At 37.9% G+C, this 115,343-nt stretch carries 96 protein-coding genes, 1 tRNA gene, 2 pseudogenes and 1 riboswitch (1 of these 100 only partly in view); of the genes and pseudogenes, 68 read left to right on the top strand and 31 right to left on the bottom strand.

The window, feature by feature from the left end:
- The first annotated feature begins 124 nt into the window (after window positions 1–124).
- Window positions 125–751, top strand: coding sequence for a metal-dependent hydrolase (locus ACSVDH_RS22510; RefSeq protein ID WP_439251789.1), 627 nt, complete (start codon window positions 125–127; stop codon window positions 749–751).
- Between the two features lie 78 nt (window positions 752–829).
- Here ACSVDH_RS22510 and ACSVDH_RS22505 read toward each other — a convergent pair whose 3' ends face one another.
- Window positions 830–1,573 carry a 3D domain-containing protein gene (locus ACSVDH_RS22505; protein ID WP_439251790.1) on the bottom strand — a complete coding sequence of 248 codons (744 nt, stop codon included), beginning with the start codon at window positions 1,571–1,573 and terminating at the stop codon, window positions 830–832.
- 569 nt (window positions 1,574–2,142) lie between these two features.
- Here ACSVDH_RS22505 and ACSVDH_RS22500 point away from each other — a divergent pair.
- Window positions 2,143–2,970: a glycerophosphodiester phosphodiesterase gene (locus ACSVDH_RS22500; RefSeq protein WP_439251791.1), complete on the top strand. Its 828-nt coding sequence runs from the start codon at window positions 2,143–2,145 to the stop codon at window positions 2,968–2,970.
- A 342-nt stretch (window positions 2,971–3,312) separates the two neighbouring features.
- Window positions 3,313–4,500 (top strand): aminotransferase-like domain-containing protein, encoded by a 1,188-nt coding sequence (locus tag ACSVDH_RS22495; protein WP_439251792.1) that lies wholly within the window; start codon window positions 3,313–3,315, stop codon window positions 4,498–4,500.
- A 57-nt stretch (window positions 4,501–4,557) separates the two neighbouring features.
- Here ACSVDH_RS22495 and ACSVDH_RS22490 read toward each other — a convergent pair whose 3' ends face one another.
- Both ACSVDH_RS22490 and ACSVDH_RS22485 read right to left on the bottom strand, forming a co-directional pair.
- The gene (locus ACSVDH_RS22490) at window positions 4,558–5,649 is read right to left on the bottom strand and encodes a PQQ-dependent sugar dehydrogenase (RefSeq protein WP_439251793.1); all 1,092 of its coding nucleotides are present in this window, start codon (window positions 5,647–5,649) and stop codon (window positions 4,558–4,560) included.
- A 91-nt stretch (window positions 5,650–5,740) separates the two neighbouring features.
- On the bottom strand, window positions 5,741–6,064 hold the full coding sequence (locus ACSVDH_RS22485; RefSeq protein WP_299093618.1) for a hypothetical protein: 324 nt from the start codon (window positions 6,062–6,064) through the stop codon (window positions 5,741–5,743).
- Between the two features lie 408 nt (window positions 6,065–6,472).
- On the opposite strand from ACSVDH_RS22485, the gene ACSVDH_RS22480 reads away from it, so the two are divergent.
- The 8 genes from ACSVDH_RS22480 to ACSVDH_RS22445 all read left to right on the top strand — a co-directional run bounded on the left by ACSVDH_RS22480 (window position 6,473) and on the right by ACSVDH_RS22445 (window position 18,145).
- The gene (locus tag ACSVDH_RS22480) at window positions 6,473–6,604 is read left to right on the top strand and encodes a hypothetical protein (protein WP_439251794.1); all 132 of its coding nucleotides are present in this window, start codon (window positions 6,473–6,475) and stop codon (window positions 6,602–6,604) included.
- A 154-nt stretch (window positions 6,605–6,758) separates the two neighbouring features.
- Window positions 6,759–7,727: a S8 family peptidase gene (locus ACSVDH_RS22475; RefSeq protein WP_299093620.1), complete on the top strand. Its 969-nt coding sequence runs from the start codon at window positions 6,759–6,761 to the stop codon at window positions 7,725–7,727.
- Between the two features lie 392 nt (window positions 7,728–8,119).
- Window positions 8,120–9,427: a CitMHS family transporter gene (locus ACSVDH_RS22470; RefSeq protein ID WP_439251795.1), complete on the top strand. Its 1,308-nt coding sequence runs from the start codon at window positions 8,120–8,122 to the stop codon at window positions 9,425–9,427.
- A 339-nt stretch (window positions 9,428–9,766) separates the two neighbouring features.
- Window positions 9,767–10,762, top strand: coding sequence for a S8 family peptidase (locus tag ACSVDH_RS22465; protein WP_439251796.1), 996 nt, complete (start codon window positions 9,767–9,769; stop codon window positions 10,760–10,762).
- A gap of 58 nt (window positions 10,763–10,820) precedes the next feature.
- Window positions 10,821–11,732, top strand: a complete 912-nt coding sequence (locus tag ACSVDH_RS22460) for an endonuclease I family protein (protein ID WP_439251797.1) — start codon at window positions 10,821–10,823, stop codon at window positions 11,730–11,732.
- A gap of 336 nt (window positions 11,733–12,068) precedes the next feature.
- Window positions 12,069–13,016, top strand: coding sequence for an oxygen-dependent tRNA uridine(34) hydroxylase TrhO (gene trhO / locus ACSVDH_RS22455; RefSeq protein WP_439251798.1), 948 nt, complete (start codon window positions 12,069–12,071; stop codon window positions 13,014–13,016).
- A gap of 355 nt (window positions 13,017–13,371) precedes the next feature.
- Window positions 13,372–15,666: an Ig-like domain-containing protein gene (locus tag ACSVDH_RS22450; RefSeq protein ID WP_439251799.1), complete on the top strand. Its 2,295-nt coding sequence runs from the start codon at window positions 13,372–13,374 to the stop codon at window positions 15,664–15,666.
- Window positions 15,667–15,877: 211 nt separating this feature from the next.
- The gene (locus ACSVDH_RS22445; protein WP_439251800.1) at window positions 15,878–18,145 is read left to right on the top strand and encodes a helix-turn-helix domain-containing protein; all 2,268 of its coding nucleotides are present in this window, start codon (window positions 15,878–15,880) and stop codon (window positions 18,143–18,145) included.
- 353 nt (window positions 18,146–18,498) lie between these two features.
- Here ACSVDH_RS22445 and ACSVDH_RS22440 read toward each other — a convergent pair whose 3' ends face one another.
- Window positions 18,499–19,371: a carbohydrate ABC transporter permease gene (locus ACSVDH_RS22440; RefSeq protein WP_439251801.1), complete on the bottom strand. Its 873-nt coding sequence runs from the start codon at window positions 19,369–19,371 to the stop codon at window positions 18,499–18,501.
- Window positions 19,372–19,829: 458 nt separating this feature from the next.
- Between ACSVDH_RS22440 and ACSVDH_RS22435 the strand changes: the two genes are divergently transcribed.
- From ACSVDH_RS22435 to ACSVDH_RS22390, 10 genes are all read left to right on the top strand, one after another.
- Window positions 19,830–20,687, top strand: coding sequence for an ABC transporter permease (locus ACSVDH_RS22435; RefSeq protein ID WP_299093645.1), 858 nt, complete (start codon window positions 19,830–19,832; stop codon window positions 20,685–20,687).
- 58 nt (window positions 20,688–20,745) lie between these two features.
- Window positions 20,746–21,393 carry a YesL family protein gene (locus tag ACSVDH_RS22430; protein ID WP_439251802.1) on the top strand — a complete coding sequence of 216 codons (648 nt, stop codon included), beginning with the start codon at window positions 20,746–20,748 and terminating at the stop codon, window positions 21,391–21,393.
- 94 nt (window positions 21,394–21,487) lie between these two features.
- Window positions 21,488–23,011, top strand: coding sequence for an extracellular solute-binding protein (locus tag ACSVDH_RS22425; RefSeq protein WP_439251803.1), 1,524 nt, complete (start codon window positions 21,488–21,490; stop codon window positions 23,009–23,011).
- Window positions 23,012–23,286: 275 nt separating this feature from the next.
- Window positions 23,287–24,900 (top strand): glycoside hydrolase family 43 protein, encoded by a 1,614-nt coding sequence (locus tag ACSVDH_RS22420; RefSeq protein ID WP_439251804.1) that lies wholly within the window; start codon window positions 23,287–23,289, stop codon window positions 24,898–24,900.
- Window positions 24,881–25,996: a glycoside hydrolase family 88/105 protein gene (locus ACSVDH_RS22415; protein WP_439251805.1), complete on the top strand. Its 1,116-nt coding sequence runs from the start codon at window positions 24,881–24,883 to the stop codon at window positions 25,994–25,996. Before ACSVDH_RS22420 ends, ACSVDH_RS22415 begins: the two co-directional genes overlap by 20 nt.
- 15 nt (window positions 25,997–26,011) lie before the next feature.
- Complete coding sequence (locus tag ACSVDH_RS22410) at window positions 26,012–27,370, top strand: glycoside hydrolase family 28 protein (RefSeq protein WP_439251806.1); 1,359 nt, start codon at window positions 26,012–26,014, stop codon at window positions 27,368–27,370.
- Between the two features lie 317 nt (window positions 27,371–27,687).
- Window positions 27,688–29,193 carry a spore germination protein gene (locus ACSVDH_RS22405; protein ID WP_439251807.1) on the top strand — a complete coding sequence of 502 codons (1,506 nt, stop codon included), beginning with the start codon at window positions 27,688–27,690 and terminating at the stop codon, window positions 29,191–29,193.
- Between the two features lie 3 nt (window positions 29,194–29,196).
- On the top strand, window positions 29,197–30,366 hold the full coding sequence (locus tag ACSVDH_RS22400) for a Ger(x)C family spore germination protein (RefSeq protein ID WP_439251808.1): 1,170 nt from the start codon (window positions 29,197–29,199) through the stop codon (window positions 30,364–30,366).
- 3 nt (window positions 30,367–30,369) lie between these two features.
- Complete coding sequence (locus ACSVDH_RS22395; RefSeq protein ID WP_439251809.1) at window positions 30,370–30,612, top strand: hypothetical protein; 243 nt, start codon at window positions 30,370–30,372, stop codon at window positions 30,610–30,612.
- Window positions 30,613–30,641: 29 nt separating this feature from the next.
- Window positions 30,642–31,745, top strand: coding sequence for a GerAB/ArcD/ProY family transporter (locus tag ACSVDH_RS22390; protein ID WP_439251810.1), 1,104 nt, complete (start codon window positions 30,642–30,644; stop codon window positions 31,743–31,745).
- 44 nt (window positions 31,746–31,789) lie between these two features.
- Here the strand turns inward: ACSVDH_RS22390 and ACSVDH_RS22385 are convergent, their stop codons facing one another.
- Window positions 31,790–31,903 (bottom strand): hypothetical protein, encoded by a 114-nt coding sequence (locus tag ACSVDH_RS22385; RefSeq protein WP_518618350.1) that lies wholly within the window; start codon window positions 31,901–31,903, stop codon window positions 31,790–31,792.
- Window positions 31,894–32,211, bottom strand: coding sequence for a hypothetical protein (locus ACSVDH_RS22380; RefSeq protein ID WP_439251811.1), 318 nt, complete (start codon window positions 32,209–32,211; stop codon window positions 31,894–31,896). Before ACSVDH_RS22380 ends, ACSVDH_RS22385 begins: the two co-directional genes overlap by 10 nt.
- A gap of 309 nt (window positions 32,212–32,520) precedes the next feature.
- Between ACSVDH_RS22380 and ACSVDH_RS22375 the strand changes: the two genes are divergently transcribed.
- The 16 genes from ACSVDH_RS22375 to ACSVDH_RS22300 all read left to right on the top strand — a co-directional run bounded on the left by ACSVDH_RS22375 (window position 32,521) and on the right by ACSVDH_RS22300 (window position 49,965).
- Entirely contained in the window at window positions 32,521–33,192 is a 672-nt protein-coding gene (locus ACSVDH_RS22375) for a TIM barrel protein (RefSeq protein WP_439251812.1), read from the top strand.
- A gap of 572 nt (window positions 33,193–33,764) precedes the next feature.
- Complete coding sequence (locus ACSVDH_RS22370) at window positions 33,765–34,673, top strand: dienelactone hydrolase family protein (RefSeq protein WP_439251813.1); 909 nt, start codon at window positions 33,765–33,767, stop codon at window positions 34,671–34,673.
- A 12-nt stretch (window positions 34,674–34,685) separates the two neighbouring features.
- Window positions 34,686–35,699 carry a pectinesterase family protein gene (locus tag ACSVDH_RS22365; protein ID WP_439251814.1) on the top strand — a complete coding sequence of 338 codons (1,014 nt, stop codon included), beginning with the start codon at window positions 34,686–34,688 and terminating at the stop codon, window positions 35,697–35,699.
- A gap of 568 nt (window positions 35,700–36,267) precedes the next feature.
- Entirely contained in the window at window positions 36,268–37,479 is a 1,212-nt protein-coding gene (locus ACSVDH_RS22360; protein ID WP_439251815.1) for an ROK family transcriptional regulator, read from the top strand.
- A gap of 49 nt (window positions 37,480–37,528) precedes the next feature.
- Window positions 37,529–38,368: a sugar phosphate isomerase/epimerase family protein gene (locus ACSVDH_RS22355; RefSeq protein ID WP_439251816.1), complete on the top strand. Its 840-nt coding sequence runs from the start codon at window positions 37,529–37,531 to the stop codon at window positions 38,366–38,368.
- A gap of 14 nt (window positions 38,369–38,382) precedes the next feature.
- The gene (locus ACSVDH_RS22350) at window positions 38,383–39,375 is read left to right on the top strand and encodes a Gfo/Idh/MocA family protein (protein WP_439251817.1); all 993 of its coding nucleotides are present in this window, start codon (window positions 38,383–38,385) and stop codon (window positions 39,373–39,375) included.
- Window positions 39,376–39,390: 15 nt separating this feature from the next.
- Window positions 39,391–40,398, top strand: a complete 1,008-nt coding sequence (locus tag ACSVDH_RS22345) for a Gfo/Idh/MocA family protein (protein ID WP_439251818.1) — start codon at window positions 39,391–39,393, stop codon at window positions 40,396–40,398.
- Window positions 40,399–41,379, top strand: coding sequence for a Gfo/Idh/MocA family protein (locus ACSVDH_RS22340; RefSeq protein WP_439251819.1), 981 nt, complete (start codon window positions 40,399–40,401; stop codon window positions 41,377–41,379). It begins immediately after the preceding gene.
- Window positions 41,380–41,402: 23 nt separating this feature from the next.
- The gene (locus ACSVDH_RS22335; RefSeq protein ID WP_439251820.1) at window positions 41,403–42,671 is read left to right on the top strand and encodes an ABC transporter substrate-binding protein; all 1,269 of its coding nucleotides are present in this window, start codon (window positions 41,403–41,405) and stop codon (window positions 42,669–42,671) included.
- Between the two features lie 62 nt (window positions 42,672–42,733).
- Complete coding sequence (locus tag ACSVDH_RS22330) at window positions 42,734–43,675, top strand: carbohydrate ABC transporter permease (protein ID WP_439251821.1); 942 nt, start codon at window positions 42,734–42,736, stop codon at window positions 43,673–43,675.
- 12 nt (window positions 43,676–43,687) lie between these two features.
- Complete coding sequence (locus ACSVDH_RS22325; protein WP_299092846.1) at window positions 43,688–44,515, top strand: carbohydrate ABC transporter permease; 828 nt, start codon at window positions 43,688–43,690, stop codon at window positions 44,513–44,515.
- An 86-nt stretch (window positions 44,516–44,601) separates the two neighbouring features.
- On the top strand, window positions 44,602–45,549 hold the full coding sequence (locus ACSVDH_RS22320; RefSeq protein ID WP_439251822.1) for a carbohydrate ABC transporter permease: 948 nt from the start codon (window positions 44,602–44,604) through the stop codon (window positions 45,547–45,549).
- A 77-nt stretch (window positions 45,550–45,626) separates the two neighbouring features.
- The gene (locus ACSVDH_RS22315; protein ID WP_439251880.1) at window positions 45,627–46,445 is read left to right on the top strand and encodes a carbohydrate ABC transporter permease; all 819 of its coding nucleotides are present in this window, start codon (window positions 45,627–45,629) and stop codon (window positions 46,443–46,445) included.
- A gap of 95 nt (window positions 46,446–46,540) precedes the next feature.
- Window positions 46,541–47,914 (top strand): extracellular solute-binding protein, encoded by a 1,374-nt coding sequence (locus ACSVDH_RS22310; protein WP_439251881.1) that lies wholly within the window; start codon window positions 46,541–46,543, stop codon window positions 47,912–47,914.
- A 104-nt stretch (window positions 47,915–48,018) separates the two neighbouring features.
- Window positions 48,019–48,882: a sugar phosphate isomerase/epimerase family protein gene (locus ACSVDH_RS22305; RefSeq protein WP_439251823.1), complete on the top strand. Its 864-nt coding sequence runs from the start codon at window positions 48,019–48,021 to the stop codon at window positions 48,880–48,882.
- Between the two features lie 21 nt (window positions 48,883–48,903).
- Window positions 48,904–49,965, top strand: a complete 1,062-nt coding sequence (locus ACSVDH_RS22300; protein ID WP_439251824.1) for a Gfo/Idh/MocA family protein — start codon at window positions 48,904–48,906, stop codon at window positions 49,963–49,965.
- Between the two features lie 68 nt (window positions 49,966–50,033).
- On the opposite strand, the gene ACSVDH_RS22295 is transcribed toward ACSVDH_RS22300, so the two are convergent.
- From ACSVDH_RS22295 to ACSVDH_RS22280, 4 genes are all read right to left on the bottom strand, one after another.
- On the bottom strand, window positions 50,034–51,041 hold the full coding sequence (locus ACSVDH_RS22295; protein WP_439251826.1) for a FecCD family ABC transporter permease: 1,008 nt from the start codon (window positions 51,039–51,041) through the stop codon (window positions 50,034–50,036).
- Window positions 51,038–52,042, bottom strand: a complete 1,005-nt coding sequence (locus ACSVDH_RS22290; RefSeq protein ID WP_439251827.1) for a FecCD family ABC transporter permease — start codon at window positions 52,040–52,042, stop codon at window positions 51,038–51,040. The genes ACSVDH_RS22295 and ACSVDH_RS22290 overlap by 4 nt, the downstream gene beginning before the upstream one ends.
- A 166-nt stretch (window positions 52,043–52,208) precedes the next feature.
- Window positions 52,209–53,135 (bottom strand): iron-hydroxamate ABC transporter substrate-binding protein, encoded by a 927-nt coding sequence (locus ACSVDH_RS22285; protein ID WP_439251828.1) that lies wholly within the window; start codon window positions 53,133–53,135, stop codon window positions 52,209–52,211.
- A complete protein-coding gene (locus tag ACSVDH_RS22280; protein WP_439251829.1) occupies window positions 53,083–53,931 on the bottom strand; it encodes an ABC transporter ATP-binding protein in 849 nt (282 codons plus the stop codon). The genes ACSVDH_RS22285 and ACSVDH_RS22280 overlap by 53 nt, the downstream gene beginning before the upstream one ends.
- A gap of 217 nt (window positions 53,932–54,148) precedes the next feature.
- Between ACSVDH_RS22280 and ACSVDH_RS22275 the strand changes: the two genes are divergently transcribed.
- Window positions 54,149–55,201 (top strand): NAD(P)/FAD-dependent oxidoreductase, encoded by a 1,053-nt coding sequence (locus tag ACSVDH_RS22275; RefSeq protein WP_439251830.1) that lies wholly within the window; start codon window positions 54,149–54,151, stop codon window positions 55,199–55,201.
- 238 nt (window positions 55,202–55,439) lie between these two features.
- Window positions 55,440–57,317: a molecular chaperone HtpG gene (gene htpG, locus ACSVDH_RS22270; protein WP_439251831.1), complete on the top strand. Its 1,878-nt coding sequence runs from the start codon at window positions 55,440–55,442 to the stop codon at window positions 57,315–57,317.
- Window positions 57,318–57,383: 66 nt separating this feature from the next.
- On the opposite strand, the gene ACSVDH_RS22265 is transcribed toward htpG, so the two are convergent.
- The 3 genes and pseudogenes from ACSVDH_RS22265 to ACSVDH_RS22255 form a co-directional block, all read right to left on the bottom strand.
- Window positions 57,384–57,812: a YvaD family protein gene (locus ACSVDH_RS22265; RefSeq protein WP_439251832.1), complete on the bottom strand. Its 429-nt coding sequence runs from the start codon at window positions 57,810–57,812 to the stop codon at window positions 57,384–57,386.
- Complete coding sequence (locus tag ACSVDH_RS22260; RefSeq protein ID WP_439251833.1) at window positions 57,809–58,165, bottom strand: DMT family transporter; 357 nt, start codon at window positions 58,163–58,165, stop codon at window positions 57,809–57,811. Before ACSVDH_RS22260 ends, ACSVDH_RS22265 begins: the two co-directional genes overlap by 4 nt.
- 13 nt (window positions 58,166–58,178) lie before the next feature.
- Window positions 58,179–58,725 (bottom strand): annotated as a pseudogene (locus ACSVDH_RS22255) (TetR/AcrR family transcriptional regulator).
- 465 nt (window positions 58,726–59,190) lie between these two features.
- On the opposite strand from ACSVDH_RS22255, the gene ACSVDH_RS22250 reads away from it, so the two are divergent.
- The 7 genes from ACSVDH_RS22250 (at window position 59,191) to ACSVDH_RS22220 (ending at window position 70,350) form a co-directional block, all read left to right on the top strand.
- Entirely contained in the window at window positions 59,191–60,423 is a 1,233-nt protein-coding gene (locus ACSVDH_RS22250; protein WP_439251834.1) for an ABC transporter substrate-binding protein, read from the top strand.
- A 67-nt stretch (window positions 60,424–60,490) separates the two neighbouring features.
- Complete coding sequence (locus ACSVDH_RS22245; RefSeq protein WP_299092824.1) at window positions 60,491–61,357, top strand: carbohydrate ABC transporter permease; 867 nt, start codon at window positions 60,491–60,493, stop codon at window positions 61,355–61,357.
- Window positions 61,357–62,178 carry a carbohydrate ABC transporter permease gene (locus ACSVDH_RS22240; RefSeq protein WP_299092823.1) on the top strand — a complete coding sequence of 274 codons (822 nt, stop codon included), beginning with the start codon at window positions 61,357–61,359 and terminating at the stop codon, window positions 62,176–62,178. The genes ACSVDH_RS22245 and ACSVDH_RS22240 overlap by 1 nt, the downstream gene beginning before the upstream one ends.
- Before the next feature lie 58 nt (window positions 62,179–62,236).
- Window positions 62,237–64,438, top strand: coding sequence for an alpha-galactosidase (locus tag ACSVDH_RS22235; protein WP_439251835.1), 2,202 nt, complete (start codon window positions 62,237–62,239; stop codon window positions 64,436–64,438).
- Between the two features lie 516 nt (window positions 64,439–64,954).
- Entirely contained in the window at window positions 64,955–66,235 is a 1,281-nt protein-coding gene (locus ACSVDH_RS22230; RefSeq protein WP_439251836.1) for a Gfo/Idh/MocA family protein, read from the top strand.
- Window positions 66,236–66,280: 45 nt separating this feature from the next.
- A complete protein-coding gene (locus ACSVDH_RS22225) occupies window positions 66,281–68,737 on the top strand; it encodes a glycosyl hydrolase (protein WP_439251837.1) in 2,457 nt (818 codons plus the stop codon).
- A gap of 203 nt (window positions 68,738–68,940) precedes the next feature.
- On the top strand, window positions 68,941–70,350 hold the full coding sequence (locus ACSVDH_RS22220; RefSeq protein WP_439251838.1) for a family 4 glycosyl hydrolase: 1,410 nt from the start codon (window positions 68,941–68,943) through the stop codon (window positions 70,348–70,350).
- A gap of 98 nt (window positions 70,351–70,448) precedes the next feature.
- Here the strand turns inward: ACSVDH_RS22220 and ACSVDH_RS22215 are convergent, their stop codons facing one another.
- Complete coding sequence (locus ACSVDH_RS22215; protein WP_439251839.1) at window positions 70,449–71,849, bottom strand: aminotransferase-like domain-containing protein; 1,401 nt, start codon at window positions 71,847–71,849, stop codon at window positions 70,449–70,451.
- Window positions 71,850–71,967: 118 nt separating this feature from the next.
- Here ACSVDH_RS22215 and ACSVDH_RS22210 point away from each other — a divergent pair, with 118 nt between their 5' ends.
- The 4 genes from ACSVDH_RS22210 (at window position 71,968) to ACSVDH_RS22195 (ending at window position 77,020) form a co-directional block, all read left to right on the top strand.
- On the top strand, window positions 71,968–72,951 hold the full coding sequence (locus ACSVDH_RS22210; protein ID WP_439251840.1) for a DMT family transporter: 984 nt from the start codon (window positions 71,968–71,970) through the stop codon (window positions 72,949–72,951).
- 170 nt (window positions 72,952–73,121) lie between these two features.
- On the top strand, window positions 73,122–74,618 hold the full coding sequence (locus tag ACSVDH_RS22205; protein ID WP_439251841.1) for an esterase/lipase family protein: 1,497 nt from the start codon (window positions 73,122–73,124) through the stop codon (window positions 74,616–74,618).
- Between the two features lie 143 nt (window positions 74,619–74,761).
- Window positions 74,762–75,523, top strand: a complete 762-nt coding sequence (locus ACSVDH_RS22200; protein ID WP_299092811.1) for a GTP cyclohydrolase II — start codon at window positions 74,762–74,764, stop codon at window positions 75,521–75,523.
- 114 nt (window positions 75,524–75,637) lie between these two features.
- A complete protein-coding gene (locus ACSVDH_RS22195) occupies window positions 75,638–77,020 on the top strand; it encodes an L-cystine transporter (protein WP_299092809.1) in 1,383 nt (460 codons plus the stop codon).
- A 134-nt stretch (window positions 77,021–77,154) separates the two neighbouring features.
- On the opposite strand, the gene ACSVDH_RS22190 is transcribed toward ACSVDH_RS22195, so the two are convergent.
- Window positions 77,155–77,280: a hypothetical protein gene (locus ACSVDH_RS22190; RefSeq protein WP_299092808.1), complete on the bottom strand. Its 126-nt coding sequence runs from the start codon at window positions 77,278–77,280 to the stop codon at window positions 77,155–77,157.
- Between the two features lie 280 nt (window positions 77,281–77,560).
- Between ACSVDH_RS22190 and ACSVDH_RS22185 the strand changes: the two genes are divergently transcribed.
- From ACSVDH_RS22185 to ACSVDH_RS22165, 5 genes are all read left to right on the top strand, one after another.
- Window positions 77,561–78,439 (top strand): endonuclease/exonuclease/phosphatase family protein, encoded by an 879-nt coding sequence (locus ACSVDH_RS22185; protein ID WP_439251842.1) that lies wholly within the window; start codon window positions 77,561–77,563, stop codon window positions 78,437–78,439.
- Window positions 78,440–78,621: 182 nt separating this feature from the next.
- Window positions 78,622–79,479, top strand: coding sequence for a glycerophosphodiester phosphodiesterase (locus ACSVDH_RS22180; protein ID WP_439251843.1), 858 nt, complete (start codon window positions 78,622–78,624; stop codon window positions 79,477–79,479).
- Between the two features lie 165 nt (window positions 79,480–79,644).
- Window positions 79,645–80,577 (top strand): aldo/keto reductase, encoded by a 933-nt coding sequence (locus ACSVDH_RS22175; RefSeq protein WP_439251844.1) that lies wholly within the window; start codon window positions 79,645–79,647, stop codon window positions 80,575–80,577.
- 314 nt (window positions 80,578–80,891) lie between these two features.
- Window positions 80,892–85,247, top strand: coding sequence for an alpha-amylase family glycosyl hydrolase (locus ACSVDH_RS22170; protein WP_439251845.1), 4,356 nt, complete (start codon window positions 80,892–80,894; stop codon window positions 85,245–85,247).
- 205 nt (window positions 85,248–85,452) lie between these two features.
- Complete coding sequence (locus ACSVDH_RS22165; RefSeq protein ID WP_299092800.1) at window positions 85,453–85,674, top strand: YdbC family protein; 222 nt, start codon at window positions 85,453–85,455, stop codon at window positions 85,672–85,674.
- 71 nt (window positions 85,675–85,745) lie between these two features.
- Here the strand turns inward: ACSVDH_RS22165 and ftsZ are convergent, their stop codons facing one another.
- From ftsZ to ACSVDH_RS22150, 3 genes are all read right to left on the bottom strand, one after another.
- On the bottom strand, window positions 85,746–86,891 hold the full coding sequence (gene ftsZ, locus ACSVDH_RS22160) for a cell division protein FtsZ (RefSeq protein ID WP_439251846.1): 1,146 nt from the start codon (window positions 86,889–86,891) through the stop codon (window positions 85,746–85,748).
- A gap of 561 nt (window positions 86,892–87,452) precedes the next feature.
- Window positions 87,453–87,842 carry a hypothetical protein gene (locus ACSVDH_RS22155; RefSeq protein WP_439251847.1) on the bottom strand — a complete coding sequence of 130 codons (390 nt, stop codon included), beginning with the start codon at window positions 87,840–87,842 and terminating at the stop codon, window positions 87,453–87,455.
- Between the two features lie 363 nt (window positions 87,843–88,205).
- A complete protein-coding gene (locus ACSVDH_RS22150; protein ID WP_439251848.1) occupies window positions 88,206–88,715 on the bottom strand; it encodes a hypothetical protein in 510 nt (169 codons plus the stop codon).
- 142 nt (window positions 88,716–88,857) lie between these two features.
- Here ACSVDH_RS22150 and ACSVDH_RS22145 point away from each other — a divergent pair, with 142 nt between their 5' ends.
- From ACSVDH_RS22145 to ACSVDH_RS22130, 4 genes are all read left to right on the top strand, one after another.
- Window positions 88,858–90,810, top strand: coding sequence for a putative thiazole-containing bacteriocin maturation protein (locus tag ACSVDH_RS22145; RefSeq protein WP_439251849.1), 1,953 nt, complete (start codon window positions 88,858–88,860; stop codon window positions 90,808–90,810).
- Window positions 90,807–92,747: a TOMM precursor leader peptide-binding protein gene (locus ACSVDH_RS22140; protein ID WP_439251850.1), complete on the top strand. Its 1,941-nt coding sequence runs from the start codon at window positions 90,807–90,809 to the stop codon at window positions 92,745–92,747. The genes ACSVDH_RS22145 and ACSVDH_RS22140 overlap by 4 nt, the downstream gene beginning before the upstream one ends.
- Before the next feature lie 23 nt (window positions 92,748–92,770).
- Window positions 92,771–94,342, top strand: a complete 1,572-nt coding sequence (locus ACSVDH_RS22135) for a SagB/ThcOx family dehydrogenase (RefSeq protein ID WP_439251851.1) — start codon at window positions 92,771–92,773, stop codon at window positions 94,340–94,342.
- A gap of 382 nt (window positions 94,343–94,724) precedes the next feature.
- The gene (locus ACSVDH_RS22130; RefSeq protein WP_439251852.1) at window positions 94,725–95,273 is read left to right on the top strand and encodes a DUF3231 family protein; all 549 of its coding nucleotides are present in this window, start codon (window positions 94,725–94,727) and stop codon (window positions 95,271–95,273) included.
- Between the two features lie 128 nt (window positions 95,274–95,401).
- Here ACSVDH_RS22130 and ACSVDH_RS22125 read toward each other — a convergent pair whose 3' ends face one another.
- Window positions 95,402–95,836: an endonuclease domain-containing protein gene (locus ACSVDH_RS22125; protein ID WP_439251853.1), complete on the bottom strand. Its 435-nt coding sequence runs from the start codon at window positions 95,834–95,836 to the stop codon at window positions 95,402–95,404.
- A gap of 379 nt (window positions 95,837–96,215) precedes the next feature.
- Here ACSVDH_RS22125 and ACSVDH_RS22120 point away from each other — a divergent pair, with 379 nt between their 5' ends.
- Entirely contained in the window at window positions 96,216–96,449 is a 234-nt protein-coding gene (locus tag ACSVDH_RS22120) for a hypothetical protein (protein ID WP_439251854.1), read from the top strand.
- A 643-nt stretch (window positions 96,450–97,092) separates the two neighbouring features.
- Here ACSVDH_RS22120 and ACSVDH_RS22115 read toward each other — a convergent pair.
- Window positions 97,093–97,554 carry a CarD family transcriptional regulator gene (locus ACSVDH_RS22115; RefSeq protein WP_439251855.1) on the bottom strand — a complete coding sequence of 154 codons (462 nt, stop codon included), beginning with the start codon at window positions 97,552–97,554 and terminating at the stop codon, window positions 97,093–97,095.
- Between the two features lie 1,177 nt (window positions 97,555–98,731).
- Between ACSVDH_RS22115 and ACSVDH_RS22110 the strand changes: the two are divergent.
- Together ACSVDH_RS22110 and ACSVDH_RS22105 are read left to right on the top strand one after the other, a co-directional pair.
- Window positions 98,732–98,848 (top strand): annotated as a pseudogene (locus ACSVDH_RS22110) (site-specific DNA-methyltransferase); the annotation flags it as partial.
- A gap of 111 nt (window positions 98,849–98,959) precedes the next feature.
- On the top strand, window positions 98,960–99,091 hold the full coding sequence (locus ACSVDH_RS22105; protein WP_439251856.1) for a DUF2116 family Zn-ribbon domain-containing protein: 132 nt from the start codon (window positions 98,960–98,962) through the stop codon (window positions 99,089–99,091).
- A 60-nt stretch (window positions 99,092–99,151) separates the two neighbouring features.
- Here ACSVDH_RS22105 and ACSVDH_RS22100 read toward each other — a convergent pair whose 3' ends face one another.
- Complete coding sequence (locus ACSVDH_RS22100) at window positions 99,152–99,283, bottom strand: hypothetical protein (RefSeq protein WP_439251857.1); 132 nt, start codon at window positions 99,281–99,283, stop codon at window positions 99,152–99,154.
- Window positions 99,284–99,311: 28 nt separating this feature from the next.
- A riboswitch (cyclic di-GMP riboswitch) is annotated at window positions 99,312–99,395 on the bottom strand.
- 418 nt (window positions 99,396–99,813) lie between these two features.
- The gene (locus ACSVDH_RS22095) at window positions 99,814–99,936 is read right to left on the bottom strand and encodes a stage II sporulation protein P (RefSeq protein ID WP_439251882.1); all 123 of its coding nucleotides are present in this window, start codon (window positions 99,934–99,936) and stop codon (window positions 99,814–99,816) included.
- 1,892 nt (window positions 99,937–101,828) lie between these two features.
- Here ACSVDH_RS22095 and ACSVDH_RS22090 point away from each other — a divergent pair.
- Both ACSVDH_RS22090 and ACSVDH_RS22085 read left to right on the top strand, forming a co-directional pair.
- Window positions 101,829–102,992 (top strand): AbfB domain-containing protein, encoded by a 1,164-nt coding sequence (locus ACSVDH_RS22090; protein WP_439251858.1) that lies wholly within the window; start codon window positions 101,829–101,831, stop codon window positions 102,990–102,992.
- A gap of 274 nt (window positions 102,993–103,266) precedes the next feature.
- Window positions 103,267–103,449, top strand: coding sequence for an IS3 family transposase (locus tag ACSVDH_RS22085; protein WP_439251859.1), 183 nt, complete (start codon window positions 103,267–103,269; stop codon window positions 103,447–103,449).
- 242 nt (window positions 103,450–103,691) lie between these two features.
- Here the strand turns inward: ACSVDH_RS22085 and ACSVDH_RS22080 are convergent, their stop codons facing one another.
- The 6 genes from ACSVDH_RS22080 to ACSVDH_RS22055 form a co-directional block, all read right to left on the bottom strand.
- Window positions 103,692–104,642: a DUF3231 family protein gene (locus ACSVDH_RS22080; RefSeq protein ID WP_439251860.1), complete on the bottom strand. Its 951-nt coding sequence runs from the start codon at window positions 104,640–104,642 to the stop codon at window positions 103,692–103,694.
- Between the two features lie 692 nt (window positions 104,643–105,334).
- The gene (locus tag ACSVDH_RS22075; protein ID WP_439251861.1) at window positions 105,335–105,502 is read right to left on the bottom strand and encodes a hypothetical protein; all 168 of its coding nucleotides are present in this window, start codon (window positions 105,500–105,502) and stop codon (window positions 105,335–105,337) included.
- Window positions 105,503–105,767: 265 nt separating this feature from the next.
- Window positions 105,768–106,214 carry an NUDIX hydrolase gene (locus tag ACSVDH_RS22070; RefSeq protein ID WP_439251862.1) on the bottom strand — a complete coding sequence of 149 codons (447 nt, stop codon included), beginning with the start codon at window positions 106,212–106,214 and terminating at the stop codon, window positions 105,768–105,770.
- 224 nt (window positions 106,215–106,438) lie between these two features.
- A complete protein-coding gene (locus ACSVDH_RS22065; RefSeq protein WP_439251863.1) occupies window positions 106,439–107,323 on the bottom strand; it encodes a protein kinase domain-containing protein in 885 nt (294 codons plus the stop codon).
- A 258-nt stretch (window positions 107,324–107,581) separates the two neighbouring features.
- Window positions 107,582–107,743 (bottom strand): hypothetical protein, encoded by a 162-nt coding sequence (locus tag ACSVDH_RS22060; RefSeq protein WP_439251864.1) that lies wholly within the window; start codon window positions 107,741–107,743, stop codon window positions 107,582–107,584.
- A 344-nt stretch (window positions 107,744–108,087) separates the two neighbouring features.
- Window positions 108,088–108,160, bottom strand: a tRNA-Ala gene (locus ACSVDH_RS22055).
- Window positions 108,161–108,419: 259 nt separating this feature from the next.
- On the opposite strand from ACSVDH_RS22055, the gene ACSVDH_RS22050 reads away from it, so the two are divergent.
- On the top strand, window positions 108,420–110,147 hold the full coding sequence (locus ACSVDH_RS22050) for an ABC transporter ATP-binding protein (protein ID WP_439251865.1): 1,728 nt from the start codon (window positions 108,420–108,422) through the stop codon (window positions 110,145–110,147).
- Between the two features lie 5 nt (window positions 110,148–110,152).
- Window positions 110,153–111,994, top strand: a complete 1,842-nt coding sequence (locus ACSVDH_RS22045; protein WP_439251883.1) for an ABC transporter ATP-binding protein — start codon at window positions 110,153–110,155, stop codon at window positions 111,992–111,994.
- 91 nt (window positions 111,995–112,085) lie between these two features.
- Here ACSVDH_RS22045 and ACSVDH_RS22040 read toward each other — a convergent pair whose 3' ends face one another.
- From ACSVDH_RS22040 to ACSVDH_RS22030, 3 genes are all read right to left on the bottom strand, one after another.
- Entirely contained in the window at window positions 112,086–112,460 is a 375-nt protein-coding gene (locus ACSVDH_RS22040) for a hypothetical protein (protein WP_439251866.1), read from the bottom strand.
- A gap of 96 nt (window positions 112,461–112,556) precedes the next feature.
- On the bottom strand, window positions 112,557–113,030 hold the full coding sequence (locus tag ACSVDH_RS22035; RefSeq protein WP_439251867.1) for a DinB family protein: 474 nt from the start codon (window positions 113,028–113,030) through the stop codon (window positions 112,557–112,559).
- Window positions 113,031–113,103: 73 nt separating this feature from the next.
- Complete coding sequence (locus ACSVDH_RS22030) at window positions 113,104–113,988, bottom strand: nucleoside hydrolase (RefSeq protein ID WP_439251868.1); 885 nt, start codon at window positions 113,986–113,988, stop codon at window positions 113,104–113,106.
- Between the two features lie 265 nt (window positions 113,989–114,253).
- On the opposite strand from ACSVDH_RS22030, the gene ACSVDH_RS22025 reads away from it, so the two are divergent.
- Window positions 114,254–115,054 (top strand): hypothetical protein, encoded by an 801-nt coding sequence (locus tag ACSVDH_RS22025; protein ID WP_439251869.1) that lies wholly within the window; start codon window positions 114,254–114,256, stop codon window positions 115,052–115,054.
- Between the two features lie 179 nt (window positions 115,055–115,233).
- A protein-coding gene (locus tag ACSVDH_RS22020) for a DMT family transporter (RefSeq protein ID WP_439251870.1) crosses the window boundary here: on the top strand, window positions 115,234–115,343 show its 5' portion. Its footprint extends 790 nt past the window's final position; 110 of the gene's 900 nt are visible here — the first part of the coding sequence; it begins with the start codon at window positions 115,234–115,236; its stop codon lies beyond the right edge, outside the window.

The following is a 115,343-nucleotide window of genomic DNA, read 5'->3' as shown; positions in this document are numbered from 1 at the left end:
CATGTCTTTAACCACTAGGGTAACATAGAATGGTTATTTGTAAAAAATTCTTTACTTTTTTCTTTTAACTTTCATGTATACTATTATTCTGCATGAAAAAATACATAGAAAAAAGGTGGTTGTCATGAACGGAACTGCACATGCAACAATTGGAGCTGGTGTTGGGGTTATCACTGCTCAATCGGTACAGGCTGATCCAGGTGGAATGCTGCTATTAATTGGCATCGGCAGTGTGGCAGGGTTAATGCCCGATTTAGATATAGATGGAAAATTAAGCAATAAAATTACATTTTCTCATACGTTAATTCGCTCTATTGCACAATTTATCGGCTTTTTAATGATCGGTTATATTCTTCTTGAAGAAACAGGGACAAATAAGTGGCTGGGGATATGTATTGGAGCTGCTATTATGATTATTTCTTCTTTTATTAAGCAGCGGCATATGCTGACAGTTACAGGATTAGGTGTTCTGGGAGGGGGATTGCTATTACAAGAAATGTGGTTAAGCCTTTTAGGAATCTATGTGATCTTCGCTTCTTTTGTTCCACATCGCAGCTATACTCACTCGCTTTTAGGAATTGGTTATGTTGGCATTATTGCTTATTACTTAGAGGTTTCACTTGAGAGCCAAGGTGTTTTTCTAGCATGTCTTTTAGGCTATATCAGTCATTTACTTGCTGATTTGAAAATACTACCATTTAACAAGCGCGGTGTGAAATTTTTCTTGCCTTTTTCTTCGAAGGAATTTTAAAGAATATTGATTAAACTAAAAGGGTCTGACCCTCATGCAATCTAATCACAAATGTTTGAGGTGTCTGACCCTTATATTTTAATTTAGAATTTTCACTTCTACTTGTTTTCGGCCCCATTCTTTTGCTTCTGCTTTTGAAGGGATAAAGACATCAATTCTGTTGCCCTTTATTGCACCGCCAATATCTCCTGCAATCGCTGTGCCATATCCTTCTACATGAACTTTTGTACCTAGTGGAATGACGTCTGGATCAACAGCAATAACCTTTTGATCTGGATTTGCATTTAAGTCGATACCGGTACTTGTAATTCCAGAACATCCTTCACAGTTTGCCGTATAAGCAGTTGCTGTGACCGTTAACTCTTTTTCAACTGATGGTTTAGCTTGTTTTACTGGAGCTTTTTCGAGCTTAGAAGCAACTTTTTTTTCTGTTGTTTTTGCCTTAGTTGTTGCTGCTTTTACATTAGCAGCATCCACACCATCAAGAATTAATTCGTCACCCGGGTGGATGATATGTGAATCTATATCATTAAGGTCTTTTAACTTATCAACAGTTAAGTTATTCTTCTGGGCAATCTTCCAAAGAGAATCTCCTTTCACAATTTCATAATACTCTGGAAGCTCTAATGTATCATTAGGGTGAATAATATCCCCAGTTAAATCGTTCCATTCCTTTAGATCATCAACAGACACCTCTTTTTGCTTCGCGATTTCGGAAAGAGTGTCTCCCTCTTTTACTTTTATTTCTTCAGCAGATGCGTTTACGGCAAATCCTGCTGAAAATAGAGCCGTTGTGATTAAGGATACAATGCCTTTTTTCATGTTATATGTCCTCCTTGTTAGCTGACTTTATGCTAATCAATGAGTCCTATCTTAACATGAAAAGCTGCTTTAAAAAGGACAAGCACCTAACAGTTACATTACGTTATTACAATTATGTAATAGAAACGTTACAAACTCAACCATTAATAACCAACCGATCCAATAGAAGCTAAATTATAGGATTTATATCCACAATAAGTCAATTTTACCATCAGCTGTTTTAATGAAAAATTGATCTGCAAATAGGAAATTTTTTAAAGCTGATTAGTTCATTAGAAATTTGTATATTAAAAATCCCATTTCAATATGTGATGATTTACCTTATTTATCCAAGAGTGATCTAACTAAATGACTATATATCATTAATAAAAATATGGCCTTTTTATCCCGGAAGGTATGCAGTTATGCGTTAAAGTAGTATGGTGGTAAGTTGTAAATGAAAATAAGAGCTTCATCCTACTTTTTTTCACAATAACAATAATTTGCTGTAACTAAAACTACATATTGGATCAATATTTCTTAACTAAAATGAATTTGTACTTATTCAATTTAGATAGGAGATGTAAAACATGAACAGAAAATTATTAGCAGGTGCTTCGATTGCATTTACGTTATTATTTAGTCCGTTGCACCAATCATTTGCAAACGATTCAACAGGGGATGCAAAAAAGGTTGATAATGTAGCACACCGCGGTGCCTCAGCATATGCGCCGGAAAACACAATTGCTGCGTTTGATAAAGCAGTAGAAATGAAAGCCGACTACATCGAAATTGACGTTCAACGGAGCAAGGATGGCGAATTGGTGCTTATCCATGACACGACTGTTGATCGCACAACTGATGGTACAGGAAAAGTAGGTGATTTAACATTTGAGCAGCTGAGAAGCCTTGATGCGGGAAGCTGGAAGGGTGAGGAATTTACTGGAGAAAAAATCCCGACATTTGCTGAAATTCTTGATCGCTATCATGGTAAGATCGGCATTTTAATTGAGTTAAAGGCTCCAGAGCTTTACCCGGGAATTGAAGCGAGTGTCGCTCAGGAATTAAAAGAACGAAATCTAGATGAACCGCAAAATGAAAAAATTATTATTCAATCGTTTAACTTTGAATCAATGAAACTTACGAATGAACTACTGCCTAAAGTTCCGATCGGTGTTTTAACATCTTCAAAATTGCATACAACTAAGGAAGCATTACAGGAGTTTTCTACCTATGCTGATTACTTTAATCCACACTATGGAATTGTGACAAAAGATTTAGTTAATCAAGTACACTCACTTGAAATGAAAATTTCATCTTGGACTGTTCGAAGCCAAGAGGCAGCTGATTTCCTTTTTGAAATGGGAGTAGACGCTATTATTACCGATTATCCTGATTATGTTGATCCTAGAAAATAACACTTAAAGTGAGGTAGAGAGACTGGCTTCAATTGTGAGCTGGTCTCTCTTTTCATGTATGTAAGCTTTATTATGTTATTCCAGGGTTAAAGGGGGGATAAACAATGATTCTTTTCTTACCTTCAACCATTTGAACTTAAATGACTATACACTTTGAAAAAGGTGTTAAAGTTTTCTGAATATTTCGTTTAAACACTTGATAGATACATAGTGTGTGGTATATGATATGTAAATGATGATATGGCAGGATTACGTGTTTCTGTAATATAAATAGTTAGAATTTTTTGAACTCATATGTTTCGAATCATGTTATTACTTAGATAAAGAGGAAGGGATTTTCTTATGGAATACTCATTTTCTGAACAAACGAAGAATTATAAATCATCAGCAGTTAGGGATATTCTGGCTGTTATTCAGCAAGGGAACGTTATTTCCTTTGCAGGCGGATTGCCGTCTGAAGATTTATTTCCATTAGCTGATGTTCAAATCGCTTATGATAAGGTATTTGCCTCAGGAACATCAAGTTTGCAGTATGGTTTAACAGAAGGATTTAAACCGCTTAGAGAGGCGATTCAAGCAAGGATGGCTGGAAAAGGAATGAATACGGATCTTGAAAACATGCTGATCACGACTGGATCACAACAAGCAATTGATTTATTTTCAAGGGTTATCCTATCCACAGGGGATGTTGTCTTAACGGAAGATCCTACTTATTTATCAGCCTTGCAGGTTTTTCGCTCCTATGGGGCTAAGGTAGTGGCAGTAACTAGTGATGAACATGGAATGGAGTATGATGATTTAGAAGCGAAGATTAAAGCCTACCATCCAAAATTTATTTATATTATTCCGACCTTCTCTAATCCTGACGGAAAGGTTTGGAGTACAGAACGGAGGAAGCAGCTTTTGAATCTCTGTTATGAATACGGGGTACTTGTTCTTGAGGACGATCCTTATGGTGATATCCAATTTCATGAAGGTGAAGAATATCCTTCTGTCGCATCATTTGATCATGAGCAAAGCCATGTGGTTTACACAAGCACATTTTCCAAATCGGTTGTTCCTGCTTTACGTACAGGTTGGGTTACAGGTCCTTCTCCGATTATTAAAATGATGACACAAGCAAAACAAATGGCAGACCTGCACTCAAGTTCACTTGATCAGCAAGCGTTATACTACTTATTACGTGATTTTAACTTGGAAGGTCATATTCAAACATTGAGAACGGAATATTACAATCGAATGATCATTATGAAGGATTATTTGAATAAATTGGAGCCAGGTATTTTTACATGGAAAGAGCCTAAGGGTGGAATGTTTTTATGGGTAGAGGGGCAGGAGCATTTAAATACACCGACCTTGCTCAAAATTGCAGTGGAAAAAGGTGTTGCTTTTGTACCTGGGGCTCCATTCTATGTAGACCAGCCTAAGTACAATACGTTCCGATTAAACTTTAGTCATTCTACCCCTGAAAAGATAAAATTGGGCATGGATCGGTTAGTTGATGTATTGTTAAGTCCAATAACAGTTTAAAACTAGATGAAAAAATGAGGAATCATTTATGCGATTCCTCATTTTTTTCATCTTTCATTACTCTTGAGATGAAAGTTCAATTTTTATTAATTTATCATCATCTTCCTGAGGGGTGCCCCGGCCATCACGATTACTCGTTATCGAATATAAATGAGTGTCCTCAACATATACATCGCGCATTCTTCCGCTCTTATCATGTAAAATGCTGACTGATTTATTCGTAAGATCAAGCTTGCGAATTTTCGAATCTCTTAAGGTTGCGATATAAAGTTTCCCATCATGATAGTCAATTCCAGATGGTGCCCATGTAATGTTTCCAGTATGATAAATCGGTTTCACCATGCCAGGTGCCTCTTCGTCGCCTTGAATTACAGGCCAGCCATAGTTGCTGCCAGGTTTAATAAGGTTAATTTCATCATGGGCGCTTTGACCATGTTCAGAGCTATATAAATTCCCCTCGTTATCCCAAGCGAGACCTTGTGGATTTCGGTGCCCATATGAGTATATATAAGAGTTTTGAATCGGATTATCTTCGGGTACTGTCCCATTTAGATTCATGCGAAGGATCTTTCCTGCTAAACTGTTTTTATTTTGTGAGAGCTCTGGTTCACCGGAATCTCCAGTTGTCACATAAAGCATACCATCTGGGCCAATCCTCATTCTCCCGCCATTATGAATACGTCCGCCAGGGATCTCTTCCAATAGTGTCTTTATTTCCGTCCACGTATCTTCATTCTTTTGAAGAACCACAACACGATTTTTTATCTGTCCAGCTTGTGTATATGTATGGTAAGCAAAAGCTTGCTGGGTTGTTTCAAAATCAGGGGCCAGTACAAAGCCGAGAAGTCCGCCTTCACCTTCATGAAGGACTGCTTTTGTGAGCGTTAGCTTCTGTGGGGTAACATTTCCTGTCTCTTGATTGATTGCGATTAATTTGCCTTCACGTTGAGTTATGTAGAACATGTCATCCTGTTTTGTGATTGTCCAAGGGATCGTTAAATTTGTTGCAATGATTTCTGTGGAAGCTGCAACGGCTTCTTCAACCTCTTGATTTACTTTTTGCTCTTGTTCTGTCTTTTTTTGAGCGTTGTCTAATGAACAGCCAGTAATGAATAGCAATGGTATAAGCAAAATGCACATTTTATACATTGTTTCTCTCCCCATCAATGGAAATGATTTGTATTCATAGTAACAAGTATGGGAGAGAGAATCAAAAAATAAACCAATAAATCAATAAGAATTAAGCTTCATTCTCCTCAGTTTCGCTCACTTTTTCAATCTTTTCAACAAACATTTGATAGACCTTCCGTTTTTCTTCTAATTCCTTTATATATTGTTTCAGTTCTTCATATTTTTCTACAAAAGGAATTTGATAGGCCGTTTTAATATTATTAATAATTTCATCATTAATAGTGGATTGAATGACTTGTTTGGTGATCCCGGACTTATAGGAGTAGAGCTGAAGGTCACATTTAATCTTTTCGTATTCCTCATCAATTTCACGTTTTTGCTGCAGCATTTCTTCCTTCCATTCTAACAAAGCATCTTTAACATATGAATTCAATTGTACCTCTCCTTAGCAGCTTATTCGTTTTGTACTATAGTCGATGACTATCTATATCTAATACACTATTTATAAAAAACATCTTATTTTATGGGGGTTAAAAGGTAACATAAAGTATTACAATTTAAGACTGTGAAAAAACAAATATGAATAAATACCTAATCTACTTTTTTAATATAGGAATTAAGTAAGTGGTAGCTAATCGTGAAGCAGCCAATATGCGGTATAATTGTATGAAAATTCATAATATTAATGCTGAAATCTTTTGGACATGGTACAATGAAATTGACATATATTCCATAATTATCCTTATAGTACCCAAAGGATATTGTTTGTTTCATATTTACTAGCCTTACCAGTCAACCCATTACTGTGTAGGGCTATTTTTGTAATGAGGAGGTGATAATTGTGTTGGAGTGGTTAGAGCTTCTTATCAAATTGTTAGTTGCTGCTGCCACACTTTTCTCTTCCATCACACTAGGATTAAAAAATATCGATGATTTAAGAAGAAAACCAAAAAAGAAAAGACGATGCCCCTAAGGGAATCGTCAAAAGAATGTGCTACGAGTAAATTATAATACAAAACTAAACAAAATATGAGGGAAAATTTAAAAAAATTGCAATTTTTTATCATGGTACTTAGGGATATATGGAATTATGTCACTTTTTAAATAAACTTTTTAGGAGGGATCACATGAGTAAAGTAGGTTTAATTCCTTTTACCATTCAAACAATCGTAAAAGACACAAATGTTATTCCACCGGGTATTGAGTTAATCGGTGCTCCTGCTGCTTGGGAGCACGGATTTAAAGGAGATGGCATTGTCATAGCAGTTCTTGATACAGGTTGTGATTCTAACCATGCAGAGCTAAAAAATCAAATCATTGATGGCTATAATTTTACGACAGACGATCATGGGGATCCAAAAAAGTTTATTGATTATAACGGACATGGTACACATGTTTGTGGAACCATTTGTGCTGAAGAAAATGACGAGGGGGTTATCGGAGTAGCACCAAACGCAAAGGTTCTTGTTTTGAAAGTGTTGGCGGGCCAAGGTTACGGTGATACGAAATGGGTGATAGAAGGGATCCGCTATGCGACAAATTGGAGAGGACCTAATGGTGAACGTGTCCGCGTCATTTCAATGTCTTTAGGAGGCAAAGACAATAACCCTGATCTCCATCAAGCAATCAAAGAAGCGGTCGATCAGCATATTCTCGTTGTTTGTGCAGCAGGAAATGATGGTGATGGGAAAAATGAGACAGATGAACACGCCTACCCAGGTGCATATCCTGAAGTCGTCCAAGTCGGGGCGGTAAATTTGCAAAAGGAGATTTCCGAATTTAGTAATACCAACAAAGAAATCGATCTTGTTGCACCTGGGGAAGATATACTCTCAACCTATTTGAATAATAAGTTTGCTGTCTTATCCGGAACCTCTATGGCAACTCCTCATGTTTCAGCAGCTGCAGCGCTTATTATTCAACAATGCGAAAAAGAGTTTGAGAGACTGCTGACAGAGCCTGAAATTTATGCACAGCTTATTAAAAGAACCGTTTCATTGGAATATAGCCGGCGTTTTCAAGGTAATGGGATTTTGAATTTAGCATCTGGTATCATCTCCCCAACACAGAATCATCACACAGCTGCCGCTAACTAACACTCACAGTATGGGAGATTAACATAATGACAATAACACTCTCCCTTTCATAAAAGATATACCTAACTAATTGTTAAAAATAACATGTTGCTTTTTCCAAATAAAGTAGAGAGGCTGTCGCAAACGGGTTTGTTCCTGTTTTGAGACAGCCTTTTTCTTTTTAATTAAATAAAGAACGACAATCCATTTAGAGCCGTTCTGCTTACTCTAACAAATATATGAAGATCAGGCTTCTCATGTATAAAATGAACAAAACCTACAAAAAAAATTTAACGAACAATAATTTGGAAACGGTTACAGATCTCTCTCGCTCAATTAAAATGAAACTACTAAATTGAAAACGATTGAATATTTGCCATTTAGTATGGAGTGAAAGCGAGGGGGAAATTAAAATGTTAGCCATTTTAGGATTTTTAATGATCGGTGTATTTATGTTTTTAATTATTACGAAGCGCATGTCTGCAATAGTTGCGTTAATTATTATCCCAATCTTGTTCGCCTTAGCGGGAGGTTTTGGGAATGGAATAGGTGAAATGATGCTTGAAGGGGTCAAACAAGTTGCGCCGACGGGTGTCATGTTAATGTTTGCTATTCTATATTTTGGAATTATGATTGATGCCGGTTTGTTTGATCCGCTTGTTTCAAATATTTTAAGGATTGTTAAGGGAGATCCGTTAAAAATTGTAGTAGGGACAGCTGTTCTTTCCATGTTGGTTGCGCTGGATGGTGATGGGACAACAACCTATATGATTACTGTATCAGCCATGCTTCCGCTTTATAAACGTATTGGAATGAACCCGCTTATCTTAACATGTATTGCGATGCTTTCCTTTGGTTTTATGAATATGACACCTTGGGGCGGTCCTACAGCAAGAGCTGTTAGTGCGCTGCAGCTTGATATAGCTGATGTATTTACTCCGCTTATCCCTGTAATGCTTGGCGGAGCTTTATGGACTCTATTTACCGCGTTCATCCTGGGACGGAAGGAACGTAAAAGATTAGGCATTGCAAAGATCCATTATTCAAATGATGAAACTCTTGCTTTAAGCGAACACAGTGCTGCATTAGAATATGAGGACTACAAGCGGCCCAAATTGTTATGGATTAATTTACTCCTAACGGTTACATTGCTTGTTTGTTTAATATTATCTGTATTACCACTGCCTATTTTATTTATGATAGCGTTTGTTGTTGCCCTTATGATTAATTACCCAAAATTAGATGACCAGAAAGAGAGAATAACTAATCATGCCGGAAATGTTTTGGCTGTTGTCGGGTTAGTGTTCGCTTCAGGGATCTTTACAGGCATCTTATCTGGAACGGAAATGGTTGATGCTATGGCGAACAGTTTAGTTGCCGTTATTCCAGAATCATGGGGTTCGAATTTTGCGCTCATTACAGCAGTTACAAGTATTCCATTTACGTATTTTATGGCAAATGACCCTTATTATTTCGGCGTTTTGCCGATTTTGGCAAAAACAGCTGCGGCTTATGGGGTAGACCCGGTCGAAATTGCTCGTGCATCGATATTAGGGCAGCCGGTTCATGCTATGAGTCCTTTAATGGCCTCTGCCTATTTACTTGTTGGGATGGCAGGTGTTGAATTTGGCGATCATCAAAAATTTATCTTTAAATGGGCGTTAGGATCATGTTTTGTCATGATTGCACTAGCACTACTTATCGGGGTTATTACTTTATAAGAAACTAGAAGAGACTATCAAAAGGGTCAGTGCCTTTTAAGATAGTCTTCTTTTGTTTCAAAGATATGATTAATCTTTTTAGAAAAGAGCTTTATATTTTCAATGTTTTCTAAGACTTCAGTCATTAGAAAACGTGCCTTATTGCCAAGTCCTAATGGCGAAAGCCTTAGTTTTTCTTATACTATCATCCATAAAATCTTATACATTCTAGCGTATGAAAAAAGATATGATGCTTTGTAATGAGAGATGAATGATTCTTTCTTTCTATTTGAATTACAGCCATAATTTGGTATACATAGAGTAGGTCAGAAAAAAATTCCATCTGCTAGGAGGAGAAAAATGAAAAAAACACCGTTACAAATGAAATTGGTTCCTTATACGATCAATTCGATCATTGATCAGGCGAACGAAACTCCAAAGGGTGTTAGTTTAATACAGGCACCTGTGATTTGGGAAGAAAGCAACCAAGGTGAAGACATTGTCATAGCTGTTATTGATACTGGTGTTAACATTGATCATCCAGATCTTAAAGATCAGATTATTGGTGGACGAAATTTTACAACTGACTATAATGGTGACCCTGACGCATTTGAGGATAATAATGGGCATGGTACTCACGTATCTGGTACCATTGCCGCTAGTTTGAATAAAAATGGCGTTGTTGGCGTTGCTCCAAAAGCGAAACTGTTATGTTTAAAGGTATTAACAGGAGAAGGCTCTGGTAATTATGATTGGATTATAGATGCGATAAACTATGCGGTTGATTGGCGTGGTCCGCAAAATCAACGAGTTCGGGTCATTTCAATGTCACTTGGCGGTCCAGAGGATGTGCCTGAATTGCATAAAGCGATACAAAATGCGGTTAATAAGGATGTATCGGTTGTTGTTGCCGCTGGAAATGAAGGGGACGACAGAGAGGATACCTTTGAATATTCTTATCCTGGAAGCTATAACGAGGTTATACAAGTAGGAGCAGTGAGCAATGATTTAACCCTTGCGCCATTTACAAATACGAATACGGAAGTAGACCTTGTTGCTCCCGGTGTCGAAGTCGTATCGACTTATCTGGATCATAAATATGCAGCACTTTCCGGAACTTCGATGGCAACTCCTCATGTAGCCGGTGCAATAGCTTTGCTTATTAATTTATGTGAAAAACAGTTTGATCGCTCTCTCATTGAAGCGGAAATCTATGCACAGCTCATAAGACGCACATTACCATTGGGCAATCGGAAAAGCTCTGAAGGAAATGGGTTCCTCTTGCTTAATTTAGTAGAAAAAATCTATGAGATTATTAATGTGGCCCGATTTCATGTAACGGATAATCAGAATTAATTTTGTAAGATTAAGTGAATCATCGCCTTAGCAATAATGAACTAGAGAGGTGAGTGAGTTGGAGAAGAGTAGAATCGGAGCTATAAATGAAACTTCAGATGTAAAAGCGGCATTAATTACATTGGAGCAAAATAGAGAGCGAATTAAGAATGAGCGGGAATATTATGATCAAGAGAAGGATTTGAATACAATCAATACGTATTACCAAGACATTAATTTCCAGGCAGAGGATCTGTATTCTCAATTAAATCGTTTAGTAACCAATACACATGAAAATAAGCTTCCGTATAATTCCGAGACAAGAAACCATCTTTATTCATGGGTTGATCTTCAAGAAGACGGAAAGTTGAAGAGCATTTATTCAGGTGAGAAGAAAGATCCTGAACAAGTGATCAAAGAGGATTATGAAGCAGAACTGAAAAGAAATAAAGCTTTTCAAAATTTAATGATGGTTAAAACGGAGAACGACAAAACGATTCTGGAAAAAATCGCCTTGATTGAAAGTGAAAATATGTACAATTGTGAGCATGTCGTTCCACAATCATGGTTTGAGAAGGATAACCCAATGAGAGGCGACTTGCATCATTTATTCACCTGTGAAATTAAATGCAATTCAACAAGATCGAATTTACCTTACTTTGACTTCACTGATTATAACCCGGAAATGCAAATAAGAGCGATTAAAACAAATTGCGGAAAATATGAGGGAAATAAATTTGAGCCGGAAAGCGGCAAAGGCGAGGTTGCCCGTGCCACCTTATATTTTCTATTAAGATACCCAGGAGAAATTAGCCAATATCGCAATAAAGACATCGAAATGCTGGTGAAATGGCATCAAGATGACCCGGTCACAATCTATGAAAAACACCGAAATATGGCAATTTATGAAATTCAAAAAAATAGAAATCCATTAATCGATTTCCCGCAATACGCAGAAAAAATCGAGTTTACCTTAGGTTTAACAAGATAATTCGTTTTATTGTGATGAACCCCTTTAGGGGAAGAAATAAAGAAGTTGTTTCAAGAGGGGGCTAACCCTTCCTGAGACAGCTTCTTTTTATATTACTTATTAATGGTAATTAGGCTGCTGAATACATATGCAACTGTATTTTATATCCGAGTATGAGTAATGTTTGCCTAATTGGTTACATAAACCAGTGCCAAAAGGTTGCATTTATTTAATATTTTTGTTTTAATTAGATGTTACTTTTTATACAAAAGATCTCCTATCGTAAAAAAGTAACAAGCAAGTAAACATCTCTGTACGTTATATCTTGCAAATATAAATATAGAAGGTGGAATTTTTATGGAGAATAAAGAATATCGTGTTTTATTATATTATCACTATGTAACAATAGAAAACCCTGAAGAATATACACAACAGCATTTAGAATTTTGTAAAAGCATTGGCTTGAAAGGCAGAATTTTAATTGCCCATGAAGGGATTAATGGTACTGTATCTGGTACAGTTGAGCAAACGGACCAATATATGGCATATATGAAAGAGGATCCGCGCTTTAAAGATATGGTTTATAAAATAGATGCGGCAGATGGCCATGCCTTTAAAAAAATGCATGTGCGCCATCGACCAGAACTTGTTACGCTTCGATTAGAAGAAGATGTGAACCCGCTTGAGTTAACGGGCAAATATTATAGTCCAAAGGAATTTTATGAAGCAATGCAGCAGGAAGATACTGTGGTTATTGATGCCAGAAATGATTATGAATATGATTTAGGGCATTTCCGCAATGCGATTAAGCCGGATATTAAAACGTTCAAAGATCTGCCTGACTGGATTCGTGAGAACCGTGAACAATTTGAGGGGAAAAAGATTTTAACATACTGTACAGGCGGCGTACGTTGTGAAAAATTCTCCGGTTGGTTACGTAAAGAAGGCTTTGAAGATGTTGCCCAGCTTCATGGCGGGATCGTCACCTATGGGAAAGACCCGGAAGTGCAGGGTGAGCTTTGGGATGGACAGTGCTATGTATTTGACGAAAGAATAAGTGTACCTGTCAATCAGGTAAACCCTGTCGTTGTTGGAAAGGACTACTTTACAAACGAGCCTTGTGAACGTTATGTAAATTGTGCGAATCCTGAATGCAATAAACAAATCCTCTGCTCAGAAGAAAATGAGCATAAATATATGCGTGCTTGCAGCCATGAATGCCGGGTTCACCCAAGAAACAGATATGTAGCAGAACATGGTTTAACAGAAGAACAAGTGAAGGAAAGACTTTCAGTACTAGCTTAATTGATCAGCCATAAGATTGATTCACATGATCATCCTTGCTTCACATTTGGTTAAAAAGAGTCCACAAATAGGGCTCTTTTTTCTTTTGCTTTTCCTTCTGTAGATAATCATTTCGTTTTGAAGTTGCTCATTCCTTCAGATATCAGTTGAAAAGGCCCGCGTTTATCCTCTCCTAACGTTATGATTATAGCCGTTACATGTCATTGTAAGCTAAGATTCTATTATATTCCTCGTCTTTTTTCTTTCTATAATGGCCGATCTTTAATGAAAAATAAATATCGCTTTATTTTTGTAAAAAGGTCCACAAAAATGTAAGCGCTATTAAAAATAATAAATCTTTTAAGGAGTTGAGGCGTTGGATTGGAAAAAGGTTTTTCTAGTTCTTACCGCAGTCATTTTATGTTTTGGATTAGGTGAGTTTTCTTTCATTACTCAAAAAGGTGATGCTGCAGAAGGGGACAACAAAGTCTTAGCCTTTCCTGGTGCTGAAGGAGGTGGAATGTATACAAGCGGAGGACGCGGCTATGACGTCTATGAGGTGACAACCTTGGAGGATTATGGTGCTTCCGAAACGCCAATAAAAGGATCCTTAAGAGATGCAGTGAGTCAAGGAAATCGAACGATTGTGTTCAGAGTATCAGGGACGATCCATCTTAAGCAGCAATTAAAAATTGAACAAAAGAATCTTACAATAGCCGGGCAAACGGCACCTGGTGATGGCATTACTGTTGCCGGTTTTGGCACTGATATCTCTGGATCTGAAAACATTATCATTCGTTACATGAGATTTAGACCAGGAAGTGCCAATCTGGAAACAGAGCCTGATGCTTTTGGCGGCCGTGATGTCAAAAATGCCATGATTGATCATATCTCTACAAGCTGGTCTGTAGATGAGACGCTCTCTTTTTATCGAAATGAAAATACGACCTTACAGTGGAGTATTATTAGTGAGAGCCTGTATATTTCTGGACATGCAAAGGGAAGACATGGTTATGGCGGAATTTGGGGCGGTGAGAATGCGACATTTGCTAATAATTTAATTGCCAGCCATACTAGCCGTCTTCCTGCACTAGGCAACACAGGGAATAAACTATACCCTGTATCGAGTACCGATATGGTGAACAATGTGGTCTATAATTGGGGCTTTAATTCAACATATGGTGGAAATGACCAAGAAAATAATATCATTAATAATTACTACAAGCCTGGTCCATCGACACATGAAAAGGTCATGAAGCGTATCGTCAGCCCTGGTCAAACTGGCAAATTAAGCTGGTTTTATATAAAGGGCAATTATATGTATGGCAATAAAGCTGTGACAGAAGATAATACGTTAGGAATTGAAGACATAAAGACGGGGACGTTTTTTGGCGATACACCATATGATGTGCTTGGCCACAACTTGCTAAACATAAAACCTGCAGAACAGGCCTATGAAGAAGTGTTGAAAAAATCAGGTGCCACCTATCCGCGCAGAGATGCTGTTGATGCTCGGATTGTAAGTGATGTTAGAAATGGAACTGGCAGATTCATTAATAATGAATGGGAAGCTGGGGGATATCCTGAATTAACATCTGCTAAGGCGCCAGTTGATACAGATCATGATGGAATCCCAGATAAGTGGGAGGAAGCAAACGGATTAAACCCATATGATAAAGAGGATGGAAAAGAGATTACTGCATCAGGGTACTCAAATTTGGAAGTATATCTGCATTCTCTTGTAAATGTGGATTATGAACCTGTTAATCCAGGGGTAGAGCTGCTCTCACCTAAATTAAACGCAGTGTATAAAGCGGGTTCAACGATTAAACTGAACGTGAAACTAGAGGAGAAACAAAGTATTGTGAAGGTAGAATATTACCGGAATGATGTAAAAATTGGCGAGTCTACTGCGGGGAATTTTGCTTTTAAATGGGAGAATGTGCCTGATGGTACTTGGTTTATTTCCGCCAAAGCGATTGATAAACATGGAAATGCTGCTCAAACGACTTCCATGCCGATCCATGTTAACACATTCAAACAAACTGGTGATTGGAAAGCCAAAGATATTGGAAATGTCCCAATTAAAGGGAACACGACAAAAACAACAGATGGGCTTACGATCAAAGGCTCAGGACGTATTGATCAAAAGGCTGATGCTTTCCACTTTGCTTTCAAAGAGGTGAAGGGAGATGCAGAACTAATTGCAAGAATTGATTCCTTAACAAGAGTTGATAATAATGCCATTTCAGGATTAATGATTCGCGAAAGTCTTGAAAAGGATGCCGCAACAGTGATTATTAGTTCTTCTGTTGTAAAAGCCGATAAACAAGATACACCATATTCTGTCCATTTTTCAACACGTACGAAAGAGGGAGAGGCTATTTTAGCCCCAGGTGAACATGATCGTCCAGAGGAAATAGGTATCCCTTCCTTAAAGGGAACAACACTTCCTTACTGGTTGAAAATCACGAGAAAAGGAGATGTTCTAACTGGATATGCCTCTGAAGACGGTGAAAATTGGATTGAGGTTGGAAGCAAAGAAATTAAGATGGGAGAAAAGGTATACATTGGTTTTGCTGTAGATGCTGCTAAAAATACAAGCGCCATTAATCATTATAATACAGCAGTTTTCTCTGCCATTTCTTTAATAGGAGATATACGCAAGTAAGAGTGAAGTGAGCTTACCATTATAATAAAGAGGAGCATTCGCAGGAGCGTTCGCTTCTCTTTTTAGTAGAGTTTCTTCATCATTTTAAAAGACAATATTGTCTGGGAAATATAATGGGTACGTTTGTCGTATATTGACAGGTAAAATAAGAGAGTCATATAATATTTTAGATGTAAGCGTTTTAATAGGGGATGGGAAGGGTTGATTAGCAATGAAACATAAACCAAAGTATTTTTATCGTATTTTTTTACCTTTTGTTTTAGTAGGAACTCTTGCCATGATCTTATTTAATGGTTTTGCTTATCTTTTTACAAAATCTTCATTTGAAGAAAAAATCACCTTAGAAAAGCAGGAAAATGTTGTTCAAACAATGAATGCATTTGAGCAGAAATTACAAACATTAGATTATGCTCTTAATTCCTATGTCCATGATTCTGGATTCAGAAGGTATATTAACGAGACGTTAACGGTCAAAAATTTTGACACGTATCAATCCATTGATAAACAACTAAACTATATCTCTTCCTTTGGACCTAGTCAAACAACAATCGATTTAGTGAGCTTAAAAGGGAATTGGGTCATCAACCAAAACGGATTAAAGGTACTTACTAAGTCGGAGAAGGAATACATCACATCACACTACTTGTCTCTCCAGCACCCTTCCACATGGTTAAAGGAAGAGAAGGTGAAAAATGAGATTAAGCTTGTGAAACAAACCCCCTATTATTCGTCAACTAAGAATGGGGTTCTCATTGTTCATATCCCATTAAAGGCATTAACAAGTCTCCTTTATAAACAAGCAGAATCTAGTCCAATTTATATTTATAGTCAAGATGGAACACTTATCTATCAAAGTGATTCAGAAGCAAAGGCGATCAATCAAAAAATCATTACTGACCTAACAAACGATCATCAAGGACAGACAAGTGTTATACCAGTCGACATACAAGGACAGGAGCAATATAAAGTAGCCTTTGCAAAATCTGGATATAATGGATGGATTTACTTAACGAAAATAAATGATTCAGAGTTTTCCGAAGCGATGAAACCAACGATTATTGGCTCAGTACTAATGAGTATTTTTATGTTAATCGTGACCATAATTATTGCCTATGTCAGTTCAGATTATTTTTCGAAACCAATTCGTGAGCTGCAGAAATTCATTCCGAAAATGCAACGGAATGAGTATAAGGATGAATTTGAACTGATTGGCAAATCGATTCGTGAAGTTATGAATAAAAACCAATCACTCGAACATATTGTCACAAGTCAATATGAACAATTGAAGACGTTGTTTATGTTAAATCTGTTTCATGGGCGTATGAATGAGCAAGAAATTAACGAGCAATTGCAGGACTTTAAGTATCCTCAAAAATGGCAGTACCTATATGTACTAGCCATTCAATTTGATCAATTAGAAAACAATAACTTTACGCGTAAAGATAAAGACGTGCTTTTGTTTTCTATTAACCAGATCGTGTCTGAAATTATTCATAAAGAAGAGCAATTAACTCCTTCGGTAATTGATTCGCAGACCCAGGCAACGATTTTTATTTGCCAAGATTCAGATACAGACCAACACATTTTGATCATTAACCAGTATGCTGAAAAGATACAGAAAGCAGTAAAGGAAATTTTTAATTTGACAATTAGTATTGGAATAAGCAGTCCATTTAAAAATCTGGCAGATAGTAAATTAGCGCTTGGACAAGGGATTGAAGCGTTGAAATATCGCTTAAAAGTAGGAAAGGAATCGATTATTTTTTATGAAAGTGTTTCAGCGATTTTTAAAAATAATCAGATCAAAACTTATTTTCCTAAAATCCTGGAAAATCAATTATTTGATGCGATTAAATTAGGGGAAAGCGGGAAAGCAAAGGAAACCTTGCATCTATTGCTGGCAGATTTGTTTAAAAACAATACAAATCCTCATGAATTGGAAGTTAATATTATGCGGTTTTTAAATGATTTAATTAGCTTCATGCATATTGTGGGGATGGATACATTCATGATAGAAGATCATAAAACACTATATAATGCGATTTCTGAAATGAAAACATCTGAAGAAATTGAAATGTTTGTCAAACATAAAATTGTTTATCCGATGATCAATGCAATTACGGAGCGTACTGATTCTCAATATAAAACCATTTCTGATAAAATTGTTCATATTATTCAAAATGAATTTGATACAGAGCTATCATTAGAAAGTATCGCAGCACGCCTTCATTATAATAAAAATTATTTAAGCAGCATCTTTAAAAAGGAATTCAAACAATCTTTTAGCGAATACCTTGCTCTCTATCGATACGATATGGCAAAGAAATGGTTGAAGGAAACAAATATGTCAGTGAAAGAGATATCGGAAAAACTGCAATATAAAAATTCGCAAAATTTTATCCGATCCTTCCGTAAATTTGAAGGAACTACACCAGGGAAATACCGGGATTTGCATCGGGGTGAGACATTATCCTTTTAAAAGGTTGAACAGGAAAATCTCCTGCTCAACTTTTTTGAGTTTTGGAAATGATAAAATTCCTATAATTTAGCTAAGCACTTCGGCATCCAGCGCCTAGCCCCATAAGGCGATTTAGAATTGAAGGCAAAGAACGCCTTCTATTCTAAATCGCCTTATTTGACCTAGGCTGATCAAGGCGCTTCCGCTTTTGTTAAAAGTAAAGAAAGTATAAATTTAAACTTAGTTTTAGTGTCTAGCTCCAGGCGCCATCGGCTCTAGGGTCTAGTCAAATAGGAATTGAAGGTGAAGAACACCTTCTATTCCTATTTGACTTATGCTTGTCGCCGATAGGCGGGCGCCTTGCGCTTTTCTTATTAAGCTTTCACAGACCCTACAAAGGCTCCCTTTACAAAATACTTCTGCAGGAATGGATAGACGATCAGCATTGGAATCGTCGCAACTGCTATTACAGCCATTTTGATTGTTTGGGCAGGCGGAACAATATCTACAGCAGAATTATCGGCTTGCATGCCGCTAGATACGATAACAATCTGGCGAAGTAAGACTTGAATTGGCCATTTTCCGGAATCATTTAAGTATAGAATCGCATTCGTATATTCATTCCAATAGGCAACTGCGTAAAATAATGAAATCGTTGCGATCGATGGAAGGGATAATGGCAGGATTATCTTAAAGAAAATCATAATATCGTTATATCCATCAACCTTTGCAGATTCCTCCAGACTATCAGGAATGGCTTGAAAAAAGTTTCTCATGATAATTAAGTTAAACGCACTAATTGCCACAGGAAGAATTAACGCCCAGTAGGAATCAATCAACCCCAGATTTCTAACGACAAGGTAAGTAGGAATCATTCCCCCGCTAAACAGCATAGTAAAGACGACAACAAAATTGATGGCCTTTCTTCCATATAAATATTTTCTGGATAAGCCATAAGCCATGAAAGCGGTTAAAATCATGCTGACGAATGTCCCAACACCGGTAACTCCTATTGAAACGGCAAAGCTCTTAAAAATCGTCGGTGTAGAAAAAATATAGTGATAAGCATCTAATGTAAAGGTTGTTGGGAAAAGGATGAACGTTTTCTCAACAACCTCCTGCGTTGTTGCAAAAGAACTGGCAATGACGTTAACAAATGGGAGAAAGCAAGCTAACCCGATTAATAGCAGGATCGTATAGTTAAAAAAGTTAAAGATACGATTGCCTAATGAATTTTCATACTTCAAATTGATCCCTCCATATCTATTTTTCTAATATTTCTAGCTTTACTATAGCAATGGAAAAATAAGTACGTCTATAATCATTTCTTCATTAGTTCTAGAAAGGCAATGATTATGAAATCGAAAAATAATCAAGGAAAACATAACGAAATTTCTTCAAGTAATCATTAAAGATAAAAAGTGATCATAATAACAGATCGCACCAAGAAAACGCTTACCACAGCGATGAAATGCCTGTTTCTGACAGAATGATTGTAGACGGAATGCCAGACAATCCTTTACTTTTGAACTATACGAAACATTCATAGCTGACAAAATTGAAGGAGGGTTTGCGTATGAGAGAGACAATAATTCCTATAAAAGATCAACATGGCCAACAGCCTGTACTTGATAGGAAAGCAATCAAACTGGAAACAAGAAAAAAGAATATCGCAAGCATTGGCCGAAATAAATACTTATATTTTATGATCTTGCCAGGCCTCTTGTACTTTATTATTTTTAAATATGTACCAATGGGGGGACTGATCATTGCCTTCCAGGATTATCAGCCATTTTTAGGAGTTCTTGGTAGTCCATGGGCAGGAATGAAACATTTTATTCGTTTATTCACAGAGCCAACATTTTTTATGCTATTAACTAATACCTTGTTTTTGTTTGCGTTAAATTTATTCATTTTTTTCCCAATTCCAATCGTATTAGCGTTAATGTTAAATGAAGTAAGAGGGAAAATATTTAAAAGCACGATCCAAACCGTTATTTATATTCCCCATTTTATGTCATGGGTTATTATTGTATCAATTTCTTACGTCTTCCTAACAGTTGATGGCGGAGTTGTAAATGAATTAATTGCAAAAGCCGGTGGCGAAAAGATGGATTTCTTAACCGATGGTGCTTGGACTCGAGCGATTTACATCCTGCAGATTATCTGGAAAGAAATGGGCTGGTCTACCATCATTTACTTGGCAGCAGTAACAGCTGTTGATCCACAATTATATGAAGCAGCAAAAATGGATGGGGCAAATCGTCTTCGACAAATCTGGCATGTTACCTTGCCGGCTATCCGTCCGGTTATTATTATTCTATTAATCTTAAAAATTGGCCAAACATTGGATTTAGGGTTTGAACATGTATACCTTCTACTAAATTCACTTAACCGGGAAGCAATGGAAATTTTCGATACCTATGTCTATACAGCGGGATTGAAAAATGGTCAATTAAGCTATAGTACAGCGGTTGGTTTATTTAAAGGCATTGTTGGATTAATTCTGGTGATTGGAGCAAATAAATTAGCGAAGAAATTTGGCGAAGACGGGCTTTACTAAAACAAGTAATTGGCAGATTGGCAGCGTTATCAAATGATCATCGAAAGGAGATGGCGTAATGGATAAAATGGCTGAGCGGCTAAATGAACTATGTATCCGTCTTTTACAGCTGGTCTATCTTAATTTTCTATGGATTGCTTTCACGTTGATAGGGTTGGTTTTTGCCGGAATCGGCCCTTCGACATTAGCACTCTTTACAGTGATCAGGCAGTGGATTAGAGGAAATAGCGATATCCCTATTTTTTCGACATTCTGGCAAGCGTATCGCTCTAGCTTTAAGGAAGCATCTGCTACAGGCATGATTTATCTTGTCATCGGCTGGATTTTATATGTTGACCTTTTATACGTACAGTCCTTTTACTTGCGAGCATTAGTAATCTTTGTGAGTTTTGTCTATATCGTTTCACTTTGTTACGTTTTTCCGATTATGGCCCACTATGACTGGAAAAGCACTGTTCTTAAGATGAAGTGCTCTGTCATATTTGGGATATCATATTTACAGTATACATTGATTCTGTTTGTTGTATTAGCGCTGATCTATTTGATTCTCTTTATGCATCCTGCAGCTTTTATCTTCATTGGATTTAGTATTGGGAGTTACGCCATTATGTGGATGACAAATCAAGTTTTTATGAAGATTGAAACCCAGGCAGGGCATCTGGAAAGTGAGAATCGATCTAGCACAAGTTTAAGGGGGTGGAAATGAGAAACCGACGATGTTTCGAGGGGATATCATACCAAAGGAGTATGAGGAAGCATATATAAAAACTAAGGCGTAATGAAAGGGGAAAATGATTGATATGAAAAAGATAAAGAAAAAGAAATTTGCAAAATTAGCAGCGGTAAATGTGTTAGTCGCATCACAGCTTCTCCTTGCAGCTTGTTCTAATCAAAATGAACAAGCAAGTGGAAATTCCGAAGTATATAATCCAGAATCAAAAGTTGAAGTAAATTGGACAGCCATCCTGCACACTGCTTCGCCGCCAACTGATGTTGTGTTAAAAGAAATTGAAGAAGCAACGAATGCCACCATTCAATTTAATTGGGTTCCAGATGCTTCAAAGGAAGAGAGAATAACAGCCGCCCTTGCGTCTGGTGAATTATCAGATATGGTTTCCTTAACGATGTTGACAAACTCCTCTGTTAGACAATCCTTAAAATCCGGGATGTTTTGGGATGTAGAAAAGTATTTGGATGATTATGATAATTTAAAATTAATTTCCGAAGATATTCGCACATCTGCATCCATTGATGGAAAATTATATGGTGTTCCGTTTCAAAAAGATATAGCACGTTCCGGACTATTGATTCGCAAGGATTGGTTAGATAATTTAGGACTAAAAGTACCAACCACGTTAGATGAATTATACGAAGTAGCGAGAGCGTTTACAGAAGATGATCCAGATGGAAATGGAAAAGATGACACAGTTGGATTTGGTGATCGAAGTGATTTAAGATACAGCAGCTTCAAAACGTTAAGCTCTTACTTTGGAACGCCGAATGGCTGGGCAGTTGATGAAAATGGTAAGTTTACTCCAGAGTTTACGACTCAAGCGTATAAAGATACGATGAACTTTTCAAGAAAATTATACGAAAATGGTTACTTAGATCAGGATTTTGCCGTAACAGCTAAAACAGATCAACAACAAAAATTTGCTCAAGGAAAAACAGGGATCTATACAGGGCTGGTTGATATTAAAAACTTAAAAACGATGGCACAGGGAGTTCAAGACGAAATGGAAATCGTGCCGGTTAACAAAATCAAAAGCCCTGATGGCAAATACCATATTTGGTCTGAAAATAGCGGTGTTGGCGGCTTGATGGCCTTCCCTAAATCAGAGGTTAAAACCGAGGCTGAATTGAAACGCTTGCTGCAATTTGTCAATGATTTAATCGATGAGGAAGTCTTTATGCTCATGACAGGCGGTATTGAAGGTACACATTATGAACTCGATGAAAACGGTGCTTTTAAAATCTTGGATGATGATTTATGGCAAAAAGACGTCCAGCCATTTTCCAGCTCAAGACCAAGTGAAATTACCCATTCCTTAAAAGATTCTGACCCTTCTAAACAACTAGTCAATGAATTAATCAAAGAAAATGCTGAATTTGCGGATCTAGATCCTACTATTCCACTTGATTCACAAACAGCAAATGAAAGAGGAACCGAGTTACAAAAAATTATCATTGATGCCACAATCAAATACATCATGGGAGAAATTGATGAAAAAGGCTTTGATGCAGAAGTAGAGAAGTGGAAAAATTCCGGCGGCGATGCGATGACGAAGGAATATGAAGAGGCGTATAAGAAAGCGCAAAATTAACGGAACGAACCGAAGGTCCTTTCTTCTTTATCCCAATCTTAACGGGCAGTAAAACCCTCTTCAAGATTCGAGTGTATTTAAGAAGATAAGAGCAGGATAACTGCCCGTAAAGATCCGATAAGTATCGCTAACCATCAGTGGGAGATAGCCGACTTACTACGTCAATTCCTTTGGCAAAAGTCGGCTCTTTTACATTATTACTTCGGAAAATCCTCACTGATGGAAGTCTCACTTTATAGAAGGTAGGACCTTTCCATTAAGAAAGGAGATTAAACATGGAAAATCAATCCTTTATTAAAAATCCAATTTTAACCGGATTCAATCCAGATCCTTGTATTGTTCGTGCAGGAGATAACTACTATATCGTCACTTCGACCTTTGAATGGTATCCGGGGGTACCTGTCTATCATTCGAAGGATCTGCAAAACTGGAGACATCTGACAAATATCATAAATGACAAGGTAAACTTTACAGGGAATCCGGATTCATGCAGCGTTTGGGCACCTGCGTTAAGCTATCATGACGGTTTGTTTTATTTAGTGTACACAGATGTAAAGAGAAGCAAGTATCCATTTAAAGATGCCCATAACTACTTGGTTACGGCAACTGATGTGACCGGGCCTTGGTCAAAACCAATCTTCTTAAACAGCGGAAGTTTTGATCCCTCGCTATTTCATGATGAGGATGGACGAAAATGGCTTTTAAATGTTCATTGGGATTATCGCATTGACGGCAGGAATAAATCCGCTGGGATTGTCATGCAGGAGTACTCACCAGATGCGGGAAAATTAGTTGGGCCAATTTATAAAATCTTTGATGGCACAGAATTAAGAAAAACAGAAGCTCCTCATCTTTACAAACAAAACGGTTATTACTATTTGATCACAGCTGAAGGAGGAACAGGCAAAACTCATGCCGCTACGGTAGCAAGGTCAAAAGAAATCACAGGTCCATATGAAGTAGACCCGTTAAATCCGATGTTAACATCTGCACATGATCAACATTTACCATTGCAGAAGGCTGGTCACGGCAGTTTAGTTTGCACGCAAACGGGTGAATGGTTTATGGCACATTTATGCAGCCGTCCGGTCAATGGCAACTATTCCATATTAGGCCGTGAAACAGCACTCCAGCGTGTGAAATGGACTGATGACGGATGGCTTCGTCTTGAATGCGGCGGCAATGAAGCCCAAGTTGAAGTGAAAGCTCCCAACCTGCCGCAGCACCCATTTTCGCCCGATCAAAATGAACATGATGAATTCCAGAGCGAAGCCTTACATCCAACATGGAATACGCTTCGCAAAGCCCCGGATGAAACCTGGTGTTCATTATCAGAACGGAAAGGCTATTTGCGAATCAAAGGCGGAGAATCGCTTCATTCACTTCATAATCAACATTTAATCGCAAGAAGGCAGCAGCATTTCTCTTGTGAGGCAGAAACTGAAATAGAATTTGAACCGGAAACATTTTTACAAATGGCCGGCCTTGTTCTTTATTACAACACCGATAATTATGTCTACTTCTATCTTTCACATGATGAGGAAAAAGGAAAATGTCTCAATATTATGAGATGTGTTTGGGGAGAGTTTGAGCAGCTAAATCTGTGGATTTCCGTTGAAGGGACAAAGAGCTGCAGACTGAAAGCGGTATTAAAGGATGCAGATGCAACCTTCTTTTATACAACTGACTCAAATGATTGGCAAGAAGTCGAAGGACCAATCAGTATTGCTCATCTTTCGGATGAGGGGAACGGGTTTACTGGAAACTTTATTGGATTATGTGTCCAGGATCTGCAAGGCATAAACAAACATGCTGATTTTCATTATTTCATTTACAAACCAAAGGAAATAGATGAAAGGGATGAAAAACATGGAAACAAAAACGCTTAATTGGTCAAAGAGAATGATTGACTCTGTTATTGCGCGACGACCGCTTTTGTGTGCAGGTGTGCAAAATGATAAATGGTCGTATGATTATGGCGTTGTGTTAAAGGGAACAGAACTGGTTTGGAAAAAAACAGGTGAGCAAAAGTATTTTGATTATATGAAAAAAAACATGGATGCCTTTGTAAATGAAGAGGGCGAAATAAGGGAATATGACATCAATCACTTTAATATTGATCATATAAACAATGGCAAGGTTTTGCTTACCCTATATAAGGAAACAGGTGAAGAGAAGTATAAAAAAGCGGTAGATCTTTTAAGAAGGCAATTGGAGTCACATCCGCGTACGTCAGAAGGCGTTTTCTGGCATAAAAAAGTCTATCCCTATCAGATTTGGCTAGACGGCCTGTATATGGGTTCCCCATTCTATGCAGAGTATATAAAGGAGTTTGGCAAGGAAGAGGAATTTGATGATATCGCAAAACAATTTTTACTATGTGCCAAAAACACGAAAGATCATGAAACAGGGCTCCTTTATCATGCATTTGATGAAAAGAAGGTACAGCCATGGTGCAATCCGGAAACAGGCCATTCAAAGAATTTCTGGGGAAGGTCCATGGGCTGGTTTGTGATGGGGTTGGTGGATACCCTTGATTTCCTTCCAGAAACTCATAAAGACCGTGATGCATTACTTGTATTGCTGACAGAGGTATTAATCGCCTTAAAAAATGTTCAAGACAAAGAATCGGGAGTTTGGTATCAGGTCCTTGATAAGGGAGACCGCAAAGGGAATTATCTTGAAGCATCAGCTTCCTGCATGATTTTATATGCCATTGCAAAGGGTGTAAGGCTTGGTTACATAAACAATGACTGGGCAAATGTTGCAGACCGTGTCTATAAGGGCATTATTGAGGAGTTTGTAACGGTTACAAGTGAAGGCTTGGTTAACTTAAATAAAAATTGCCAGGTTGCAGGGCTGGGCGGTCCTGATAAGCGGGATGGAACGTTTGAATATTATATAAGCGAACCGATTATTACGAATGATCTTAAGGGAGTAGGGGCTTTTATTTTAGCGGCAGCTGAAGTGGAAAACGACCAATAGAAAGGGGAGATTGTGATGGTATCGACCATGACATCCAGCTTGTATGACATTACGCAATATGGAGCAATTGGAGATGGGAAAACAGTCAATACGAAAGCGATTGCCCAGGCCATTAATGCTTGCGTGGAAAATGGCGGAGGAACGGTTTATGTTCCAGCAGGCCGTTTTCTCACCGGGGCGGTTATCTTAAAAAGCAATGTAAATCTATTTTTAGAGGCTGGTTCGACTCTATTTTTTAGTACAGATGTGAACGAATATCCGATCGTCCATTCTCGCTGGGAAGGTGTAAAAAGGGATGTTTATGCATCATGCGTTTATGCAGAAAACAGTGAAAACATTTCTGTAACAGGGCATGGAACGTTAGATGGAAATGGCCAATTTTGGTGGGACCTGTTCCGCAAAAAAGAAAATAAGTATCCTCGTCCAAAGCTGGTAAGCTTTGACTCTTGTAAACATATTCTACTATCTGGAGTTAAAATGATTCAGTCACCAAGCTGGACGGTCAATCCTATCTGCTGTGAGGATGTAACGATTCATAATCTATCGATCGTAAACCCAAGTCATTCTCCAAATACAGATGGAATTGATCCAGAGTCATGCCGAAATGTACGAATTTCAGATTGTCATATTGATGTTGGTGATGATTGTATTGCGATTAAAGCAGGCACAGAGGACAAAAAAGAGCGGATTCCTTGCGAAAATATTACGATCACAAACTGTACGATGATCCATGGACATGGCGGCGTTGTGCTTGGAAGCGAAATGAGCGGAGACATTCGCAACGTAACGGTAAGTAACTGTGTGTTCGAAGGAACAGACCGCGGCATTCGCCTAAAATCAAGACGTGGACGAGGTGGAGTTGTCGAAGATATTCGCGTAAGTAATATCATCATGAAAGGCGTGATCTGTCCATTTATCGCAAATCTTTACTACTTCTGCGGCCCACGCGGTAAGGACAAATATGTTTGGGATAAAAATCCTTATCCTGTTACAGAGGAAACACCTGCTTTTAGAAGAATACATTTCTCTCAGATTACAGCACGTGAGGTAAGTGCTGCTGCAGGATTTTTATACGGCTTAGCAGAAATGTATGTAGAGGATGTAACGTTTGATGATGTGCAGGTTGCTATGGCTGATGATGCAGAACCAGGATTGCCTGCAATGATGTCTGAGCTTGAGCCAATGAAACAACGCGGCTTTTTTTGCGGAAACGTCAGAGGTGTCAGCTTTCATCGGGTAACGGTCTCAAACCATGAAGGTCCTGCCTTTTACATGGAAAATGGAGAGGATATTGAATTTAGTAAATGCCAATCCAAACATCCAAGATCAGATGATTCAATGATCGTATTGAAGAATGCAACGTATAAGATCTAAAAACAAGGCATTGATAAGCAATTTCCATTTCAGTGCGGAAATATCAAAATGAAATCAAAAAGAATAATAAATTATGCGTTAAAATTCATTCACAAAGAGTCCATTAAGGGCTCTTTTTTACGTTATGGTCCAGGCATGGGTGTAATCTCTAGGGTGAAAGACTTAAAGTATGAAGGCAGAAGTAACAGTTAGCTTAACACACTAAAGGAAGTTTAAGGTTGCTCTTTTTTAAGAAGTTTCACATTAAGAGGTATGATGAATAAATTCCAAACCTTTAAATCAGAATATAACAATAAAGGGAAAAAGAGGTTATGGTTATGTCTTTTGACCAATCTACGCTGATCTCCACAAATTTATCGGAAAATAAAGAGCGAATGAAAAACGTTTTTTCTTCCTGTGAAGATCTCAACATATTTTTCTGGCAATACGGTCCTGATCTTACTTATACAGCTTTTTCAGTGTATTTCGAGACATTGGTGCAAGAGAAATCAGTCAATTACATGAAAGAATCCATGCAGGATTTGGTGCCGCACGAAATTGGTCCAGCGACAATGATTTCCCCGAAAGATGTCATAAACTTTTTTAATCGACATGGTATTTCTGCTCAAAACGCTGTTCTTGTTGATAGCTTCGAGCAGGCTGTGGACGACATATTGCAAGGTCATATTGTCATCTTTTTTGATGGCTGGGAGAAAGTGTTGTCCTATTCCCAGGCCCAACAAATTAACATGCGGGACGTTACTGAACCTGTAACGGAGTCTGTAGTGAAAGGCCCCCGTGAAGGGACAGTCGAACAGCTGCAAAGAAACATCGGGTTATTGCGAAATCGATTAAAGAATCCCCGTTTTAAAATTGAGAAATTTCATGCAGGAGGAGCTGCCAGGACGGAGGTCGCCTTTGGTTATCTTGAAGGAACCGTTGACAAGGAAACGCTGGTAGAGTTTAAAAAAAGGATTGATTCTGCTAAAAAAGGGGAGATTTTAGAAACAGCAAATATTGAAGAGTTAATTGAGGACTCAACTTATTCTCCTTTTCCCCAATATCGATCTACTGAACGTCCAGATGTAGCCGTTTCTAGCTTATTAGAAGGGAAAATTATCGTAATGGTGCAAGGGACGGGAACCATATTGATCTGTCCCGGTCTATTCACTGAATTCTTTCAAGCAAGCGAAGATTATTATCATCGAGTCATGTTTTCATCATTTATTCGCGTAATAAGAATTGCAGCATTCTTTATGGCCTTAACATTGCCTAGTGCTTTTATTGCTTTAACTACTTTTCATCCCGAACTCATCCCGACAAACTTATTAATGGCGATTCTAGATACTCGGGAAGGCCTCCCTTTCCCAGCATTTCTTGAAGTATTAATCATGATTTTTTTCTTTGAACTATTAAGGGAAGCCGGAATTCGTCTGCCAAGGCCGGTGGGGTCTGCGGTAAGTATCGTTGGAGCACTGATTGTTGGTGAAGCCGCCATTAATGCCAATATCGCATCTCCAGCCATTGTTATTTTAGTTGCATTAACCGGAATTGCTTCTTTTGCGATGCCCCACTACAGCATTGCTATTGGGATTCGGCTTCTTCAATTTCCATTGATGGTTTTGGCTGCGGTATTGGGCGGATTTGGGATCATGATCGGTTACCTGCTTATCATGCTGCATTTAACATATTTAAGGTCATTGGGGCAACCGTATTTTAGCCCATTAACTCCATTTAGACCGAAGCAGCTACTTGATGTTTTAATAAGGGCGCCAATTAAATCATTGTGGAATTCTCCACGAAATCATGATGTACAATCTAAATCTCCTAAGAAAGTATGGTAGACTATGAATTCCTTCTTTAAGAAAGCTTTGCCTATTATTTGCTTATTGATTTGTTTAACAGGGTGTTGGAATAGTCAGGAATTAACCGAGCTTGGATTTTTAATGGGTGTAAGCTTAGATCAAACAGAGGATGGGAGCATTGAATTAAACGCACAAGTATATTCACCGCTCGAAACGATTGGAGGAGCAGGGGCTGGTGGGGACAAACCTTCATATATTACGATTAAAACAGAAAATGAAAGCCTTTTTGATGCGGCACGTGACTTGCCCCGATATTATGGGCGCAGAGCACAATGGAGCCATATGCGGGTCATTTTAATCGGAGAAAAGTTTGCAAAAGAACACGATATTGGGGAAGTTCTTGACTATTTTTATCGTGATCATGAAACGCGGCTGACAATGCTTGTCATTATTACAAAGGGAAAAGCTGCTGACTATTGGAAACTAAAGCCGTTTATCGAGAGAACATTGGGTCAGGAATTAAAGACGATTACAGAATCCTCTGCTAACGTTTCTGGAAAGACAAAAAGATCTCTTATGTTAGATATAGCGCTGGAGCTAAATAGCAAGGTGAAAACTGCGATGATTCCTTACATCGAAACGACTGACGAACCGCAAAAGTCTCCATATAGCAATGGTGCAGCAATTATTAGCAAAGGGAAGATGGTTGATCACCTAACAGCAGACGAAGTACAAAAGATTCTTATGTTAAAAAATGAGTACGAAAATGGGGTTATTGAGTTTCCGTGTATAAATCCAGGAAGTGATAAGAATAGCAAAAAGGAAACGTTAGAGGTTCGATCGGTTAGAACAAAAATATCTCCCCAGCTTACCGGATATCAACCTTCTATTAAAATGGAGACCAAAATAGAAGGAATAGTTGGTGAGATTCGATGCACGTCTATTACAACTCAAGAAGATGTAAAAAAATTAGAAGCTCATATTGAAAAAATGATCAAAGATGAGCTGGAAGAAATAATCGAGCGTTTCCAAGAAAAGAAAGTGGATGTGCTCGGGATTGGGAATAAACTCTATAAGCAAGATCCCGCCTTGTGGAAAAAGCGGGAAAAGGAATGGGACGATATCTTTGCCGACATCGATTTTGCTGTTGATGTTGAAGTCAGAGTTACAGGGACAGGCATGCCCCTTGGCCAAAAAGTAACGGAGGATTAAACATTGGTTGAAAAAACGCTTTTACTAATTATCTTATCAGCAGGAATGCTGTTATATGATTTTCCAAAATTTAAAAAAACAAATCGTCGCGAGCGTATTGTTTATGTAATGCTAATGATTCCAGTTGTTTACTTAAGTCTCGTTTATGTGCTTAGATTACCGTGGCCAACTCTGGATGAACTCATTCACTTTATTTTTGCCAAGCCTGCACAACAAATTGTTGATTCCATTAAGGCTCCAAAGTAATCGCATTATTTTAAAAGGGGGGAATAGTGTTGAAGAAAGAGGAAACAGTCAGTAGTGCGCAAATGGCTTGCTTATTTCTCTCTTTTATGCTCGGGTCTGCCAATATCAACATGCCGCAGCCTTTGGCAGAGGCAGCGAACAACGGTGCCTGGTTGTCTGTAATCATTGCAAATGGATATGGAATGTTCTTATTAGCATGCGTCTTTTTTTTATATCGTAAAAATCCTGATCTGACCTTTATCGATGTTAGCCGCAAAATTTTAGGGAAATGGATTACAGTTTGTATTTCCATCCCGATACTACTCCTGCTTCTATTAATGTTATCCAATATTGTTGTTGATATAGGAGGATTTCTTACAACGGCAATGATGAGGGAAACACCTCCTTATGTATTTCACTCGCTGATTTTGCTTGTTGCTGCAATGTCAGTAAGAGCAGGCTTCGAAGTTATGGCAAGAATGTTTGTTATGCTTTTAATCTACATGACGTTATTTTCAGTATCTGTGTTATTATTGACGATTCCGTTCTATCAAGCAGGAAATCTTTTGCCTGTCATGCCGGATGGAATAAAGCCAGTTATTCACGGAACTTATATGGTTTTAGGATTCCCATATTCAGAACTAATTCTTTTTTCTTTATTACTACCTTTCGTTCGCAAGGAAAAGAACAACAAGTTGAAAAAATACATGTTTTCAGTCTTGCTGATACAAGGCTTCCTGTTAGTCATTTCTGTTCTTTGCTCGATTATGGCTTTAGGACCGCTCGCAGGAACCTTTAAATATTCACTGTTTCAACTTGCGCGTTTGATAAATATAAGAGAGATTATTACGAGGATTGAATCTTTTATTGGAATAGCATTAATTGTTGGTTCTTATATGAAAGCATCCATCACGCTGTTTATTCTAAAAGAGACTCTTGCAAGGGTGCTTAAAATGAGTGATGAGCGGATCATTATTTTCCCCGTGGCGTTCATTGCGCTGCTTCTTTCACTTACGATGTATAAATCGGAAATTGAGCATGCAGATATTGTTCTTGTCGTTTGGCCGTTATTTATTACAATAGTTGTCGTTCTTCCTCTGCTTATTATAACTTTTCTTACGCTTTTTATGGGGAAGAAGATAGAATCAAAGTAACTTTAATAAACAATTGATAAAAATATTTCCGTTTTACTTCATATTCATTTTAATTGATTAATAATATAATCTGCTGTTCTGATCGAAAGAGCAACCGTTGTAAGGGGAGGATTAGCAGCTCCAACAGAAGGTAACATGCTGTTATCAGCTACATACAGTCCCGAAATACCGTGAATTTGACCGTAGCGGTTTGTATAGCTGAAGTAGTTGGATCATCACACATCCGGCAAGTTCCTGACTCATTATAGTCGCTTCCCGGCGGCATAAGACAGATTGGCGGTTGGCCGTTTCTTGAAATCAAGGGAATCCCCATTGCTGTAGCAGCTTGATTTAAAGCATCTTTCATTTGGCGAATAATCTCATGATCTTTTTCACTATAAGAGAATTTAACCTGTAATAAATCAACTTTAAATTTTTCTGAAATGTTTATTAAAGTATCTCCATTTTGTGCGATATAAATTTTCATGAGATACCTCCTTTTTGCTTGCAAATTTACAATCATATCAGGATCTTTACTAACATTTGTAGAGTTGGGTCTCACTTATGCTTAGGATTGCACCATCAACTATTAACAAGGCAGGAAGCATGTAATCTTCCCGATGCATTCCAATTGATTTAAGGGGTATTGTTCCGTTAATGATAATAATTATTTTAGAAAGCATTGCATAAACTTAATAATGTATCTAGCAAACTTTGTTTCAAATACGTTATATATAAATAAAAGGAAGACTGGTATTCCTGCTTTTTTCGGGAGTATTTAGTAAAAGAGATAACAATGAAATTTTCGGTTGTGATTGAATCTGTATATTTGGGCAAGGATTTTATCCAGAGTATGAGGGAGGTTAAACATTTAGGCTTTAGTGCCTTTGAATTTTGGAGTTGGTGGGATAAAGACCTGCAAGCAATTATGGTAGCAAAAGAGGCTTTTCATCTTCAGCTTTCCAGCATTGTCACCAAATTCATCAGTTTGACTGACCCTGCCAAAAGGCAGGAATATGTGCGGGGTGTAAGGCAAACAATTGGTGTTGCTAAGATGCTCGGTTGCAGTACCATTGTTTCTCAGGTTGGTCAAGAGCTTCCGGCAATCTCTCGCAGGGAACAGCACCGCAGTATTGTAGATGGCCTGAGGGCATGTGTGCCTTTCCTAAAGCAGTCAGGTATTACGTTGGTCATTGAACCGCTCAATACCATTGTCGACCATAAAGGATACTATCTGGATAGTGCCAAGGAAGGGTTTCATATTGTTGAAGAAGTAGGGAGCCCATATGTCAAGGTGCTTTACGATATTTATCATATGCAAATTATGGAAGGCAATATTATTTCTACAATTACTGAAAATATTGAAAAAATCGGACATTTTCATGTAGCTGGAGTTCCAGGTAGACACGAGCCATATATCGGCGAGCTCTATTATATAAACATCTTAAAAGCAATTGAGGAAACTTGATTTAAAGGATATGTTGCATTGGAATATTTTCCGATTGAGAATCCTGGTGCGGGGTTAACGAAGTTTCTCAATTGGGTAAAATGGGGCGGCATTTCCATAGATTGAATCTCCTTATGAATTTTAAAGAAGGGCCTTCGAAAAAGACATTTTTGTCACGATAAGACGGTTTGATCTTTTCCTTTCAACCAGGACATGAGAAATTTCCTATTTATTATAATAAAGAGATTATAAGAGTCATAGCATGCCGTAAATTTGGCTGCCGGTCCACATGGTGCGGAGCCGTTTTTTGGACATGTAAAGCCCCACATGTAAGCCCCGAAAATTAATTTTCAGATACAAAAAATGGCTCCATTAGCAAAAACAACCTCATATTAGAGTGTACAGGGACCATTTAGTAAAGGATCTCAAGGGTTCTTTTCTTTGTGTAAGTAATCATTAGATCAGATTATGTTTGGAAGCGTTTATATTTTATTGGTAAAGCAGGGGTTCTTACAAAATGATTATGGACGTTATAAAAGAAAATCATTTATCTTACTTAAAAAGAAAGTGATTATTGAATTGGGGAAGATAAGATGATCTCAAAAGAAACCAAACGCCAAACATTATTTTCGTTACTCGGTGATTTGCCAGAAAGAACGGATGACTTAGCTGTAAAAAAAATAAAAGAAGTTGATAAAGGTGCCTTTATACTGGAAGTATTATTAATGGACTTAAACGGAATCGACCTTGTCCCAGCTTATTTTGCTAGACCTAAAGAAGGCAGCGGCAAGCTGCCAACTATCCTTTTTAATCATTCCCACGGAGGAAATTATCATATTGGCAAGACCGAGCTGATCCAAAGCAGTGAATATCTGCAGAAGCCATCTTATGCAGAAGAGCTGACAGCCTTAAGATATGGTGTCCTATGCATTGATATGTGGGGATTTGGCGAGAGAAGAGGCAAGGCTGAAAGTGAATTATTTAAAGAAATGCTTTGGAAGGGCCAAGTCATGTGGGGAATGATGATTTATGATAATATGCGTGCGGTTGACTATTTAACAGCGAGAGAGGATGTTGATCCCGCCAGAATCGCTACCGTTGGCATGTCAATGGGCGGATTAATGGCATGGTGGCTTTCCGCCCTCGATGTCCGGATAAAGGTATGTATCGATATTGCAGCTCAAGTTGATGCCCAAACATTGATCCAAAAACGCGGACTAGATCATCATGGCTTTTATTCATATGTTCCGAGTCTATTAAAATATTTTCAAACAGCGGAAATTCAAGCGCTGATCGCCCCAAGACCCCATTTGAGTGTGGTTGGAAATGATGATAGGCTTACACCTTTTGAGGGGTTAACGATCATTGATGAAGCATTAAAAGAAAAATATGCAGCGGAGAATCATCCGGAGAATTGGAAGATGCTTCGCTATCAGTGCGGACATATTGAGACCGCCGCGATGCGATCAGATGTCTCTGCGTTTCTCCAAAGCAAATTATAAGATGGTGATAAGATGATTGTTGCACAAGATGGAAGCGGCCAATTTACAACGATTCAAGAAGCGATTAACAGTATACCCGAAAATAACCATGAAAGAGTAATCATCTATATAAAAGATGGTGTGTATCATGAGAAGCTTGAGATCAACAAGCCTTTTATTTCCTTGATTGGGACGGATAAGGATAAAGTGAAAATTACGTTTGGCGATTATGCCAAAAAGCAGCTGCCAAATGGGGAAAAGATGGGGACCTTTTCTTCATACTCCACTCTTATAACCGGCGACCATTTTATTGCACAAAATATCACCTTTGAAAATCATGCCGGCTGCGGGACTGAAGTTGGCCAAGCAGTTGCAGTTTATGTTGATGCAGATAAGCTTGAATTCCATCATTGTTCTTTTTTAGGAAGTCAAGATACCTTATTTACTGCTCCGCTTCCTCCTAAACCAATCGAAGGCAATCGTTTTGGCGGCCCTAGGGATGGATTGGAAAGACGGGCAGGAAGAAGTTATTTTTCAAACTGTTATATGGAAGGTGATGTTGATTTTATCTTTGGCTCAGCTACGGCAGTCTTTCATAAATGTGAGATTTTTAGTAAAGATCGGTCCAGCGAGGTCAACGGATATATTACTGCAGCCTCGACTCCAATTGAGCAAAGGTTTGGCTACGTCTTTATTGACTGCCGCTTAACAAGTAATGCAGCCCCAAATACAGTGTACTTAGGAAGACCTTGGCGGGATTATGCCAAAACGGTTTTCATTAATTGTTGGATGGATGAGCACATCAAGGAGGAGGGCTGGGATAATTGGAATAAGCCCCATGCAGAAAAATCTGCCTTCTATGCAGAGTACAACAGCAGCGGTCCAGGCGGCTGCATGGAAAAACGTGTGAAATGGGCGAAGGTGTTAACAAAGGAAGAAGCAAAGGAGTATTCGATTGAACATGTTTTACGTGCAGAAGATGATTGGCCATCTTTTCTTGAAGGCTGTGAATCTTCAAAACACATCACCGGATTATCACCATTTTAGTCGATATGGAGCTAAGAAAATCGTGGAACTGGTTGTAGATGGGAATAAGGTGCTGGGGTTTAATTAAGTGAATGCCTTATGGAGGAATAGTTCAACTTCATAGAGTGCTTTTTTATGGGGGCAGTTTCCTAATATTTTCGGAGACTGTCCCTATTCGTTAAAAAATTCATTTTAACATACATTGCTGTTTGTCAGTTTTTGACGAACAAAAAGTGGAGGCTAAATATTGAAATCATTTATGGATTTGTTAATATGGACATATAACTTAATAAAGTCATTGGAAAAAGTTAATTAGTAACTACATCGTCTTTATCACATTCATATTACTTCATCCTTGCAGGACAATACACTCAATATCTTCTCATCCTTCATCATTGATATACTATCAGCAGTGAACAGTTTATTATCATTTATTTTTTTAAAAATGTAATCGCTTTCCAATATCGAACCACTGGACCATAGTGAAATATACATTAGAAAAGGAGTCCCCTTACAAAAAGTATTCACACTTAATAAACCCACTGGAAAAACAAACTAATCACAAAATAAGGGGTGTCATAGACAATTTATGAAGAGAACAGGAGATTTAAAATTAATCCAAGAACTTAATCGTTCCATCGTCTTAGAAACGATTAGACTACAGGGACCAATTTCAAGATCTGATATTGCGAAAAAAAATAAATTAAGTCCTACAACTGTTACCTCTGCGGTTTCGGAATTAATTCAGGAAGGCCTTGTTTATGAAGATGGAATTGGTCATTCAAGCGGGGGGAGAAAACCAATTCTTGTGAGGTTTTCACCTGATTCAAAATATTTAATCGGGATTTCGATTCGCAGTTCTGTTATTACGATGGCAGAGATGAACTTAGAGGCAAAGGTAAAAAGGAAGGAAATGTTTTCAACAAACTCGTATCAAGGCGAAGCATTCACCAAGTATTTACTTGATTTAATAGAGGATTTCATGAGCATGTCCCAAAATAAGGAGCATTGTATCGGCATCTCCATGATTACGCAAGGGATTGTTAATTCCTCTAAAGGTGTCGTAAGGTACAATGCGGAGCTAAAACTTAAAAATGTCCCATTAAAGAGTTTACTAGAGCAAAGGTTTCTAAAAAAGGTTTATCTGGATAATGATACAAATGCCTATATCCTAGCTGAAAAAAACTTTGGTTTATACAGTTCACATCAAAATATGATCTATATCACACAGGGGGATGGGGTTGGCGCAGGAATTGTTGTGAATGGTGAAATTTACAGGGGGCATAACGGCGGAGCTGGTGAATTTGGCCATACTAGCATCGACCGCGGGGGCTTCCAGTGTGAATGCGGCAATATTGGCTGTCTTGAAACCTATGTAAGCTGGCCGGCTATTTTTTCAAGGATCCTTTCTTCACTTTCTAGCGGCAAATCCTCAATAATGCTGGAAAAGGTGAATGGGAATATGACGGCTATTACTCCCGCCATCTTCAGTGAAGCCCTTCAAGAAAATGATGAGTTGGCCGTCAAATTATGTGATGAAACTGTATCCTATTTATCAAAAAGTATCATTAATCTTGTTCATTTATTTAATCCTGAGGTGATCATTATAGGAGGTGAGGTCGTAGCAAATAATCCAATTTATTTAGCAAAGCTTAGAACCTCGGTATTAGAGAACGTCATGGAAGCGATGGCTGAAGACTTGAAGATATTACCGCCTTCCTTAGGTGGTGATCTTGAAATGATAGGAGCTGCATCTGTTTTATTGCAGGATCAGTTTCGGTTTTCACTCATGCAAGGCTGAAAGATTTATAAAGTAGTTGATTTAATCAAAAATAAAGGGATGGGTGTATATGTTAAAAGGAATTAATCAATGGTGCTACCCAGAAGGGACATCATTAGAGGATGTATTTACTTACAGTAAGGAGGCTGGCTTTGATGCAGTGGAATTAAATCTCTATCATGCCGGGGGAATTGGACTAACAATGGATACAACCCCAGGAGAGGCTGAAGCCATTGTCAAGCTTGCTCTATCATATGGGATGCAATTAAGAAGCTTATCTACAGGATTATTATGGCAAAGTCCGTTATCTTCACCTGATGCAGATGTAAGAGAACAAGCCAGAAGGATCATTCTTAAACAAATTGAACTGGCTGCAATCATGGGAATCGACACCGTGCTCGTTGTTCCAGGGTCAGTCTCCCAAGAAGTTTCCTATGATGACTGTTATAAGCGGAGCCAGGAAGAATTAAACAAAGTGCTGGAGGAGGCTGAGAAGCAAAAAGTTACAATTGGAATCGAAAACGTCTGGAACAAATTTTTGCTATCACCGCTTGAAATGGCACGCTATATTGATGAACTGCAATCCGAATATGCAAAAGCATATTTTGATGTCGGAAATGTCCTGCAATTTGGCTACCCAGAGCAGTGGATCCGCATCCTTGGGAAACGAATTAAGAAGGTGCATGTAAAAGATTTTAGTACAAAGGTTGGCAATATTACCGGCTTTGTTCCGCTATTAGCTGGTGATGTGAATTGGTCTGCTGTAATGGAAGCGCTTGAAGAAATCGGTTATGACGATGTCCTTACAGCTGAACTTAGCCCATATGCCATTGGACCGAAACAACTGCCGATTGATACAGCCCGTCATATGGACGTTATTTTATCAGCTCATACGAAAGTGAAAAATTAAAGGAGATGGAAAAGATGAGTAAAGTAAAGGTAGGTTTTGTAGGTGTTGGCGGAATCGCTGGTGTCCATTTAGAAAATGTTTCGAAAAACTCAAATGCTGAAATTGTCGCTGTATGTGATATTGCTGAGGAAAACGCAAAGAAAAAAGGATTGCAATACAATGCAACACCTTATACAGATCTTGATGAAATGCTTGAGAAGGAAGTGATGGATGCTGTATTTGTCTGTGTTCCTCCATTTGCACACGGCGATATAGAAGAAAAAATTGTAGCCAAAGGCATTCATTTACTCGTAGAAAAGCCATTGGGCCTTGATATCGAAACCGTACAAAAGAAAGCGAAAGTCATAAAGGATTCAGGTGTTATTTGCGGAGTTGGTTATTGTTTACGCTATTTAGATACTGTCGCCAAAGCGAAGGAGTACTTAAAGGATAAAACGATCGCTATGGTAAGAGGGCATTACATAACATCCTTTGTTTCAACACCTTGGTACCGTGAAATGAATAAATCAGGGGGGCAGCTGGTTGAACAATCCACCCATACGCTTGATTTGATGCGTTACTTAGCAGGGGAATTTGATTCCGTTTATGCAAACATGAGCCTTCAAGTATTATCTGATATACCAAATATAGACATTCCAGATGTCACCTCTGTAAACGTTACATTTGAATCAGGGGCAGTGGGGCATCTAGATTCCTCTATGACCCAGCTCGACCATCGGACAGGAATCGAAATTCTTGGCAAAGATTTTCGTGTTGAGATAGATGGAGTGAATGTATCAATTGTTGAAAAGGATTCTACAATCACTTATAAATCAAAGGTTGATTTTTACCAGGAACAGGATAATCGCTTTATTGAGGCTGTCATGAAGGGTGATCCGGCAATTCTCTTATCTGATTATGAGGATGGAGTAAAAACCCTTGCTGCAACATTGGCATCCAATAAGTCAAATGAATTAGGATTACCTATAAAACTGTCTTCTTTAATCGAGGATAAAATATCGCTATAACGAGAGGTGAATGAAGTGAAAATTGGTGTGGTCGGAACAGGTACAATGGGAAAGCTTCATTTAGAGGCATGGTCAAAAATGAAAACGGTTAAAATTGGCGGAATCGCTGGCCGCAACCATAGAGTGGTCGAGCAATTATCAGAAACATACAAGACAAATGGTTATACCGATTATGAGGGTCTGCTGAAATCAGATGTTGATGTAATTGATATATGCCTGCCAACTTATTTGCATAGTGAGTTTATACGAAAGGCTGCTAAAAGCGGTAAGCATATTATTTGTGAAAAGCCCCTTGCACTAGACGGTAAAGAGTGTAAGGAACTTTATGATGTTTGTAAAACATACAATGTCCAGCTTCTTGTCGGGCATACCCTTCGCTTTTATCCAGAATATCAACACGCACGGGAGCAAGTGAAAAATGGTGCAATTGGCAACCCTGGTGTCGTCAGATTGTCAAGAGGAGGTCCTTATCCTAAAGGAAGAGATGCATGGTATATGGATGAAGCAAAGAGCGGCGGCGTCTTGCTGGATTTGGGAATTCATGATTTTGATTGGCTGCGATGGACGTTTGGCGAGGTTGAAAGAGTGATGGCAATACAAATGAAAAGAGAAAGTGAGGATGGGACGCCAATTGAGCATGCGTTTGTCACATTACGCATGCAAAGCGGAACAATTGCACATCTCGAATTGTCCTGGGCCAAAAAGGCATTTGAATCAAGCTTTGAGATTACAGGGGATAAAGGGATGCTTACCTATAATAATCTAGATAGCAACCCGATTAAACTTAGTTTATCAGAGGATCATAACCAAAACAGTTTTGGTGTAGCTGTACCAGAATCGATAGGAAAGCGTTCACCGCTTCAACAACAGCTTCAACATTTCAGGGAATGTTTGATATCTGGAGAAAAGACCATTATTTCTGATGAAGATGTGATAAAAGCAGTTGAAGTTGCGAGGGCAGCTATTGAATCAGCAAGAATTGGGCAGCCTGTTTCTCTACTGTCAAAAAAAGAGGTGGTTTAAATGAAGATCGGAATGATTAGTTTTGCACATATGCATGCTTTTAGCTATGCAAAGCATTTGCTTGCCGACCCTGAGGTTGAGATTACCGCGATATGGGATGAAGACCATGAGAGAGGGTCGAAAATGGCTAATCTCTTTAACTGTCAATATATTGACGATTTAGAGCAATTACTAGAATTAGAGCTTCAAGCTGTTGTAGTGTGTTCTGAAAATAAAAAGCATAAGGAGCATGTGGTTGCTGCAGCACGTGCTGGAAAGCATATTTTATGTGAAAAGCCAATTGCCACCGAGGTAGAAGATGCAAAAGAGATGATCCAAGCTTGCGAAGAGGCTGGTGTCATTTTACAAGTTGCCTATCCGGTAAGATTTGCTCCTGCCATTCAAAGAGTAAGGGAATTAATTCGTTCAGGAGCAATAGGTGAAGTGGTTGCCATAAATGGAACGAACCACGGACAAATGCCAGGCGGCTGGTTTATCGAAAAGGAATTATCAGGTGGGGGAGCAGCAACTGATCATATTGTTCATGTGATGGACCTCATTCGCTGGATCTTACATGATGAAGTGAAAAATGTCTATGCAGAGCTTGATACAAAATTTTATTCGATTGATGTAGAGGACTGCGGCATTGTCACTTTGGAACTTGAATCAGGCATCATTGTGACAATTGACCCAAGCTGGTCACGACCAAAAACATTCCCTACCTGGGGGGATGTATTATTGGAATTTGTCGGTACAAAAGGAACCCTTTCTGTCGATGCCTTTAAACAGCATTCAGTCTACTACAATGATACGGAGAAAAAAATTCAACATCTTTCATGGGCTGATGACATGGATCAGGGGCTGATTGCTGATTTTCTTCAATGTGTAAGACAAAAGGGAAAACCATCTATTACCGGTGAGGATGGCTTAAGAACATTGGAAGTTGTAAAGGCGGCTTATGAATCTGACAGATTGAAAAAAGTGGTTTCAATAAATAAATAGCTTTCAATAAAGGGGGATTTGGGATGAGGAAATTTTTCTCGCTTTTATTAGGGGTCATATTGATCGGAAGTATCTTTCTGGCAGGTTGCAGCAGCAAGGAAGGTGCTTCAGGGGGATCTTCAGATAAAGTGACACTAAATGTTGCTTTATGGGATGAGAATGTTAGTGAAGTAGTAGATAAGTCCATTGAATTATTCAAAGAAAAGCATCCAGAGGTTGAAGTAAAAGTAACCTATACCCCATATGCTGACTATTGGACCAAGTTAAAAACAAGTCTAGCCGGCGGCAGCGGTCCAGATATTTTCTGGATGAATGGTCCTAACTTTTATCAATATGCATCTTCAGGGCTTATTAAGGATATTCAGCCTTTAATAGATGGAGATAAATTAGATACAAGTGTCTATACACCTGCATTAGTTAATCTCTACACATACGAGGATAAATTATTTGGCTTACCTTATTTCTTAGATTCAATTGGTCTTTTCTATAATAAGAAGATCTTTGATGAAGCTGGGATTCCTTATCCAGATGAGACTTGGGACTGGGCTAAGGTGGAGGAAGTTGGCAAAAAGCTAACGGATAAAGAGAATGGAATTTATGGGTATATTGCTTCAGCATCCAACCAAGCGGGTTACTATAACTTAATTCATCAAGCAGGGGGCTTTATCATTAGTGATGATAAAACAAAATCAGGCTTTGATTCTCCTGAAGCCCAAAGCGCATTGCAATGGACAAAGGATTTAATGGATGAGGGGATTTCACCTTCTGCCCAGGCACAGATTGAAACAAAGGTGAACCAAATTTTTGGTTCAGGTAAGGCAGCCATGCTTCCGAATATTTCAGTGAATGCCCCTGTTTTGCATGAAATGCTAGGTGAAGATTTAGGTGTAGCGGTTCTTCCTAAAGGAAAAGAACAAGCCAGTATTGTTCACGGCTTGAGCTGGGTTATGAATGCAAAGACAAAGCATGAAGAATTGGCATGGGAGCTGCAAAAAGTGTTAGCTGGTGAAGAAGCTGGTAAATGGATGGCAGAATCAGGCTTTAGTATTCCTGCATACAAAGGTACGGAAGACGCATGGTTAGAGTCGATCCCTTCTCTAGATTTAAAAGTTTTCGTTGATAGCCTAGAGTTTGGAGTACCATACCCAGTATCGAAAAATACGGCGGAATGGCAGGAAATTGAGGATAAGGAAATTCAAGCTGCCTTGTTAGGGAAAAAATCGATTGAAGATGCTACGAAGAAAATTGCTTCAGAGATGAACAAAATCCTAGAGAAGGAATCTAAAAATTAATATGGGTGGGGAGGTACTGGGATTCCGGGCTTCCCCTGATCCAAACAAAGGGGTGTTCATTAATGGAAGTGCAAACTGCCCGATCTAAGCAAATGGTTCAAACAATAAACCGCAAAAAAAGATCGAAAATGGCCTCAGTTGAAGCGCTATGGGGATACATCTTTATAGCACCTGTTGTGTTAGGGCTAACCATCTTTTACCTAGCACCTGCTGTTTCATCATTCTATCTAGCCTTTACAAAGTGGGATGGACTTACGGCACCTATTTTCATCGGACTGGAGAATTTCATCACATTATTTCAAGAAGAAACATTTGTGCAATCGATGATCAATACGATTTTATTTACGGTTGTATCTGTCCCGATTTCAATTATTTTTGCAACAGTTATAGCAGTTTTACTTAATCAAAAAATTAAAGGGATTGTCATTTATCGAACGCTATTTTTTATTCCCGTAGTAACGATGCCGATTGCGGTCGGTATGGTTTGGCGATGGTTGTACAATTCAGAATTTGGATTAATTAATTATATTCTTGGGTTGCTTCATTTACCACAGCCTAGCTGGTTGTTTGATGAAAAATTTGCCTTATTTTCTATTATTCTTGTAAGTGTTTGGATGAGTGTTGGATATAACGCTGTAATCTTATTAGCCGGCCTGCAAGGAATTTCAGCATCCTATTATGAAGCTGCAAATTTAGATGGGGCGAATGAATTTCAAAAATTTATAAACATCACAGTACCTTTATTAACACCAAGTTTATTCTTTGTCCTAGTCATGTCGATGATCAATTCACTGCAGGTATTTGATTTGATTTTTGTCATGATTGGCGATAATGCCTCTTTATTAGATCCTACGAGAACAGTTGTATATAGCGTTTGGGAGAATGGGTTTAAATTTTTCAATATGGGCTATGCCTCAGCACAAGCATTAGTTTTATTCGTTGTCATTCTCATTATTACCATCATTCAGATTGTACTTCAGAAGAGATGGGTGCATTATCAGTAGGAGGGATGGGAAATGGTGCATGCAGATAAAAGAAAGAAAATCGTTGTCCATGGTTTGCTAATAATTGGATCCATTATTATGATCATGCCTTTTTTATGGATGGTTTCAACATCGTTAAAATCATTTGCTGAATCGATGCAGGTGCCGCCAACGATCTTTCCTAAAGAGTTTAAATTTGAAAATTATCTAGAAGTTTTTGAAAAGATAAACTTTGCTCAATATTACTTGAACACGATTATTATTACTGTAGCAAGAACGGTATTTCAGCTTATTCTTTGCTCTTTGGCAGCTTATGCCTTTGCAAGACTAAGATTTCCCGGCAAAAATATCATCTTTATTGCCATTTTATCTGTATTGATGGTCCCTTCTCAGGTTGTTATGATTCCAAGCTTTGTCATTATGAGGGAGCTGGGCTGGATTGATACGTTTTATGCAATTATTGTTCCTGGGATTTTTAGTGCATTTGGAACATTTCTTTTGCGACAATTTTTTATGGCTATTCCGAAAGAACTGGACGAGGCTGCCAAAATCGATGGCTGTTCTTTCTTCGGAATTTATTGGCGCATTATCTTGCCATTATCAAAGCCTGCACTTGTCTCGCTTGCCATTTTCACGATCTTAGCTGCCTGGAATGATTTCCTATGGCCATTAATCGCAACAAACTCTGATGAGATGAGGGTTTTATCGATAGGTATTGCAACTTTCCAAGGACAATACGCAACGGAATATCCTTTATTAATGGCGGGAGCACTAATGTCAACCGCGCCAATGATTATTATCTTTTTATTCTTACAGAAGTATTTTATTGAAGGAATTGCGCTAAGTGGAGTTAAAGGGTAATCATCGTATTTTTTATAGCATCTGTACCAACTTTGTAATTGGCAATATGGTATGAATGATTCGATATCTTCAAAAGGAGTGAGGTTATGTCAACTGAATTAAAAACCTCAGTAGGGGCTCCATTGAGTACAACAGGTGTGAGGCGGAGAAAATTTTTTACTCGCCGAGATTGGGCAGGTTATTTATTTTCTGCACCCTTATTGATCGGAATAGTAGTGTTTTCAATTTATCCCATGATTGGCGCATTAATTCTTAGCTTTAAAAAATCATCACAATCATATGAGGGGGAATGGACCGGTTTAAGTAATTATAAATATGTGCTAACAGATTCATTGTTTTGGACATCTATTTATAACACGTTTTATATGGGAGTATTATCCGTTATTTTTGGTGTATCCCTATCCTTTATTTTAGCAAGTTTAATCCACAATATTAGTTGGTTAAAATGGAGAAATTTCTTTAAGGGAGTATACTTTTTACCTAATGTCGTTTCTTTAGTTGCCACTAGTATTTTATTCTCTTTTCTATTCAATCCCGGAAGTGAAGGGTTATTAAACTATGTTATTGGGATTTTTGGTATAGAGCCGATTGGCTGGTTTACAGATCCAAAATATGCAAGGTTCAGTATCGTTTTAATGACACTTTGGGGGATGCTAGGATATAACACAATTATTTTTATCGCTGCCTTAACAAGTGTTCCAAGGGATTTATATGAAGCGGCCGAAGTAGACGGCGCAAATTGGCTGAAAAAATGGTTTTATATAACCGTACCATATTTAAAACCAATTATTCTATTTATGGTCATTATCGGGACAATCAATGCTATGAAACGATTTACAGATGTCTGGTTAATAGGTGGAACTGCCGGAAATCCTGCAGGCTCATTAATGACTGCCGTACTATATATCTATCGAAATGGGTTTTTATCTTCACAAATGGGAATAGCTACTGCAGCTTCGTATATCTTATTCTTCTTTATTCTCGTATTAACGATTATCTTACAGTATACAAATAGAAAAAGTAGCTTTGATTAAGGGGGGATATGATGAAAGCAACATCAATAAATGGTAGGGTACCTATCCATAGTAAAAAGTCTTTGAAACAATCAAAAATGATTTCAGATTGGATTTTAACATTTGTATTACTAATTGGTTCGTTGGTTATGATTATTCCATTCATTTGGATGGTGTTAACAAGTTTTGACTGGGCAGCAAGGCTAAAAATACCATTTCCACCAAGGTTTTGGCCAGAAGAATTCTCTATTAGAACGTATCAAATGGCTTTCACAAATATCCCGATGCTAAAGTATATGATTAATTCTCTAATAGTCTCGGTAGGTGTCATTATGGTCAGCCTCATGTCAGCACTCTTATCAGGGTATGCTATTTCAAAGTTGAAATTTAAAGGAGCAAATATTGTTCTTATTTTTGCTTTAAGTACCATGATGATCCCCTTTGAAATGACGATGATTCCTCAATATTTAATGTTTGGAGAGTTCAAGCTTTTAGATACTTATTGGGCCTTCTTCTTACCAGCGTTAAACTACGCCTTTGGAACGTTTTTAGCAAAATCCTTCATAGATCAACTTCCGGGAAGTTTACGAGAAGCTGCCATTATTGATGGAGCCAGTGAATTAATCGTGTTTATCAGGGTTTATTTACCTTTATGTATACCCATTTTAGCCACAATGGTCATTCTGCAATTTTTAGCCGTTTGGAATGATTTGCTTTGGCCGTTATTAGCCTTAAAAACACCTGATAAATTCACGATTCAATTAGGATTAGCCATGTTTTCATACAATAAAGATTTGCCGCTGCCTTCCGTTATCATGGCTGCTACAACAGTTAGTCTAATACCCGTCATTGTTCTTTATTTGTTCCTGCAACGATTTATTGTAGAAAGCATAGCTCTTTCTGGTATGAAACAATAGAACCTTTTGAGGGGGGGAAGTGAAACAAATCGATTAGATGATCATCTTAGTTTGTACAAAAGTGGATCAAACAAATTTGAGGGGGTAATATGATGATCAACAAGATTTGGATGATGTTTATCGCTTTGCTTATGTTTGTTTCAATGGCCGCTTGTTCTTCTTCCCCAAGTAGTGAAGTGGAAAAAAGCGATGTTGATGTTGTATCTGAAGTTGAGGGGACTGTTCGTGTCTCTCTCGCTGGGTGGCAGTTAGAAAGTGGAATTGATCCTATTACGGGTATAGAAAATATGGGTTTTAATGACTTTATTAAAAAAGAATTTGAACCAAGATATCCAAATATTAAACTAGAAGTTTACCAGGTGCCATGGGAAAATGCTCAGGCAAAACAAACGGCCATGTTACAGTCAGGAGATGTAGACATTATTTATACAGGAGGAGCTTTTGCTTCCCAATGGCAGCAACAGGGCTTATTAAGAGGGTTGGATGATTTGATTGAAAATGATTCTACTTTTGACCCCAGCATCTATTTAGAAGGTGTATGGGAAAACTCCTATAGTACAAAATCCTATGATAAGAGTGTTCATTTTGGCATTCCAGCTGTGTTAGGAAGAAGAATTATTATGTATGATAAACAGTTATTTGATGAGTGGGGAGTAGAATATTTATCTGAAAACCCAACCCCTCAAGAAGTATTAGAGAAAGCGAAAGCAATGACAGGCAAAAATCCAAAAACTGGAGAAGAAAACTATGGCATTTGGTGGGACGGAAAATCTCTAAATGCTTCATCCTTTGTTGCTTTAAGCCACGCGTTTGGTGCAACTGGGGGAGAAGGGACATTAAATGATTTAAAAAATATTAAATGGAAATTGAATTCACCAGAAATGGTCAAAATATTTGAATGGTTAAAAGAGGCGGCAAAATATGCTCCACCTGGTATTTTAAATTCACAAGGAAATGAAAATTTCGGATTAGAGAAAAACAATATTGCGATTCATCTTGATGCTTCAGGTGCCAGCACGATGGGAGAGGTTAAGGCTTCAGGGAATAAGGAGTTACTTGATCGATATGAATCAACTCTAAACCTTGGCCCAAATGGTGAAGGATGGGTTGCGGTAGATCCCTTTGTAATGGCAAAAGATGTGAAAAACGTAGAAGCATCATGGGAGGTTTTGAAATTCCTATCTGGACCTATTACTCAAGAATGGAACTATGTAAACTTTAAAAATACTCCAACCCTTGCAGATGCCAGCTTTGTCGAGGAAGAAGATAAATATATGAAAACAGCAATGGAAATTGCTCAAGTTTCGAAATCGACGTTGCTAGATGAAGCAAATCCGTTTTTTGGAAGTGAAATTGTTCCAGCAATTAATGGATTTATAAGTAAGGCACATAACGGAAAGGCACCGGATATTCAATCCTATTTAGATGATTTACAATCAAGAGCCGAAAAATGGTCTGCAAATCAGTAAATTGCTTTTTACCAATCGAGAAGAGAATGATCTTCTCTATGGTATTAATTGTTTTACTTTAAATATAAATTAACTCTATCGAACAATGAAATGGGAGGACAAAAATGAAACTAGGACTAAGCTCTTATAGCTTGTATTCAGCACTAAAGTCAAAGGAAATAGATATTTTACAAGCAATTGAATGGATTGCAGATCAAGGCGGAGAGCATATTGAAATCGTACCAATGGGTTTTTCATTAGACGATAATCCAGCGTTAACAGATGCAATTCGTCAAAAAGCTGAAGCAGTCGGGATTGAGATCTCGAATTATGCGATAGGCGCAAATTTTATCACATCAGATGAAGGTCAATATGAACAGGAAATAGAAAGAGTATTAAAACAAGTTGATATCGCAAATCGTCTTGGGGTAAAACGTATGCGTCATGATATAGCTTGGCGGCCAATTGGAGAGATCTCGATCCAGCAATTTGAAGAGGATTTGCCAAAGCTTGCAAATGCATGCAAGCGAATAGCCGATTATGCGGCAGCTTATGATATTACCACGAGTGTTGAAAACCATGGATATTTTGTTCAAGCAAGTGACCGTGTGCAAACGCTGCTTTATCATGTCAATAAAGCAAATTTTAAAACGACTTTGGATACAGGGAATTTTTTATGTGTGGATGAGAACCCTATTTCAGCAATAAAGAAAAATATTTCCGATGCTTCAATGGTTCATATTAAAGATTTTTATTACCGGACTGGAAATCAAGATCCCGGGGAAGGGTGGTTTCAAACATCCTCAGGAAATTATTTAAGAGGTTCAATCGTTGGCCACGGAGATATAGATATGTATGAAGTCATTAAGGTGATTAAGCATTCAAATTATGATGGCTATATCTCAATTGAATTTGAAGGTATGGAAGAGTGTAAGCATGGGTCAAAAATTAGTTTGGACAATGTCCGCAGAATTTGGGAACAAGTTTAATAGAAAGGGAGAATAGAAGATATGAGTAAACTTAAAGTAGCAGTAATTGGTGCCGGATCGATTTCAGATATGCATTTGCAATCCTATGAAAAGAATGAAAACGTTGAGTTAGTCGCTGTTTGTGATCTCAATATTATAAGAGCTGAAGAAAAAGCTACCCGCTATGGTGCTTCAAACTATTATAGTGATTATCAATCATTATTGGCGGATGAAACCATTGAGGCAGTCAGTATTTGTACATGGAATCATTCACATGCAGAAATCGCGATTGCTTCCTTAAAAGCTGGCAAGCATGTATTAGTTGAGAAGCCGCTATGTACAACAGTTGAAGAGGCTAAGGAAATTGAAGAAACCGTAAAACACACGGGCAAGGTTCTTCAAGTAGGCTTTGTCCGCAGATATGCTTCAAATACGAAGATCTTAAAGGAATTTATTGATGCAAATGAACTTGGGGATATTTATTATGCAAAAGCTTCATGCTTAAGAAGATTAGGAAATCCAGGCGGATGGTTTTCAGATAAGGAAAGATCTGGCGGTGGCCCGCTTATTGATCTGGGTGTCCACGTAATCGATATTTGCTGGTATTTGATGGGGAAACCAAAAGTAAAAACAATATCCGGCAATACCTATTCAAAGTTGGGGAACCGATCAAATGTTCAAAATCTATCATTCTATAAAGCGGCAGATTATGACCCGGATAAAAACTCGGTCGAAGACTTGGCAAACGCATTGATTCGCTTTGAAAATGGGGCTTCCTTAATGGTTGACGTAAGCTTTACCCTTCACGCAAAGAAAGATGAAATTGCCGTCAAGCTATACGGTGATAAAGGTGGAGTGGAGGTTGAGCCTGAATTAGCCATCATTACTGAAAAGTACAATACGATACTGAATGCTACTCCACAAGTAGATTCCTTAACATTCGATTTCGTTCAAGGGTTCCAAAGTGAAATCGACCATTTTGTCCTAAGCTGTATTGGCGAAACAGAAACATTGAGTCCGGTACAAGATGGAGTGGAGATCATGAAGATTTTATGCGGAATATATGAATCCAGTCAAAAGGGAACTGAGATTAGTTTTGATTAAATGTTTTATTAAATAATAACAGGTAAAAAATCCCATGAGAATCGCTAAATTCCATGGGATTTTCTATACTATTTTTTCAATAATAAATACATAAAATAAGGTGCACCTATCAAAGCGACCATAATTCCTGCTGGAATCCCATCAGGTTCAATCACATTACGGCCGATTGTATCTGCGAGCAATAACAGCCATCCCCCTATTAAAATCGCAACCGGGATAAACAGTTGATTCCTCGGTCCAACTAAAGCCTTTGCAATATGTGGCGCCAAAAGCCCGATAAACGCAATTCCACCTGTGACGGAAACAGCAGAAGCAGCAAGGGCAACGGCTGTTAACAGCAAGGCGATGCGTTCCTTTTCAATGGAAACACCAACCCCGATGGCTACAGGCTCGCTTAAGGTTAGTAGATTCAAGCGATTTGCTTTATACAATGTAAAAGGAATCAGGATAACCAGCCATGGAAGAATGGCTAAAATAAAAGGCCAGTCTGATCCCCAAATATTCCCGGCTAACCATTGGGCAATAAAATCAACTTTCTCCCGTTCTGCTGATGAAATCAAAACAATCATCACCCCGGAGAGCGCCATGGAAAATCCGACTCCAATTAACACTAATCTTACAGGTTGCAGGCCCATTGTTCGATTATAAGAAAAAACATAGATTAAGCATGCGGTTAATAGTGCACCGCCAAAAGCGACAAGCGGAAGCAAATAAACAAATGATCCTGCTTCGATAGGGAAAAACAAAAAGAAAATAGCAATCGCCACACCAGCACCTGAATTAATCCCAATAATCCCGGGATCAGCTAAATCATTGCGGGTGATTCCTTGTAAAATGGCACTGGATAATGCAAGTGCCATACCTGCTAAAAATGTAATGAAAATTCGCGGTAAGCGAATTGAAAATAAAACAAATTCTTCTTTAAACGTACCTTGGCCGAGGATCGTGGGCAACAGTCTGTCATACGATAACGATGCATAGCCTATTCCAATCCCTATGACGATGGTTAAGAGAATGAATGCAAGTAAAACAAATAAAATTATTCGTTGTTTTTTTAGTAAGGCTGGGTGGATCATGAGAACGTTTTGCCTCCTTTATGCACAATCAATAGGAAGAAAGGTAAGCCCATCATGGCTACAATGGCAGCAACAGGTGTCTCAAATGGAGCATTGATCGTCCTGCCTAATGTATCAGCAAAAAGCATAAAGGTTGCTCCGATAATTGCTGAAATTGGAATGATATGGCGGTAATCTGTACCAACGATGGCACGAACAATATGGGGAACCATTAACCCAATGAATGCCATATTTCCGACAAGTGATACAGCTGCACCAGCTAATAAAATGATCACGATAAAAAGGATGGATTTTATATAAACGATCTTTTGCCCTAAGCCAACAGCTACCTCTTCACTCAAACTTAGAATGGTCAGTTGTCTTGAAAAGAAAAGGGAAATCAAAATACCAATGACGATAAACGGGATGATTACATAAAGCTGGCTCCATGAAGTCCCAATTAATCCTCCAGCTGTCCACATGGAAACATCCTTGGTGATTTTGAAATAAATCCCAATTCCTTCTCCTATGGCAAAGAGAAAAGCAGATACAGCTGCACCAGCCAGAACGATGCGGAGCGGTGAAAATCCCCCTTTTTTCATGGCGCCAATGCCGAAGACCATAATCGTTCCAACGGCAGCGCCAATAAAACATGCAATCATAATTCCGAAGTAATTAACAGAAGGGAAAAAAGCAAGGGTTATCGCAAGAGCCGCATTTGCCCCAGCAGTCAGTCCAAGTAAGCCTGGATCTGCAAGCGGGTTCCTTGTGAGTCCCTGCATAATTGCTCCGGAAACGGAGAGTGCGGCACCAACAAAAATGGCCGCAATTTCACGCGGCAAACGAATTTCGCGAAGAATGGAAATGCTGTCGCTTTTTACAGTAGACGTTACTGCGAGCCATACATCCTTTATGGTTGTATCTGCAGCTCCAAAAATCATGGATGCAATAAACATACCCACAAATAAAATAAGGCAAGCAATTAGTTTAAAAATAAACGGGAGTTGATTTTGTTTAGTCATCACAGTCTCTCATCTTTTCTTTTATATAGTAGGATAATAGAAAAGGGGCTGTCTCTAATGGTTCTTCCCCTACAACAAACATAATATAAGGAACGATCTGCTCGTTTAAGATCCTATATTGTTTGTTTGAAGGTTCACGCCTAAAGACAGCCTCCTGAAAAATAAATTATTCGCCTAAAAAGCTTTTGGTGAAGACATCAAGTTGGTATTCTAATGTAAGTGGATCATTAAAATAGAATTCCTTTGCGTTAACTTCAATTACTTGATTGTTTTTAACAGCAGGGATATTTTTATAGGTTTCTGTTTCTTGGAATGAATTATCTGTGTCTGCGTCCTTGCTAAGGATGACATAATCTCCAGCAAATTCAGGCAGTACTTCTAAAGATAAAGCATACCAGCCGTCTTTTAATGCCATTTCCTTTACTTTTTCAGGCATGGCTAATTTCATTTCCTGGTAAAGAATTTCAGTTCCGCGTCCCCAATTATCGCCATATACGTATAATTGTTTATCCCAGTTCTCAATGACAGAAACGGTTGTATCTTCGCCGATTTTTGCTTTAATTTCTTGACCAGCCTCTTGTGCACGCTTCTTAAAATCATCGATCCAAGCTTGTGCTTCTTTTTCCTTGTTTAATAGCTTTCCAATTTCCAAGTGTTGTGTTAAATAATCAACTTTTCCATATGTAAATGTGACAGTAGGTGCGATTTCACTTAATTTATCAACATTTTTTATATTTGATAGACCAATAATTAAATCTGGTTCTAATTCAATAATTTTTTCTAAACTTTCATCTGTTACAACTTCAGCATCTTTTAATTTTTCTTCAAAACGAGGATTGGCTTTAGACCATGAGTCAACCCCAACAAGATTTACATCCAACGCCATGACGTTTCCGGCAAAGGAAGAAAGAACGACTACTCGCTGCGGATCAGCAGGTACTTCAATTGGACCATTTTCAGATTGATAGGTGATAGTTTCGGATTCTTTCTTTTCTGAAGCAGAGCTGCTTTCTTTTTCCGCTGAGTTGCTGCCGCAGGCACTAATAATTAACAGCAAGAGCAGGGTAAGTGGTATCATCAGATGTTTCTTCATTATTTTGTTCTCCTTTTAGTAAGTTGTATGTGATACACATTGGTTTGTTTGTTCGCGGGTCACGTCCAATTTGAGCATCAATCTGGAAAACCTGCTTTAGTACATCATGAGTCATGACTTCCTCGCAATCGCCAGCCTTGACTATTTCTCCTTCTCTTAATGCGATGATGTAGTCTGCAAACCGGGCCGCTTGGTTTAAATCATGCAGAACCATGACAATCGTACGTTCCTGCTCGATATTGAGTTTTTGTAAAAGCTCAAGGACCTCTAGTTGATGAGCCATATCCAAATAAGTTGTTGGTTCATCCAAGAAGATAATATTTGTCTCCTGTGCAAGGGCCATAGCGATCCAGACTCTTTGGCGCTGTCCCCCTGATAATGCATCAACAGGCCGGAACTTAAAGTCGTTTGTTCCTGTTACTTCAAGTGCCCAATCAATCACTTCATAATCCTTTTTCGTTAACCTGCCGAACCCTTTTTGATATGGAAAGCGGCCATAGGATACGAGTTCGCCAACCGTTAATCCGCTTGCGCTCTCAGGTGTTTGCGGAAGAATCGCCATTTTTTTGGCTAGTAATTTCGTATTCTCTTTTGAAATATTTTCTCCATCTAAAATAATTGTTCCGGATTGATGTGGAATAATACGAGTGATTGCTTTTAACAGAGTAGATTTTCCGCAGCCATTTGAACCAATAATCGTCGTGATCTTTTTATCTGGAATCTCCACGCTGAGATCTTTCACAATTAAACGTTCACCATACCCAATTTTTACGTTTTTTGTATATAGGCGAACCATTATGTACCCTCCATTTGTTTAAATAGTAAAGAAAAAGGAAGATAAATGATAATGATTATCACAATCGATCCTGTCATTACTATAATTCGATCTGTTGCTCTTGTCAACTATCTTTTTGATAATCATTCTCATTTTTATTGTCAAAGAAAGAGAATGAAGTTATAGTTAAATGAGAATGATAATCACTTGGTATAATTTTTGGAGGAGTGAGCAGAACGTGAATCAATATGATGTTTTTGATGTCACCATCATTGGGGGAGGACCAGCAGGACTTTACTCTGCTTTTTACAGTGGACTGAGAGAAATGAAAACAAAGCTTATCGAATTTCAGCCTCAATTAGGCGGAAAAATCCATGTCTATCCAGAAAAAATGATTTGGGATGTTGGGGGGCAAACACCCATTCTTGGTGAGAAGCTAATCGAGCAGCTTGTCAAGCAAGGATTAACGTTTAACCCAACAGTTGTGTTAAATGAAAAAGTAGAATCGATTGCCATGGATGAAGAAGGTATTTTTGTACTACATACTGCTTCTGGTCAAAAGCATTATACAAAAACAGTGATCGTGGCTGTTGGAGGCGGGATCTTGAATCCCCAAAAGCTCGAAATTGAAGGTGCAGAGAAATTTGAAGTAACAAATTTACATTATACAGTAAAATCCTTAAAGCGTTTCAAAGATAAAACAGTGATTATTTCCGGTGGCGGAAATTCTGCGATTGATTGGGCAAATGAATTAGAGCCGATTGCCAAAAAGGTTTATCTCGTCTATCGTAAAGGAGCTTTAACAGGTCATGAAGCTCAAGCAACACAGCTAATGAATAGTTCTGCAGATTGCCTCTTCCATACATCCATTTCAAAATTATTTGCTTGTAAGGATCATGATGTCATTGAACGTGTTGAATTACGAAATCATGAAACAGGTGAGGTTTCTTATTTGGCCATTGATGAGGTCATTATTAATCACGGGTATGAACGGGATGCAACATTGCTCAAAAATAGTGAAGTGAATATTTCTTTGGCGGACCAATACTATATTGCAGGAAATGCTGTCAGCGAATCTTCTGTTGAAGGAATTTACGCTGCCGGAGATATCCTTAAGCATGAGGGGAAATTGAATTTAATTGCAGGTGCTTTTCAGGATGCTGCCAATGCTGTGAATAAAGCAAAGCAATTCATACAGCCAGATGCAGCAAAAATCGGGATGGTTTCTTCTCATAATGAAGTGTTTAAACAGCGCAATCGAGAAATCGTGAAGGAAATGATGAAATCATAAGATAGAATGAGGGCTGTCTATTCAAGGTGCGAATCCTTATCAGACAGCCCTGTTTCTTATGCAGAACTAAGTTTCTTTGTTCATTGTTGACAAATAAAAGGAATTATGATATCAAAAAAGTAGATGTTAGCACTCGAATTGTTAGAGTGCTAATTATTTATGTTATCATTTAATAGAACTAATTTTTGCTACGTTCATTCAATTTTACGTAGTTTTCTTTTTGAAAGGGGAGGCTGTCATGGCAAAAAAGCAATTCAAAGCAGAATCTAAAAGACTATTAGAAATGATGATTAACTCGATTTATTCACAGCGTGAGGTATTTTTAAGAGAATTGATTTCTAACGCAAGTGATGCAATCGACAAAATCTATTATAAAGCATTAACAGATGATTCATTAAGCTTTGACAAGGATAGTTACTATATTAAAGTATCTGCTGATAAGGAAAATAGAACGTTAACGATTACAGATACAGGGATTGGGATGACGAAGGAAGAGCTTGAGGCGAATCTTGGAACAATTGCCAAAAGCGGCTCTTTAGCATTTAAAAATGAAAATGAATTAAAAGATGGCCATGATATCATTGGGCAATTCGGGGTTGGTTTTTATGCCGCCTTTATGGTAGCTGATGTTGTAACAGTTATTAGCAAGGCGCTAGGCAGTGATGAAGCTTATAAGTGGGAGTCTACCGGAGCAGATGGCTACACAATTACACCACATGAAAAAGCTGCTGTCGGAACGGAAATCACTTTGAAGATCAAAGAGAACACAGAAGATGAAAACTATGATGAGTTCTTACAGGAATATCGATTAAAATCGATTATCAAAAAATATTCTGACTTTATTCGCTACCCTATTAAAATGGATGTTTCCGGACAAAGACCAAAAGAAGGCAGCGAAAATGAATTAGAAGAGTACCAAGAAGAACAAACAATCAACAGCATGGTTCCGATTTGGAGAAAGAATAAAAGTGAACTGACTGATGAGGATTATGAGAAGTTTTACACAGAGAAGCATTACGGCTTCGATAAACCGTTAAAGCATATCCATATTAGTGTTGATGGGACAATAAGATATAATGCGATTTTGTATATCCCTGAAAAGCTGCCGTTTGATTATTACTCAAAGGAATATGAAAAAGGCTTAGAGCTTTATTCAAATGGTGTTTTAATCATGAACAAATGCGCTGACCTGCTTCCTGATTACTTTAGCTTTGTAAAAGGAATGGTTGATTCTGAGGATTTATCTCTTAATATCTCAAGGGAAATGCTGCAGCATGATCGCCAATTAAAGCTTATTGCAAAAAACATTAACAAGAAAATCAAAAATGAATTGCAAAGCTTATTGAAAAATGAAAGAGAAAAGTACGAACAATTCTATAAATCGTTTGGCAGACAGTTAAAATACGGCGTATACAGTGATTTTGGCAGCAACAAAGAAGTTTTGCAGGATTTATTGATGTTCTATTCATCAAAAGAGAAGAAAATGGTTACCTTAGATGAATATGTATCAAGAATGCCTGAAGACCAAAAGTATATTTACTACGCTTCTGGTGAATCAATTGAACGAATTGACAAGCTCCCGCAAACAGAGCTTGTAGCAGATAAAGGTTATGAAATTTTATACTTCACAGAAGATATCGATGAATTCGCCATCAAAATGATCATGAATTACAAAGAAAAGCAGTTTAAATCTGTTTCCAGCGGTGATTTAGGCATAGAAGCAGATGAGAAAGAAAACAACCAATCGGATGAAAATGAAAGCAAAGAACTTTTTGATTATATGAAAAATATTTTATCGGATAAAGTAAAGGATGTCAGAGCATCTAAGCGTTTAAAGACACATCCTGTGTGTCTGTCAACGGAAGGGGAAGTTACCATTGAAATGGAAAAAGTCCTTAATGCTATGCCTGATAACCAAAATATAAAAGCAGAAAAAGTCCTAGAGATAAATGTAAATCACGATGTATTTAATTCATTAAAAGATGCGTTTGAAACAGATAAAGAGAAGGTAAACCTATATACGAATCTCTTGTACAATCAAGCTCTTTTAATTGAAGGATTGCCAATTACTGACCCGGTTGAGTTTACAAATGATATATGCAAAGTAATGGTGTAAATTAAAACCCACCAGCCCTTGCTTTATATAGAGCAATAGGGCGGGTGGGTTTTAAGTATATTTCAATTAAACGGATTTCACTCTCTTGGAAGACTCGATTGCCTTTCCTTTATCGTCCTTCATAAACATTCTTAGGAAAAACAGCGGGTAAATTAATAAATACAAGTTCATTGCCCACCAAGTGATATCAAAGTCTTGGCTGTAAATCCAAAAGGCAATGGCTTGTAAGCCAGAACAGAAGGTCAATACTAACGAAATCAAGGCGAATGTTTTCCACACTTCTTTTCCTTTGTTATATAAGTACAGGCTGAAAAGTCCAGTAACGGAAATCAACATATCCAAAGGGAAAAATGACCAATTCCATGCAATGATAATCGAGTGATCATAATCCTTAAACGCCCAGCTTTTAGGAATTATATTGAAAAAAGTAACAATCCAATAAAGAATAAACCCTGTATCTGTTACTAAGAAAAATGGCTTTAAATATTTCATCATTTCCCTTCAGTCACCTGCTCACTACTCGCTTTTTCATGCTCAACAGTAAAATTCAATGTTATGACACCCAAAATGATCAGAATGATGGAAAGAAGCTTAAGTGTATTAAAGCTTTCACCAAAATAAAAAACACCTATACATGTAATAATTAATATGCCCATACCAGACCAAATGGCATATGCAACTGAGACATCAATTGTTTTTAATGTTAATGTTAAAAATCCGAGACTGCCAACATAGAAGATTAGTAGTAAAATACTTGGCAATAGTCTGGTAAATCCTTCGGATAATTTCATACTTGTTGTTCCAGCTTCCTCAAGTAAGATAGCAATGCATAAATAGACCCATGCCATGATTACTCCTCCTTTATGTTCGATTAATGATGCCGTTTAAAAGGATGTCCATAATAGTTTGCAGCCTCTCTCCAATTGTTTGCTGACGCTGATAAGAAGAAATCGGGTCATAGATTTGATTAATGGCACCTAAATAGAGCTCAATAAAGGCTTGTAAATTTATTGGACGAATCAATTCCTTGCTCCATTAACTGAAGGACAACAGACCACTCCTTTTTTAAAAAATAATCGAGCTTTTCCCATTGATAATAGTGATGCTTTTTTAAATCTGATAATAAACGCATATCCATTATTTCAAAATCTTTCGGCGTACAGCAGAGAATTTGATTGATTTTTTCAAGTAGCTCCAGGTCATCATTTTCTGCAATTTCTTTTTCCTTTACTTTTATCTGTGAAATAAGGTTATCAATAATCATCTCGATCATTTGATCTTTTGATGTAAAGTGCTCATAAATGGTCCTTTTACTTGTTCTAAGCCTTGTAGCCAATTCACTAATCGTAAAAGTAAAACCTTTTTGTTGAATAAGAAGAATTGCTTCAGTAATTATTCTCTCTTGCAAAGCATTGTGCCCCCTTTTTGGTACCGGAGATACTTTCTTGGTTTCTTCGGTATTTACTGGTTTTTTTAGGAAATTTCAACTTATTTTTCATAAAAAATTAGATTTATGGATTTAATATAAATAATCAATAAAGAGCCAGAAATAAATTTAAATCATGTCTGTCTTAGTATGTTTTATTATGTCATTTGTAGTTTTTAGTAAATATAACTAATAAAAAAGACCGAAATGAGGGTAAAATTAAGTAAAATATCGTAAAAATCTGTTGTTATCATATAAAAACTTTGCTAATATTAAAAAAGAAAACGAATTAAATGATATTTTTTTAAGTAAAGTTTACTAATAGGAGTGACTTAACAGATGGATAGTTTTGGGAGTATTTAAAGAGTGTTGCTGGCTGTTTGCTCCTATTGGAAAAGATAATAATCATGGAGAAAGTGCTTATGTATTTGTTAGGAGGACAAAAAAATGAAAAAAGTGGTGGTATTTATACTGGCTAGTTTTCTAGTTGTTTCAGGACTTGCTGGATGTGCCAGTCGTTCTGCAGATGATGCAGAGGGCAAAGTGAAGATCGAATTTTTTCAGTATAAATCAGAAGCAAAAGCAACATTTGATGAGTTAATCAAAAAATTTGAAATGGAAAACCCGGGAATTGATGTTGTACAATCAAACCCGCCCGATGCTGAAACTGTTTTGAAAATGCGGGTCGTAAAACGTGAAATACCTGATGTAATGGGAATTGGAGCTAATTTTACTTTTGCTAATTTAGCCAATGCACAAATATTCGAAGATGTGACGAATAACGATTTGCTAAAGGATATCCAGCCTGCATATATACAAATGTTAAAGGATGTGTCAGGCTTAGAAAAAGTGTATGCGGTACCATTTGCTGCTAACGCCAGTTCAGTGATCTATAACAAGGATATGTTTAAAGAATTAGGTATTGAAGTACCAACTACATGGGATGAATTCATTGAAGCAGCCGAAACGATCAAAGCAGCAGGAAAAATACCGTTCTACTTTACGTTTAAGGATGCTTGGACAACCCTTCCTTCTTATAATGCTCTTGCTGCAAACACCCAAGGAGGACAGTTCTTTAAGGAACTGAAAAAGGAACATGCAACATTTGCAGAAAGTCATAAGGAAGCGGCTGGGAAATTTATGCAACTAATGGAATATGGCCACAAAGACCAGTATGGAAAAGCCTATTCCGATGGAAACATAGCCTTTGCAAACGGGAAAGCAGCTATGTATCTCCAAGGGATTTGGGCCATTCCTGAAATTAAAAAAGCGAATCCTGATATAAACCTTGGTGTATTTCCATATCCAGTTACAGACGTACCGGGGGAATCTAAATTAGTTTCAGGTGTCGATTTACTGCTTGCGTTTTCCTCTAGATCAGAACATCCTGAAGAAGCTAAAAAATTTGTTGAATTTTTATTAGCTGATGAAAATATGAAAACATACATCAATCAGCAAAATGCATTCTCAGCTAGGAAAGGTGTAATTCAAGAAGATCCTGTGTTAGAAGGATTGAAACCTAGTTTTGAAAAGGGGGCACTTCTGGATTTCCCTGATCACTATGTGCCAATTGCAGTAGGGCTTGATAAGCAGCTCCAAGTGCTCGCTCATAATAAAGATGTAAACCAATTTTTAAAGACATTGGATAAAGAATGGACAAAGGTACAGGAGCGACAATAAAAGTGCAGTGATCACGTGGAATTTTGCATATCTGCATCTTTCTAATCAAAATAAGGAAGGGAATATTATGAAAACCAAAAACATCACACTGTATTTCATGGCATTGCCAGCCGTTTTCCTATTTGCAGTATTTCATACACTTCCGGCGATTCAAGGTGTATATTACTCCTTCACAAACTGGGACGGCTTAAGCTTCACCTATGATTTTGTAGGATTCAAAAATTATATTAATCTCTTTAAAGATGAAAATATCTATCAGTCGTATGGATTTACTTTTAAATTTGCGATTTTATCGACTATATTAGTAAATATTTTAAGTCTGTTAATTGCGATGGGCTTAAATGCAAAGATTAAATTCAAGAACTTTTTCAGAGCGGTATATTTTTTACCAAATGTACTTGGTGTCTTAATAGTCGGTTATATTTTTAACTATATCTTTGCAAATGTTGTACCGAAGTTTGGGGAAGAACTTAATATTGGTTTTCTATCTACAAATATATTAGGGAATGAAAATTTAGCATGGATTGGGATCGTGATTGTGGCTGTTTGGCAAGCATGTGCCCTGAACATCATTTTATATTTGGCAGGTCTGCAAACGGTGCCAAGTGAATTGTATGAAGCATCAAATCTTGATGGTGCAAACAAATGGCAGGAGTTTTGGAAGATTACCTTTCCGATGATAGCGCCCTTCTTTACGATCAATATGGTTTTAGCGATGAAAAATTTCTTAATGGTATTTGATCAGGTTATTGCCTTGACGAATGGGGGGCCAGGCCGGGCAACCGAAGCAATCTCTGTTCTTATTTATAAGGGTGGATTTCAAGGTGGAGAGTTTGCCTATCAATCTGCGAACTCTGTCATTTACTTTATAGTGATCATGTTAATATCTATTTTCCAAATTCGAGTACTTCAAAGAAGGGAGATTGACATGTAATGAAACAAAAAAAGACAAATTGGCTGTTGACCGTTTTAATTGCCTTAGGCTCCTTGTTTATCATCTTTCCTTTATATATTGCAATTTCGATTGCATTGAAAACACCTGAGGAACTGGCACAATCAGTACTTTCTTTTCCATTGGGTTTTCACTTTGAAAACTTTGCAAAGGCAATTGAAGCAACCAATTTCTTTCATGCCTTTAAAAATAGTGCTTATATCACCATTATCACGCTTACCTTTACAATTTTGACAAATTCGATGGTGGCTTATGTGATAGCAAGAAATCTTCATAAGAAATTTTTTAAAGGATTGTATTATTATTTCGTAGGTGCATTATTTATCCCATTTCCGATCATTATGCTTCCGGTTATCAAATTAACCTCCAGCCTTGGGATGACAGATCCAAATGGACTAATCTTTTTATATATTGTGTATGGGATGGCCTTTAATACATTTATTTATGTCGGCTATATACGCTCAATCCCTGTCGAGCTTGAAGAAGCGGCTATTGTAGATGGGTGCAGCACATGGGGGGTTTTTTGGAAGGTTATTTTTCCGTTATTAACACCTATAAACGCAACAATCGGAATATTAACTTGTTTATGGGCGTGGAATGACTTTATGCTGCCATTGATTATTTTAAGTGATCAGGCACATTCAACTTTGCCGTTAGTTCAGTATATTTTTCAATCGCAATTCGCTACAGATGTTAACTTGGCATTTGCATCTTATTTATTAGCACTTTCGCCAATGGTGATTGTTTATGTCTTTGCACAAAAATGGGTCATTGGCGGTGTGACAAGAGGGGCAATTAAATAAAAAATGCTCTCAGAAAAATTACTTTTGTAGGTTAAAAAAGAAATGGAGTGAAGAACAAATGGGCATTCAGTTCGATAAAAAAAACAATTTATTTCATTTACAAGCAAAAGATACAAGCTATGTGATGCAAATTATTCGCGATGGGTATTTATCACATCTTTATTGGGGGAGAAAGGTTAAACAATACAATCATTCCAATAAGCTTCAGTTTGTGGACCGGGCTTTTTCAGGGAATCCTTATCCATCAAAGGATCGGACATTTTCATTAGATACATTGCCACAGGAATATCCTGGCTACGGGAATACAGATTTCAGACATCCAGCCTACCAGATTCAATTAGATAATGGGACAACCGTGACAGACTTGCGCTACAAATCTCATCACATCTATAAAGGGAAACCAGGCCTTGAGGGCTTGCCAGCCGTATACGTAGAGAATGAGAATGAAGCAGAAACTCTTGAATTAACATTGGAAGATACTATTGCGGATATAACCGTGCAATTGACTTATACAGTTTTTGAAAACCGTAATGTTATCACTAGAACGGCAAAAATATTGAACAATGGTTCAAAAACGGTTAACTTGCGCCGTGCATTAAGTGTAAATATCGATTTCCGTGATGCTGATTTTGATTTTCTTCATTTATCTGGTGCCTGGGGAAGAGAGCGCCATGTAGAAAGGCAGCCGCTCAGATCAGGGGTTCAATCTGTAGAAAGTCGAAGAGGAGCCAGCAGTCATCAACAAAATCCGTTCATTGCTTTACTAAGAAAAGGGACGGATGAAAATAATGGTGAGGTTTTTGGCTTGAATCTTGTATACAGCGGTAATTTCTTAGCACAGGCAGAGGTAGATCAGTTTAAAAACACGCGGGTTTCTTTAGGTATTAATCCATTTGACTTTAATTGGATGCTAGAGCCTGGTGAAGCTTTTCAATGCCCTGAGGTTGTAATGGTTTATTCACATGAAGGACTTGGCGGGATGTCAAGAACCTTCCATGATCTCTACCGTTCACGTCTCTGCAGAGGAAATTTCCGCGATAAAGAACGTCCAATACTCATTAATAACTGGGAAGCGACATATTTTGATTTCAACGCAGAAAAGATTGAAGAAATTGCTAGAGCAGGGAAAGAATTAGGGATCGAGCTTTTCGTATTAGATGATGGATGGTTTGGTAAACGTGATGATGATACATCATCACTGGGTGATTGGTTTGTTGATAAAAATAAGCTGCCGAACGGCCTTGAAGACTTAGTGAACCGTGTCCGTAATATGGAAATGGAGTTTGGATTATGGTTTGAGCCTGAAATGATATCCGTTAATAGTGATCTATACAGAGAGCATCCAGATTGGTGTCTTCATGTTCAGAATCGGACTCGTTCAGAAAGCAGAAATCAGTTAATTCTAGATTTTTCACGAAAAGATGTATGTGATGCCATTATAAAAATGGTATCAGATATTTTAAGCAGTGCACCAATCACATATGTAAAATGGGATATGAACCGTCATATGACAGAAATTGGCTCAGCTGTTTTACCTGCTGAAAAGCAAAAGGAAACCGCACATCGGTATATGCTTGGGCTATACAGAGTGATGGAAGAGATTACGACAGCATTTCCACACGTCCTTTTTGAAAGCTGTTCAGGCGGCGGTGGACGATTTGATCCGGGCATCCTTTATTATATGCCGCAAACATGGACAAGTGATAATACAGATGCCATTTCACGCTTGAAGATTCAATACGGAACAAGTCTTGTCTACCCGATTAGCTCAATGGGATCACATGTCTCCGATGTTCCGAATCACCAAGTTCATCGCTTTACCTCAATCGATATTCGAGGAGATGTGGCAATGTCGGGGAACCTTGGCTATGAACTAGACCTAACAAAATTAACGGATCAAGAAAAAGAAGCTGTTATAGATCAGGTCGTTCAGTATAAGGGAATAAGAAAACTGATTCAATTTGGTGACTTCTATCGGTTGTTAAATCCTTTCGAAGGAAATGAAGCAGCATGGGCATTTGTGAATAAAGAAAAGGATGAAGCGGTTGTCTTTTATTTCCGCATCCTATCTGAAGCGAATAGTCCATTCGAGAGCTTTAAAGTAAATGGCCTTGATCCGTCCAAGTTGTATAAAGTAGAAAACACAGATGAAAAATATGGCGGAGATGAGCTTGAGTATGCTGGACTAAGTGTCCCGGCAGAAGTAAAAGGCGACTTCCAAAGCTATGTCTGGCATTTAAAAGCTGTGGTAAATGAATAAAAATTAATGAAAGCCCTGCACATTGTTATTTGAGTGCAGGGCTTCCTGAATTTATTTGACTTTCTTCTCAATCGTTAATACACGGTCCGCTTCACGATTAAAGCCATCGATTTCTATGCGGTCTTTAAAAACTTTGATGGAAAGGGCTTGCATAGAAATGAGTACAATTTATCTACTTCTTACTCATCGACAAATCTTATTGTTAATATTCAAATATAAAAAATACAATCTATTTTAAAAAATGCTACCCTTTTTCAAAAAAGTACTATTGTCAGTAAGGACAGTTAGAGTTATTTTAAGGAGAGAGAATTTATTACAACTCGTCTTTTGGTAGCGTTTTAAAAATATCAATATGATAATGAGGTGAAATTGACCAGAAATTTGAGTAAGTTTAGTAATGAGAATGCTGGTTAAGGGGAAGTTCAGAAGAAAAATTATAATTTATGCACACGTTAACAAAGAAGAAAATGTCACTTCCTTCTTTGGTAACAATCGATATAAAAAGGAGAGATTTTAATGAAAAAATATGTCTTAGTTGGAACTGGCGGAAGAGCTGAATTTTTCTATGGTGCAATTGTCAGGGATTTTAGGGAAACTTGCAATCTAGTTGCTTTCTGTGATTTGAATCAAACGAGAATGGATTATGCAAATCGTTTACTGGAAGAGCGATACCATCATCCTAAAATTAACACTTACTTACACAGTGATTTTGAAAAAATGATATCAGTAGAAAAACCGGATACGGTTGTTGTAACCACTGTTGACCGCACACATCATACGTATATTATTAAAGCTTTGGAGTTAGGGTGTGATGTGATTACCGAAAAACCAATGACAGTGGACGCTGAAAAATGCCAAGCTATTATTGATGCAACGAAAAGGACAGGAAAAGAAGTTCGCGTTGCTTTCAACTATCGTTATGCCCCTCACAATACGAAAATTCGGGAGCTCATTATGAATGATGTCATTGGTCAAGTAAATTCCGTTAATTTTGAGTGGGCGCTGGATACGCAGCATGGTGCGGACTATTTCCGCAGATGGCATCGCGATAAGCGTAATAGCGGTGGTTTGCTTGTTCACAAATCGACACACCATTTTGACTTAGTGAACTTTTGGTTAGGAACAACACCTGAAACTGTTTATGCATCTGGAGGACTTCGTTTCTATGGTAGAGAGAACGCCGAATCTAGAGGTGTTACACAATTTTATCAACGTGCATATGGAAGTGATTATGCGAAGGATGATCCATTCGCGATTGATTTGGAAGCCAATGAGCATTTGAAAGCGTTGTATTTGGATGCGGAAAAAGAAGATGGTTATCAGCGTGACCAAAGTGTGTTTGGTGATGGGATTAATATTGAAGATACACTTGGAGTTTTAGTCACGTACAAAAACAAAGCCATTTTAAACTATTCGTTAAATGCATATTTACCATGGGAAGGATATATGGTTTCCTTTAACGGGACAAAAGGAAGAATTGAAGTTCGCATACGTGAACAGTCTTACATTAATTCAGGCGGCAGTAAGGATGACGAAGGAAAGGTAAAAGAGAAATCAATCATGGTGATGCCAATGTTTGGTCAGCCTTATGAGGTTGAAGTTGTCGAAGGTAAAGGCGGACATGGCGGCGGAGATCCTATCCTTTTACAAGATATTTTCGGAACCCCTGTTGAAGACGAATTCAAGCGTGCAGCTTCTCATGTTGATGGAGCGATGTCGATTTTAACTGGAATTGCAGGAAACATCTCGCTTAATACAGGCCAGGCAGTGAAAGTAGATGAATTAATTAAATTTTAAGCTGATATGGTCAATAGACGCCTTATAGAAAGGAGTTGTTAAAAAATGGTAAGCGTGTTGCATCAACAATTCTTACACCCTCCAGAGGAATTTACCCCAATTCCTTTCTGGTTTTGGAATGATCACTTAACGAAAGAGGAGATAATTAGACAAATCAATGATTTCTATGACAAAGGGGTTACAGGATTCGTTTTACATCCAAGAATTGGGATCCCTGAGGAAATCGTTTATTTATCGGATTATTTTATGGAATTGGTTCACACAGCCATAGAAGAGGCAAAGCAGTTAGGGATGTTGGTTATTTTATATGATGAAGCTATGTATCCTTCTGGTTCTGCTAAAGGATTAGTCGTTAAAGATCATCCGGAATATGCAAGCAGAGGATTAAAAATGATCGAGTATCCTTGCGATACGGAAAATGAAATAACGATCGATATATCGGAGGGAGACTCAATCGTTTCGGCTCAAGCAGTTAAAAAGCAATCAGCGGAAACAGTAGATTTATCAACATCACAATTATTAGATTACGAAAATGGAAAAGTCTCGTTTCGTCCTCCCGATGATGATAACTGGTCGATTCTCGTTTTCGTCGAAACGTATTCAGGGGGAAATATTCGTGGTATCCATTTCGGTGAAGACGATGGTGAAGAAAATGCACCAGCATCTGCTGATTTATTAAATCCTGATGCAGTCGCAAAATTTATTCAGATCACCCATGATCGATACTACGATCGATTGAAAGACTATTTTGGTAATACCGTCATTGCCATGTTTACTGATGAGCCGGATATTTTGGGAAGAGGGTCTACTAAAGGCTTGAAGCCTTGGACCAGAGATTTTCTCACTGATTACAAGGAGCATGGAAACAAAGAAAAGCATTTAGCCTCCTTGTGGTTTCATACCGGAGATGAAACAGAAACACATCGAAAAAACTATAGTAAGGCTGTTAATAAGAGATTAACCGAAGCTTATTATAAACAAATAAGTGACTGGTGTGTAACCCATGGTATTGCCTTATCAGGTCATCCAGCGAAAAGCAGTGACATTGGCTTGCTTGACCATTTTCAAATACCTGGACAAGATGTGGTGTGGCGTTGGGTTGCACCTGAGGATGGAAAGGCGTTAGAAGGGGAACATTCTACAGCCGGAAAGTGCTCAGCAGACGCAGCAAGACATAGAGGAAGACGAAGAAATCTGAATGAATTTTTAGGAGTTTGCTCAAAAGAAAGTCCATGGGCGTTAACTCCAGGAGACATGAAATGGTATATGGATTGGCTGCTAGTCAGAGGGGTTAATCTCCTTTGTCCACACGCCTTTTATTACTCAATTGAGGGAGAACGGAGAAGTCACGAACGTCCGCCAGACGTTGGTCCGAATAACTTGTGGTGGCCGTATTACAAACCATTTGCTCAATACATGAAGCGCCTAAGCTGGTTAATGACTGATTCCGTAAATCAAACATCTGTAGCAATTTTATGTGGAGAAGATCATTTGCCATGGAAGGTTGCCAAACCTTTATTTGAAAATCAAATCGAATTCAATTATCTAGAGGAAGCTTTGTTTTTATTAACAAGTCATCTAGGGGATGGAAAAATAGAGATTGTGAACCAATCTTATCAAACGGTGATTATTGAAAATGGCTTAAAACTCGAAGCCGATGTCATAGATAAGCTGGAACATTTCATTCAAAGTGGAGGAGAAGTTATCGTTCTGACGGGTGAACATGAATCTTCGACAGTTAAAGGGGCAAAAGTTATTCAAAGTCCTGATAATGTTGTTGATGCTCTATCCAGAATTCACCGAGAAGAAGTTATAATTTCCCCTGCATGTAATGACATAAGAGTCAGTAAAATCCTTAAAGATGGTAAGCTCTTTTATTTCTTTGTAAATGAAGGAGAAGAAAATTATAAAGGTTCTTTTTCCTTGAAAGAAGTGGGAAGAGTCGAAAAATGGGATGCTTGGACAGGTGAAATAGAACAAGTAAACCTTCACCGGAAAAATAGTAAATTAGTTGCTCCATTGAATGTTGAACGAAGATCTTCGATTGTGTTTGCTGTTGATATTGCTCAAAAGCCCTTGATAGAGGAGGAAGTAATTACTGACTTTAAAACAGAATGTATTGAGCTCGATCATAATTGGATTATTGATCACAGAAGAAATCTTGTATTGGGATCATGGGTTCAATGGGAAGGCATGGAATCCTATTCGGGAACCATAACCTATAAGAATCAGTTTATTCTAGAAGATATGGATTCATTAACAAAAATCTACCTAGACTTAGGCGAAGCTTATGAAATTGTAAAGGTGACGGTAAATGAACATGAGATTGGTGTGAAAATGTGGGCACCTTATCGATTTGACGTTCATCCAGCTTATCTTGTAAAGGGTGTTAATAAACTGACTGTGGATGTCACGAACAATCGTGCAAATGAAATGGACCATGCACGATTAATGTCAGGATTACTTGGTCCGGTTTCATTTGAAATATGTCGTAAAAAATGAAAACGCTTTGGCAGGAAAAGGGACAAGATGATCAAAATAGAATTTCGAACTAATTAATCTCTTATCTTGGAGATTGGACCCATTAAATGCTATTAATGGTTATAACAATTAAATGATAATATCGCAAAAATAACAAGGTAATCGTTTCCTTTTCTCGAATATTAAGGTAAATAGCTTACAAGATAAAAAGGAGGATTTTTTCAATGAATAGGAAAGCGAAGGGGAAAGATTTGCAAATTGCCTACATCGGAGGCGGCTCTCGAGGCTGGGCATGGGGACTAATGAGTGATCTTGCTCTTGAAGGCAGTTTATCTGGAACAGTGAAGCTATATGATATTAATTATGAGGCAGCATGTGCGAATGAAACGATTGGAAATCGTTTATACGAACGTGAGGATGTTGTTGGCAAATGGAAATATGAAGCTGTTGCGACAATGGATGAAGCGTTGCAAGGTGCAGATTTTGTCATCATTTCTATTCTTCCAGGTTCATTCAATGAAATGGCTTCTGATGTTCATGAGCCTGAAAAATATGGAATCTATCAATCTGTTGGCGATACAATTGGGCCAGGAGGCTTGGTCAGAGCTTTACGTACGATTCCGATTTTTGTAGATATTGCAGAGCATATTAAAAAGACAGCTCCAAATGCATGGGTGATCAATTATACAAATCCAATGAGTCTATGTGTTCGTACTTTATATGCGACATTCCCGGAAATCAAAGCCATTGGCTGCTGTCACGAGGTATTTGGTACGCAAAAATTGCTAGCTTCTATGCTAAAAGAAATGAAGGGAATTGAAGGTGTAAGCTACAATGATATTAAGGTTAATGTATTAGGAATCAATCATTTTACTTGGATTGATAAGGCTTCCTATGAAGATATCGACCTATTCCCGTTATATAAAGAGTTTGTTGACAAATATTATGAAGAGGGCTATGAGGGAACAGAAAAGGGTCATTGGATGAACAATCATTTTGCCTCTGCCCAAAGGGTGAAATTTGATTTATTTAAAAGGTTTGGTTTAATTGCCGCAGCGGGGGATCGCCATTTAGCGGAATTTATGCCAAATTCATGGTATTTGCAAAGTCCTGATCGAGTAAAAGAATGGAAGTTTGGTCTGACAAACGTCCAATGGCGAATTGATAACAGAGAAGAACTTCTCGAAAAAGGCAAGAGACTTTCAGAAGGCAAAGAAGAATTTGTGCTTCGTTCAACAGGTGAAGAGGGCGTTGAGATGATCAAAGCATTACTTGGCTTAGGTGACTTAGTAACAAATGTGAACCTGCCAAATAGAGGACAAATCCAAGGATTGCCATTTGATGCAGTTGTAGAAACTAATGCCTTATTCAGAAATGACAGCATTTTGCCTATCTGTGCAGGCCAATTGCCGTGGCCAATTCAAAACATGGTCTCACGACATATTCATAATCAAGAAACAACCTTGCGAGCAGCCCTAACCAAAGATAAAGAGCTTGCATTTCAAGCCTTTGTCCAGGATCCGCTTGTTAGTCAGCTTAGCCCAGATCAGGCGAGTGAACTATTTGAGAAAATGCTTTTGAATACTCAAAAATATTTAGCAGGTTGGAACTTGGCGCAAACAGTTACAAGTTAAGTGCAGGAAAAAAGAAAACTTGGGGACAGTCCCTCACAAAAACAAATATTGATGTTTGAGGGTACTGTCCCTTTAGAAATTATGAAATAACAAGTTTATTATTCCACAATCTTAACTAACCGCTTAACTCCTTCCCGAAGCTGGATCTCATTTACAAATGAATAACTCAAGCGAATCCAAGATGATAATTGCTCTAATGGATCACAAACCACGCCTGGCACAAAGGATATTGACTGCTCAATACATCGTTCCACCAACCATTCAGTTGATAGGTGCTCAGGAAGCTTTATCCACAAATTTAAGCCTCCGTTCGGACTGGTCCATTGCCAGTCTGTTGCCGAAAGTTCATCCTCCATGATTTCCCTGCGAATCTGCAGGGCAATGCGAAGTTTTTCCAAATGCTGCTGCATCCGAAGAGATGAAAAATAATGAAGAAAGAGCTTCTGATTTAAAAGCGGTGAACCATTATCAGCTAATGATTTTGCCGATAGTAAAGATTTGAGTAATGGTGATTGGCAAATAACAGCCGAAATTCTCAACCCAGGTGAGATATATTTACAAAAGCTGCGGATATAAATTACTGTTCCTGCTGTATCATACGTATAAATTGGCTGCGGTGGGGGCTGCTCGAAATAGATGTCGTGATAGGCATCATCCTCAATTAACAGGCAACGATACGTTTCAGCTAAATCGACTAATTTTTTTCGCTGCCAGGCAGGAACTGTATAACCAGTCGGATTATGAAAAGTTGGATTAAGATAAAAGAGGCGCGGCTTATACCGTTTCATATAGGATTCGATCAGTTGTAAATCATATCCCTCTGCATGAATATCCACGGTTACGATATGGGCTCCTTGTGCTCTAAAAATATCAATTGCCGCACTGTAGCTAGGTCTCTCAAACATAACTGTGTCTCTTGGCTTAATAAAAGCTTGAGAGATTAGGTGGATTGCTTGCTGTGAACCAGATGTAATCAGTATATCATCAGCGCTAAGATAAGTTTTATATTTGGTTATAAAATAGTTCGCTAGTGTTTGCCGCAGTTCTTCATCCCCTTGCACAGTTGAATAGGTTGCAAGCACTTTTGGATACATATCAAACACTTTTTTCACGTAATCTGATAAAAAATGATTCGGCAGAAGATTTGGATCGATCAATGCTTGAGAAAAATTAAATAATCCGGGTGTCTGATGAATGTCATATAAGTGATTTTTCTGGACATATGCCGAGACAATTGGAGGATCGATTATTTCAAGGCCAGTCTTTTCACTTGTTTGGACATAATAGCCTGATTTATCTTTCACATACACTTTTCCATGCTCTTTCAGCAATTGGTATGCTTTTAACACTGTTAAACGATTGATCTTCAAATCATCTGCCAATTGCCTGACAGAGGGAAGCTTATCATGTTCCTTCCATTCTTTGCGATCGATTCTGTGGACTACATAATCATAGACCTGTTTGAACAAATAATCACCTTGATGAACCGCCTTGCTCATATTGAATCCTCCTCATATATTTTCTTTATTGTATCATCGATAAGAACCGATCTGTTCTATTAAAATTAATCTGTTCTATTGTTCTCCTTTTATGATGAAATAAAAAGGAGGAGTTTAGATGGTTATTGTCAATTATGTACTCATGTGTTTTATCTTTGGAACAACATTTTTAGCAATTAAAATTGGTGTGGATGCAGGCTTGCCGCCACTCTTCTCTGCAGGGCTCCGCTTTTTTCTTGCTGGATTGCTGCTATTTAGCTTTATAGCTTGGAAAGACAAAGCGACAATCCGCTTTTTGTTTCGAAAAGAGATGTTTTTGACAGGAGTGGGCTTAACGTTTGGAACATTTGCTACATTATACTGGGCAGAACAATATGTCACCTCAGGAATTGCTGCTGTTTTATCTGCTACAGGTCCGATGATGATTATGATGATTCAGTCATTTGTATTAAAGCAAAAAGCAGCAGGCAGCTCCTTTATAGGGTGCATGATTGGGGTTGTCGGTGTCATGCTATTAATTCTTCCTAGCTTCTCTATTGAAATTAGTCCGTTTTGGATGATTGGTTGTATAGCGATTATTGTCGGTGAAATCTTTTACGCATCAGGAACACTTTATTCAAAGCATGTGATCCAAAAATTTCAATCAATATCACCTATCGCTTTAAATGCAGCTCAAATGATGCACGGCGGGATTCTATTAATCGTATTATCATTATGTACTGAGAAGATTCAGCTCGATGCTTTTTTAAGCTATGCTTCATTGGGCTCGCTTCTCTATTTAATTGTATTTGGTTCAATGGTTGGTCATAGTCTGTATTATTGGCTTGTGTCACGCACAAATCCGATCTTTCCGTCTACTTGGCTCTATATCTCACCGATCATTGCCGTTATATTAGGTGTTGTCGTGTATGATGAATATTTTTCATGGATGACCGGGATTGGCGCATTAACGATCATCGCTGGTACGGTATTGATTAATTATGAAACAATAAGGGGACTGCTCAAAGGAAAGCTGACGAATTTTCATAGTATATTCTCTTTTACGTTAATGAAAGGTTCCGGCGGAAATCTAGTAATGAAAGCAAAAAAAGTGAAAAGATAGTTTTTTTTGAACCCCTCTCAAGTTATCACTTTTAAAAAAGAGGGGTTTTTTACTCTTTTTTAGATGAATGATTCTGTTATATCATATTTATAAAGAAAGGGTATAAGACAGCAGCTTTCTCCTTAGACGATCCTTTAATGGCCCTTATCTGACGAAAGGGAGAGTGGGAAATGATTAGAAAGTTGATTTATGCATGTGTCGGGATGTTCTTTTTGCTGCCGCCATTAAGTCATGCATGCTCTTTTGGCAAAGACGATCCTTCAGGAATTCCAGGACAATGGTATGTTGGCACGAAACCTTCTAATGTATCACCTTCAAAATATCCGATTCTCTTTATCCACGGATTAAACAGCTCTTCAAAAACTTGGTGGAATGAAAATAATATGTATGATACTGCTTATCAAAATAGTTACGAAACTGCCTTCATTGATCTTCATCCAACGAAAAATATGTGGGATAATGGCAAGCTATTAGCCGGAAAAATTCGTGATATATCTAATTATTTTGGTGAAAAGGTTGTCATTGTTGCCCATAGTAAAGGCGGGATTGATGCACAGTCAGCCCTTGTTCATTATGGAGCTTTTCCGTATGTGGAAAGAGTTATCACCTTGTCAGCGCCTCACTACGGATCACAATTAGCAGACCTTGCTTATAGCAGCTGGGCCGGATGGTTAACTGGGATAATCGGAAGCAAAAATGATGCAACCTATTCCTTGCAAACTGGTTATATGAATTATTTCCGCTCCAAAACAGATTACCATGCAAATGCTTCTAAAAATCCCTTTTATACGTTTGGCGGAACGAAATGGGGAAGCTTTGGCAGCTCGCTTTATTGGGGCGGTCTCTATCTTAGCGGCTACGGCGCAAATGATGGTGCCGTCACTGTCAACAGTTCGAAGCTATCCTATGGAACTGAGTTAAAAGTCGGTGAATGGAACCATACAACGATAAAAGAAGGCACCTCCACATTCCATTTATTTAAACCGTATTTAAATGAACTATATGAGACAGCCGGCAGTACCATCCAAGCACAGGATTTCGTTGCAGCAGCTTCTACTGATCTTGCTTCTTATACAAGGGGAGGAGAATTTACAACGAAACAACAGGAATCATTTGTTGTCGAAGAAGGGGTAAAAGAAATCACGATTAATTGGATCAGCAGTGTACCCGTAACTGAGCTGACACTTAAAGATCCTACAAATAAACCATACACGTCATTTACCATTGAAAAGGATGCAACAGGGTATTTCAGCAATGCCTACCATCATTCGCTCACTATACAAAATCCTCAGTCAGGACAGTGGTCTCTTAATGCAGAATCAGACAAGCTGGCACGGTATTTACTTAACATAACATTTGATAGTCCTCTTCTTGAAAATCTAAAAATAGATCTTACTGACAAAAATATTAAGTTTAATACAAAAGACAGCAGGGTGCAGATAAAAACAGATTTGATGGTTGAATACTATAAAAATGGGAAATTAAAAATGGGAAACATATTGATAAAGGAAGGACATGATGGAAGCTTTAAACTTCCTAAAATCGGTGAAGGGGTTTATAATATAACGATCGATATGACAGGGAAACTCGATAAACAAAGGTTTCAAAGAACGATGATCAAAACAGTTTATATAGACGCTGCGGGTAAAGTTTATTTTAATCAGTAAATGTTACTTGGCGCTTTCCTTTAAATCTAGGCAAGCGTCTTATTCGTGTCCAACAAGCATGAAAAAGATATAGATAACTCTTAATGGGGCATAATATATGTAAAATGATTCCGAACGACATATCCATCAGGAGGAAGGATTTAATGGTAAATAAAAAAGTGACGTCCATTTTAGAAGACAAAATTAATGTTATCAAAAGCGGCGAGAAATTGATTTATCTAGTTGGTCCAATCAAATTGCCTGTCAACCTGGATGGTGAAACAACGATTTTTCAGTGGTATTGCTGGCTGCGCTGCGACAATATGGCAGGGCACTTTTGTGATGACGGATCATATAATACAGAAAGTATTATTGAAACCTTAGCATCTTCCAATTTAGCTGAAATGCAGCAATCAAGCGTGCTTGTATATGGTGATTTTCAACAATCGGAGGAAGCATTAATTCGTATGCATAGTATATGCCATACCGGAGATATCTTTGGCAGCAAGCGCTGTGACTGCGGCTTTCAATTAAAGCAAGCAATGAAAATGATTGCTGCTCACGGATCTGGTGCATTATTTTATTTAGCGAATCATGAAGGAAGAGGGATTGGCTTATTTAGTAAAGCGATGGCTTATGTCCTTCAGGAACAAGGATTGGATACAGTAGAAGCTAATCTGGAGCTTGGCTTTGTCGATGATGCGCGAAATTATGATGACGCGATACGCGTCCTAAAAACGTTGCGTTCAAACCCGGTAACGCTTATTACCAACAACCCGAGAAAATTAGAGGCACTGCAAACATCTGGTGCAAATGTCGCTGGCAGGGTTCCATTATGGGGGGATGTTTCTGAGTTTAATGAAAAATACTTGGAAACAAAGGTTATTCGTTCTGGTCATTTAAAAGGGGGATGTCCAGATGATTAACAACGATAAGCTGATGGGGAGGCAAAAAATGATGGCTCAGTAATTCCTACTTGACGCATTGGAATAATTGACTTATAGTTTTATTTTGTAAAAGAAAATAGAAAGGAGATTAGAATGAATACATTTCTAGTCATTATTAATATCATCGTATTTCTCATACTCTTATTTGGATTGTACATTATGCAGAAAAAACATGTGTCCTTTTCAAAACGAGTTTTCACTGGATTAGGCTTAGGCCTTGTACTTGGTCTTATTATTCAATTAATCTATGGAGCAACATCTGAGGTAACAACGACTACTATCGATTGGTTTAACATTGTCGGCAGCGGTTATGTGAAACTATTGCAAATGATCGTCATGCCGCTTGTGTTTGTTTCCATTGTCGGAGCGTTTACTAAGCTAAAGCTGACGAAAAACATCGGGAAAATCAGCTTCCTGGTGATCGGAATTTTACTTGGAACAACTGCGATTTCAGCCGCTATTGGTATAGGCTCTGCTTTAGGCTTTGGCCTTGATGGCATGGAGTTAACTGCAGGTGAGGCAGAACAGGCCCGCAATGCAGAAATAGAAGAAAAAGTTGTTGGGGTACAAGATATGACAATCCCGCAACAAATCATCGAGCTGTTCCCTGCAAATCCGTTTCAAGATTTAACAGGTGCCCGTCCAACTTCTACGATTGCGGTTGTTATTTTTGCATCAATCGTAGGTATGGCTTATCTTGGAGTAAAACGTAAGGAACCAGAGCATGGTGAGTTTTTTGCCAAGATTATTGATACTCTATACACAATGACGATGAGAATTGTGACACTCATTCTTCGGCTGACACCTTATGGAATTCTTGCGATTATCACAAAGGTTACAGCAACAAGTGATTATGCAGCAATTGTGAAATTAGGAAAGTTTGTCATTGCATCCTATGTTGCGTTAATCGCAATGTTTATTGTACATCTTCTCTTAATAGCGCTTGTGAAGCTAAGTCCGGTAAAGTATGTGAAAAAAGGCTTGCCTACATTAACGTTTGCCTTTACTTCACGTACAAGTGCAGGTACTTTACCTTTGAATATAAAAACACAAACAGAGGGATTTGGTGTATCAGAGGGAATCGCTAACTTTGCAGGTTCATTTGGACTCTCAATCGGGCAAAATGGCTGCGCCGGAATCTATCCAGCAATGCTGGCAGTAATGGTTGCTCCTTCAGTTGGTATCGATCCGACAAGTCCTGGATTTATTGCTACCCTTATTTTAGTCGTAGCTATTAGCTCATTCGGAGTTGCAGGGGTCGGGGGTGGTGCAACATTTGCTGCACTCATCGTCTTATCGATCTTAAATCTTCCAATTGCAATTGTCGGTCTTTTAATCTCAGTTGAGCCATTAATTGACATGGGACGTACTGCATTAAATGTCAGCGGAAGTATGACAGCAGGCGTTCTTACAGCAAAAGCAACAGGTGAGTTAGATAAAGAGACTTACAAGCAAGCGGAGATCATGGAAGCTTAATCAGATAAAAAATACGAGAAGAGGCTGTCTCACAAAGGTTTAACCCTTTGGTCTAGAGATAGCCTCTTTTTATAGGAGAAAAAATGTTGGATTGTAACAGATCCTGGGAAAATTTATTTCAGTCGATTGCTAAATTAATCATTCTTATGATTTGATACAGGGTTTTTATTAGGTTTTGGAAGCAAATTCTTTAATTTATTTTTTAAATAATCCTTCACGAGATCACGTTTCCGCTTTTGTCGTTTGTGACGATTTCTCAAGTAAGCCACCACCCTAGTATAAGTTTACCTATTTCTTTTATTATAACGCTTATTTAATAAATAATCTAATTGCCCTAAACTGTTAAGAGTATTTTCTGAATCCTATCGGTTTTAGAAAAGAAGATCTCCCTATTTGAATGGGGATTTCATCATAGGATAATTGGATTGAATTAACAAAAAAGTAATCAAATTTATTCTCTTTTTTACATATATGAAATAGTGGCTATGGATTCATTTGATATTCTCTTTTAGAAAAAGTTTTATAGGAGGAGTTTAGCTTATGAGAATAGGTAATAAAAAAAGTGGTAAAGGTAAAATTGGAAAGGTATTGTTTATTTCGGCAATTGCGTTTATGATGATTTTCCAATTAGATCTAAGCAACAAATCATATGCCAAAGAACACGGTACCACAGTAAACGTAAAGGTGATGTCCTTTAACATTCATCATGCTGAAGGAATTGACGGTGTCTTGGATCTGGAACGAATTGCTAAAATCATTGAAGATGCAGATGCTGAAATTATTGGTTTACAGGAAGTGGACAACCATTGGTCCGAGCGAAGCAACTTTCAAGATCAGGCAAAATGGCTGGCAGAACGCCTTGGAATGTATTATACATATGCTGCAAACCTTGATCGTGATCCATTAAATGAAGGAGATCCCCGCCGTCAGTATGGGACAGCCATTTTAAGTAAATATCCGATCATCTCATCTGAAAACCACCTTTTAACGAAAATAGGCAATACAGAGCAGCGCGGCCTGCTGGATGCAATGATCAATGTAAAAGGGAATCACCTTCACTTCTTTAATACTCATCTTGCCTTAACTTCAGCAGAACGAGAAATACAGGTTAATGAAATTCATGCTATTGCCAGTCAAGTAAAAGGTCCAAAGGTCATCATGGGGGATTTAAATGCTGTTCCTGAAAGCAATGAAATGAAGCCAATGCGCGAAAATTATCTCGATGTCTTTTCAAATGCAGCCAATGCGAACACATATCCTGCTGAAAATCCAACGAAACGAATTGATTATATTTTTACATCCAAAGATGTTGAAACAGTAAAGACTCAAGTAATTGAAACTTTTGTATCTGACCATCTTCCAATCACAGCAGAAATTGTATTGGATCGTGAAGAACCGTTTTATAATGGAAATAAGTAACCAAGCTTAGTGTGAAAGATCCTACCTGAGAAAAATCGGTAGGATCTTCTTTTGTTAAAAATATGAAATTCGTTTACGATCTTGTAATCTAGCAACTTTAGTTTTTACCTATCTGTAAATGAAAATTAATACTATTTTGGTATTTTTTAATAGTAGTTTATAAGAGAAGGAGATGCACAAATTTGAAAAAAACAAAATGGCTATCAGTGATTGGAGCTCTAGCAATTGGAGTCAGTTTAACGGTAAGTGCAGGAACGGTGTCAGCAAAAGAGAAATATAAGGAAATCGTCAATGTTTCCCACCGCGGAGCTTCTGGACATGCACCAGAACATACGATTACCGCTTATAAAATGGGAGAAAAAATGCACGGTGACTATATTGAAGTTGATTTGCAGATGACTAGCGACGGAAAGCTAATCGCCATGCATGATGAAACAGTTGACCGTACAACAAACGGAACTGGACTTGTAAAAGATTATACATTGGAAGAAATTAAGCAGTTGGATGCCGGCAGCTGGTTTAATGAAAAATACCCGGAATATGCAAACCCTGACTATGCTGGATTAAAAGTGCCAACACTTGAAGAGGTCTTCAAAACGTTTGGAAAAAACAAAAACTATTATATTGAAACGAAATCCCCTGATGTCTATCCAGGTATGGAAAAAGAGCTTTTGCGTCTAATTAATGAATATGACATCAACAAAGATACCTTGCTTGTTCAATCTTTTAGTGCAGAGAGCCTGAAAACAATGCACGAGCTTGATCCATCTGTAAAGCTTGTTCAGCTGCTTTCATATCGAAGCAATGCAGTGATTACTGATTCTGAAATTGCAGCGATAAAAGAATACGCATTGGGCGTTGGACCAAACCATACGTATTTAAATGAGGAATATGTTCAAAAGGTAGTTAAGAGCGGCTTGGAAATTCACCCGTATACGGTAAATGATAAGGAAACAATGAGTAAGCTAATTGACTGGGGTGTAACAGGTATGTTTACAAACTTCCCGGACAGGCTTCATGAAGTGAAAAAAGGTAAATAAATTTACTGAATCCATTCAAAAAACTCAAGTATATAGAGCTTGAGTTTTTTCACTCTTTCTATAATCATGATGGTCGATGAGTAGATTATTAGAGTTTCTCTCAGCTTACAAGATATAATGATAATGACTATAATGGTAAAAACTGAGAAGGAGAGGAAGTAGAACATGACAAAGCAAACACGGATTGGAAAAACAGATTTAGTTGTGGGTCCGATCGGACTTGGGACAAACGCTGTAGGGGGTCATAATCTTTATCCTAATTTAAACGAAGAAGCTGGTAAAGATTTGGTTCGAGCAGCGATCAATCATGGCGTAAACTTCTTAGATACTGCTTTTATTTATGGACCAGGACGTTCAGAGGAACTAGTAGGAGAAGTAATAAAAGAATCTGGTAAGCGTCATGAACTCATTCTTGCCACAAAAGGAGCACACAAGTTTGTCGGTGACGATGTTGTCATAGATAACTCACCTGCCTTTTTAAAACAAGCCGTTGAAGATAGTTTGAAAAGGCTGCAGACAGATTACATAGATTTATTTTACATTCATTTTCCGGATCAAGATACACCTAAGGATGAAGCAGTTGGTGCCTTAAAACAGCTGAAAGACGAAGGGAAAATTAGAGCGATTGGCGTATCGAACTTTACAATTGAGCAATTAAAAGAAGCAAATAAAGATGGCTATGTGGATGTATTACAAGGAAATTACAATTTGCTTCAGCGTGAAGCCGAGCAAGATTTCTTCCCATATACAAACGAACATAAAATTTCATTTATTCCTTATTTTCCTTTAGCAGCAGGTTTATTAGCTGGTAAATACAATAAGGATATGACATTCAATGATTTGCGCAAAGATATGCCACACCTCCAAGGGGACGAGTTTGCAAAAAATCTTGAAAAGGTAGAACAAATCCGTAAAATTGCTGATGCGAAAAACGCAGAAGTGGCACATGTTGTTCTAGCCTGGTATTTAACACGTGAAACAATTGACGTCGTGATTCCTGGAGCGAAAAGAGCAGAGCAAGTATTAGATAATTTAAAAACGTTGGATGTTCAACTGACCGAAGCAGAAGTGAATGAAATTGATCGAATCTTTAAATAGATTGATTACTTCTACATAAAACTAACGAAATAGCTGCCGCAAATAGCAGCTATTTTGAGTTTAATAGGAAATAAGAACATACCTGATCAACTGATAGTCCATGTTTTGCGGTAAATGAGGAGAAGATACCCTATTATATCCCTACTTTCTCTAGATGATCATAAGAAGAAAGACCTACTGCCGAAAACTAAAATTATGGAAATATCCCTATTCTTCCAAAATCAGAAAAATGAGATAATCATCTTAAGAAAGCGTTTGCTCAATTTTATAATTGCAAACGCTTTCTAAAATAATTGTCGAAAAGGGGGATTTAGGTGAGAGGCAAGCGAAGGATAAAGTTAAAAAGGAGTATTAGTTTTGCAGCTATTTTTTTCTTATTTGCGCAAACGTTTGCAGGGATAGGAGTGGTAAATCCAATGCCAACAAAAGCAGAAGAAAGAGTTGTAACACTAGTCGGTAATTTACAGGATGAACTTGGGGGAGCAGGAGAATGGAGTCCAGAAGATCCTACAACTAGGATGACGTTAATGGAGAACGGAAATTATAAGTTGACTGGAACATTGCCTGCTGGAAACTATGAATATAAAATTGCGATTAATGGCTCCTGGGAGGAAAACTATGGATTAAATGGGACGCCAAATGGCGAGAATTACAAGCTATTCCTCGATCAAGAGAAACAAGTGACCTTTATTTATGATGATCAAACACATAATGTAACCATTCCTGTTGAACTCCCAGATGATCAAAAGCCACGAATTGTTGGCGATATCCAGCCTGAGCTTCAAGCTGGTGGAGAATGGGCGCCAAATGAATCAAACGCAATCTTAAACGATGAGGATCTTGACAATATTTATTCATTTACAGCACATGTTCCGAAAGGTAAGCATGAATTTAAAATTGTGTTGGGAAACAGCTGGGAGGCACCGGCATACCCGGAGAACAACTTTGTTTTGAATGTGGTAAAAGATGCAACGATTACGTTCTTTTATAATCATGATACAAAGGATGTGTACACCGATTATGATTCTGGTTTGCCAGACGGCAATGTCCAAGGGGATAAACTGGTACATGATACATGGGATCAAGCTTTCAGGTCACCATTCGGAGCTGTGAAGGCGGGAGAGCTGGTAAAGCTTCGTTTCCAGGCGAAGAAAGGCGATTTAACAGGAGCCAAAGTTGTTCTAAAAAACTATCAGTCTGGGAACACCATGATGGTTGAAATGAAAAATGCGGGATGGGTAGAACATAGCGGCACGCCTGTTGAGTTTTGGGAAGCAAGGGTTAAACCGGAGGAAAAAGGGGTTTACGGCTATAAATTTATTGCCAGTGACGGAGAAGCGCAAAGGGAATACGGTGAAGATATTCAAGAAGGCGGCAAAGGAACAGCATCAGACTCTAATGCAGGTTTCTTCCAAATGACCGTGTATGACTCAGCGTATAAAACGCCTGATTGGATGAAGGAATCCATTGTTTATCAAATTTTCCCGGATCGCTTTTTCAATGGTAATAAACAGAATGATGAGGCAAAGGAAACAGCTAGAGGAACAGAGCCGATTGAGCATCAAGAATGGAGCGAGCTCCCTGATAATCCTCGTGAAGCAGCTACTGAAGGATATGATGGTGATGAAATATGGTCAAATGATTTCTTTGGCGGAGATCTTGCCGGCATTCAAAAGAAACTCGACTATATTCAATCATTAGGGGTAAATACGCTCTATTTAAATCCAATTGCCCATGCAGCCTCCAACCATAAATATGATGCGACAGATTACAAAGCCATTGACCCAATGTTCGGTACACCAGAGGAATTTAAAGCTTTTACAAAAGAATTAAAGAAGCGAAAAATGCATTTGATTCTGGATGGTGTATTTAACCACGTCGGAGATGATTCGATTTACTTTGATCGTTATGGAAAATACAAAACAGTTGGTGCGTATGAATATTGGTCAGCGATTTATGATCTGGTCAATAAAGGTGTAACAGTAGAGGAAGCGAAAAAACAAGTAGAAGAAAAATTTAAAGCTGAGGGACAAGTCTTTAGCCCCTATGGATTCCATAACTGGTTCAACATTGAAAATGAGAAAGTGAATGGAGTTTATAAATATCAGGCATGGTGGGGCTTCGATTCTTTGCCTGAAATCAAATCGATTCCAGGAGAAGCGGTAAACTATGACTCTGAGCTAAACAATAAGCAATTTGCAAACTATATTATGTATGACGAACATTCTGCTGCCAAAACATGGCTTGAACGTGGAGCATCTGGCTGGCGTTTGGATGTAGCTAATGAAGTAGATCCAGAGTTTTGGCGGGAATTCCGTGAAGAATTAAAAACAGGAAAGAAAAATGATCCGCTTATTCTTGGTGAAATTTGGGATGATGCGTCCAAATACTTCCTTGGTGATTTGTACGATTCGGTAATGAATTATCGTTTTCGCGGCGCACTGATTGATTACTTGAAAAATGGCAATGCCGAAGGGGCGCAAAATCAGCTGAATGCTATTTACGAGGATTATCCTAAAGAAGCATTTTACGCCTTAATGAACTTAATGGGCTCACATGATACACCTCGTGCAGCGTTTGTTTTAGGGAATGGAACAGATACCTTTGAACGTGCCGAGCATGATAAAAATTATGATCATGAATTAGGGGTTAAGCGTTTGAAGCTTGCGGCGATCCTGCAAATGGGCTATGCCGGAGCACCAACTGTCTATTATGGAGATGAAGCGGGAGTAACCGGCTCAAAGGATCCCGATGACCGCCGAACATACCCTTGGGGAAGTGAAGACAAGGATTTAATTAAACACTACCAAGCAGTTGGAAAGGTTAGAACAAACTTTCATCAATTATTTAGCTATGGTGATTTACAACACTTATATGCAAAAGGAGATGTTCTTGCTTTTTCTCGTTCAAATAAAAAGAATGCGGCTATTGTGATCACCAACCGCAGCAACGAGGAAAAGACTGTTGAGCTTAAGGTAGAAGACTTACTGATTAATGGAATAAGCTTAACCGACCAGCTTGATAAAGCATATAAGGCAGTCTCAAAGGATGGAAAACTAACAATCAATATTCCAGCGATGAGCGGGCGCATGCTTGTGACAGATAAAGAGCAAAATCTGAAAAAACCAGCCCCTGTTACAAACGTAACAGCAGTAGAGGGAAGTCACTCGGTTAGCCTGAAGTGGAAAGGTGACGCAAAGAAATATGTCATTTACCAAACAACCATTTCTGGTGCATTTTATGAAAAAGTGAAGGAAACGTCCTCGACGAACGTAAGCATTGATGGCTTAGACAATGGCCGCAACTATTATTTTGCTGTTGTTGCCCTTGATAAAAACGGCAATGAATCGGTGAAAACCGAAACAAAGAAGGCTGTTATCCCGCATGTACCCCTAACAGATGGGAATTACACAATCGATCATCTTACAGATCTTGAAGCAGGTGTAATCGATCTTGCGAAGCCGCAATCTGTTTCCGCCGGGATGTTTATTAAAGGAGAGACAGACACAAACCATGCTGAAGGCTTACAGGCAAAACTTGAGGTAAAACAGCCGGGGAATGAAAACTGGACAGCCTATAAGGCGATATATGTTGATCAAAAAGATACATTCAATGTATTTAATGCAAGCTTCCTGCCCTTACTGGAAGGAAAATACGAATACCGCTTTGCCTTCTCAACCGACCTTGGTCGTAATTGGGTATTAAGTGAGACGAAGTCTGTGACCTTTGCAAAGGGTGACGATATGACAGCACCTGCCGACAAAGTCATTCTTAAGCAGCCTGCACAGGAATCTGGACAGGTCAATCTTTTATGGGAGGTTGAAGGTAAAACAGATCCATACATGGCTGTCATAATCCGGGACGGAGAAATGATCGATCAAATCGTTGATCCGGAAAGAAAGTCATACAAAGACTTCAATGTTACAAATGGAACATCATATACCTACGAAGTTCATTTATATGATCAAGCGGGAAACTCAGTAAAATCTAATGCCATTTCTGTTACACCTGACCTCGTAACGGTAAAGGTAACATTTAAAGTAAATGCACCATCTTACACACCACAAGGCGCTACTGTTACGATACCGGGCAGCAAAAACGGCTGGAACACCGGGGCCTGGACCATGACCCGCGCTGGTGCTGTCACGAATGACTACGAATATACCATTGAAGCACAGGAAGGCGAAGTGCTAACCTACAAATACGTAAAAAATGAGTCCTGGGACCAAGAGGGATTAGCTGATCACACACCTGCTAATCCAAATGATGATGATGTTAGCTATTATGGATATGGTGCCCAAGGAACAGATTTATCGATCGTCGTAACAAACCAAGGCGGGAATCAAATGGTTGTACAAGATAAAATCCTTCGCTGGATCGATCAGCCTGTCGTTATCACTTCACATACCGATGGCCAAACCGTCTCATCTGACAGTATTACCCTGCAGGGAAATGCCATAAAAGAAGGTGTCCTTACTATAAATGGTGAAAAGGTAATGATGAAAGATGATATGACATTTTCTCATCATGTCGGATTAAAAGAAGGTGAGAATAAATTGTCCATTCATATTGAGCCATCAGAGGAAAATAAATCGAACATTTTTATGAATGATGGCACGGCTATTGCAAAGAATACGAAAACCATTGAGTTTACGGTTGTTAAGAACTGAGGGCAAAAGCCTTAGCTAAGATATAGAGCTTGTAAACATGGTTCTTATAAGGATCAGTTTACAGGCTATTTTTATTTATACTCTGTAAAATAAAAATAGGTGGAAAGAATAATTAACACTTCTTCGATTATCTTTCGCTTGTTTCAAAAACTATGAGAAAATGTTCTTATAATGAAGAAAATGAAATATAAAGGAGAGCTAAAAGATGGCGAATATCAAATTTGAAATACAAGAAAAGGTTGGCATTATTTCCGATGGTGCTAAAGGGTGGAAGAAGGAGCTGAATCTTATCAGCTGGAATGGCCGTGATCCAAAATATGATTTGCGTGATTGGGATGAAAACAATGAAAAAATGGGCAAAGGGATTACGTTATCGAAGGATGAGCTGATTCAATTAAGGGAAATTCTGAATGGGATGAATTTATAATAAATTAGATTATTGATAGAAAAGCGCGACAGCCTTGGTTGAAAGCTTCGCGCTTTTTGTGTGTCATCTTTTCAAAATCGTTTTCTTCGATTGCGGATGAATGCCGGAATTTTTAACTCTTCCTCGGGATCTAGTTCTTGGTCATAAGCTGGAAGAGGATCTCTAGTATCTCTTTCCTCTAGTTGTACAGGTTGTTCATTTGAATAGTGAGTAGGTTTTGCTTCTGCCACTGGTTTTTGTGGCGCTTTTTCTGTTGGTGACTCTTGTTCTGTAAAACCGGTAGCGATGACAGTGACGATGATTTCATCTTTTAAGTTATCGTTGATGACCGAGCCAAAAATCATATTTAAATCCTCATGTGCAGCAGATGAAACCATATCCGCTGCCTCCTGAACCTCATAAAGGCTTAAATTTCGTCCACCGGTAATGTTCATGACAACTCCCTTTGCTCCATTAATGGATGTCTCTAGCAAAGGACTGTTTATTGCTTTTTGGGCAGCATTAGCAGCACGGTTTTCACCGGTAGCAATTCCAATTCCCATTAAAGCGGTTCCTTTTTGGGACATAACTGTTTTTACATCAGCAAAGTCAAGATTAATTAACCCAGGAATAGCAATTAGATCAGAGATTCCTTGAACACCCTGGCGAAGAACACTATCTGCTTCCCGGAAGGCATCCAGTATATGTGTTTTTCGATCAACAATTTCCAATAAGCGGTCGTTAGGAATAATGATTAAAGTGTCAACAGATTCTCTCATTTCATTAATACCTTTTGCTGCGTTTGCTGCTCGCTTGGTACCTTCAAATTTAAATGGTCTCGTCACAACCCCAATGGTCAAAGCGCCAAGATTACGGGATATTTCAGCTATAGCTGGTGCTGCCCCAGTGCCTGTACCACCGCCCATACCTGCCGTAACAAAAACCATGTCGGCTCCTTGTAACACTTCTTCGATCTGCTGCTTGCTTTCTTCCACGGCTCTTTTACCAACTTCCGGATTTGCTCCAGCTCCGAGACCTCTAGTTAATGCAGCACCGATCTGCATTCTAATCTCTGCTTTTGATTGATTAAGAGCTTGTGCATCTGTATTCACCGCAATAAACTCTACCCCTTCAACTCCGTCCTCAATCATACGGTTGACAGCGTTGTTTCCCCCGCCGCCTACACCGATCACTTTAATTGTTGCGAATTGATCAATAGCTATGTCGTAATCCAACATGTTCATTCCTCCTCAATCATCCAATGCCTTTATTTCACACTTTTTCAATGAAAAAACGTAGACTCTTAATAGTATTCGAAGTTTTTTGGCTATTTTTGTATGGTTTGCAGACTAAGATACTAGATATTTTCCTATTTTTTTCTGAGTACATAATACCAAGGAAAATTAATTGCAACTTGAAAGAAAAAGAGTCAAAGAACGATTTCTAAGCAATTCATGTTTTCAGTTAATGAAAGTGGTCTAATAACTGCTTAAGTAGCATGAACTGTCGGAACTGCAGGGATAGCCTGCTCAATTAGAGTACGTTAGAACTCTGTACGTAGGAATCTCGCGACTTTAGTCGTGAAAGGTTCATAAGGAGCGTATTTGGAATCTGATTTATCAGTGATGTCTAGTCGTAGGGATGGAGTCTGATCTAGTAATAGATTGCTATTTTAGGCACCATTCATGTTAATAAATACTATTTAATAATGAAGGAGAGTGTCCGCTGCAAGAATGTCATTTTTATCATCGAAAATAGATCATAAAAAAGAGGTTGGCTTTTGGAACCAACCTGGAAAATTAATAAGAATTGGATTCTTCACTCTGCTGCCCACTTCCTGCAGGAAACGAAACTCCCATCGTTCGTAAGGATTCTTTTGCTTGATTTAATGAAGATTCTGCTTGCTCTTGCCATTTGATAATGATTTGAATAAACCTTTTATATTGTGGACTTGCATTTTTCTCCATCGTTACTAATCCTTCACGTACTCCTTTATCCTGATTTTCAGCATTTCTTATACAGGAAACCATTGTTTCTATAATAGTTTGCTGTTGTTCACCATTAACAAGTCTTAGGGAAGAACCTACTGCCGTCACGCGGTGATAGGAAGCAGGTACAAGATGTTTGTGCATCTCTCGATTTCCCTTTAAATCTTTGGTTTCGGGTATATGAAAAAGTTCAGAGCTCATCGCACATACCATCTCTTCAGCGTATAAACTTTGAGATAACAAATTAAAAATCTGTCCCCAATTGTTAACACGATAAAAATAGTAAGGGTACGAAATAACCTCTCCTTTTTTGAAAATTGGAAACCCTCATCTCCATAGTTATGATAAAGTATTAAATTTAATGTCAATGTAAAGGACAGTGAATATTAAACCGTTTTTTCCGCCTTTATTCTTCTGAAAATCAAACGCTGATTTCATTTCACGTGCATCTAATATCGATTGTTGGGATTTATGATATTAATCATTTATGAATAATGCACCATATTTACATTTTTTTCTCTTGGTTCAACCAACGAACTAGTGCTTCTCAAATTGCATCGTGGGTCAGCCACAGTTTTTATAAATAGGCATATGAATCAGTAACAATACCCAGCCAGTGGTCATATTTTGTTGAGGAGAGTATTCGAAGTATTGATTGAATTTCTGTTGCACAGTAGTTTTTGTTCTGTTCCCTTTTATGTAGTTGGCATAACTTATTAATTTAAATACGGAGGTAAGAAAATGAATAATTTTCAAAATGAACTTCAAAAGTTGAATGTTGGTGATTTTCAGGCGAACGAAGCCATTCCTTGGGACCCAAACCAACACTATACTGACCAAGATCAACGATTTGGTATTTTTTTCCGTTGTTTTAGTTGTTTTACTTGTTTTAACTGTTTTAACTGTTTTAACTGTTTTAACTGCTTTAATTGCTTCAATTGCTTTAATTGTTTTCGTTGTTCTAATTGCTTTCGTTGCGGTGGTAATTGCGGGGGCCGTTGCGGAGGCCGTTGTGGCGGGGGCCGTTGCGGCGGTCGATAATTCTGGTATTCGAACGAAAAAAGTGGTTACCAATAGAGAAATGCCCCTGCATAAGTTGCAGGGGTTTTCTCTAAAAGATTAGACATAAGAGACAAATTACGGTACATAGGATGATAGTAGAAATGGAAATGTTGCTATTAGTTTAGAGGACAGCTCACGGATAAGGAGGAGCGGAATGACAAATTTGAACCCTTCTATGCGTCTGAAAGTGAAAAGGGACACCTTTTTTCTCCCTGATCCAAACAGCGGTGTGTATTTTCGAAATAATGTAAGTTCATTCCATATGAAAGGAAGTACGATAGATCAGTGGGTTAAAAAGCTGCTACCAATGTTCAATGGAGAGTACACGTTGGGGAATTTGACAAACGGATTGCCGGGTCCATATCGAGAACGTGTGTATGAAATTGCAGAAGTACTGTATAAAAATGGGTTTGTTCGGGATGTTAGTCAAGACCGTCCGCATCAATTGGCGGATCAGGTTCTTAAAAAGTATGCTTCTCAAATTGAATTTTTGGAAGGTTTCGGTGATTCTGGTGCATACCGTTTTCAATCCTATCGTCTGACCAAAGTGCTGGCGATCGGCTCTGGGCCATTTTTAGTCTCGTTGGTTTCTTCATTAATTGAATCCGGATTGCCTAAGTTCCATGTACTGATAACGGATTCAGTACCGACCAATCGGCTTCGGTTAGAAGAATTGGTGGTACATGCCCGTAAAACGGACTCAGAGGTAGCAGTTGAAGAGGTTATCCTGAAAAAGGATGGCGAGATTTCTTGGAAGGAGATCGTGCAGCCGTTTGACTCGATTTTGTATGTATCACAAGAAGGAGATGTAGAGGAATTACGAGTTCTTCATAAGATTTGCAGGGAAGAGAGAAAGCTGTTACTCCCTGCTATATTTCTGCACCAGGTAGGTTTGGCAGGTCCCCTGATTCATCCGGATTCTGAAGGATGTTGGGAGTCTGCGTGGCGTAGCATCCATCATTCCGTGTTATTTAATGACAAGCAATTTTACAGCTTCACTTCTACAGCTGGAGCGATGTTGGCCAATGTGATTGTATTTGAATTATTTAAACACGTTACGAAAGTTACTGAATCAGAACAGAGGTATCAATTCTTCCTGCTTAATATAGATACATTAGAAGGAAATTGGCATTCGTTTATGCCTCATCCGTTAGTGACCGGACGTGTTACAGCTGAATGGATTCAAGATCTTGATTTACACCTCAAACAGAGTTCAAAAAGAGAAGATCCGAGTGGGTTGCTTCTGTACTTTAGCCAGCTTACATCGGCGGAATCAGGTATTTTTCATCTTTTGGAGGAAGAGGATTTAAAGCAATTACCATTGGCACAGTGCCGTGTTCAGGCAGTTGACCCGTTGTCAGAAGGACCTGCAGAGCTGTTGCCAAGCATTGTCTGTACTGAACTGACACATGTAAATGCACGGAAAGAAGCGGGGCTATCTGGAATTGAAGCGTATGTTTCGCGAATGAGCGATTTGCTCGTCACGTCTCTTCCTCCACATCAGAGCTCAGTGGGGAGTATCGTAAAAGGCGAGGAATTTGTTAGTATCGGAGCGGGCGAAACAATGGCAGAGGGAGTTTGCCGTGGATTGCAAAAGTGTTTGACAGCAGAACTGTGCAAACAACTGGTCGAACAGAAGAATGTTGTCTCACGTGTGAAGTTAAGTAATATTGAAGATGAATATTGCAGGTATTATTTACAGGCACTATCCACGATGCAGGGGACACCGATTATCGGCTTAGGAAAGGAAGTGTGCGGATTCCCTGCGGTATGGGTCTGTACGAATAATCGCTGGTATGGCAGCGTAGGTTTAAATACAACATTATCGTTGCAAAAAGCGTTACAACTTGCGCTTACCAATGGGGATAATCAAGTGATACAACCGTTGGCTGATTCTGATGTATTTCTGATAGATAAGGAACCACAGAGCCTTGTCATTCGAAGTAGTGAAGAAATACCCCAGTCCGAGGTCTTGCAGACCGCCTTTCAAGTCTTAGAACGGAACCGTAAGCGACTCTTGGTTTTCGAATTAGCATTGGAACCATTTTTGAATAAGGGAATAGTAGGTGTGTATGGTATGGTGCTGCGAGAGGGGGAATCTCGGTGAGTGCAGTCGTATTGGTTGTCGGAGAAGGAATATTAGCTAACCATGTGTGTGAAAAATTGTCAGCCCAATACGAGGTAATTCATTATATTGATTTTGAGGCAGGAGTACCTGATGAGACTGATTTAGTTCTAGTGCTGCACGATGCCTGGAATTCTCTCCTTCAACAAAAAGCAGAAGAGGTGCTACGTCCAACCGGCATCCCCTGGCTGCGAGGCTTTGTTTCATTTGGAGAAGGTGTAGTCGGGCCGCTAGTACACTCGGATGCACAGGGGTGTACTCAATGTGCAGACATGCGAATTCTCATGGCAGGTCGTGACCGTAAAGAGATGTGGGGAATTGGACAGAGGCTAGCTGAGGAAGGAGGAATGTCACGTGACACTTGGGCATCGAGTACAGGACTTTTACAAATTGCCTGCCTGATTTGTGCGGAGGTACAGAAAATAGTGCAAGGTGATGAGGTGCACTCGAAGGGACAGGTATTTTTAATCAACTTAAAAACATTAAAGGGTTCATGGCATGCTTTTCTGCCAGATCCGTTATGCCCGGTTTGCAGCCAATTACCTGATGATTCACCTTCTGCGGCCCGAATTTCACTAAAACCAAGTCCAAAAATAAAAGGCAGTTACCGCTGTCGTTCGATGGACGAACTTAATAAAGTTTTAGTGAAAGACTATCTGGATCAACGGACGGGTATTTTGAATGGGAAAATGTATGACCTCATACCTCCTTTTGCTGATGTAGGTGTTAATTTGCCGTTATTCTCCGGGGACGAGGGTGTAGCAGGTCGGACTCATTCATACGCCAATAGCGAGTTAACCGCCATTTTGGAGGGCTTGGAGAGAGCCTGCGGTATAGCACCCCGTGGTAAACGGACGGTGGTATATGACAGTTACCGTAATCTGAAAGATCAAGCGCTCAATCCGATTAAAGTAGGGGTGCATGCGAAGGAACAGTATGCACGGCCAGATTTTCCATTTGAACAGTTTAACCCTGATCGTCCAATAAATTGGGTATGGGGTTATTCGTTATTGCAAGAGCGTCCAATTTTGGTTCCTGAGTTGCTTGCTTATTACAGCTTGGGATGTGGAAATGGATTTGTCTATGAAACTTCTAACGGATGTGCATTGGGAGGAAGTTTGGAGGAAGCGATTTTCTACGGTATTTTGGAAGTGGTGGAACGTGATTCATTCCTAATGACTTGGTACGCAAAGCTGCCCCTCCCTCGTCTTGACCCTTTTTCGGCTAACGATCAAGAATTGCAGTTGATGATCGACCGTGTGCGGGCAATAGGAGGATATGATCTGCATTTTTATAATTCGACAATGGAGCACGGAATTCCAAGCATTTGGGCGATGGCAAAAAACAGAAAGGAAAAGGGATTAAATATCATCTGTGCAGCCGGAGCTCATTTAGATCCAGTACGAGCGGCAAAAAGCACGGTTCACGAAATGGCTGCCATGATGCTAACTCTTGATGAGAAATTAGAGACAAATCAGGAGGAGTTTATGCGAATGCTCCAAGATTCTTCCCTGGTAAAGAAAATGGATGATCATGGTATGTTGTACGGTTTACCACAAGCAGAAGAGCGACTACAGTTTTTACTAGACGATAATCGTCCATTGCGAGCGTTTGATGAGGAATTCAAGTGGAAGTCGAATCATGAAGATCTGACTGAGGACCTAAAGGACATTCTTCAGAAGTTTCGTCAATTGAACCTCGATGTAATAGTGGTGGATCAGTCGACTTCAGAAACGAAACGAAACGGGCTTCATTGCGTGAAAGTGCTTATTCCGGGAATGCTGCCAATGACATTCGGACATCACCTTACGAGAGTAACTGGGCTGGAGAGGGTGTTACGGGTACCAATGGAACTTGGATATACGCAGCAACCGCTGAGAATTGAACAGCTTAATCCATATCCACATCCGTTTCCATAAGCGGTAACTAGGAGGGCAGGAGAATGGGTCTAGAAACATTTCTGCACAATCTGCATTTTGACATTGACAAGGTAAGCCCCAAAGACTGGGAAGTGGATTGGGAAGATGCGCCGCTTCCTTATAAGCTCTATCGTGGCTTGACTGTTTTTCCATTATCTCTGGAAGTACCGCTGACACTTGAAGAATGGAAAGCACCAGAGGAACCCAACCTTCAAAGAATCGGTCATTTTCTCTGGTATGTATTCGGCCTCACTCAATTTTCTCAGACAGTTTTTCCCACCACAGATCAATCGCCTGAACTAATGCAGTCGTATCGGCGATTTGTTCCTTCAGGTGGGGCGCTTTATCCAAATGAATTGTACTTGTATTTAAAGATGGAGGATTTGCCTGTTGGGGTGTACCATTATGATGTGGCACATCATCGCTTGGTATTTTTGCGAGAAGGTAATTTCGATTCATATATAGCAAGGTCTCTTGGCAATCGCTGTGACATATCCGCTTGTTTTGGTACGGTTTTTGTGTCGACCATGTTTTGGAAAAACTTTTATAAATACAACAACTTTGCCTACCGTCTGCAAGGGTTGGATGCTGGTGTGCTACTAGGACAATTGCTGGAAGTGGCAAAAAGGTTTGGCTTTGCTTCGGGAGTATACTTCCAATACCTAGATAGGGCGATAAACCATCTTCTTGGGCTAACCGAAGAAGAGGAGAGTGTATATGCGGTTATCCCGCTGACGGTGGAACCTACAAGCTGGTTTACTAATGGGGATAATAGAGACAAACTTGTTTCTGCAACGGAACTATGCCTAGAGTTGCAATCTATTCAAAATAACCACTACATTCGATCAAAAAGGATCAAGTCTTTTCCAATGTTAACGAAGATGAATAAAGCTTCCATGCAAGAATCAACGCATTCGTTTCAACAAATAAAGACATGTGAGAAGTTGAATGGTGAGGATCAATTGGTGGCTCTTCCTCAAGTGAAGCGGTTATCATATGATTTGGCGTCTGCTTGCCAAAAGCGTTTTTCACCGGAAATGGATTTCATTTTTGAAAAGGTAACCAAGTCGCAATTAGCCGCTTTGCTGCAGGAAGCAACATCTGCGTATTTGTATCGAAATGACTTGGATGAACCATATATGGAGCAAGAATCCCGTGTCTCACTGAATGTCTGTTTGAATAATGTTGAAGGCATTCCAGATGGTGCTTATCATTATGATAGTACTGATCATGCGTTACGGCAGATAGATCTGGGAGATCATCGACTAAGTTTGCAATATGGAATGTCTATAGGAAATGTGAATTTGTTTCAAGTACCTCTTTGCTTCCATGTGGCAGGGGATAAAGAACACTTCATATCGGAACTGGGGTACAGAGGCTATCGTATTCAACAAATGGAAGCGGGTATGCTCGTGCAACGATTGTTGTTAGTGGCGTCAGCCCTCGAGATGGGAGGACACCCACTACTGGGATTTGATGCGAAATTGTGTGATGAGATTTACAAGATGCATCCACAAGGAAAAACCAGCCTTATCCAAATCCCGATCGGTCCCTATCGACCTCGCCCTTGGTTAAAGGGGAGTTTACAAAGCTAAATGAAATAAGGGTTCGTTTAATGGGGGCTTACTGCCATTAAGAATAAGTTAAAATGAAGACCGCCTATCATTGAACTGATAGGCTGTTCTTTTTGATATAACAATATCAAAATAGAGGTATGTCTTCTTAGTTTGGATACTGGCAATCAAACACTGATAAGGGTATTGCTCTTAATTTGCAAAATTTCAAAGGAAAACTTTGTATTATTGATTAATTTTATTATAAATAATATTCCCGGCTTATTAGCTAATATTCGTTAAGCCTGATTAGGTATAATTAGAATTTATTCCTTTTACAACCATCATTATTAATGACGTATACCACCATTTTTTTTAGGGATTATAAAAACGTGACCAAAAGCTAAGAAAGGAAGGTCGCTCAATGAAAATTTTAGAACTGGGGAGGACGATTATGGGAATTTTAAGTGATAATCCACAAAATGAACCAATGCATTACGGTGAAGTATTTGGAGTTTGGAGTTATCTTTCTGCTTCAAAAGGTTATGTTGCTGGATATCAAACATTCATTAACCATACTGGGGATACTGACCTGAAAAAATTTCTTGAAGATACAGTTCAAACCATGAAGCAAGAAATAGAACAAGTTGAAAAATTATTAAAAGTGAATGGTGTTGGTTTACCACCTTCACCACCTGAAAGACCATCAGCATCATTAGAAAGTATTCCTGTTGGGGCTAGATTTAGCGACCCTGAAATAGCTGCGTCTGTAACGAAAGATATATCAGCTGGTCTAGTCGCATGTAGTCAAATTATAGGTCAGTCAATTAGAGAAGACATTGGAATGATGTTTGGACAATTTCATACAACAAAAGCACAGTATGGAGTAAGATTATTACGGATAAATAAAGAAAAAGGATGGCTAATTCCTCCACCACTTCATGTACAAACACCTGAACTTGCACACGTATAGAAGGTTTTATATAGCCCCCATTGTAGTGGGGGTTATTTCTTATGTTGTGCCCAGCATAGGTGCAGGAACTAGGGTGTGAGTTCCAGAACAGTGAAGGCAGTAGGCGAAGGTAAACGATAAGGACTTGATTATTTGCTCTGTTTTTTTATTTTTCGTTCAACTCTACGTATAACTTTCGTCATATCACCGTTAATATCACTCCCGGAAAACCTTAAAACGCTCCATCCATTTCTACGTAAATAGTTATTCTTTTTATTATCGCGTTTCTTTTGTTCTGGTGAAGAATGATATGATTTACCATCACACTCTATAGCTATCCTGTAGGTTGGTAACGTTAAATCTATCCAGTACAGTCCGCAGCGTACCTGTGTTCTTACGCTATAACCTCGAAATGTAAGAGCGTTAAATAGCCGACGTTCGATCGGACTTTCGCATTTATTTCGTTGATAGACAATAAAGTCTAATTGTCCCGGCTTTGGCGGCATCGATTGAAGATAAAATAGAACAAATGGAAGTATGACAGATATAAAGACGAATATTACAATCAAAATCCATTCGGACATAAAAAATCACCTCTAAACGATATGATTGACCGTTTTAAGGATGATTAATCGATGTTAAGGGTTAAATTTAACGATGCAACCTTATTCAGCTTTTGCTATTTTCGAGAAAATCAAGTAAAAAGAATCGCTACCCGGATATTTACTAAAGTGCATAATATTAAAGAAAATGATAATTGTTTTATAAACCACACAATCATATAATTGTGTAAAAAAAAGATGCGTATTATGCGCTGGATAGGTTCTCTTAATTTTACTTCGTCCTGATCCCTATATTGTTGCAAAAGCAATTTCAGATACTCAAAGAAAAAACAGTCCTTTAGAGGGAAAATCTATTATGTTATCGATAAACAGGCGAGGCATTTTTGCAGGAGCTGCAGTAATGGTTCTAACTCAATTTGTGATGACATCAGTTATGACGATGACATCTATACATATGGGACACATGGCCATGGTTTATCTGATCAATCTGTTGCGGAGTTTTTATTTTCCTTATAGCATATTGCTGAAAATCAACTTTCAAATATTAAAGTACTTAAAGGTGACAATAAAAACGATTTTATCCAATGAATTCTCAAATCGAAATTATGTTGTAAAAACATTTGATGTGAAATAAAAGGGGCTGTCTGAAAAGCAACTTTTCAACCAAAATCTTGAAAAAAATAAAACCCAAGAATGCTGTTATATAAACATTCTTGGGTTTTGAATTTTGAGATATATTACACTAAAATGGACTTTTTAGACAGCCCCTTTTTCAGTGCCGATAATCCATGATTATACTAACTTGTATATAAGTATTCATTATGGTTGACCATATATTTAGATGTTATCAAATCGCGTATCCCTTTTATGAATAGAAGATAACAATTACTATTCACTTTCACCGTGGATGTAAGAAATTCTTAAAGGTAGAAGTGAGATTGATTGTTTTTTCTTCTAGAAATAATCACTTAGATATACCTAAAACAATGAAAGCCCTGCCTCTCTTCCATCCTTACGGCTCCTTGTCCGTGCCAGTGTGAATCAGTATTACAAATATCAAGTGACTATACTATCGAGTTTTTTGATAAAAACTTGAAATGTTCTTAGAAGAAGTTTAAATAATAAAAATGGAATAGATTTTAGAAATAACAAAAGAGGTAATATTCAAAAGTAAGTTGAAGAAGTTGAATGTCTTTGGAAAGATTTAATTTTAATCATAATATCCTGGAAAATTCAGGATGTTTTTTTGAAATGCAATATATTAGCTATAATTAACCTTAACAGAAACTTTTTATTTGATTTTCAGTTATTCCTTTAATTACTTCTAGTTCACTAATTAAAAATTCATATGCATTATCTAACATTCTTTTTTCACTTGAATTAAGTGCTTTTTCTTTCTTAATACGCAATAAATCACGTACAACTTCAGCACCTTCCAGTATTTCACCCGTTTTTATTTTGTCGGTGTTTACTTTATATCTTTGTTTCCACGGTAGTAATCTATCTGATTCTCCATGATGAAATATGTGTATGATGTGTTTCAATGCAAGTATATCAGTAACTGGTCGTATGCCGGAACTTAATATTTTACACGTTGGAATCATAACATGCATATTACTGATTGACATTTTTATGACATAATACTGTTGTTTTTCCCCTGTGAATTCTTTTTCTTCTATGGCTTCTATTATACCTGCTCCGTGCATTGGATAAACAATGTTATCGCCAATTTGAAACATATAATCCACCTCCATATATGGTAACCCTCTTAAGGTTATCATATATGCGTTTTTTAATCAAATTAATTATAATATCATGAAGTTATTTTTGGTGTCAATAAATTTTTGTGAAAAATCAGACCAAGCAAAAACAACATAAATAGACTTATTCTATGAATGCATATGCCTATTATCACGTCAAGACACCCAGTCAGGTCAATAGGATTATGCATATTACTAACTTTTTTAACTAATGCTTCTGTAATCCTTCAAAAAGCTTGAGACGAAAAAGACTATGAAACCTCGATAAATCAATATCTCTTACCACAAAGTATAAGACAATGCACTTCACCCAAAAATTTACGAATTCGATTAATAAAAAGCAACCTATCTCAACTTTTATGAATACTTTTTTATTCATAAAAGTTGAGATAGAGAAGAGTTTCTTCACAAATGATAAGATAAAACAACAATTTAATTATGAGTTTAATCTTTGTTAGTTATAAAAATTCAACCATAACAACTTTGTATATTAACTGTTTGGTGAATTATAACAAAACTGAACCTTTATTTACAGAGGTGCAAATTCTTATTTTCTTTATTAGCTGTTCTATAATAAACACTTCATGTTTTTTATACGGAGATCACTTTAAAGGACTTAAATTATGTAATGTTAGGAGGGTTACAGATGGGTCCAGTTCTTACAATTTTTGCTTTAGTTACTTTGATCGGGATCATACTCACTTATGAGGATGTTTGGAGAAATCTGATTAAAAGGAGGTAAATAAGAAGAATAAATAAAAGAAAAATAGAGCAACATTATGCAGCTCTATTCTTCTTCCTTCCGCATCTAACACAGTGGTCAGAATAATAACTGAATTTGTGGTTCCTGGTAAAAAAACAAATTAAGGCTTTAATTTTCAACCAGACCAACTCCTTAATATTATAATTCTATATCTTGTAATCTTATGTTGATAGTACTATGAATAGTTCAAATTTTAAATACAAATAGTTTGACATTTATCAGCAAGAATCCACAATTATCGGATGAATATAAAAAGGATTATACTTATAAAAATTGCTCTAGTCTTGCTACAAAAAACAGCTTGATAAAAAAAGAGATATGCTAAGCAGGCCTCTCTTATCAGAACGAACGTTCCCTTTAAACCTATTATATTGCTATGGGAGGAAAATGTAAATGAGTTTGGATTTAAACACAATTTATAACATGGATTGCATTGAGGGGATGAAGCAAATAGATAATAAGTCTATTGATATGATCCTATGTGATTTACCTTACGGTACCACCACATGTGTCTATAAAAAAGTTAGTTTTTAAAATTTATCTATTATTGAAAGGGAAAGCGGACGTTCCTTTCCTTTGGGAAATTGACTTAAATTGTGCAGTAAGAAAGGAGAAAGAAAGATGTTATGTCCGTATTGTAAGTTAACAGGATGCGAAGAAGATTGTGTTGATTTTTGTATCAATTGCGGTGAACCAATTAAAGCAGATGATGATTTTTGTAGTGCTTCTTGCAAAAAACAATACAAAGGCTAGTGAACAGTTCGCATAAATTATGTAGTAACTTATTCAAGAAATTTTGCAATAAAAAAAGACCTATTTAGGTCTAGGTTCTTGGTTGAAGAATTCTATTATTTCATCAACTGTAACACCCAATTCAAGGGCATGTATCAATATGTAAATCCAATCTTTGTCTAAACCTTTCTCGTCAATTAATGCTCTTAACACTGTTGACCTCCTAAAATATTTTCATATTTTAGGCAGCTCAGCCATCTTAGTTAAAAACCTTAGACCTGGAGCTTTGCGTCCCAATTTTTCAAAAGGTTTGCCTTTTTCTAAATAGATTAGTGCTAATTAGAATAATACAATATCCCATAAAAATAAAAAATGGTATTATTGTAACATTTTTCTACAAATGGTTATTTGGATAATGAACAGTTAAGGAGTTTTTGTAATAAAAAAGCCAGGCTCCAACCTGACTTTTTAAAGGATATCGATACCTATTATTGATAGTATTAATTTTACAGCTGCTAGAGTAACGAGAATCCCTAGAAAATACTTCATAAAAACCTCCAATAATAATGTTACATAAAAGTAAAAATTTCCTTTACATAAATAATTCGATAGGTAGGAGTTTTTGTGAGGCTACAAGAATTAAAAATAGATCCTAGTACAATGAGACTAGAAGTTGATATAATGGAACTAAAAGGAAGTTTTGCCATTGTTTTTTATCATGGATTGATTGAATATTATTTTCTTCAAGCGATTGTAGCTAGTCTATTTCCAACTAAGGTAATATTTTTCTTGTTATCAAAAGCCTTATTAGGATCATTGACATTTAATAATGGAGTAAAGGATTCAGTATCATGGGTATGATAGATTAATACTTGAGGATTTTCATTTGATGTAGATTTTTTTCTGTATTATTTTCAATGACAGGTGACGTTTCTTTATTAGTTTTTGTAAGAGAAGCCATTACTTGGTTGACTGAATCTGTAATGTATTGCACCCAGTCAGGTCAATTGGACTATGCATGTTACTAACTTGTTTAACTAATGCTACCCTTCACCCACTCGTTAACCATGTATAAGTTATCATACTAAAGATGATTGCAATAGAAATAAGAATCCATCCTTTATTTTCTAAGGCTGGATTAGACCTCCTAATAAATTGCATTATCATCAAAATACCAAACGGTGCAATAAATAATTTTACGTTATTTAAGGTCTCAGTACGCCAATCTACATTTGTAAAAGCTATAAACAGACATAAATAAAAATGTTAAAGTTCCAAAAGTAAACAAATATTCTTTGATATTTTGACGGGTCATATTAATCTCCCTTGCCCTAATATACTCTAAACCATACCAACCTCTATTATGAAATAAAACAATATTTTACGAAAGACGATTTCTTTGAAATCCATTTTTCCTTCTTCAATTAACTTGCCCGTCGCCATGCTCCGCCAGTTATCCATTTTAAATCACCCCCATTTGCCAGTTTTTATTTTATTTTATCATTTGGACTCATTTTTCATTAACGGGTTTGAGGGGGAAGAGCTGCTTTTTAATATTCTTGCTCATGCATTGAAATCTAAGCGTAGACTTAATGATTGCTGTAAATTTTTCCGTTGCATCCGTAATAATTGTCGGTGGATGTTTCTTTTTTATGCTGGGTAAATCAGAGAGGGCATGGCACAAATTCAGAATACAGGTTTAGGATATTAACAAATTCAATTTATGCTGTTACTTTTAAATGTTTTGAAAGAAGTTGGAGGTGCAATTTAAGTAGAAAAATAGAGTTTGCCAACAAAGGGAGAAATCTAGCTTTTTAGGATGTTTTTAGAAATAAGAAAAACCCTTGATATTCAAGGGTTTTTGAAGATGGAGCATAGGGGGCTCGAACCCCTGACCTCTACGCTGCCAGCTTTTTGCACGTTATAAAAACAACGATCGCTGTCCGAAAGTCAATAACGACAAGGGATCGTCATCTGTCAATTTTTCCGATATGTCGACATTATATCGTACAGAACCGCTACGCCGCAAGTCCTTAAAGCAAAACACTGTCAAATATAAACATTCCGTAATGTCCCGTCATATTCTTATACAATCGAAAAATGAATCGTAACAATACACGACATTCTGGCGCAGCACAATGCTGCCGCCGGGATGTTTTTTTTATTTTGTAACATTGCGCTGGATGATCGATAAGATACGCAGAATGCTGATGTGACAAGGGTAACACGTTTTAATTCCTATTCGTTTACTGGGAATTAACGTTACGGAAGCGCAGGATGTCGGGGTAAAATACCCGCAGAAGTGTTCTGAACGGACAGGGTCGGAAAACTTCGGGGTCTGGCGCTTATCCAGCAAGAAATGTGCCAATAAATATACGCTATTTTATGCACTGGAATGCGCTTCTCTTTATGCAAGATTTTAGCGCAATGAAGCGAATGTGAAACGGCTGGATTCCGCGCCAGCACTGCGATGTATAAAATTGTGTATAATCGTATAAAATGCACAGTTCACAAATGAACGAACGGCGCTAACTGCCGCAAGGGATACAATGAATCGATCATTTCTTTCATCTTCCTATAGTTGCTATTATGTTAACTACAGATGAATACGATATGCATTCGTTTTAGATGTTAGAAATACTTCTTAAAACAATATTTATCTATACTTAGACAATTTTTTTATTAGACAATCAACAAAAAATTGCATATCCAAATAAACTAGGATGAAAACTAAAATCAAGTTTAGGAGGAACATATTTTGAATGCAAATGCATTTAGACATTATCCTTATTTTGGGTATTCACCATTTATAAATCCCTATCACTATTCTGGATTAAATACTGCGCATCCGTATGTCTATCTCAACTCAATTCGATCTGGATCTTATCCATATAAAGTTCCAACACAGATGTACCCATACACAATACCAACCGAGACATATCCCTATATAGCTCCAACAGAAATGAATCCGTATTTTGTTCAAAGAGAGTACGATCCCATTACAGGTACTTACGAAGACGTTAGAGTTATCGCAGGTATTTTGGCAGTTGCTGGGGCCGCAGGTCAAGTTGCTGGGGCGATTAATGCAGTTTCAGGTGCACTAGGTACAATCAATGCACCAAGGTCCGTAATCCTTACAATCACTAACCATACTAATACAACTTTGAGAAAGGTTAGGGAAAAACTAGATCATGGTGGTTGGGCGGCTACTCCAACTGCTGAAATTCCGCCAGGTCAAACACTTGTGTTTGGTGCAACGAGTTCCGCTTGGAGTATAGCTACTGGAACGGAAGGAAGGATTACCTACGCTGGTGAGGGAATTGAGATGACAGCCTATTGGAATAACCCATTTATCGGTAATAATAGTTGCAATATTACGGTAACGGGTCCTAATGCTAATCAGTATAATGGCACCAGGGTATGTGGAGCAGGGAATACAAATGCTCAAATGCGTTACGAACTCACCAGAATTCCTGCTACACGTATCTCTCTGGAGTCCGTAAACTATCCAAATAGGTTCATCCGTCACCAGAATTATCTTGGGGAACTTACTCCAATCCAAAGTGAGTTAGACCGAAGGGATGCCACATTTGATTGGACAGGTGATTGGAGGTATGGAGCGGAAGGACAACTTCGATCCATTAATTTCCCAACACATTACTTGCGACATCAAAACTTCCGCCTCAAGCTTCACACTATCTACGATGCACCGGATTGGAATCTTAGGTACTTAGACTCAACCTTTACTATGGTACCTGGACTTGCAGACCCTACAAACCCAGAATTGGTCTCATTTCGTTCAAAGAATTTTCCTGATCGGTTCATTCGCCACCGGAATTTTAATCTCTGGGTCGAGTCTGTAAATGATGACTTAGGCCGAAAAGATGCCACGTTTAGGAGACGGGGACCCTTCATTCAGTAGCTACTGGGACCGAGATCTATTATATTTGAAACAAAAGAGAGATGTATGCGAGATACCTGTATCTCGCATATTATTTTTTTAAAAAAAGTATTTATGTGCCTATAATGCTTCATTATGTAAACTAAAAATGTATGGAGTATTCATTCGATCCTTTGGGATTTTCTTCTGCTAACTTTGAAGAAAGATAATTTCTGTTTTAAGCGAATTATAATTTCAAACAAACCTTACACCAATACAGGTATTGAAAATAACAGGAACATAGGAGGTATGAGATATGAAGATCAATAGAATAGATCATGTGAGTATAAACGTAAATGATCTTTCAGAGGCTAAAACACTCACACAGCTAAGAGGGGTAATTGAAGATTATATGGTTTACTATAATTTGTACCGATATCAATGGGGATTAAAGAAGATGACCCGGGAACAATACCGAGGCCATCTATTGAGTGCATAAAGGTATTTTTATAAACTGTCTATTTTTAAGGGTACAGATCATACATAAGGATTTGGTCTTTTTCCTTGAAAATTTGAGTTTTAGCAAAAATGGATCATAGATAGATCTTCCTTTGTAGATCCTTTTAATGACGAAAATACCTTATTATGCCGTATACATTATTTCATTCTTAAAAGTTATGCTATAGTAATGTTAAATAGTGAAATTCAAGATCTTTGAAGTGCTCCAGGAGGTCTTTCCATTCATCCTCTGTCGATCATTATATTAAATCCATCTTCCGCATATGCCATCACTTCAGTCAAAAGTTTAGAATAATTAGCAATTAAATCTCTTCTCATTGAAACAGACAAAGCATGTCCAAAATATGTAAAACTCGTAGAATTTAATGTAGTAACCAAAAACATGATTAATTTATTAGAAAATGGAGATACTTTTGAGTCTGTCACTTCCATTTCAACTGGAACCGTCCCCAACAAATCTTCTTCTTTTAAAAGATTGTTAAAATTATCAACTTGCTTATTAGCTAAATCTTTTCCCCTCTTTAAGTACTGATTGATTTCTTTATCGTCCACGACTTGGATAAAACCATATAATAAGAGTATTCCAAAATAGTTTCTTTCAATGTTAAAAAAGATCTCTGTGAGCTCTATTGAATTTATTGGTCTTCGCTCACCAAACCACCCTGTCAAGAATGATTGTTTCTCAATAAATTCTACCTTTTGAGGATAAGGGATTATTGGAGGTCTGTCATAGATGCCTTTTGATAGCATGCAGCGTACTGATTTATTATAAAGCTCATTTGTTGAAGTAAGAATTTGAGTGAAAAGTTCAAGTACATCATCTCGTGCTACGTTTGAAGTAAGGATCCCATAATTGAATAAACCTATTCTGCTCATTCCATATACAAAACTTAAAGCGTATAAATCACCAAATAGTGCAGGGGCTGAAAAGTTAACATCAATGTCAGAAAATCCCTGAGGGATCGGAAATTTCTCTTTTTTGAATATATTTTCGATATTTTTCATGTGAGTTTGAGAAAAGTTTAACGCCTCATTTACTATTGATATAATTTCTTCATCTTGTAGATGTTGCAAAAAATGCTTAAAAAAACAGATAGATGCACTATTATAAATATATGTACTCCACAAGCTCCCAATTTCTGTAGATGATAACTTGATATTGTGTTTTTCCATTAGCTAATACACCCTTTCAAAAAAAAACAGTTTTTTATAGGGTGAGATATATTTGTTAAACTTATTCTTACTGTTACAAAGAAGTTTAGATGAATTAGAAGTAAAAAAACCTTCAGAAAGTCAAAAGTCTTTTTCAAAATTTTACCTATAAGTCTCTTATGTAAATTATATTTATCCATTGTTTTTTAAAAAAATTCCCCAACTTTTTTTAAAAACTAAAATTCCATTATTTGTATTAAAGATTAAAGCTTTTTAAAGTGAAGATTTAATTAGAGGAGACAACAATAAACTCTATATTAAATAAGTAAGAATTAATCAAAGTTTATAAATGCATGGTCCTATTGTCTTTACAAGACACCCAGTCAGGACAATAGGACCATGCATAGTACTAACTTGTTTAACTAATGCTACCCGTTGGTTCTCCCCAAATTAAAATTCTCTAGAGTGGTTCTTCAGCCCATTAATGAAAATAAGTTGTAAGCCTTGCAATATCTGTTTTATGTACATCCCCTGATCCTGTATATTTAGGTCAAAATTGTGAAGAGGCACCCAGTAAAACTTCAACAGTATATGGGACGTCTACCTTAACAGCTTAACCAGATTCAACTGCCTCGTTCAACAATTTTCCGTACACATCCCGCATCCATTGGCATAATATGCTCGCTTTATCATTATCCTTTTGGGAAGGCACACTACTTCCCTTGCATCGCATTGATAATCCGTTCAGTAATAGCAACATCAGCCTCTTCAGTCTGCAGTGCATTCGCTAAAATCGACTCGGCTTTTTCTCTGTCTTTAATCTCGTAGTCATTCATGATTCCTTCAATATAATACTTTAAAATATTTTGCAGATTTTCCAATGGACAAACCTCCGCCTGGTCTTTTTTCACTTATATAGTGTGTCCATGTAAGTCAAAGGTATCCAATCGCCTTTAGCAACTCTGCAATGTAAACCTCAGTCGTTTAAAAATCTAAGTTTTATTCCACAATCGCGCACTTTACTTGAATAAAAAATTCGTTCAATCAGTTAAAAATCCTTCTTCAACTATCCTGCACCGTTACTTGAATAAGAAAAAGCGATCCTCCGTTATTGAAGCATCACACCCGTTAGTCGAACAATAGAACCTAAATAAAATATTTTTCAATAATTAACTTCGCTCTCTCATCAATTTGGGAGGGCAATTCATTTATGGAGAAGTATTTTAAATCCAAACTTTCACCATCATTCATAGCTAATTCACCACTTATTCCTTCTGCTAAATAAACACATATAACATTATAAATTTCATCACCATGAGGATATTTAAAATAAAGGTGTTTCCCTGAGAGAATTTCAATAAACTTAAAATTCTTTGCTTTTAATCCAGTTTCCTCAAAAAGCTCACGTTCAGCAGTTTCTTCTAGACTTTCACCAATTTCCATCGCCCCGCCTGGAAGACCCCATTCTTTTGTTTCAGAACGATGTTGAAATAAAATCTCTTTTTTATCATTCATAACTACAATAGTAGAACCAACCAAAATTAATGGTCTGCTGCCGACTAGTTTTCTTAATTCCATTACGTATCCAGCCATAATTTCTCCACCTCTGTGTATAAAGACTATTAGATTAAATTCTCTTTGTATTTTATTAAGTTCTTCTTGAAGTAACCTACTCCTTTACTTGAAAAAAGGAAAAAATGATCCCCCGTTATTGAAGCATCGCACCCGTTACTTTAAGTATAATTCTTCACAATGAGTAATAACGTGAAAAAGAAATGGGTGATTACCTTTTCGAAGTATCACCCATAGCTTTATTATTATTTTAAAGCGATGTTCCACGCTTCATAAAATTCTTTAACGGTTGAGTAACGATTATCTCGCTCTTTTTCGACAGCTTTAATTGCTACCTCATATAATTTCTTGTCAGCTTCCCACTTTGAAAATGAGTGATCCATTTCGCCACCTAACAACCCAAATGCTATTGCTCCCATTGTAAAAACATTGGTCTTTGAATCAATAGGACTTCCTAGAGTAAACTCTTCTGGAGATTTAGATCTTGTAGCACCCCAAAAATGCTCCCCTAAATCATTTACAGAAGGTGTTTTACGATAAAAATCTATATCACATATTTTTGTTTGATGATTTTTAAAATCGTATAAAATACTTCCATCATAAAAATCTACGGCAACATATCCTTGTGATTCTACATAAGTATGAAAAGCAAAAATTGTATTAAGGGCATCAATTCGTTTTTTAATTTCAAGATTCTTAAAACGATAGAACGGTGACTGTGGGTGAGTATATTTAGGTATTTCAGCAAAAGACCAGTGAGAATGCAGGCATTCACCTTCAAACCATTCAAATACTGCTGCATATCCATTTTCAATGGGGAAATGGTCAATTAGTTTTATTAAATTTGGATGTTCCAATTTTTTATAAACTGGTATTGCCTTAATCAAACGGTCAACTGCATCTTTTGGATTACCAGAAAAGTCCATTGGTTTTGCTCCAGCATATTTGACGAAGAACTTTTTGTTGTTTTTTTCTAATCCGAAACTAATATTTCCTGAATCTTGTACATCGAATACGCAAAAAACATCCCCTAAACTATTTAACCAAAAAAAATTATGATCCTCTTGTAACTGAAAATTTACTTTGTCGATTGCAATTGTAATTAAATTCTTTTGCTCTACATTTTCCACGATTATGATCCTCCTATTGATAGGGATCACGTAGTTTATAGGGGCAATGATACGTTCACCCTTTTAATTGAATGCAACCCCATTAAGTATCATTGTCTTCTTCATAAAACATCGCCTCCTTCCAATCGGTTAATGTAAATTATACCATTTTTTAGTCATATGTAGTTTAGATTATTAAGTAAATTCAATCTATTGCAACTCTTTTCTTATTAAGCTAACCTGCTTCTTTAGTTGAAGAAGCAACTAGTAAAAAGAAGATTAATAAAACTCGATGTTAGTTATTGTTAAACTCTCAACAACCGGCCGATCACCGATCTTATCTAAATCAATCCTTTTCACGAGCATCTGAAGTAACATTTTCTTTTCAATTGAGTCCATGTGTTCCCAATTTTCACGAACATTGTTTAAAACCTCGATCATTTCATTAGGACTCATTTTTTCATTAACAGGTTGGAGGGAAGAGAGCTGCTTTTTAATTTCTTCCTCCTTTATGTTTTCTTCATTCGTTCTCTTAGTAAAGTAACATATCATCTAACATTTCAATTTTCATTATGCTTGGAAAATCTGAGAGGGTATGAAATACAATTCAATATGGATTGGGTTATGTATTTATTCAAATAATGTCTTTACTGTTGTATGTCCTAAAAGAGGTAGAGGGGCAATTTAATAAAACGTCAACAATTCGTCAACAATTGCTATTTTTACTAAACTTAGAGGTCGCTTGAAAATAAGAAAAACCCTTGATATTCAAGGGTTTTTGAAGATGGAGCATAGGGGGCTCGAACCCCTGACCTCTACGCTGCCAGCGTAGCGCTCTCCCAGCTGAGCTAATGCCCCGTAGATAAAAGTATCGTTATGTAACCTTTTACTGAACTTAACGATATGAAAATATTATACATTATAGAAACGTAACCCTGCAATGATTATTTGCGAAACTATAACAAATAATTTATCCAAAGAACGCACTCAGAACTCCTTCTTCTTAATCATTAATAATTAAATAACAAAATATTTCAATAGGTGAATAAAACCCACTATAATAGAATGTATATACAAAGTACCAAGAAAAATTTTACATACAAAAGAAGGTGACCAAATGCTAGAAATGCTCAAACACCTAAAGCCATACAAATGGCAGCTAACCCTGGTCTTTCTTTTTTCATTAGCTGCGATACTCTTCGAACTATACTTGCCAACCTTGATGGCGGAAATCGTCGATGTGGGGATTGTGAATCAGGATGTTCCTTTTATCTTGAAAACAGGGGGCTGGATGCTGCTTTGTTCGTTGATGGCGATCTCTTTAATGGTAGGGGTCAGTTATTTTGCTTCAAAGGTATCATTAGGATTTGGCCGGGACATGCGAAGAAAGCTTTTTGTACATATTGAACATTTTTCTCTACAGGAATATGAGAAGTTTGGTTCTGCGTCATTGATTACGAGAACGACGAATGACGTTAAGGTTGTTCAAGATGTTATTAATATGATGCAGAGGATGATGACAAGGGCTCCGTTAATGCTTGTTGGAGGCGTACTTCTTGCAGTTTCGCGTGATCCCCAATTATCACTCGTTTTCCTTGCTGCATTGCCTGTTTTGGCATTGGTTATTTTTATTGTGGCAAGAAAAGCGATCCCGCTTTTTTCTGCATTACAGAAAAAAACAGATCGTCTAACGCTCATCCTAAGGGAGGTATTAACTGGTATTCGTGTAGTAAGAGCGTTTAACCGTGTCGAGTTTGAACGAAGCCGCTTTAATGTTGCGAATGAAGATTTCCGAGATACGGGGATTAAGGTTGGGAAATTGATGGCGTTAATGTTCCCGATCATGTTGATTATTATGAATTTCACTAATATTGCTATCGTCTGGTTTGGGTCCATTCGGATTGAACAAGGTGATATGCAGGTTGGGAATTTAATGGCGTTTATTCAATACGCTGGGATGATTTTAATGTCTTTGATCATGCTGTCAATGGCATTTATTATGATTCCCCGCGCTCAAGTATCTGCGAAGCGATTAAATGAAGTGTTAGCAACTAGTCCGATGATTCATGATCCGGAAAAACAGGCAACGACTAAACATGGCAAAGGGGTTGTTGAATTTAAGGATGTTACATTTCGATATGAAGGGGCGGAAAAGCCTGTACTTGAAGGGATCTCCTTTACTGCCCGCCCTGGTGAAACAACGGCGATTATTGGAAGTACCGGTGCTGGGAAATCTACGCTCCTGCAATTGATTCCGCGTTTTTATGATACAGATAACGGCGTAATTTTAATAGATGGTGTAAATGTTAAAGACATGCATCAATCCACTCTTCGTGGAAAAATTGGTTATGTTCCGCAAAAGCCGAGCTTGTTCAGCGGGACAATTGCTGAAAATATCCGCTATGGAAAAGAAGATGCAACAGAGGCTGAAATACATGCTGCTTTGGATACTGCTCAAGCGAGTGAATTTGTTGAAAAAAGAGAACATGGGATTGAAAGTAGTCTTGAGCAGGCTGGTGCAAACCTTTCAGGGGGACAAAAGCAGCGTCTAGCAATTGCCAGAGCACTTGTGAGAAAACCGGCTATTTATCTTTTCGACGACAGCTTCTCAGCACTTGATTATAAAACGGACAGCAAACTTCGTGAGGCACTTAAAACGGAAACTTCAGGTGCGACCATTATCATTGTTGCACAGCGCGTCAATACCGTTAAGGACGCTGAAAAAATTATTGTCTTAAATGAAGGGGAAATTGCTGGGATTGGAACACATGAAGTACTTCTAAAGGAAAATGCCATTTATCAAGAAATTGTCGCATCACAAGAAAGCGGGGAGGTGAGTGCATGAGTGGAATGAGACGTCCAAGCGGCACCCCAATGGGTGGAGGAATGCGCCATGGACCAGGTCCTGGTATGGTCGTGGAAAAACCAAAGGATTTTAAGAAAACGTTCAAACGGCTGCTTAGTTATTTAAAGCCGTGGAAAAATCGGATGATCCTCGTTGCCGTTGCAGCAGTTTTTTCGACCTTATTTAACGTGGTCAGCCCTAAGCTGTTAGGAGATGCAACCTCATCTGTTTTTGAAAGCTTTACATCAGGGACATCAATTGATTTTGCGTTCATTGGAAGAATTCTTCTGTTATTAATTGGTTTGTATCTTCTTTCTTCCTTGTTTGCCTATATTCAGCAATATGTAATGGCTGGAGTTTCGCAACGAACTGTTTCCACCTTACGAAAAGAAGTGAATGAGAAGCTCGCTAGGCTGCCGCTCAGTTATTTTGACAAGCATTCTCATGGGGATTTATTAAGCAGGGCTGTCAATGATATTGATAATATTAATACATCGCTTCAACAGGCACTAAGCCAAATAATCAACTCTGTGATTTCGATTATTGGCATTATTATCATGATGCTTGTCATCAGTCCGCTGTTAACTTTAGTGGTTTTGATTACGATTCCCTTAAGCTTAATGGTCGCACAATTTGTGACAAGGTTTTCGCAAAAGCACTTTGTCAAACAGCAAGAGGAGCTTGGTATCATTAATGGTCATATTGAAGAAATGTTTACGGGTCATCAGGTTGTTAAGGCATTTGGACATGAGAAAAAATCAATCGCTGAATTTGATGTGATTAATGATCGGTTATATCATTCCAGCTGGAGGGCACAGTTTATTTCAGGACTGATGATGCCTTTGATGGGATTTGTTGGGAATCTGGGATTTATCATCGTTTCGATTTCAGGCGGACTTCTCGTTATAAATGGAAACATGCGGGTGGGTGACGTACAAGCGTTTATCCAATACACCCAGCAAATTTCACATCCATTGGCACAGGCAGCTGGGATTGCCAATATGATTCAAGTAGCGATTGCTTCCGCAGAACGTGTTTTTCATCTTTTAGATGAACCTGAAGAAAAGCAGGAAGATGCTTCATCTATTGATATTGAGAAGCTTCAAGGTGCTGTTGTGTTTGATCATATACGATTCGGATATGAAAAAGATCATACGATTATTAACGATGTAAGTCTTGAAGTAAAAGCGGGGCAGACGGTTGCCGTTGTTGGTCCGACTGGTGCCGGTAAAACAACGATAGTAAATCTTTTGATGAGATTTTATGAGCTTGATGAGGGAGCGATTAAAATAGATGATGTCAGCCTAACAGATATGTCAAGGGAACAGGTTCGCAGTCTCTATGCGATGGTGCTGCAGGATACGTGGCTATTTAATGGAACGATTCGCGAAAATATTGCCTATGGCCGCGATGGAGCTACTGAAGAAGAAATTGTGGATGCAGCAAGAAAGGCTTATGCAGATGACTTTATCCGGACCTTGCCAGATGGCTATGACACGGTGCTGGGAGAGGATGCTGCCAATCTATCGCAAGGACAACGGCAGCTGTTGACGATTGCCCGGGCAATCATTGCCAAACCGAAAATCCTTCTCCTAGATGAAGCGACGAGCAGTGTTGATACACGGACCGAAATGAAAATTCAAAAAGCGATGACTAAGCTATTAGAGGGAAGAACAAGCTTCGTTATTGCTCATCGGTTATCAACAATTCGTGATGCCGACCTTATTCTTGTAATGAATCACGGAGATATTATTGAAAAAGGGTCACATGAAGAACTACTTGCCAAAGGCGGATTTTACGCAGAATTATATGAAGGCCAGTTTGCGCAAAAAGAGTCAGCTTCCTGATCTGCTTTTAACAAAACCGTATGGTATGTAAAATACTTAAATAAAGAGCCGACATTTTATGGATGCTGGCTCTTTATGTTAGTCGTCCATATTAATAGTATGGGTAGTAAGGCGGATAATACGGGTATGGATATGGATAAACATAAGGTAATAATGCTAAGGCAGCTAAGGCTGCGATAGGGAAAAATCTCCGTCTAAAGCGCCTAAATCTTCTTCTAGGTCTGCCATAATTATAATCGTAGCCATAACCATAAAATTGTCGATCTTCTTCCAGGTCTTCACGCTCCGTTGCATCCTCACCGACTAAAACAGTCATACCATTTTCATTCACATCTTCAATAATTCCATCAAATGTGCTGCCATCATTCATCGTCATCATTACATGATGGTACATATAACGTTTGCACTTATCATATAAATTCCTTTGATCTAATTCGTCTTGATAGTAAAATTCTTCAACAGTCATCTTTCCCCATCTCCTTTCAACAAACATGATATTCGTCTAGTAAAAGTTAAGTTACAACTTTTTATGGGGAAATAAAAAGCATTACAAATTAATATTCTAATCCCATATTTTTGCTCTAGGGACACCAGCACTTCTTAAATAATCAAGCAGCTGGCCGGTATGTATTGATTCATGGTAGGCAATCCGTAAAAGCATATCACCTAAGCTCCGGATATACCCTGCATCAGATGAACGATCAATTTTTATTTCAGATAAACCCTCTTCGTTAAATTCTCTTATTGTTTTCAAAAATTCTTTTCTAAATGGTTCGGCAAATGCTAATTCATTTTTCACTGCTATGAGTGGCTGGTTTTCAAATGGAGAAATAAATTCATTCAAGCTTCCTCGATTATTTATCGCCAAGTGGTAGTAATGTTCACTCTCTAATACATGACGTATCATCTCAATGCATGACATAGCTTCTTGATCAGGCCTCCAATCCAAGTAGTCATCTGGTATAAGTGACCATACTTTTATGCTTCTTCTTCGTACTTCCTCTAAGTTGAAAATAACAAGGTCTATCGAGTTCAAAAACATTCCTCCTGGTACAATATGTTAATTTAATTATAACCGAAAATACGTTCGTAAAAAAGAGTAAAATCGACTATTTGCAACTGATTGAAACATAATGCTCAAAAAAGCCATATCGATCTACAGATGTTGCAATTTCACAGTTGCCTCTGGCATCTTCCAAAAAACTCATCATTCCTAGCTTCTGTTGATTGTAACTTTCTACCTGAATAAAACCGCGCTGATATTTGCAAAGCTGTGGCTCAAATAAACAAGCTGCAACTAGAGGATCGTGAAAAGTCATCTTGTTATTTTCAAGCCATGGCGATCCAAAATCTTCGACTGCTTTCATTAAATTTGTATTAAATAGATTAAATTTATCATCCCGAGTTAGCACTAATTCTGATGTTATATTCAGACCAAAGGTTTTGTGGATCGGTACATTTGTATTGTAAACAACTGCACATGCATGAGGGTCAATCCATGAATTCCAGTTTGCCATTGGCATATCCATGCTGGCTTCCAGCTCATCCGAAAACACTCCGCTCATTATGTAAAGCTCTTTAAGTAAGCTGGGGATTTCAGGATCAACCAAAAAGAGCAGGGCGATATTTGTAAGGTGGCCAATCGCTAAAAGGGAGATTTCATGTGGATTTGCCCGAATGGTTTTCCGCATAAAGTCTACCGCTTGATTCTTTTTAAAGGATGTCTCATGGGCCCAATATGTTAATTTAGCCGCACCATCTGGTATAGGATACAGGCTATTTGGAAGCATTGTCTGTTCTGCTCCTGCATAAATCGATATGTTTTCTCCAGCTGCTTTGCAAATAGCATCCGCTATCATCGCTCTTTTTTCTACTTCGCCTCCTACTGTTGTGATTCCCACTATCTCACATAGTGGCTGCCGTAGCAGATAGGCCAGGCATAAAGCGTCATCAATATCTCCGCCGATATCTGTGTCGAGTAATATTTTCTTCATTTAGACCTCTCCAATCCATTGGATAATAGTTATTTTTTCGACTATTTGAAGAAAACTTCCTTTATTTCTAAGCGATAAAGCAATGTTTCCTTCAATTTAATAAATAAGAAATAGATTGTTCATCATTTATTCATATTTTTTGGAAATGCTACCAAATGGAGATGACAGAAGCTGCGGAAGGATAATGGAGCATTTTGGGACACAATCTTAGCGTTAGGGTCAAAGTCAACTCACATAAAATAATTGATGTATGGAGGTTAAGAACATGAAAAAACAAATATTTACGATTGTCTTTTCTGGTGCTTTGGCTATAGGCATTATTTCAGCCAATCCTGTTTTAGCAGGAGAAAATCAATCAGTTGAAGATGTTAAAGGAGAGGTAGAATTTGCTGGACATGGGCATATGCATAAAAACCCCGAGAAACATGTGGAATTCTATAGGAAGCAAGCAGAAAAGTTAGGAATTAAGACCGAGGGCAAGGATGCACGAGCACTGGCAGAAGAAGTTCATATGGCATATTTGAAACAAGAGGCAAAAAAGCTTGGGATTGAAACAGATGGGAAGGATTTTAAGACATTAGCAAATGAGGTAAGAAAAATTCGCCTTCAAAATAAAGCAAAAGAGCTCGGTATTTCAATTGAGGGCAAAGACTTGAATGAACTGGCATATGAAGTAAGAGAAACACTTATTGTAAACAAAGCGAAAGAATTAAAAATTGGCACTAAAGGTAAAGATTTAGAAGGGCTTGCAAAAGAGGTTCGCCTTGCTATCCTCAAAAAAGATGCAGCGGAATTGGGGATTAATCCAGATGGAAAGCAAGAGAAGGAGCTGATTAAAGAAGTTATTGATAAAAAAATCCTGCAAACTGCTAAAAAGCTAGGTATTGATACTAGGAATAAATCCACCCATGAAATCATGGAGGAAGTGTTCACCAACCATGCCGAAGAAGCAAAGAAACAAAAGCTTTTCCCGTTTGATGGGGAAAGAGGTTTTTATTTTGGCGGACATAAAGGCGGCTTTCATAAAGGGAAATCAAGCGAACATAATAAAAAAGAACAAGAATAGTGTAGATAAGCTCAAAAAACTCTGCAAAGAAGGGGCTTTTTGAGCTTGTAGGCTTTATTAATGTGGAAAAAGTTGGACTGGGAAAATATTTCATTTCATCAACAAATTTTGCTCCTACTCCTCGTTCTTTTCATGGTAGAATAGGTAAGGTTTATCATAAAGAGTAGGAGAGGCAAATCATGAATTCTTATCGTTTCTATCCATATATCGCGCTTGTGATTGGAGTTATTGCCGTCTCAACTTCGGCAATCTTTGTGAAGCTTACATTAGCTCCAGCACCTGTTATTGC

The organism is Metabacillus sp. Hm71 (assembly GCF_051842955.2).
Taxonomy (GTDB): Bacteria; Bacillota; Bacilli; order Bacillales; family Bacillaceae; genus Metabacillus.
Note: the sequence above shows the minus strand (reverse complement) of the source record. Positions and strands in the feature narration are given on the sequence as shown.

Coding starts and splice junctions, on each gene's coding strand:
- ACSVDH_RS22510 (WP_439251789.1), top strand. CDS start 125: ATGAACGGAACTGCACATGCAACAATTGGAGCTGGTGTTGGGGTTATC.
- ACSVDH_RS22505 (WP_439251790.1), bottom strand. CDS start 1,573: ATGAAAAAAGGCATTGTATCCTTAATCACAACGGCTCTATTTTCAGCA.
- ACSVDH_RS22500 (WP_439251791.1), top strand. CDS start 2,143: ATGAACAGAAAATTATTAGCAGGTGCTTCGATTGCATTTACGTTATTA.
- ACSVDH_RS22495 (WP_439251792.1), top strand. CDS start 3,313: ATGGAATACTCATTTTCTGAACAAACGAAGAATTATAAATCATCAGCA.
- ACSVDH_RS22490 (WP_439251793.1), bottom strand. CDS start 5,649: ATGTATAAAATGTGCATTTTGCTTATACCATTGCTATTCATTACTGGC.
- ACSVDH_RS22475 (WP_299093620.1), top strand. CDS start 6,759: ATGAGTAAAGTAGGTTTAATTCCTTTTACCATTCAAACAATCGTAAAA.
- ACSVDH_RS22470 (WP_439251795.1), top strand. CDS start 8,120: ATGTTAGCCATTTTAGGATTTTTAATGATCGGTGTATTTATGTTTTTA.
- ACSVDH_RS22465 (WP_439251796.1), top strand. CDS start 9,767: ATGAAAAAAACACCGTTACAAATGAAATTGGTTCCTTATACGATCAAT.
- trhO (WP_439251798.1), top strand. CDS start 12,069: ATGGAGAATAAAGAATATCGTGTTTTATTATATTATCACTATGTAACA.
- ACSVDH_RS22445 (WP_439251800.1), top strand. CDS start 15,878: ATGAAACATAAACCAAAGTATTTTTATCGTATTTTTTTACCTTTTGTT.
- ACSVDH_RS22435 (WP_299093645.1), top strand. CDS start 19,830: ATGATCTTGCCAGGCCTCTTGTACTTTATTATTTTTAAATATGTACCA.
- ACSVDH_RS22430 (WP_439251802.1), top strand. CDS start 20,746: ATGGATAAAATGGCTGAGCGGCTAAATGAACTATGTATCCGTCTTTTA.
- ACSVDH_RS22425 (WP_439251803.1), top strand. CDS start 21,488: ATGAAAAAGATAAAGAAAAAGAAATTTGCAAAATTAGCAGCGGTAAAT.
- ACSVDH_RS22420 (WP_439251804.1), top strand. CDS start 23,287: ATGGAAAATCAATCCTTTATTAAAAATCCAATTTTAACCGGATTCAAT.
- ACSVDH_RS22415 (WP_439251805.1), top strand. CDS start 24,881: ATGGAAACAAAAACGCTTAATTGGTCAAAGAGAATGATTGACTCTGTT.
- ACSVDH_RS22410 (WP_439251806.1), top strand. CDS start 26,012: ATGGTATCGACCATGACATCCAGCTTGTATGACATTACGCAATATGGA.
- ACSVDH_RS22405 (WP_439251807.1), top strand. CDS start 27,688: ATGTCTTTTGACCAATCTACGCTGATCTCCACAAATTTATCGGAAAAT.
- ACSVDH_RS22400 (WP_439251808.1), top strand. CDS start 29,197: ATGAATTCCTTCTTTAAGAAAGCTTTGCCTATTATTTGCTTATTGATT.
- ACSVDH_RS22380 (WP_439251811.1), bottom strand. CDS start 32,211: ATGAAAATTTATATCGCACAAAATGGAGATACTTTAATAAACATTTCA.
- ACSVDH_RS22375 (WP_439251812.1), top strand. CDS start 32,521: ATGAAATTTTCGGTTGTGATTGAATCTGTATATTTGGGCAAGGATTTT.
- ACSVDH_RS22370 (WP_439251813.1), top strand. CDS start 33,765: ATGATCTCAAAAGAAACCAAACGCCAAACATTATTTTCGTTACTCGGT.
- ACSVDH_RS22365 (WP_439251814.1), top strand. CDS start 34,686: ATGATTGTTGCACAAGATGGAAGCGGCCAATTTACAACGATTCAAGAA.
- ACSVDH_RS22360 (WP_439251815.1), top strand. CDS start 36,268: ATGAAGAGAACAGGAGATTTAAAATTAATCCAAGAACTTAATCGTTCC.
- ACSVDH_RS22355 (WP_439251816.1), top strand. CDS start 37,529: ATGTTAAAAGGAATTAATCAATGGTGCTACCCAGAAGGGACATCATTA.
- ACSVDH_RS22350 (WP_439251817.1), top strand. CDS start 38,383: ATGAGTAAAGTAAAGGTAGGTTTTGTAGGTGTTGGCGGAATCGCTGGT.
- ACSVDH_RS22340 (WP_439251819.1), top strand. CDS start 40,399: ATGAAGATCGGAATGATTAGTTTTGCACATATGCATGCTTTTAGCTAT.
- ACSVDH_RS22335 (WP_439251820.1), top strand. CDS start 41,403: ATGAGGAAATTTTTCTCGCTTTTATTAGGGGTCATATTGATCGGAAGT.
- ACSVDH_RS22330 (WP_439251821.1), top strand. CDS start 42,734: ATGGAAGTGCAAACTGCCCGATCTAAGCAAATGGTTCAAACAATAAAC.
- ACSVDH_RS22325 (WP_299092846.1), top strand. CDS start 43,688: ATGGTGCATGCAGATAAAAGAAAGAAAATCGTTGTCCATGGTTTGCTA.
- ACSVDH_RS22320 (WP_439251822.1), top strand. CDS start 44,602: ATGTCAACTGAATTAAAAACCTCAGTAGGGGCTCCATTGAGTACAACA.
- ACSVDH_RS22315 (WP_439251880.1), top strand. CDS start 45,627: ATGATTTCAGATTGGATTTTAACATTTGTATTACTAATTGGTTCGTTG.
- ACSVDH_RS22305 (WP_439251823.1), top strand. CDS start 48,019: ATGAAACTAGGACTAAGCTCTTATAGCTTGTATTCAGCACTAAAGTCA.
- ACSVDH_RS22300 (WP_439251824.1), top strand. CDS start 48,904: ATGAGTAAACTTAAAGTAGCAGTAATTGGTGCCGGATCGATTTCAGAT.
- ACSVDH_RS22295 (WP_439251826.1), bottom strand. CDS start 51,041: ATGATCCACCCAGCCTTACTAAAAAAACAACGAATAATTTTATTTGTT.
- ACSVDH_RS22290 (WP_439251827.1), bottom strand. CDS start 52,042: ATGACTAAACAAAATCAACTCCCGTTTATTTTTAAACTAATTGCTTGC.
- ACSVDH_RS22285 (WP_439251828.1), bottom strand. CDS start 53,135: ATGAAGAAACATCTGATGATACCACTTACCCTGCTCTTGCTGTTAATT.
- ACSVDH_RS22280 (WP_439251829.1), bottom strand. CDS start 53,931: ATGGTTCGCCTATATACAAAAAACGTAAAAATTGGGTATGGTGAACGT.
- htpG (WP_439251831.1), top strand. CDS start 55,440: ATGGCAAAAAAGCAATTCAAAGCAGAATCTAAAAGACTATTAGAAATG.
- ACSVDH_RS22265 (WP_439251832.1), bottom strand. CDS start 57,812: ATGATGAAATATTTAAAGCCATTTTTCTTAGTAACAGATACAGGGTTT.
- ACSVDH_RS22260 (WP_439251833.1), bottom strand. CDS start 58,165: ATGGCATGGGTCTATTTATGCATTGCTATCTTACTTGAGGAAGCTGGA.
- ACSVDH_RS22250 (WP_439251834.1), top strand. CDS start 59,191: ATGAAAAAAGTGGTGGTATTTATACTGGCTAGTTTTCTAGTTGTTTCA.
- ACSVDH_RS22245 (WP_299092824.1), top strand. CDS start 60,491: ATGAAAACCAAAAACATCACACTGTATTTCATGGCATTGCCAGCCGTT.
- ACSVDH_RS22240 (WP_299092823.1), top strand. CDS start 61,357: ATGAAACAAAAAAAGACAAATTGGCTGTTGACCGTTTTAATTGCCTTA.
- ACSVDH_RS22235 (WP_439251835.1), top strand. CDS start 62,237: ATGGGCATTCAGTTCGATAAAAAAAACAATTTATTTCATTTACAAGCA.
- ACSVDH_RS22230 (WP_439251836.1), top strand. CDS start 64,955: ATGAAAAAATATGTCTTAGTTGGAACTGGCGGAAGAGCTGAATTTTTC.
- ACSVDH_RS22225 (WP_439251837.1), top strand. CDS start 66,281: ATGGTAAGCGTGTTGCATCAACAATTCTTACACCCTCCAGAGGAATTT.
- ACSVDH_RS22220 (WP_439251838.1), top strand. CDS start 68,941: ATGAATAGGAAAGCGAAGGGGAAAGATTTGCAAATTGCCTACATCGGA.
- ACSVDH_RS22215 (WP_439251839.1), bottom strand. CDS start 71,849: ATGAGCAAGGCGGTTCATCAAGGTGATTATTTGTTCAAACAGGTCTAT.
- ACSVDH_RS22210 (WP_439251840.1), top strand. CDS start 71,968: ATGGTTATTGTCAATTATGTACTCATGTGTTTTATCTTTGGAACAACA.
- ACSVDH_RS22205 (WP_439251841.1), top strand. CDS start 73,122: ATGATTAGAAAGTTGATTTATGCATGTGTCGGGATGTTCTTTTTGCTG.
- ACSVDH_RS22200 (WP_299092811.1), top strand. CDS start 74,762: ATGGTAAATAAAAAAGTGACGTCCATTTTAGAAGACAAAATTAATGTT.
- ACSVDH_RS22195 (WP_299092809.1), top strand. CDS start 75,638: ATGAATACATTTCTAGTCATTATTAATATCATCGTATTTCTCATACTC.
- ACSVDH_RS22185 (WP_439251842.1), top strand. CDS start 77,561: ATGAGAATAGGTAATAAAAAAAGTGGTAAAGGTAAAATTGGAAAGGTA.
- ACSVDH_RS22175 (WP_439251844.1), top strand. CDS start 79,645: ATGACAAAGCAAACACGGATTGGAAAAACAGATTTAGTTGTGGGTCCG.
- ACSVDH_RS22165 (WP_299092800.1), top strand. CDS start 85,453: ATGGCGAATATCAAATTTGAAATACAAGAAAAGGTTGGCATTATTTCC.
- ftsZ (WP_439251846.1), bottom strand. CDS start 86,891: ATGTTGGATTACGACATAGCTATTGATCAATTCGCAACAATTAAAGTG.
- ACSVDH_RS22155 (WP_439251847.1), bottom strand. CDS start 87,842: ATGAGCTCTGAACTTTTTCATATACCCGAAACCAAAGATTTAAAGGGA.
- ACSVDH_RS22145 (WP_439251849.1), top strand. CDS start 88,858: ATGACAAATTTGAACCCTTCTATGCGTCTGAAAGTGAAAAGGGACACC.
- ACSVDH_RS22135 (WP_439251851.1), top strand. CDS start 92,771: ATGGGTCTAGAAACATTTCTGCACAATCTGCATTTTGACATTGACAAG.
- ACSVDH_RS22130 (WP_439251852.1), top strand. CDS start 94,725: ATGAAAATTTTAGAACTGGGGAGGACGATTATGGGAATTTTAAGTGAT.
- ACSVDH_RS22125 (WP_439251853.1), bottom strand. CDS start 95,836: ATGTCCGAATGGATTTTGATTGTAATATTCGTCTTTATATCTGTCATA.
- ACSVDH_RS22120 (WP_439251854.1), top strand. CDS start 96,216: ATGGTTCTAACTCAATTTGTGATGACATCAGTTATGACGATGACATCT.
- ACSVDH_RS22115 (WP_439251855.1), bottom strand. CDS start 97,554: ATGTTTCAAATTGGCGATAACATTGTTTATCCAATGCACGGAGCAGGT.
- ACSVDH_RS22105 (WP_439251856.1), top strand. CDS start 98,960: ATGTTATGTCCGTATTGTAAGTTAACAGGATGCGAAGAAGATTGTGTT.
- ACSVDH_RS22085 (WP_439251859.1), top strand. CDS start 103,267: ATGAAGATCAATAGAATAGATCATGTGAGTATAAACGTAAATGATCTT.
- ACSVDH_RS22080 (WP_439251860.1), bottom strand. CDS start 104,642: ATGGAAAAACACAATATCAAGTTATCATCTACAGAAATTGGGAGCTTG.
- ACSVDH_RS22070 (WP_439251862.1), bottom strand. CDS start 106,214: ATGGCTGGATACGTAATGGAATTAAGAAAACTAGTCGGCAGCAGACCA.
- ACSVDH_RS22060 (WP_439251864.1), bottom strand. CDS start 107,743: ATGATCGAGGTTTTAAACAATGTTCGTGAAAATTGGGAACACATGGAC.
- ACSVDH_RS22050 (WP_439251865.1), top strand. CDS start 108,420: ATGCTAGAAATGCTCAAACACCTAAAGCCATACAAATGGCAGCTAACC.
- ACSVDH_RS22045 (WP_439251883.1), top strand. CDS start 110,153: ATGAGACGTCCAAGCGGCACCCCAATGGGTGGAGGAATGCGCCATGGA.
- ACSVDH_RS22040 (WP_439251866.1), bottom strand. CDS start 112,460: ATGACTGTTGAAGAATTTTACTATCAAGACGAATTAGATCAAAGGAAT.
- ACSVDH_RS22030 (WP_439251868.1), bottom strand. CDS start 113,988: ATGAAGAAAATATTACTCGACACAGATATCGGCGGAGATATTGATGAC.
- ACSVDH_RS22025 (WP_439251869.1), top strand. CDS start 114,254: ATGAAAAAACAAATATTTACGATTGTCTTTTCTGGTGCTTTGGCTATA.